The organism is Mesorhizobium sp. USDA 3734 (genome assembly GCF_056279665.1).
In genome coordinates, this window is the sequence record NZ_JBWCCW010000001.1 from 1,927,934 (window position 1) to 2,038,240 (window position 110,307).

The 110,307-nt window shown below is 62.4% G+C and carries 118 protein-coding genes, 1 tRNA gene, 1 pseudogene and 1 riboswitch (1 of these 121 running past the window's edge); of the genes and pseudogenes, 85 read left to right on the forward strand and 35 right to left on the reverse strand.

Annotation, left to right across the window (positions count from 1 at the left end; translation table 11 throughout):
• Positions 1–311: 311 nt before the first annotated feature.
• Entirely contained in the window at positions 312–611 is a 300-nt protein-coding gene (locus tag ACZ89F_RS09185; RefSeq protein ID WP_476091402.1) for a DUF1236 domain-containing protein, read from the reverse strand.
• 545 nt (positions 612–1,156) lie between these two features.
• Here ACZ89F_RS09185 and ACZ89F_RS09190 point away from each other — a divergent pair.
• Positions 1,157–1,506: pseudogene (locus ACZ89F_RS09190) on the forward strand (low affinity iron permease family protein).
• Between the two features lie 257 nt (positions 1,507–1,763).
• Here the strand turns inward: ACZ89F_RS09190 and ACZ89F_RS09195 are convergent.
• From ACZ89F_RS09195 to ACZ89F_RS09205, 3 genes are all read right to left on the reverse strand, one after another.
• Positions 1,764–1,952: a hypothetical protein gene (locus ACZ89F_RS09195; RefSeq protein ID WP_476091403.1), complete on the reverse strand. Its 189-nt coding sequence runs from the start codon at positions 1,950–1,952 to the stop codon at positions 1,764–1,766.
• 141 nt (positions 1,953–2,093) lie between these two features.
• Positions 2,094–2,167 (reverse strand) — tRNA-Gln (locus ACZ89F_RS09200).
• Between the two features lie 84 nt (positions 2,168–2,251).
• Positions 2,252–2,545 (reverse strand): hypothetical protein, encoded by a 294-nt coding sequence (locus tag ACZ89F_RS09205; protein WP_476091404.1) that lies wholly within the window; start codon positions 2,543–2,545, stop codon positions 2,252–2,254.
• A 459-nt stretch (positions 2,546–3,004) separates the two neighbouring features.
• Here ACZ89F_RS09205 and ACZ89F_RS09210 point away from each other — a divergent pair, with 459 nt between their 5' ends.
• The 5 genes from ACZ89F_RS09210 to ACZ89F_RS09230 all read left to right on the forward strand — a co-directional run bounded on the left by ACZ89F_RS09210 (position 3,005) and on the right by ACZ89F_RS09230 (position 6,004).
• The gene (locus ACZ89F_RS09210; RefSeq protein ID WP_476091405.1) at positions 3,005–4,072 is read left to right on the forward strand and encodes a sensor histidine kinase; all 1,068 of its coding nucleotides are present in this window, start codon (positions 3,005–3,007) and stop codon (positions 4,070–4,072) included.
• A 124-nt stretch (positions 4,073–4,196) separates the two neighbouring features.
• Positions 4,197–4,724 carry an MgtC/SapB family protein gene (locus ACZ89F_RS09215; RefSeq protein WP_476091406.1) on the forward strand — a complete coding sequence of 176 codons (528 nt, stop codon included), beginning with the start codon at positions 4,197–4,199 and terminating at the stop codon, positions 4,722–4,724.
• A 127-nt stretch (positions 4,725–4,851) separates the two neighbouring features.
• Positions 4,852–5,154, forward strand: coding sequence for a hypothetical protein (locus tag ACZ89F_RS09220; protein ID WP_476091407.1), 303 nt, complete (start codon positions 4,852–4,854; stop codon positions 5,152–5,154).
• A 90-nt stretch (positions 5,155–5,244) separates the two neighbouring features.
• Positions 5,245–5,379 carry a hypothetical protein gene (locus tag ACZ89F_RS09225; RefSeq protein WP_476091408.1) on the forward strand — a complete coding sequence of 45 codons (135 nt, stop codon included), beginning with the start codon at positions 5,245–5,247 and terminating at the stop codon, positions 5,377–5,379.
• A gap of 187 nt (positions 5,380–5,566) precedes the next feature.
• Positions 5,567–6,004, forward strand: coding sequence for a VOC family protein (locus ACZ89F_RS09230; protein ID WP_476091409.1), 438 nt, complete (start codon positions 5,567–5,569; stop codon positions 6,002–6,004).
• Between the two features lie 9 nt (positions 6,005–6,013).
• Here the strand turns inward: ACZ89F_RS09230 and ACZ89F_RS09235 are convergent, their stop codons facing one another.
• The 5 genes from ACZ89F_RS09235 to ACZ89F_RS09255 form a co-directional block, all read right to left on the reverse strand.
• Positions 6,014–6,259: a DUF982 domain-containing protein gene (locus ACZ89F_RS09235; protein ID WP_476091410.1), complete on the reverse strand. Its 246-nt coding sequence runs from the start codon at positions 6,257–6,259 to the stop codon at positions 6,014–6,016.
• Positions 6,260–6,270: 11 nt separating this feature from the next.
• Positions 6,271–6,507 carry a DUF982 domain-containing protein gene (locus ACZ89F_RS09240; RefSeq protein ID WP_476091411.1) on the reverse strand — a complete coding sequence of 79 codons (237 nt, stop codon included), beginning with the start codon at positions 6,505–6,507 and terminating at the stop codon, positions 6,271–6,273.
• A gap of 129 nt (positions 6,508–6,636) precedes the next feature.
• Positions 6,637–7,080 (reverse strand): GFA family protein, encoded by a 444-nt coding sequence (locus tag ACZ89F_RS09245; protein ID WP_476091412.1) that lies wholly within the window; start codon positions 7,078–7,080, stop codon positions 6,637–6,639.
• Positions 7,081–7,164: 84 nt separating this feature from the next.
• On the reverse strand, positions 7,165–7,344 hold the full coding sequence (locus ACZ89F_RS09250; RefSeq protein WP_024501602.1) for a DUF3606 domain-containing protein: 180 nt from the start codon (positions 7,342–7,344) through the stop codon (positions 7,165–7,167).
• 548 nt (positions 7,345–7,892) lie between these two features.
• Positions 7,893–8,084 carry a hypothetical protein gene (locus ACZ89F_RS09255; RefSeq protein ID WP_476091413.1) on the reverse strand — a complete coding sequence of 64 codons (192 nt, stop codon included), beginning with the start codon at positions 8,082–8,084 and terminating at the stop codon, positions 7,893–7,895.
• Between the two features lie 213 nt (positions 8,085–8,297).
• Here ACZ89F_RS09255 and ACZ89F_RS09260 point away from each other — a divergent pair, with 213 nt between their 5' ends.
• A complete protein-coding gene (locus ACZ89F_RS09260; protein ID WP_476091414.1) occupies positions 8,298–8,726 on the forward strand; it encodes a DoxX family protein in 429 nt (142 codons plus the stop codon).
• A gap of 9 nt (positions 8,727–8,735) precedes the next feature.
• On the opposite strand, the gene ACZ89F_RS09265 is transcribed toward ACZ89F_RS09260, so the two are convergent.
• The 3 genes from ACZ89F_RS09265 to ACZ89F_RS09275 all read right to left on the reverse strand — a co-directional run bounded on the left by ACZ89F_RS09265 (position 8,736) and on the right by ACZ89F_RS09275 (position 10,527).
• Entirely contained in the window at positions 8,736–9,041 is a 306-nt protein-coding gene (locus tag ACZ89F_RS09265; protein ID WP_127255556.1) for a hypothetical protein, read from the reverse strand.
• Between the two features lie 112 nt (positions 9,042–9,153).
• Positions 9,154–9,423 carry a hypothetical protein gene (locus tag ACZ89F_RS09270; protein WP_476091415.1) on the reverse strand — a complete coding sequence of 90 codons (270 nt, stop codon included), beginning with the start codon at positions 9,421–9,423 and terminating at the stop codon, positions 9,154–9,156.
• 288 nt (positions 9,424–9,711) lie between these two features.
• On the reverse strand, positions 9,712–10,527 hold the full coding sequence (locus ACZ89F_RS09275) for a class I SAM-dependent methyltransferase (RefSeq protein ID WP_476091416.1): 816 nt from the start codon (positions 10,525–10,527) through the stop codon (positions 9,712–9,714).
• Positions 10,528–10,604: 77 nt separating this feature from the next.
• Between ACZ89F_RS09275 and ACZ89F_RS09280 the strand changes: the two genes are divergently transcribed.
• From ACZ89F_RS09280 to ACZ89F_RS09290, 3 genes are read left to right on the forward strand one after another with little or no spacing between them, the layout of a single operon-like run.
• Positions 10,605–11,021, forward strand: a complete 417-nt coding sequence (locus ACZ89F_RS09280; RefSeq protein ID WP_476091417.1) for a hypothetical protein — start codon at positions 10,605–10,607, stop codon at positions 11,019–11,021.
• On the forward strand, positions 11,014–11,421 hold the full coding sequence (locus ACZ89F_RS09285) for a hypothetical protein (RefSeq protein WP_476091418.1): 408 nt from the start codon (positions 11,014–11,016) through the stop codon (positions 11,419–11,421). The genes ACZ89F_RS09280 and ACZ89F_RS09285 overlap by 8 nt, the downstream gene beginning before the upstream one ends.
• Positions 11,360–12,055 carry a terminase large subunit domain-containing protein gene (locus ACZ89F_RS09290; RefSeq protein WP_476091419.1) on the forward strand — a complete coding sequence of 232 codons (696 nt, stop codon included), beginning with the start codon at positions 11,360–11,362 and terminating at the stop codon, positions 12,053–12,055. Before ACZ89F_RS09285 ends, ACZ89F_RS09290 begins: the two co-directional genes overlap by 62 nt.
• A gap of 118 nt (positions 12,056–12,173) precedes the next feature.
• On the opposite strand, the gene ACZ89F_RS09295 is transcribed toward ACZ89F_RS09290, so the two are convergent.
• The 4 genes from ACZ89F_RS09295 to ACZ89F_RS09310 form a co-directional block, all read right to left on the reverse strand.
• A complete protein-coding gene (locus ACZ89F_RS09295) occupies positions 12,174–13,157 on the reverse strand; it encodes a hypothetical protein (protein WP_476091420.1) in 984 nt (327 codons plus the stop codon).
• Between the two features lie 96 nt (positions 13,158–13,253).
• Complete coding sequence (locus ACZ89F_RS09300; RefSeq protein WP_476091421.1) at positions 13,254–14,186, reverse strand: hypothetical protein; 933 nt, start codon at positions 14,184–14,186, stop codon at positions 13,254–13,256.
• Complete coding sequence (locus tag ACZ89F_RS09305) at positions 14,179–14,436, reverse strand: DUF6471 domain-containing protein (RefSeq protein WP_476091422.1); 258 nt, start codon at positions 14,434–14,436, stop codon at positions 14,179–14,181. The genes ACZ89F_RS09300 and ACZ89F_RS09305 overlap by 8 nt, the downstream gene beginning before the upstream one ends.
• A 119-nt stretch (positions 14,437–14,555) precedes the next feature.
• Positions 14,556–15,008 carry a MarR family winged helix-turn-helix transcriptional regulator gene (locus ACZ89F_RS09310; RefSeq protein WP_476091423.1) on the reverse strand — a complete coding sequence of 151 codons (453 nt, stop codon included), beginning with the start codon at positions 15,006–15,008 and terminating at the stop codon, positions 14,556–14,558.
• Positions 15,009–15,081: 73 nt separating this feature from the next.
• On the opposite strand from ACZ89F_RS09310, the gene ACZ89F_RS09315 reads away from it, so the two are divergent.
• Positions 15,082–16,239 carry an FAD-dependent oxidoreductase gene (locus ACZ89F_RS09315; RefSeq protein ID WP_476091424.1) on the forward strand — a complete coding sequence of 386 codons (1,158 nt, stop codon included), beginning with the start codon at positions 15,082–15,084 and terminating at the stop codon, positions 16,237–16,239.
• 131 nt (positions 16,240–16,370) lie between these two features.
• Positions 16,371–17,126, forward strand: coding sequence for a phage terminase large subunit family protein (locus ACZ89F_RS09320; RefSeq protein WP_476091425.1), 756 nt, complete (start codon positions 16,371–16,373; stop codon positions 17,124–17,126).
• Between the two features lie 38 nt (positions 17,127–17,164).
• Here the strand turns inward: ACZ89F_RS09320 and ACZ89F_RS09325 are convergent, their stop codons facing one another.
• A complete protein-coding gene (locus ACZ89F_RS09325; protein WP_476091426.1) occupies positions 17,165–18,544 on the reverse strand; it encodes an SNIPE associated domain-containing protein in 1,380 nt (459 codons plus the stop codon).
• Positions 18,545–18,824: 280 nt separating this feature from the next.
• Positions 18,825–19,196 (reverse strand): nuclear transport factor 2 family protein, encoded by a 372-nt coding sequence (locus ACZ89F_RS09330; RefSeq protein ID WP_476091427.1) that lies wholly within the window; start codon positions 19,194–19,196, stop codon positions 18,825–18,827.
• Positions 19,197–19,715: 519 nt separating this feature from the next.
• Between ACZ89F_RS09330 and ACZ89F_RS09335 the strand changes: the two genes are divergently transcribed.
• Positions 19,716–20,285: a hypothetical protein gene (locus ACZ89F_RS09335; protein ID WP_476091428.1), complete on the forward strand. Its 570-nt coding sequence runs from the start codon at positions 19,716–19,718 to the stop codon at positions 20,283–20,285.
• Between the two features lie 339 nt (positions 20,286–20,624).
• On the opposite strand, the gene ACZ89F_RS09340 is transcribed toward ACZ89F_RS09335, so the two are convergent.
• Positions 20,625–21,242, reverse strand: coding sequence for a class I SAM-dependent methyltransferase (locus ACZ89F_RS09340; protein ID WP_476091429.1), 618 nt, complete (start codon positions 21,240–21,242; stop codon positions 20,625–20,627).
• Between the two features lie 349 nt (positions 21,243–21,591).
• Between ACZ89F_RS09340 and ACZ89F_RS09345 the strand changes: the two genes are divergently transcribed.
• Together ACZ89F_RS09345 and ACZ89F_RS09350 are read left to right on the forward strand one after the other, a co-directional pair.
• A complete protein-coding gene (locus tag ACZ89F_RS09345; RefSeq protein WP_476091430.1) occupies positions 21,592–23,349 on the forward strand; it encodes a portal protein in 1,758 nt (585 codons plus the stop codon).
• Positions 23,346–23,666 carry a Bbp19 family protein gene (locus ACZ89F_RS09350; RefSeq protein ID WP_476091431.1) on the forward strand — a complete coding sequence of 107 codons (321 nt, stop codon included), beginning with the start codon at positions 23,346–23,348 and terminating at the stop codon, positions 23,664–23,666. The genes ACZ89F_RS09345 and ACZ89F_RS09350 overlap by 4 nt, the downstream gene beginning before the upstream one ends.
• Positions 23,667–23,800: 134 nt before the next feature.
• Here the strand turns inward: ACZ89F_RS09350 and ACZ89F_RS09355 are convergent, their stop codons facing one another.
• Positions 23,801–24,871: an ISAs1 family transposase gene (locus ACZ89F_RS09355; protein ID WP_476091432.1), complete on the reverse strand. Its 1,071-nt coding sequence runs from the start codon at positions 24,869–24,871 to the stop codon at positions 23,801–23,803.
• A gap of 302 nt (positions 24,872–25,173) precedes the next feature.
• Here ACZ89F_RS09355 and ACZ89F_RS09360 point away from each other — a divergent pair, with 302 nt between their 5' ends.
• Genes ACZ89F_RS09360 through ACZ89F_RS09375 form a run of 4 tightly spaced genes read left to right on the forward strand, consistent with a single transcriptional unit; the run spans position 25,174 to position 28,134 of the window.
• A complete protein-coding gene (locus ACZ89F_RS09360; RefSeq protein WP_476091433.1) occupies positions 25,174–26,388 on the forward strand; it encodes a hypothetical protein in 1,215 nt (404 codons plus the stop codon).
• Positions 26,277–27,515, forward strand: coding sequence for an HNH endonuclease (locus ACZ89F_RS09365; RefSeq protein WP_476091434.1), 1,239 nt, complete (start codon positions 26,277–26,279; stop codon positions 27,513–27,515). Before ACZ89F_RS09360 ends, ACZ89F_RS09365 begins: the two co-directional genes overlap by 112 nt.
• Entirely contained in the window at positions 27,512–27,811 is a 300-nt protein-coding gene (locus ACZ89F_RS09370; RefSeq protein ID WP_476091435.1) for a hypothetical protein, read from the forward strand. The genes ACZ89F_RS09365 and ACZ89F_RS09370 overlap by 4 nt, the downstream gene beginning before the upstream one ends.
• Positions 27,812–27,819: 8 nt before the next feature.
• Positions 27,820–28,134, forward strand: coding sequence for a hypothetical protein (locus tag ACZ89F_RS09375; RefSeq protein WP_476091436.1), 315 nt, complete (start codon positions 27,820–27,822; stop codon positions 28,132–28,134).
• Between the two features lie 277 nt (positions 28,135–28,411).
• Here ACZ89F_RS09375 and ACZ89F_RS09380 read toward each other — a convergent pair whose 3' ends face one another.
• Complete coding sequence (locus ACZ89F_RS09380) at positions 28,412–28,726, reverse strand: YMGG-like glycine zipper-containing protein (RefSeq protein WP_027040217.1); 315 nt, start codon at positions 28,724–28,726, stop codon at positions 28,412–28,414.
• A gap of 257 nt (positions 28,727–28,983) precedes the next feature.
• Between ACZ89F_RS09380 and ACZ89F_RS09385 the strand changes: the two genes are divergently transcribed.
• The 23 genes from ACZ89F_RS09385 (at position 28,984) to ACZ89F_RS09495 (ending at position 50,946) form a co-directional block, all read left to right on the forward strand.
• Positions 28,984–29,556, forward strand: coding sequence for a hypothetical protein (locus ACZ89F_RS09385; RefSeq protein ID WP_476091437.1), 573 nt, complete (start codon positions 28,984–28,986; stop codon positions 29,554–29,556).
• 230 nt (positions 29,557–29,786) lie between these two features.
• Positions 29,787–30,698 (forward strand): hypothetical protein, encoded by a 912-nt coding sequence (locus ACZ89F_RS09390; RefSeq protein WP_476091438.1) that lies wholly within the window; start codon positions 29,787–29,789, stop codon positions 30,696–30,698.
• A gap of 175 nt (positions 30,699–30,873) precedes the next feature.
• Positions 30,874–31,863 (forward strand): Coat protein, encoded by a 990-nt coding sequence (locus ACZ89F_RS09395; protein ID WP_476091439.1) that lies wholly within the window; start codon positions 30,874–30,876, stop codon positions 31,861–31,863.
• 342 nt (positions 31,864–32,205) lie between these two features.
• Positions 32,206–32,802: a phage connector family protein gene (locus tag ACZ89F_RS09400; RefSeq protein WP_476091440.1), complete on the forward strand. Its 597-nt coding sequence runs from the start codon at positions 32,206–32,208 to the stop codon at positions 32,800–32,802.
• Positions 32,802–35,270, forward strand: coding sequence for a phage tail protein (locus ACZ89F_RS09405; RefSeq protein WP_476091441.1), 2,469 nt, complete (start codon positions 32,802–32,804; stop codon positions 35,268–35,270). The genes ACZ89F_RS09400 and ACZ89F_RS09405 overlap by 1 nt, the downstream gene beginning before the upstream one ends.
• A gap of 183 nt (positions 35,271–35,453) precedes the next feature.
• Complete coding sequence (locus ACZ89F_RS09410) at positions 35,454–36,119, forward strand: hypothetical protein (RefSeq protein ID WP_476091442.1); 666 nt, start codon at positions 35,454–35,456, stop codon at positions 36,117–36,119.
• A 3-nt stretch (positions 36,120–36,122) separates the two neighbouring features.
• Complete coding sequence (locus tag ACZ89F_RS09415; RefSeq protein WP_476091443.1) at positions 36,123–36,635, forward strand: virion core protein, T7 gp14 family; 513 nt, start codon at positions 36,123–36,125, stop codon at positions 36,633–36,635.
• A gap of 1 nt (position 36,636) precedes the next feature.
• Positions 36,637–39,261: an HNH endonuclease signature motif containing protein gene (locus ACZ89F_RS09420; protein WP_476091444.1), complete on the forward strand. Its 2,625-nt coding sequence runs from the start codon at positions 36,637–36,639 to the stop codon at positions 39,259–39,261.
• An 8-nt stretch (positions 39,262–39,269) separates the two neighbouring features.
• A complete protein-coding gene (locus tag ACZ89F_RS09425) occupies positions 39,270–39,584 on the forward strand; it encodes a hypothetical protein (RefSeq protein WP_476091445.1) in 315 nt (104 codons plus the stop codon).
• Between the two features lie 342 nt (positions 39,585–39,926).
• Positions 39,927–40,403, forward strand: coding sequence for a hypothetical protein (locus ACZ89F_RS09430; protein ID WP_476091446.1), 477 nt, complete (start codon positions 39,927–39,929; stop codon positions 40,401–40,403).
• Positions 40,404–40,809: 406 nt separating this feature from the next.
• Positions 40,810–41,004: an HNH endonuclease gene (locus ACZ89F_RS09435; RefSeq protein WP_476091447.1), complete on the forward strand. Its 195-nt coding sequence runs from the start codon at positions 40,810–40,812 to the stop codon at positions 41,002–41,004.
• Positions 40,992–41,285 carry a hypothetical protein gene (locus ACZ89F_RS09440; RefSeq protein ID WP_476091448.1) on the forward strand — a complete coding sequence of 98 codons (294 nt, stop codon included), beginning with the start codon at positions 40,992–40,994 and terminating at the stop codon, positions 41,283–41,285. Before ACZ89F_RS09435 ends, ACZ89F_RS09440 begins: the two co-directional genes overlap by 13 nt.
• 8 nt (positions 41,286–41,293) lie before the next feature.
• Positions 41,294–41,608, forward strand: a complete 315-nt coding sequence (locus ACZ89F_RS09445; protein ID WP_476091449.1) for a hypothetical protein — start codon at positions 41,294–41,296, stop codon at positions 41,606–41,608.
• A 200-nt stretch (positions 41,609–41,808) separates the two neighbouring features.
• A complete protein-coding gene (locus ACZ89F_RS09450; protein ID WP_476091450.1) occupies positions 41,809–42,333 on the forward strand; it encodes a hypothetical protein in 525 nt (174 codons plus the stop codon).
• 156 nt (positions 42,334–42,489) lie between these two features.
• Positions 42,490–44,838, forward strand: a complete 2,349-nt coding sequence (locus tag ACZ89F_RS09455) for a hypothetical protein (protein ID WP_476091451.1) — start codon at positions 42,490–42,492, stop codon at positions 44,836–44,838.
• 127 nt (positions 44,839–44,965) lie between these two features.
• The gene (locus ACZ89F_RS09460) at positions 44,966–45,568 is read left to right on the forward strand and encodes a hypothetical protein (RefSeq protein ID WP_476091452.1); all 603 of its coding nucleotides are present in this window, start codon (positions 44,966–44,968) and stop codon (positions 45,566–45,568) included.
• Positions 45,565–47,772 carry a hypothetical protein gene (locus tag ACZ89F_RS09465; RefSeq protein WP_476091453.1) on the forward strand — a complete coding sequence of 736 codons (2,208 nt, stop codon included), beginning with the start codon at positions 45,565–45,567 and terminating at the stop codon, positions 47,770–47,772. Before ACZ89F_RS09460 ends, ACZ89F_RS09465 begins: the two co-directional genes overlap by 4 nt.
• Before the next feature lie 207 nt (positions 47,773–47,979).
• Positions 47,980–48,990, forward strand: coding sequence for an EpsG family protein (locus ACZ89F_RS09470; RefSeq protein ID WP_476091454.1), 1,011 nt, complete (start codon positions 47,980–47,982; stop codon positions 48,988–48,990).
• Between the two features lie 168 nt (positions 48,991–49,158).
• Positions 49,159–49,884, forward strand: coding sequence for a glycoside hydrolase family 108 protein (locus ACZ89F_RS09475; RefSeq protein ID WP_476091455.1), 726 nt, complete (start codon positions 49,159–49,161; stop codon positions 49,882–49,884).
• The gene (locus tag ACZ89F_RS09480; RefSeq protein WP_476091456.1) at positions 49,884–50,108 is read left to right on the forward strand and encodes a hypothetical protein; all 225 of its coding nucleotides are present in this window, start codon (positions 49,884–49,886) and stop codon (positions 50,106–50,108) included. The genes ACZ89F_RS09475 and ACZ89F_RS09480 overlap by 1 nt, the downstream gene beginning before the upstream one ends.
• A 105-nt stretch (positions 50,109–50,213) precedes the next feature.
• Complete coding sequence (locus ACZ89F_RS09485) at positions 50,214–50,453, forward strand: hypothetical protein (RefSeq protein ID WP_476091457.1); 240 nt, start codon at positions 50,214–50,216, stop codon at positions 50,451–50,453.
• On the forward strand, positions 50,438–50,623 hold the full coding sequence (locus ACZ89F_RS09490; RefSeq protein WP_476091458.1) for a hypothetical protein: 186 nt from the start codon (positions 50,438–50,440) through the stop codon (positions 50,621–50,623). The genes ACZ89F_RS09485 and ACZ89F_RS09490 overlap by 16 nt, the downstream gene beginning before the upstream one ends.
• A complete protein-coding gene (locus tag ACZ89F_RS09495) occupies positions 50,623–50,946 on the forward strand; it encodes a hypothetical protein (RefSeq protein WP_476091459.1) in 324 nt (107 codons plus the stop codon). Before ACZ89F_RS09490 ends, ACZ89F_RS09495 begins: the two co-directional genes overlap by 1 nt.
• 134 nt (positions 50,947–51,080) lie before the next feature.
• Here ACZ89F_RS09495 and ACZ89F_RS09500 read toward each other — a convergent pair whose 3' ends face one another.
• Both ACZ89F_RS09500 and ACZ89F_RS09505 read right to left on the reverse strand, forming a co-directional pair.
• On the reverse strand, positions 51,081–52,487 hold the full coding sequence (locus ACZ89F_RS09500; RefSeq protein ID WP_476091460.1) for a flavin monoamine oxidase family protein: 1,407 nt from the start codon (positions 52,485–52,487) through the stop codon (positions 51,081–51,083).
• 64 nt (positions 52,488–52,551) lie between these two features.
• Complete coding sequence (locus tag ACZ89F_RS09505) at positions 52,552–53,259, reverse strand: hypothetical protein (protein WP_183450632.1); 708 nt, start codon at positions 53,257–53,259, stop codon at positions 52,552–52,554.
• 295 nt (positions 53,260–53,554) lie between these two features.
• Between ACZ89F_RS09505 and ACZ89F_RS09510 the strand changes: the two genes are divergently transcribed.
• Positions 53,555–55,102: a glycosyltransferase family 39 protein gene (locus tag ACZ89F_RS09510; protein WP_476091461.1), complete on the forward strand. Its 1,548-nt coding sequence runs from the start codon at positions 53,555–53,557 to the stop codon at positions 55,100–55,102.
• Positions 55,103–55,185: 83 nt separating this feature from the next.
• Positions 55,186–55,704: a peptide-methionine (S)-S-oxide reductase MsrA gene (msrA, locus tag ACZ89F_RS09515; RefSeq protein ID WP_476091462.1), complete on the forward strand. Its 519-nt coding sequence runs from the start codon at positions 55,186–55,188 to the stop codon at positions 55,702–55,704.
• Between the two features lie 54 nt (positions 55,705–55,758).
• Here the strand turns inward: msrA and ACZ89F_RS09520 are convergent, their stop codons facing one another.
• A complete protein-coding gene (locus ACZ89F_RS09520) occupies positions 55,759–56,496 on the reverse strand; it encodes an SDR family oxidoreductase (RefSeq protein ID WP_476091463.1) in 738 nt (245 codons plus the stop codon).
• A gap of 145 nt (positions 56,497–56,641) precedes the next feature.
• On the opposite strand from ACZ89F_RS09520, the gene ACZ89F_RS09525 reads away from it, so the two are divergent.
• The 5 genes from ACZ89F_RS09525 to ACZ89F_RS09545 all read left to right on the forward strand — a co-directional run bounded on the left by ACZ89F_RS09525 (position 56,642) and on the right by ACZ89F_RS09545 (position 61,045).
• On the forward strand, positions 56,642–57,562 hold the full coding sequence (locus ACZ89F_RS09525; RefSeq protein WP_476091464.1) for a LysR family transcriptional regulator: 921 nt from the start codon (positions 56,642–56,644) through the stop codon (positions 57,560–57,562).
• Between the two features lie 136 nt (positions 57,563–57,698).
• Positions 57,699–57,812, forward strand: a riboswitch (TPP riboswitch).
• Positions 57,803–58,411, forward strand: coding sequence for a YkoF family thiamine/hydroxymethylpyrimidine-binding protein (locus ACZ89F_RS09530; RefSeq protein ID WP_476091465.1), 609 nt, complete (start codon positions 57,803–57,805; stop codon positions 58,409–58,411). It overlaps the preceding riboswitch by 10 nt.
• Before the next feature lie 102 nt (positions 58,412–58,513).
• Complete coding sequence (locus ACZ89F_RS09535; protein ID WP_476097252.1) at positions 58,514–59,266, forward strand: ABC transporter permease; 753 nt, start codon at positions 58,514–58,516, stop codon at positions 59,264–59,266.
• Entirely contained in the window at positions 59,263–60,030 is a 768-nt protein-coding gene (locus ACZ89F_RS09540) for an ABC transporter ATP-binding protein (protein WP_476091466.1), read from the forward strand. The genes ACZ89F_RS09535 and ACZ89F_RS09540 overlap by 4 nt, the downstream gene beginning before the upstream one ends.
• Positions 60,023–61,045 carry an ABC transporter substrate-binding protein gene (locus ACZ89F_RS09545; RefSeq protein WP_476091467.1) on the forward strand — a complete coding sequence of 341 codons (1,023 nt, stop codon included), beginning with the start codon at positions 60,023–60,025 and terminating at the stop codon, positions 61,043–61,045. Before ACZ89F_RS09540 ends, ACZ89F_RS09545 begins: the two co-directional genes overlap by 8 nt.
• Positions 61,046–61,147: 102 nt before the next feature.
• Here ACZ89F_RS09545 and ACZ89F_RS09550 read toward each other — a convergent pair whose 3' ends face one another.
• The 3 genes from ACZ89F_RS09550 to ACZ89F_RS09560 all read right to left on the reverse strand — a co-directional run bounded on the left by ACZ89F_RS09550 (position 61,148) and on the right by ACZ89F_RS09560 (position 66,176).
• Entirely contained in the window at positions 61,148–61,429 is a 282-nt protein-coding gene (locus ACZ89F_RS09550) for a hypothetical protein (RefSeq protein ID WP_476091468.1), read from the reverse strand.
• A gap of 5 nt (positions 61,430–61,434) precedes the next feature.
• Positions 61,435–61,842 (reverse strand): hypothetical protein, encoded by a 408-nt coding sequence (locus ACZ89F_RS09555; RefSeq protein WP_476091469.1) that lies wholly within the window; start codon positions 61,840–61,842, stop codon positions 61,435–61,437.
• A 110-nt stretch (positions 61,843–61,952) separates the two neighbouring features.
• On the reverse strand, positions 61,953–66,176 hold the full coding sequence (locus ACZ89F_RS09560; protein ID WP_476091470.1) for a tetratricopeptide repeat protein: 4,224 nt from the start codon (positions 66,174–66,176) through the stop codon (positions 61,953–61,955).
• A 236-nt stretch (positions 66,177–66,412) separates the two neighbouring features.
• On the opposite strand from ACZ89F_RS09560, the gene ACZ89F_RS09565 reads away from it, so the two are divergent.
• From ACZ89F_RS09565 to ACZ89F_RS09585, 5 genes are all read left to right on the forward strand, one after another.
• A complete protein-coding gene (locus tag ACZ89F_RS09565) occupies positions 66,413–67,108 on the forward strand; it encodes a methyltransferase family protein (protein WP_476091471.1) in 696 nt (231 codons plus the stop codon).
• 455 nt (positions 67,109–67,563) lie between these two features.
• Positions 67,564–68,022 carry a hypothetical protein gene (locus ACZ89F_RS09570; protein WP_476091472.1) on the forward strand — a complete coding sequence of 153 codons (459 nt, stop codon included), beginning with the start codon at positions 67,564–67,566 and terminating at the stop codon, positions 68,020–68,022.
• Positions 68,023–68,212: 190 nt separating this feature from the next.
• The gene (locus tag ACZ89F_RS09575; RefSeq protein WP_082525567.1) at positions 68,213–68,377 is read left to right on the forward strand and encodes a DUF3309 family protein; all 165 of its coding nucleotides are present in this window, start codon (positions 68,213–68,215) and stop codon (positions 68,375–68,377) included.
• A gap of 282 nt (positions 68,378–68,659) precedes the next feature.
• The gene (locus ACZ89F_RS09580) at positions 68,660–68,833 is read left to right on the forward strand and encodes a hypothetical protein (RefSeq protein ID WP_476091473.1); all 174 of its coding nucleotides are present in this window, start codon (positions 68,660–68,662) and stop codon (positions 68,831–68,833) included.
• 18 nt (positions 68,834–68,851) lie between these two features.
• A complete protein-coding gene (locus ACZ89F_RS09585) occupies positions 68,852–69,334 on the forward strand; it encodes a pyridoxamine 5'-phosphate oxidase family protein (RefSeq protein WP_476091474.1) in 483 nt (160 codons plus the stop codon).
• Positions 69,335–69,339: 5 nt separating this feature from the next.
• Here the strand turns inward: ACZ89F_RS09585 and ACZ89F_RS09590 are convergent, their stop codons facing one another.
• From ACZ89F_RS09590 to ACZ89F_RS09600, 3 genes are all read right to left on the reverse strand, one after another.
• A complete protein-coding gene (locus ACZ89F_RS09590; protein WP_476091475.1) occupies positions 69,340–70,410 on the reverse strand; it encodes a sensor histidine kinase in 1,071 nt (356 codons plus the stop codon).
• Positions 70,411–70,586: 176 nt separating this feature from the next.
• Positions 70,587–70,874 carry a hypothetical protein gene (locus ACZ89F_RS09595; RefSeq protein WP_476091476.1) on the reverse strand — a complete coding sequence of 96 codons (288 nt, stop codon included), beginning with the start codon at positions 70,872–70,874 and terminating at the stop codon, positions 70,587–70,589.
• Positions 70,875–71,091: 217 nt separating this feature from the next.
• Positions 71,092–71,349, reverse strand: coding sequence for a hypothetical protein (locus ACZ89F_RS09600; protein WP_476091477.1), 258 nt, complete (start codon positions 71,347–71,349; stop codon positions 71,092–71,094).
• 73 nt (positions 71,350–71,422) lie between these two features.
• On the opposite strand from ACZ89F_RS09600, the gene ACZ89F_RS09605 reads away from it, so the two are divergent.
• The 10 genes from ACZ89F_RS09605 (at position 71,423) to ACZ89F_RS09650 (ending at position 80,336) form a co-directional block, all read left to right on the forward strand.
• Positions 71,423–71,692, forward strand: coding sequence for a DUF982 domain-containing protein (locus ACZ89F_RS09605; protein WP_109661454.1), 270 nt, complete (start codon positions 71,423–71,425; stop codon positions 71,690–71,692).
• Between the two features lie 230 nt (positions 71,693–71,922).
• Positions 71,923–72,648 (forward strand): GntR family transcriptional regulator, encoded by a 726-nt coding sequence (locus ACZ89F_RS09610; protein ID WP_183450658.1) that lies wholly within the window; start codon positions 71,923–71,925, stop codon positions 72,646–72,648.
• A 3-nt stretch (positions 72,649–72,651) separates the two neighbouring features.
• Entirely contained in the window at positions 72,652–73,692 is a 1,041-nt protein-coding gene (locus ACZ89F_RS09615) for an ADP-ribosylglycohydrolase family protein (protein WP_476091478.1), read from the forward strand.
• Positions 73,689–74,660 carry a PfkB family carbohydrate kinase gene (locus ACZ89F_RS09620; protein WP_476091479.1) on the forward strand — a complete coding sequence of 324 codons (972 nt, stop codon included), beginning with the start codon at positions 73,689–73,691 and terminating at the stop codon, positions 74,658–74,660. Before ACZ89F_RS09615 ends, ACZ89F_RS09620 begins: the two co-directional genes overlap by 4 nt.
• Positions 74,661–74,717: 57 nt before the next feature.
• Positions 74,718–75,779, forward strand: a complete 1,062-nt coding sequence (locus ACZ89F_RS09625) for an ABC transporter substrate-binding protein (RefSeq protein WP_476091480.1) — start codon at positions 74,718–74,720, stop codon at positions 75,777–75,779.
• Between the two features lie 66 nt (positions 75,780–75,845).
• Positions 75,846–76,709 carry an ABC transporter permease gene (locus tag ACZ89F_RS09630; RefSeq protein ID WP_127270909.1) on the forward strand — a complete coding sequence of 288 codons (864 nt, stop codon included), beginning with the start codon at positions 75,846–75,848 and terminating at the stop codon, positions 76,707–76,709.
• A complete protein-coding gene (locus tag ACZ89F_RS09635) occupies positions 76,709–77,497 on the forward strand; it encodes an ABC transporter permease (RefSeq protein ID WP_476091481.1) in 789 nt (262 codons plus the stop codon). The genes ACZ89F_RS09630 and ACZ89F_RS09635 overlap by 1 nt, the downstream gene beginning before the upstream one ends.
• Positions 77,497–78,561 carry an ABC transporter ATP-binding protein gene (locus ACZ89F_RS09640; protein ID WP_476091482.1) on the forward strand — a complete coding sequence of 355 codons (1,065 nt, stop codon included), beginning with the start codon at positions 77,497–77,499 and terminating at the stop codon, positions 78,559–78,561. Before ACZ89F_RS09635 ends, ACZ89F_RS09640 begins: the two co-directional genes overlap by 1 nt.
• Positions 78,562–78,630: 69 nt before the next feature.
• The gene (locus tag ACZ89F_RS09645; RefSeq protein WP_476091483.1) at positions 78,631–79,881 is read left to right on the forward strand and encodes an aconitase X; all 1,251 of its coding nucleotides are present in this window, start codon (positions 78,631–78,633) and stop codon (positions 79,879–79,881) included.
• A complete protein-coding gene (locus ACZ89F_RS09650; protein ID WP_476091484.1) occupies positions 79,878–80,336 on the forward strand; it encodes an aconitase X swivel domain-containing protein in 459 nt (152 codons plus the stop codon). The genes ACZ89F_RS09645 and ACZ89F_RS09650 overlap by 4 nt, the downstream gene beginning before the upstream one ends.
• Here ACZ89F_RS09650 and ACZ89F_RS09655 read toward each other — a convergent pair.
• Together ACZ89F_RS09655 and ACZ89F_RS09660 are read right to left on the reverse strand one after the other, a co-directional pair.
• Positions 80,297–81,382 carry an SIP domain-containing protein gene (locus ACZ89F_RS09655; RefSeq protein WP_476091485.1) on the reverse strand — a complete coding sequence of 362 codons (1,086 nt, stop codon included), beginning with the start codon at positions 81,380–81,382 and terminating at the stop codon, positions 80,297–80,299. The two genes, ACZ89F_RS09650 and ACZ89F_RS09655, sit on opposite strands and share 40 nt — an antisense overlap.
• Positions 81,383–81,384: 2 nt before the next feature.
• Complete coding sequence (locus ACZ89F_RS09660) at positions 81,385–83,508, reverse strand: TonB-dependent hemoglobin/transferrin/lactoferrin family receptor (protein WP_476091486.1); 2,124 nt, start codon at positions 83,506–83,508, stop codon at positions 81,385–81,387.
• A gap of 184 nt (positions 83,509–83,692) precedes the next feature.
• Here ACZ89F_RS09660 and ACZ89F_RS09665 point away from each other — a divergent pair, with 184 nt between their 5' ends.
• Entirely contained in the window at positions 83,693–84,634 is a 942-nt protein-coding gene (locus tag ACZ89F_RS09665) for a heme/hemin ABC transporter substrate-binding protein (protein ID WP_476091487.1), read from the forward strand.
• A gap of 20 nt (positions 84,635–84,654) precedes the next feature.
• Here the strand turns inward: ACZ89F_RS09665 and ACZ89F_RS09670 are convergent, their stop codons facing one another.
• A complete protein-coding gene (locus ACZ89F_RS09670; protein ID WP_476091488.1) occupies positions 84,655–85,683 on the reverse strand; it encodes a LacI family DNA-binding transcriptional regulator in 1,029 nt (342 codons plus the stop codon).
• A 356-nt stretch (positions 85,684–86,039) separates the two neighbouring features.
• Between ACZ89F_RS09670 and ACZ89F_RS09675 the strand changes: the two genes are divergently transcribed.
• From ACZ89F_RS09675 to purU, 15 genes are all read left to right on the forward strand, one after another.
• Positions 86,040–87,653 (forward strand): extracellular solute-binding protein, encoded by a 1,614-nt coding sequence (locus ACZ89F_RS09675; protein WP_476091489.1) that lies wholly within the window; start codon positions 86,040–86,042, stop codon positions 87,651–87,653.
• Positions 87,654–87,731: 78 nt separating this feature from the next.
• On the forward strand, positions 87,732–88,592 hold the full coding sequence (locus tag ACZ89F_RS09680; protein ID WP_476091490.1) for a carbohydrate ABC transporter permease: 861 nt from the start codon (positions 87,732–87,734) through the stop codon (positions 88,590–88,592).
• Positions 88,589–89,548, forward strand: a complete 960-nt coding sequence (locus tag ACZ89F_RS09685) for a carbohydrate ABC transporter permease (RefSeq protein WP_476091491.1) — start codon at positions 88,589–88,591, stop codon at positions 89,546–89,548. The genes ACZ89F_RS09680 and ACZ89F_RS09685 overlap by 4 nt, the downstream gene beginning before the upstream one ends.
• Positions 89,545–90,636 (forward strand): ABC transporter ATP-binding protein, encoded by a 1,092-nt coding sequence (locus ACZ89F_RS09690; protein WP_476091492.1) that lies wholly within the window; start codon positions 89,545–89,547, stop codon positions 90,634–90,636. Before ACZ89F_RS09685 ends, ACZ89F_RS09690 begins: the two co-directional genes overlap by 4 nt.
• Before the next feature lies 1 nt (position 90,637).
• A complete protein-coding gene (locus ACZ89F_RS09695) occupies positions 90,638–91,699 on the forward strand; it encodes an ABC transporter ATP-binding protein (protein WP_476091493.1) in 1,062 nt (353 codons plus the stop codon).
• Between the two features lie 35 nt (positions 91,700–91,734).
• Positions 91,735–92,823, forward strand: a complete 1,089-nt coding sequence (locus ACZ89F_RS09700; protein WP_476091494.1) for a Gfo/Idh/MocA family protein — start codon at positions 91,735–91,737, stop codon at positions 92,821–92,823.
• Positions 92,824–92,858: 35 nt separating this feature from the next.
• Positions 92,859–93,773: a sugar phosphate isomerase/epimerase family protein gene (locus tag ACZ89F_RS09705; protein ID WP_476091495.1), complete on the forward strand. Its 915-nt coding sequence runs from the start codon at positions 92,859–92,861 to the stop codon at positions 93,771–93,773.
• Positions 93,774–93,830: 57 nt separating this feature from the next.
• On the forward strand, positions 93,831–94,775 hold the full coding sequence (locus ACZ89F_RS09710; RefSeq protein WP_476091496.1) for a sugar ABC transporter substrate-binding protein: 945 nt from the start codon (positions 93,831–93,833) through the stop codon (positions 94,773–94,775).
• A 58-nt stretch (positions 94,776–94,833) separates the two neighbouring features.
• Positions 94,834–95,838, forward strand: coding sequence for an ABC transporter permease (locus tag ACZ89F_RS09715; protein ID WP_476091497.1), 1,005 nt, complete (start codon positions 94,834–94,836; stop codon positions 95,836–95,838).
• Positions 95,835–96,617, forward strand: coding sequence for an ATP-binding cassette domain-containing protein (locus ACZ89F_RS09720; RefSeq protein WP_476097253.1), 783 nt, complete (start codon positions 95,835–95,837; stop codon positions 96,615–96,617). Before ACZ89F_RS09715 ends, ACZ89F_RS09720 begins: the two co-directional genes overlap by 4 nt.
• A 16-nt stretch (positions 96,618–96,633) precedes the next feature.
• Complete coding sequence (locus tag ACZ89F_RS09725) at positions 96,634–97,815, forward strand: aldose 1-epimerase family protein (protein WP_476091498.1); 1,182 nt, start codon at positions 96,634–96,636, stop codon at positions 97,813–97,815.
• A gap of 49 nt (positions 97,816–97,864) precedes the next feature.
• Positions 97,865–98,947, forward strand: coding sequence for a fatty acid desaturase family protein (locus ACZ89F_RS09730; RefSeq protein WP_476091499.1), 1,083 nt, complete (start codon positions 97,865–97,867; stop codon positions 98,945–98,947).
• Between the two features lie 17 nt (positions 98,948–98,964).
• Positions 98,965–99,279 carry a MocE family 2Fe-2S type ferredoxin gene (locus ACZ89F_RS09735; protein WP_109660992.1) on the forward strand — a complete coding sequence of 105 codons (315 nt, stop codon included), beginning with the start codon at positions 98,965–98,967 and terminating at the stop codon, positions 99,277–99,279.
• A gap of 34 nt (positions 99,280–99,313) precedes the next feature.
• Positions 99,314–100,114: a 3-methyl-2-oxobutanoate hydroxymethyltransferase gene (locus tag ACZ89F_RS09740; protein WP_476091500.1), complete on the forward strand. Its 801-nt coding sequence runs from the start codon at positions 99,314–99,316 to the stop codon at positions 100,112–100,114.
• Positions 100,111–100,992 (forward strand): formyltetrahydrofolate deformylase, encoded by an 882-nt coding sequence (gene purU, locus ACZ89F_RS09745; RefSeq protein ID WP_476091501.1) that lies wholly within the window; start codon positions 100,111–100,113, stop codon positions 100,990–100,992. Before ACZ89F_RS09740 ends, purU begins: the two co-directional genes overlap by 4 nt.
• A 9-nt stretch (positions 100,993–101,001) precedes the next feature.
• Here purU and ACZ89F_RS09750 read toward each other — a convergent pair whose 3' ends face one another.
• Together ACZ89F_RS09750 and ACZ89F_RS09755 are read right to left on the reverse strand one after the other, a co-directional pair.
• Positions 101,002–102,483, reverse strand: a complete 1,482-nt coding sequence (locus ACZ89F_RS09750) for an HAL/PAL/TAL family ammonia-lyase (protein WP_476091502.1) — start codon at positions 102,481–102,483, stop codon at positions 101,002–101,004.
• Positions 102,480–103,481: an ornithine cyclodeaminase family protein gene (locus ACZ89F_RS09755; protein ID WP_476091503.1), complete on the reverse strand. Its 1,002-nt coding sequence runs from the start codon at positions 103,479–103,481 to the stop codon at positions 102,480–102,482. The genes ACZ89F_RS09750 and ACZ89F_RS09755 overlap by 4 nt, the downstream gene beginning before the upstream one ends.
• Positions 103,482–103,618: 137 nt before the next feature.
• Between ACZ89F_RS09755 and ACZ89F_RS09760 the strand changes: the two genes are divergently transcribed.
• From ACZ89F_RS09760 to ACZ89F_RS09780, 5 genes are all read left to right on the forward strand, one after another.
• Positions 103,619–105,052 (forward strand): DHA2 family efflux MFS transporter permease subunit, encoded by a 1,434-nt coding sequence (locus ACZ89F_RS09760; RefSeq protein ID WP_476091504.1) that lies wholly within the window; start codon positions 103,619–103,621, stop codon positions 105,050–105,052.
• Between the two features lie 270 nt (positions 105,053–105,322).
• Positions 105,323–106,309 carry an ABC transporter permease gene (locus ACZ89F_RS09765; RefSeq protein ID WP_476091505.1) on the forward strand — a complete coding sequence of 329 codons (987 nt, stop codon included), beginning with the start codon at positions 105,323–105,325 and terminating at the stop codon, positions 106,307–106,309.
• A 62-nt stretch (positions 106,310–106,371) separates the two neighbouring features.
• Positions 106,372–107,400: a sugar ABC transporter substrate-binding protein gene (locus ACZ89F_RS09770; RefSeq protein ID WP_476091506.1), complete on the forward strand. Its 1,029-nt coding sequence runs from the start codon at positions 106,372–106,374 to the stop codon at positions 107,398–107,400.
• Positions 107,401–107,482: 82 nt separating this feature from the next.
• Complete coding sequence (locus tag ACZ89F_RS09775) at positions 107,483–109,606, forward strand: ABC transporter permease (RefSeq protein WP_476091507.1); 2,124 nt, start codon at positions 107,483–107,485, stop codon at positions 109,604–109,606.
• Positions 109,603–110,307, forward strand: the 5' portion of a protein-coding gene (locus ACZ89F_RS09780; RefSeq protein WP_476091508.1) for an NHL repeat-containing protein. It continues 351 nt past the right edge of the window; 705 of the gene's 1,056 nt are visible here — the first part of the coding sequence; the start codon lies at positions 109,603–109,605; the stop codon falls past the right edge of the window. Before ACZ89F_RS09775 ends, ACZ89F_RS09780 begins: the two co-directional genes overlap by 4 nt.

The following is a 110,307-nucleotide window of genomic DNA, read 5'->3' on the forward strand; positions in this document are numbered from 1 at the left end:
AGGCCAGGGAAGCCAAGACGGCGCGTCTACGCGAACAGAGATTGGCCGTAAGATCAGGAAGACCGGCCAATGCGGGGGCCGAACGTGCGAATTGACAGCGATCAATCCAACCCCGAGCGGTTGATGCCTCAGCCGCCTGTCTGGGCAGACGAGAAGGGCAGGCGTTGCGGGTGATGTTTGTCCGATCCCGCGTGTGCCGGACGATAGGTTGGTGTGGAAGCGGGCAAGATTCCTGGTAAGCCCCAACCAGCCCGGCCCTGATTGGTGGATGTCCCGTCGCCCCAAGGGCGACGGGCTCACGCGGATGCTGTTCAGTCGTAGACCTTGATGATCTTGTGGGTGCCGGGATCGACGACGACCGTGCGGTTGTCGATCACGGTGTAGCGATACTTGACGTCGGGGACCTCGTAGAGCTCGACCGTATCAGGCAGGGCTGTACCGATATTAAGTTCTACACCGGGGACTTTGATCGAAGCCACGGACTGCTTCTTCACATATTCACGGATGACCGTGTCCTGCTCGGGCTGGATGATGATGTCATCGGCTGTGGCTGCACCGATTCCTGCAAGCAACAGAAACGCCGCAGCAGCGCTGGTAAGATGCGTTCTCATAGGTTCCTCCTTTATGAGATCGGCGCAGGACGCCATCGACCCGCGCTCAAAAAGCCGAACTTGGGGCAACCCCAAACGTTCCCATGGCTGGGCTCCGGTCGGGCGGCTCGTGCGACTTAGGTCCGGCCACAAAACGCAATGGTCCTACTGGCGGTGTCCATCGGAACAGCGGCCGTCTGCGGTAGTTGTCCGAGTGTATTTTTACGGGAGGAAGAGATGGATAAGAGCGTTGGTCAGGCGCGCTGGTTGCTCGCACCGATATTCGCGGTGGCCGTCACGTTGCTGGTAATTGGGATTTCGCTTGGATGAGCCGCCGTCACCCAAGTTTGCGAGATCTGCGCAGTCATGTCCCTTTTCCTGCGCTGATAGGGTTCGCCCGTTGCTCCCCGTGTGGCGAGCGAACCCGCATCCTGGATTTGGTGAGTGTGAGGTGATCTGATGTTTCGTGACAAAGAGACCCGATTCCTGGAGGCAGGCTTGCTCGCGGCGGTGCCTATTTGCGTGGCCATCACCGCACTGATCGCCTTGTTGACCGTGGCAAGGATATGAACCGTATCCTTTTCGTGGCCGCCGACTTTCTGTCCCGGCCACCCGGTTTCTACGTCCTGATGATAGCCATGGTGTTGTGCACCGCGCTGGTGCCCTACGGCCTGACAAATGCCGTCACCTACGCCCTGTCGGTCGTGGCTATCGTGATCACCGGGGTGGTCCTGATACAGGGCTATCGCGACACCGCCGCCATCCACGCCAAGCTCGATGAGATCATCGTTTCACTGAATGAAACCAGAAACGACGTTGTGGGGTTGGAACATGCCGAACCGGAGGAGATCCGGAAAAGCTCACGATGCTCGAAGAGGAAGCGGCACAGGCAGTCGGACCATCTCCCTCACTCTGATTCTTCGCACCTCTCCCCGGTTTCAGATGCCGACCGTCCCGCACAGTCGGCGAAAAAACAAGCGAGCAGAACCAGCCTACCGGAACATTAGCCTACACTAATAGTTGATGCGTGCGGCAGGTGGTGCCCTCCATCGCCTGCTGAAGATCGGGCCTCCGATCGGCCCGCGCTCTCCGCCAGGGCGCGGGCTTTCACTGATCCGGCCACGGTTTACGCAGTCAAGGGAGTTCCTATCGCTTCCTCCCTCGGGCGTGGTGTCACTGAGGTGAGAGGGGAACGAGTTTCGGTGACCGCAATTCTCCGGCCATTTTTGCCGCCTGAAAAATTGTCAGCAAAACGAGGATTGGCTCACCCTCAGTCGGGTTGATGGTCAGGACCACCCGGCCAAGCCCGTCGCTCATGCCGCAAGACCAGTCCTTAACCGCAATCATTTTTCTCGCGGCCATATACCCCTCTCCCAGATGGCCAGGATGATGGTCCTGATTCGGGAGAAATACAAGCATATGCTAATAAGCCAGATATGTCGGCGGGCTGGTCATGCACGCAGCTTCGAAATGATCAATCTGCTCTTTGCAAACATTTGATTTTGGTTCCCGCTCATGGGCTCGAACCACGATTCACGCCTTCAAAGGGCGCTGTCCTACCATTAGACGAAGCGGGAAAATGCAAGTCGCGCCTACACCCCTAGCCGGTTCGAGCGCCGGGATCAACGCAGTGCAGCGGCAAAGGATGGTGGCAAGCGACATCAGTTCGGGAAGTTGTTGACCGGTTCTTCGCAGCGGTAGACCGGGCAATGGCCGTCACGGGTCGGGACGTAAGCCGACATCGGCACTTCGGGCCAGTCGCATTCGTTGCCGAACTGCCTGACATAGCGATCATAGGTGTTGGGGCCGGTGGTCAGCACCACGGCGCGATGGCTTTGGATCAGTTGCTGGAGCTGACCGCAACTCATCGTGCGCGTGTCGGGCCGGGCGTCGGCCAGGCCGGTCGTGGCAAGCAGGATCGATGCCGTCATCAAGGCAGTTCGGCGCGTCGGCATGGCGGTTCCCTCGAGCTGATGTGTGACGCGAAACTCGCATCCAGGCCGGTGGTTCCGCAACAACCGGCTGGCCGGCTTTTTCAGCGCAACCAAATGGTCCGTCGCGCATTGCTGGGGATGGATGGCAGGAAGCCCTACGAGACCCCGCAATGGCGGCCCGGAAACGGGGATCGTGAAGCCATGTGCTGTTCCTTCTGTGGCGGCCGCGACCACCGCTACGAGGATTGCCCGCAGCGGGATCCCGCCGATCCTCCGTCGGATGCTCCTGACCGTGTCACCCCCAAACCGAACTGATTCTGAAATTGGCTCCCAGCTCGCGGCCACGCAATGTCGGGTGCCGACTGCAACCAAAATGCTCTGCCACGCATTGCTGGGCGTGGGCGGAATCCCTTGTGTGAGCCCAAGGGTTGCGAGACGCGAGACGCAAGGCGGCCGACGTGATATTGGAAGGTGGGGGCAATGACAGAATTGGCAAACAGCGGCCTGGTCCATATCACCGCCGATTCCCGGCTGGCGGCGATCGTTGATTCGTCCTTCGACGCCATCATCAGCAAGGATCTGAACAGCGTCATCACCAGCTGGAACGGGGCAGCGCGGCGCATGTTCGGCTACACCGCCGAGGAGGCCGTGGGCCGGTCCATACTCATGCTCATTCCCGATCACCTCAGGGATGAAGAGGCCGATATCATCGGCCGGGTTCGCAATGGCCAAGTCGTGGCCAGCTATGAGACGATCCGGCGACGCAAGGATGGCGGGATCATTGCCGTTTCGCTGACCGTCTCGCCGATCAGGAATGCATCGGGCGAGATCATCGGCGCCTCCAAGATCGCCCGCGACATCACCGCGACCAAGGAGAGCGAGCGCCGGATCCGGCTGTTGCTGCGCGAGGTGAATCATCGCGTCAAGAACCAGTTCGCGGTGATCCTCTCGATGGTCAGGGAGACGAGCAAACGCTCGACCGATCCACGCGAGTTCGAGGCGCTGATCCGCTCCCGCATCATGGCGCTGTCGCGGTCGCACGATCTGCTGGTGAACTCGGAATGGGCCGGCGCCAGCCTTTTCGATCTCATCCAGGAGCAGCTCAAGCCGTTCGGGCACGAGGAGCAGGTATCGCTCTCCGGACCGCTTTTGACCTTGCAGCCGAACGCCGTGCAAAATCTCGGAATGGCTTTTCATGAGCTCGGCACCAACTCTTCCAAATATGGCGCTCTGGCTGGTGATGAAGGGCGGCTCGAGATCACCTGGCAGATCGCTGCCGGTGTCTCGGGAAAGCGGGAAATCCATCTCGTCTGGGACGAGACGATGCCGGTGCATGAAGGGGAGCGGCGGGACGAAAGCACGCGCAAGGGTTTTGGCACCGTCGTCCTGCAGCGGGTCGCGCCGCAATCGCTGAACGGCTCGGCGGTGCTGGAGCGCAGCCCCGGCCATCTCAGCTGGTCGCTGACGGCGCCGCTGGACTCGATCATCGTTCCGCAACTCGGCGCCGAAGCCCATGCTGCCGGCACCGAGACGTCCTTCAGCCCTTGAGGATCCGGTCGCCTCACCGCAAAAGCGTTTCAGGAAATTGGGGAGCCTTTGCCGCATCCGTCGTGAATTCAGGAACCGTGGCCCGGCGGCCACGTTGTGGGCGTCAGGTCTTCGGAGGGACATCATGGAACAACTCGTCGAGGAATTCGGCCATCCCACCTACACATCGTTTCCGGTCATTGCGGCAAGGCTGCTGCTGGCGACGCTCTATGGCGCGGTCATCGGCTTCGAGCGCGAATGGCGCAACCGTCCCGCCGGGCTTCGCACGCATATTCTCGTCTGCGTCGCCGCCGCGACCTTCGGCATCCTGACGATCGAGATCGTGCATGCGCCGATGTTCGCGCAGGGCTCCGTCAAGGTCGATCCGATCCGGGTGGTGGAGGCGGTGACCGCCGGCGTCGCTTTCCTCGCCGCGGGCTCGATCATGTTTTCGCGCGGAGAGGTGCACGGGCTGACGACCGGCGCCGGCATGTGGCTGGCGGGCGCGATCGGCGTTGCCTGCGGATTGGGTCTTTGGCAAGTGGCCGGGTTCGGCACGCTGATCGTGCTGGTCGTTGCCGGGCTTCTGCACCGGCTCGAGATCGGACCCGACGTCGCCGGCGAGCAGGATAAGGGAGCCACCTCGGCACCGGCCAGGCGACGGCGCGGGTAGATCTCTGGGAAGAGAGCCTGCCGACGCGGCCGGCGCGGAGGCGGCCAACCTTTTTTATCGACAGGCGTTGTCCCTGTGAAGGGAAAGGTCGCCGCGGGCGGCCGTGAGCAGGAAGAAGGAGGCCGAGATGAGACTTCTCGCCATTGTCCCATTCAATCTGATGCTGGCGCTGGCAATGCCGGCTGCGGCCCAGACGGACCAGCAGAACGACAGCCAGGCGCCCCAGGCCGACAAATGCCGGGTCCAGACAGAGCAAGGTGCAAAACAGCAGCCTGGCAGCGACAGTCTGACGGAGACGCTCAACGATTGCGGCGGTGTGCTGAAACCGCCCGCCACCGGCGACCAGGGCATGGCAGCACCGGCGCCCGATGAAGGCAAGACGCCGGTGATCAAGCCGGGGCAGGTGCCGGCTCAGCCGCCTAAACAATAAACGCAGGCTCGCCGGTATCATCGCTCAAGCTAATGGAACTTCGGTTTCTTAGGAACGTTTCTCTCACGACTGGAATCTGGAGAAATTATTGTGAGAGATATTGCGACCACGGCCACATTGCTTGCCTCGATTGCCGTTGTGATTGCTTTGGTTCTGCTGGCGCCAAAGAGTTTTGGCTTCGAAAGCTCCAACCCGATCGTACAAGGCGAGCTTCCCGCCGACTGATCAGACCGATTTTCAACAAAAAGCAGGCGAGGCATGATGCCCCGCCTGCTTTTTCATCGAAGTCATGAACCTCCAGGAGACAGTTGGGAAACAAGGTGGCGGTTTGAGGCGGTCCATGATTCAAGCTGACCTGGATGCCCGCCATCGAGGAGCAACGCGGTCATACTCTCATGCAGGAGACTGAAACATGGCGCTCAAGCGCATGGACAACGTAGGAATCGTCGTCGAAGACCTCGGTGGGGCGGTCGAGTTCTTTCGGGAACTCGGCCTCGAACTCGAGGGGCGGGCCACGATCGAAGGAGAATGGGCCGGACGTGTCACTGGTCTGGGCGATCAGCATGTCGAGATTGCCATGATGCGCACACCGGACGGCCATAGCCGGCTCGAACTCTCCCGCTTCCTCACGCCGCCTGTCGTCGCAGATCACCGGAACGCCCCGGTCAACGCCCTTGGCTACCTCCGCGTCATGTTCACCGTGGACGACATCGACGACACGCTTGCAAGGCTAGGCACGCGCGGGGCGCGGCTCGAAGGCGAAGTGGTCCAGTACAAGGACGTTTATCGGCTCTGCTACATCCGTGGGCCTGAAGGGCTTCTCATCGGACTCGCCCAGGAACTCTCCTAAGCGCAACCACTACCGCACCAGCACGCCGGCATGGCTGCACAGCGCCGCAAACGCCTCCTGCGCATCGGCGGCGCCTGCCTTGCTTTCCAGCGCGGCTTCGACCTTTTCGCGCGCGGCCTGATAGAACGGGCCGCGCTTGGCCTGCGGCCAGTCGATGAGAATCTCGCTGGCATCCGCGAGCGTGGTGATGTCGCGGATCGTGTCGGAGCCATGCGGCCTGATCCGCATTGGCGTGGACAGCATCAACTGGGCCATGTGGATTTCCGCTACTGGAGGAATTTTGCTTCGCGGGCGGCGTCGATCATCGCCCGCATCGCCTTTTCCGGCGGCGTCCAGCCGTCCAGCGCGTCGCGACAGCTGCGCAGGGCCGCCCGGTATTGCCGGCCCTGGCCGGCCGGCCAGTCGCCGAGGCATTCCAGGCCTTCCCAGGCACTGCGGACAACGCGCTCACGCTCGGGGGCAAACTTCAACCTGATGGGGTGGGGAAACATCTTGTCGTTCAACGGTCGTCTCCGTGACTGATGCCTGTCGCCCAAAAGTGCACAGCGGTTTTGGGAAACGATATGCACAAAGGACGAGGCGCCGGATAACGTCGCCGGCAGGGGCGGGTTCCCTGCCGGCAAAATCAAATCTTACTCGGCCGCATCGACGTCCGACAGCGATCTCGGCATCGGCACTTCGGCGTCGTGCGCCGCCGGCCGGTCGTGCTCGAACTGTTCCGTGCCGGGCAAGGCATGCAGCCAGGTCTCGCGCCTCGATGTCCACAATTCATATTCGGGTACGAGATCGGTCGGCGCGATGTCGAGGCTGCCGATCATCACCTCGGCCTCGTTGTCGTCGACCCAGGCGACGCGGCCGCCGCAGGTCGGACAAAAGCTGCGCGTGCCATAGGAACTGACGAGGCCCGTCGTCTCGAAGGCCTCGCGCGGCCAGATGGCAAAGGCCGAATAGGCGGAGCCGCCGGCCTTGCGGCAATCCTTGCAGTGGCAGAGACCAATGCGCAGCGGCGCGCCGTGCACCTGAAACTGCACGCCGCCGCACAGGCAACTGCCGGTCCTGCGTATGGTGTCGGACATGGCAACCTCCGTCATTGCGTGGCGCTGCGGGCCGGGTGGGACAGGTGCAGAGTTGCAGCCCCGTCCCGATCCCGGGAAAAGGCTCTAGCCGCGCGCCGCCATATGGGCGTCGAGCTTCTTGCGCGATGGTCCGTAGCGCTTGATGATGGTCTGCGCCTCGCTTGGTGGAATGCCGTATTTGCGGGCAAAGGCAGCGACCTCGTAGGGCTCTTCGCTCGAGACCAGCTTGCGGTCCTGTTTCGTCTTCGACTTGTCGTCAGCCATCTCAGGCCTCGCTTTCTGTTGTCGGGGAAACGCGCAGCCGTCGGCGCCCGATCCCGCGATCAACAGGACATAACACAGATCGGCGTCGCTGGTTCCACCGGCACGACAATAACGCCATGCCCCGTCGAACGCCATCAGGTGCGGCTACGGGGCTGGAAAGGCTTCGCAAGCTTGTATCAGGCCGATGGCCGCATCGGGTCGCCGTCGGAAAGGTGATCGCCGTCACATTCGGTGCATGCGGTGCTGACGCCGGGGCAGCCGCGCTGGTGCGTGCCGGCGGGGCAGCAATGGCCGTTGGAACTGGTCCAGCGCGGACATTGGAAGACTTGACCGCCGCCGCCGCAGCCGCTGCACTCCAGCGCCGTAGACTGGACGCCATGGGATTTCGTCCTGAACCTGACGCGCGTGCCCATTTCAACCCACCCGAATAGCTACACCGGTACAAACCGGTGCATTAGCCCCAACTAACAATAACACTTTCGTGGTTACCAACAAGTTTCATGTTTTCGCGAGGCGCGGGAAGGCCGCACGAGCCGGGCGGCGCGCCGTCAGGCGGGCTTCAGGCGCATGGCGGCGAGGTACATGAGCGCCGATGCGGCCTGCCCGCGGTCCCAGCCGGCGGCCTCGACCTTGTCGAGCAGCGCGTCGAGATGGGGAACGAGCATCTCCCTGCACTCCTGCTCATAGGCGGTGCTCATCGCCTGATGCCGCGGTGCGCCGATGGTCAATGCCTTGGCCATGTCCGATTCCCCCTTTGAGCGGGCAATAATATACGGTCAGCCGGCAAACCGAAAATCGATCTTGCCGGCACTGTGCATGGTCTCAAGAGGCATCCCAATCTGTGGCGGAGCGCCTGCATCGCGCTTGTCGAGAAAAAATTGACTTGGGGGTGTCGGACCTGGCGATCGTCGCGCGTCCTAGGAGCGAACAACCTGCAAAGCTGGAGAAAGAGCATGTCGTCGCAAATCACCCAATCGCCATGGCAGACCGCGGCCCTTCTCATCGCCCGGCTGATCTTCGCCGGCGTCTTCCTGATGGCCGTGACCTTCAAATTCATGGGTATGGAGGCGACCGCCGGCTACATCGCCGCCGCCGGCTTTCCGTTTCCGCTGTTGCTCGCCTGGTGCGCGGCGATCCTGGAAGTGGCGCTTGTGCTGTGCTTCCTGACCGGCGCCTTCTTCACCCAGGCGGCCCTGATCGCCGCCGTCTATGTGCTGTTCCTCGGCTTTTCTTTCCACGGACCCAGCCACTGGGCCGGCAACCAGGCCGAGTTTGGCTTCTTCATCGACCATTTTTCGTTCATGGCCGGACTGCTGTTTGCAGCGGTGCATGGTCCGGGCAAGGTGCTTTCGCTCGACCTGGGATGGCCGGGCAGGGCTTGAGGCGCCGAATCACAGCTGGTCGTTATAGGGTTCCTTCACCTTGCCGACCATGCGGGCCAGTTTTGAAAAGGAGGGCATGTCGGCCTCCGGCTGGCACTGGTTGGCGAGTTCCAGCAGCCGTATCGGAAAGTTGACGGCATCGCGGCTGGACGCCGACATGCCTTCGGATCGCTCCTGGCTGGTTTCGCTGGCTTCGGCCTTGCGCAAGGCGATGTCGATCTCCTCGGCCGTCAGTATGCCTTTTCGAACCAGGACGTGGTTGATCGATGCGACGGCCATGAGCAGGCCCTCGAGTTGCAGGTTGGCGACGTTCATGGCGATTTTTCCCTCCATTGCTCGTAATTGAAACGCGCCAGCGGCGTTTCCGATCCGGAAGGCGGCGCGGAACCGGTTTCGGCCGGAAAGACCGCAGGCCGGGGCAAGCGGCCTATTCCTGCGTTAGGCGCTCGCCATATTCGCGCCACAGCGCCTTCGCCTCCAGGCTGCCGAGGCGCATGACCGAAGGGTCGCTGCAACTGATGGCGACCGCGCTGATGTCGTATTGGGGGTAGGCGTGGGCGACGAAGCGGATCGCTTCGCCGAGCGACCGCACGCGGATGACCGGATCGGCCTGGCCCTGGCCGGTGCTGCGCACTCCGGAAACCGTGGCCGGTGCATGCCGCATCCTGAACACCGATGCCATGGCTGGTCTGTCCATCGTCCTCTCCCATAAGGGCGTGTGACGGGAATCATTCCATGAGCTTTGACTGATGATTTCACAGCTGCGGGCTCATGACCAGCCGGCCGGCAAAAGCGGCCTTCCACGCTTACCGGTGGGCGTCGGGGCAGGGGCTTCGATCGAGATAGGAATTTTTTCTCAGAAAATCGTTGACTGGGTGAGGGCAGCCATGCTACATATTTGTCCATGGTGCTGATTTGCGCCAACGACCCGCCGCCGAGGCGGGTTTTGTGTTTCTGCCCCCTTGCGGAGCGACCTGGGCTCCGGTCAGGCAGTCTTCGAGACGATGACGGCCAGCGATGCCAGCTTGCCCTCGCTCAGGCTGCGGATGTAGTTCTTGCGCCGCTGCACGAATTCGGCGCCAAGCACGATCTCATTGGCCTGCTGTTGCGCGGGCGACGGGACGATGCCGGAACTGGCTCTTTTCAACGCCAGTTCGACATGTTCGCCGGTCTCGTCGACGATTTCGTCAATGTGGAAGCCTGCGTCGACGAACAGGGTCTTCAGGGTGTTTCGATCGACAAGGTGGCTTGTCTCCGGCGCAACCGCCCACGGCAACGGATAGTACGGCTCACCGCCGGCCAGCACGGCTTCCGTCCAGATCAACTTGCCGCCCGGCTTCAGAACGCGAAGAGCCTGCGCGATCACGGCGGCCTTGTCGGCGATGTTCATGCCGACATAGAAGCAGATTGCCGCGTCGAATGTGTTTTCGGCAAAGGGCAGTTTCGCCGCATTGGCTTCGTGGAAGCGAACCTTGTCGCCGAGGCCGGCGAGTTTGGTCAGTCGGCCGGACGCCTCGACAAAGGCTGTCGTGAGGTCGACGCCGTCGACATCGCAGCCATAGGTGGCGGCAAGGAAGCGCGCCGGACCGCCAATGCCGCTGCCGATATCGAGGATCCGGTCGGTGGGCGAGGGGGCCAGACGGGCGGCATGGTCCTGCGTGGCGATGAGCTCGCGGCCATGAAGCTGGTCGAACGGATAGAGTTGTGCGGCACTGAGACTATCGGGTTTCGCGTCGGGAATCGCGGCCAGTATGCGCTCGACGATGCCATCGCTGCCGTAATGCGTGGTGACGCTGCTCATGGCCGTCCTCCGTCAAACAGCCAGCTTCCCATCAACGGCTCGTTTCCGCAACGCGCGCTGACTCAGGAACGTGATTCATGACCCGCTACGCCACCATCATCACCGGAGATGACGGCCAGGAGGTCGTCAGCGCCATCGGCGAGTTCGAGGGCGCCGCGCCGCGGCCGCGTCTCGGCCGTGTCGAGCAGGTCGCGCCCGGCGTGCTGATCGGCATGGTGCGGGATGCGGCCGGCGGCTTCGGGTTCCCGCAGGCCGGCATAGGCGGGCAGCTTGTCGGTCTGGTCATGGCGCGCCTCAAGGCGCGGGCCGGCGCGGCGAAGCCTGCCCCGGCGCAGAAGCTTGCCAACGCGGCAAAGCCAAAGCGCACCAAGAAGGCAAAGAAGAAATCCGCCCGCTCGAAGAAGCCGGTCAGCCGGGCCAGATCGGCGACGCCAAAGGCTGGACTGGTTTTCGCTGCCGATGCCAACGCCACGGACGGCCTAGTCCATGACTGACAAAACCGCCGCCGGGCCGACGCGCCGCAAGCCGACAAGGCGCAAGCCGGCCGCCAAACCGGCGGCTGCGCCGAAGCCGCGCCCCAAGCGCGCGAAGAAAACGCTGGGTGATGATTTCCTGGCCGCCGTGCGCGCCGATTTCCGCGCGTATGGCGCCGGCGTCATTGCCGAGGTGCGTGCCGACAAGCCCGATCAATATCTGAAGATCGTGCTTTCGGTGCTGCCCAGGGATTTCAATGCCACGATCGACCAAATGGACGGCCTGAGCGATGACGAGATCCGCAGCCGCATCCGCGCCCTCGAAGCCGTCGTCAAACCGTTCCTCGAAGACTTCGCTGATGTCGGCCAGGACGGAATATCTGGCGCTGCTGGCGGAACTGGACCGCAGGCGGCGCGGTAATCTGCTTGCCGCTTACAAGCCGTATCAACGCCAGGCCGAGTTTCACGCGGCAGGTGCCACCAATCGCGAACGGCTGTTCATGGCCGGCAACCAGCTCGGCAAGACCAGAGCCGGCGGCGCCGAATGGGCCATGCATCTCACCGGTCGTTATCCCGCGTGGTGGCAAGGCAAGGTTTTTGACTCAAGCGTTCGGCTGTGGGCGGCGGGTGTGACCGGCGAAGGCACGCGCGACAATCCGCAGCGCGTGCTGATCGGCCCGCCGCAGCAGCAGGCGGCCTGGGGCACTGGCATGATCCCCGCCGACGCCATCCTCCAGACCAGCATGGGCCGCGGCGCGCCGGGCGCGCTCGACAGCGTCGTGGTGCGCTGGGGCGGCGGCGGTGATGTGCAGGCCGATGAATCGGTGCTGTCGTTCAAGAGCTTCGAGAAGGGCCGCGAGAAATGGCAGGGCGAGACCCTGCACGGCGTCTGGTTCGACGAGGAACCGCCGCTCGACATCTATTCCGAAGGCCTGACCCGCACCAACGCGACGGGTGGGATCACGATCGTCACGTTCACGCCGCTCCTGGGGATGTCGGATGTGGTGCTGTTGTTTTTGTCGGCGGCTGAGGTGGAAAAGATCGGGAAGGATTGACGCATCAGAACGGTCTTATGTAGCAAAAGCACCAAGCAGAAACGGCAAGGAGCAGACGCTAAATGTAGACCGGTCCTAAAGAAAGGACCGCATTATGCGCGCGTGTAAATGGATTGCCTTAGCCATCTGCCTTTGGCCCGATGTCGCGAAATCTCGGGTCATCCATCCTGATCTCCATTTTGCCAGTCCGAGTCCTTCTCTTCTTTGGGCTGGAGGGAGAGGCATCGATAGCCGCGCTCATGCTGACGGTAAATTCATGCTGCCGGTCAAACACGTCTTTCCAGCCAATCGTAAGATCGAACCACGCCTCATTCCCTGTCCTGAAAATCGACTCTTTAAAGCTGTATTCATCGGTTTCGACGACGAAACTGTGGTCCCAGAAAAACGGGACTTCTTCCAATACCAAGCCGTTGGCGACAATAGGTTGGACATCGACTGCGGTGGTCTCAGAGCCGAGCCACGCCAAAACTCTCGGCATCGATGGTCTCCCTCCAACGTCATGAATGTTGACACTGCCGGATATCTTGACGGCCGCCGCCGGCGACTGCCCAGCGTTACCGATTTCAACAATTGCGCTTATCCAGTCTTTGCCGAGCTTGTAGGTCGCCGACTTGCAGTAGAGGTAAGCTCGGACCTGGGCCGAGCCGATCATCTCGGACGCGATAATCGCTCTGTCGGCGGCGTTAGCGCTTCTCTCGGCATGATCGGCCCCGGCTTTGGTATGCATAGCAGCGTCTCTGGCAAACTTAGCGGCGGCTATGGCGGCAAACAAAGTGGCGGCACCTATGATGGCACCGGCGAGGATCAGCCAGTAGGAGCGCCTAGCCCAATCAGCCGACTCCTTAGCGGCGTCGGCAGCCTTCCATTGGGCGCAAAGGTCGGAATTGCGATTGTCTTGTCCGGCATCGCAGGGTGGATTGGTGTTTTCGGGTTTGTCGGCGCTCTCGACTGGAGGCTGACTTACTGGCGGCGGACTAGGCGCGGTCTGTTGGTGTTGTTCGGGCTTTGCCTGTTCTGCTTGCCCGCCGCTTTCTGGTGGCGAAGCGGCAGCGGCGAGTTGTGGAATTAGCACCATGAGCAGCGCAAAGAAAAAACCTCGCATTGGACCCCCCCAGAATGCACAAGCATTCATCTTGCGGGAGAAGTGGCTACTCCACAACAGATAGGCGCGGTGATCGCGCGGGCGGCATTGGCCGCACTAGTCGGCGTCGTTGCCCATCTGATGGTATCTAGCCTTGTCGGCGGAGAGGATATGTCGGGTCTCGGTCGGGGCGGGGGCGCTCGCGGGTTCCTCGTCAAATTCCCGATTGCGGCCAGCGATAGCGTACCTATGGCAGAACCGAGTGAAACACCGCTTGTCGAAGCCGTCAAAGTAATAGACCACGCCCCAAACATAAACGTACTTCCATTCATCCGGCGTGATGAAATTAAGCGGCTCCCGGTCCTCCGATCCTTGGGCGGGATTGTCGCCCGGTTGGACCACCCTGTCGATGAACGCCAGCTCACTCTCAGTCAAATCCTTGACGACTGGCAATTCCGCGAGGTCGCGAATGCGCTCGTTGAACAAGCCCATTCGGACATGGATAACAACCTTGCGCGCGGGCTGACGCCCGACGTTGCGAACCTCTATGTGGCCCATCACCTCTCGCGTGCCAATCAGTTGATTCACGCCCTTTGGCGCAACCGCGAGATAGGCCCGCAGATCAAGTCTGGACGACTTCTCGGCTTGCTTGACGGCGGCCCACGCCGCTTCAGTCGACTTTCGATTGGCTTCAAGCGTTTGCCAGATGAATCCAATGCCGATCACCGTCGCAAGCAGCCCTACCAAGCTAATCCGATCTATCCTTGTGGTGTCCTCGGCAACGCTCTGCTGAGCTGCGAGGTCACACCAGTCCGGGTTGGATTGATGGCCGTCGTCACTTGGTTTGGCTGGTGGTGCGTCGGTAGAGGCATGAAGTTTGGCGGACGCAAAGGGGCTGTCTGGGTACTTTGCGGCGCACTTCTGGGCATAGTAGGAGCTTTGATATTTATCGGTCTTATTTGAATCCAGCAGCGCCCCGAAAACGAGCAGTCCTACAATTGTGGCTACCCATCCAAACGTAATGTAGTCGTAGCGATTGCCGTCAGACATTGCAGCAAGAACGCAGCACTAAAGCCCCCCGGCTTATTTTGTTGTTCAAGTTACGCTCCGTCTCGTGAATGTCCATAGTCGCCAGCTTTTCGGCCAATTGGGCGTAGGTGACGCCCTTTCGCTTCAATTCGGCTTTGGTGCTTTTGCTACATAAGACCGCATCAGAACTTGGGTTCTTCGCCCCCGCCTGCGGTGGGGGAGAGGTGGCCGCGCAGCGGCGGAGAGGGGGCTTCGTAGAGTGCAGGCTCAACGGGATTGGATTCGCTTCGCCTGGTTACGTCCGCGCCATTCCCCCTCTCCGTCGCGGCTTCGCCGCGCCACCTCTCCCCCACATTCGTGGGGGCGAGGAACCCCAGGTTCTGCCAGACCTCACTCCGTTTCCTGCGCCACCATGCGGTCGAGGTTTTCGTTGAGCCGCCTGAGCAGGCCGAGCAGCGTTGCCACCTCGCCTTCGCTGAAGCCGGCGAGCGCCTGTTCCGAACCTTCGCCCAACGCTTCTCGCGCGGCGGGAAGGCTCGCGAGTGCTGGTTCCGTCAGCGAAATGAGACTGCTTCGGCCATCCTTCGGGTCGGGCGTGCGGCGGATCAGGCCGTCGCGCTCCATGCGGGCCAGCATCTGCGCCATCGACGGTTGCTCGATCTTGGCGAAGCGCGCCAGCTCCTTCTGCGACATCGCCCCGCCGTCTCGCAAGAGATAGATCACCGGCATCTGGCCGATCGAGAAGCCGAATGCCTTGACCCGGCGCTCGCCGAGACGCGCAAGGCTGCGCGAGGCCATGTTGATGAGCGGGGCGGGGTTTTGGAACAGATTCCAGTCGATCATGATGTCCAGACTTGCATTGGTGCCTATGTTTATTATATAGGCTCCTATATAAATCAATGCGAGACCCCTGTCCATGACCCAACCACGCATCGCCATCGTCGGCGCCGGCCCCGCTGGGCTGACCCTGGCGCGCATCCTGCACCTCAACGGCATCGCCGCCACGGTCTTCGAGCGCGAGGAGCATAAGCTGGCCCGCCCGCAAGGCGGTACGCTCGATTTGCATGCCGAATCCGGCCAGCTCGCCTTGCGGCGCGCCGGGCTGGAAAAGGAATTCCTGCGCATTGCCCGCTATGAGGACCAGGGCAGCCGGCTTTACGACAAGAATGGCCGGCTGATGCTGGCCGATGACGACGACAGCGGCGACCGGCCGGAAGTCGACCGCTCGGCGTTGCGCGACATCCTGCTGGCCTCGCTGCCGGCCGGCACCGTGCAATGGGGCCGCGACTTGCGCGAGGTCTTTGCGCGCGCCGACGGCGCCTATGATCTCGCCTTCGGCGCCGATTTGGTCGGGCCGTTCGACCTCGTCGTCGGCGCCGACGGCGCCTGGTCGCGGGTGAGGCCGCTGGTCTCGCGCTACCGGCCGCAATATACGGGCCTGACTTTCATCGAATTCGGCATCGACGATGTCGACGCCAGCCATCCGGCGCTGGCGAAACTGGTCGGGCGCGGCAAGATCGGCGCCGAAGGCGACGGCAGGAGCATGATCGTGCAGCGCAACGCCAATGCGCATTTCAGGGGCTATGCCATCTTCCGCGTGCCGGCCGAGTGGGCGGAGAAAACCTTCGATTTCGCCGCGCCGGCAGCGGCGCGTGCGCGCCTGATGGCCGAGTTCGCCGACTGGGCGCCGGCACTTGTCGATCTCATCGCGGCCAGCAACGACCACATCGTCGCCCGCGCCATCCACGCGCTGCCGATCGGCCACCACTGGCCGAACCGGGTCGGCGTCACGCTGTTGGGTGATGCCGCGCATGTCATGTCGCCCTTCGGCGGCGAAGGGGTGAATGCCGCCATGCTCGACGCCGCCGAACTCGCCCGCCATCTGGTGGAAGCTGGCGACTGGAGGCAAGCGGTGAAGCTCTATGAACAGGAGATGTTCGAACGCGTGGTCGAACCGGCCGCGCGTGCGGCCGAGGCCGCCGCGACCGAGCTGTCGCATATCGGGCTGGAACTGACGCTCGAGCATGTCAGGCAGCATGCGGAGATGCGGGCTGAGATGGTAGCGGCTGGGTGAGGTAACTCTTGATCAAACTGTTTGCGCTGATGAGTAGCCATTCGTCGGTCGGTCGGCGCTGCCCCCAAAAAATCGCGTCGGAACAACGCCATACAGCCGCCACCTCGCAACGTGATTTAGGAATTCCCCCCATGTCCCGCCACGTCACCTTCATGACCATCGACGATGCCGAGCATTATTCCCCTGACGAGCGCGCGGCGATCGTTGCCGCCTATCCGGCGCATGAGCGCGAGGCCCGGGCGCGCGGCATTCCCGTGCTGGGCTCGGGCCGCATCTTCCCGGTGGCCGAGGCGCTGATCGCCTGCGAGCCGTTCCGGCTGCCGCGCTACTGGCCGAGGCTCGGCGCGCTCGATTTCGGCTGGGACCATCCGTCGGCCGCCGTCGAGCTCGCCTGGGATACCGAGGCCGATGTCGTCTATGTCTCGAAAGCCTGCCGTGCCTCGCAACAGACGCCGGCGATGCAGACGCAGACCTTGAAACCGTGGGGCGACTGGCTGCCCTTCGCCTGGCCGCGCGACGGCCGCCGCGAAACGCTGGAAGGGGCGGGCGTGGCGCTCGCCCGGCAGTATTCAGCACATGGGCTGAACATGCTGACCCGCCACGCGCAATTCCCCGACGGTTCGGTCTCGGTCGAGGCCGGGCTGATGGAGATGCTCGACCGCATGCAATCCGGCCGCTTCAAGGTGTTTTCGACGCTCGCCGACTGGTTCGAGGAATTTCGGTTGTTCCATCGCAAGGACGGCCAGGTGGTCAAGCTGCGGGACGACCTGATGGCGGCGACCCGCTATGGCGTGATGATGCTGCGGGAGGCGGTGGTGGATCCGGCCGAGTTCAAGGCGGCGAGAAGGCCGGCGGGGCAGAGCGATCCGCTGGGGGCGTTTCGGTGATTGAGTTCGTGCGGCGCTTGGACGAAGTGTGCCGGTTGTTAGATCGCGTCTGGGAACACCGCCTGTTCGGAATGTTCGACAAGTTCAAGAGCCTGTCGCCTTCTCGACAACGTTTCGTGATACTCTTGGGCTTCGATATCCTTGAAGAATGGCGCATTTGGTGCAAGGCGTTTCACCGCAGCTTCCACATCGTCAAGAGAAGCCCTGAAGAACTCCTTTCGATAATTCTGGGCATTCACCCGCGTCGGCTCAAACTCTCCGTGAAGCGCACGCTCCAACGTCGGGGCATCGTCGCTATAGATGATCGCATGGGTATCGAAAACAAATGGGACGCTTGCATCGCCAAGCTCCCGGACGCGATCCAGGGGGTCTAGTCTCCGCGTGAGCCCTATTTTCACGACATCGCCGCCGAAGGAACCTATATTCGAGATGATATAAACGTATCCCGAGCGCGTCTTCTCTGCCATGGCTTGCGCTCTTTCGACTTTCGCATGCGCCGCCGCTAGGTCTTGTTCGAGCAGTTTGATTTGATCGGCGAAGGCATCGAGCTTTGGTCCCACTATTTTCGCAGCCTCAATCTTTGCCTTATCAAGCAAGCGCTGATAATGCTCTTCCTCCTCTTGCGCCTGCTCCATATCACGGATTAATCGTTGCTCTTCGCGGGCGAGGCGCGCAGCTTCGGCTCTCTCCTCCTTTTCGGCTTTCAATTTCTCGCGATGCTCGTGCGCGAGGTAAAGTTCTCTAAGCTTGAGCTTGACGAAGTCATCGGTGACGAAAATAGAGTTGGACGCGTTGTGCTTGTCAATCTGAGCCTGGGCATTTAGGATGCGTTTTTCCATAGCATTGACGTTGTTCCAGCGCGTATTGGCGATCGCGGCATCGCATTCGTTGTTGAAAGCTCTTAGCGTCAACCGAATGTTACGGCGGGTCATCGTCTGGCCCTTCGCAGAGCTGCCATCTACCTGCCATTGAGTGGTGCAGATCACAGCCCTTTCGGCTGATATCATGGCTTTCTGCTGCTCACGCGCCGCCAAGATCGCGGCCTTGTATTCCTCGCTGTCCGTGAAATCGAAGTGTGGCTCGTAGACACCCATTTCGGCGAACGCCAACTTGTCGTCGAAGACCGCAACTTCTCTGAGCAATCGGTCAAAGATCGCCTTCTTATCGGAGTAGTTTGATCGCAAGTTCGAGATTCTGTCTTCGTGAAATTGCGCATCTCCAGTCAGGCGTGCTACCTCGGCTTCTATATTCAATATCGGCTTGTACTTAGTTTCCAAGCGTTGGATGTGCTCCGCGAGCAAAATCTGATTCTCCAGCGCAATCTTCCGTTCCTTCCTCATTTGAAAAAACTGCCAAATGGCAATTATCAATAGGCCAGGACAGATTGCTACAATTGCTAAAAACACACTGACTAGCATGCAAATGCTCCCCGCCCTGTTGTTCCCACCCGCGCGATGGTCGCGCAATAGTAGAAATCAATCAATTGCTTTGTGAGAAAAGATTGAATTGGTCAGCGCACTTCGTGGCGATCCTTTAATTCTGTCTTGCCGCTGGACGCTAATCGCCTTGCGTCTGACTCTGAGAGCCGATAATTCGCACGGGCGTTCGCTACGATATTTCTCGAGAGAGTTCAGGGCGGGGTGGCGGGCGAAGGCCTAGTCGAGACCTAGCCGCGATGTCTCGAATTGACGCCGTGGGTTACTCCACGATCTTCCAGTAAGAATCCTTGCGGATCACCTTGCCGTCGCGAAACGTGTAGAAGTCGCAGTCCCGGACTTCCTTTTTCACGCCCTCGCGGGTGGTGCCGGTGAGGGTCCATTTCGACATGCCGGTGTCGGCGGCCTCGTCCGCAAAGTGCTCAGCCTTGCCGTAGTGGACATCGGGCAGGCCTTCGAAGCGTGTCGCCAGCGCGTCCCGTACGCTGCGCTTGCCCTCGCAGCGCGTTCCCCAGGGTTCGGCGCCCCTCGGCATCTCCAGAACGCAGTCGTCGGCAAAGAACGCCATGATGCGATCGAGATCGTGCACGTTGAAGGCTTCGCATAGCTCCGTCAGTGTCGCTCGAATGTCCATTCGCCCGTCTCCCACCGTCGATGTCCGAAGTAGGTCACTGGCGACGGGGGCGGTCAAGTGCGCAAGCTGCGGAGACTCCGCCCGAAAGCGGGACGTGCAACCCATTGCCAAGATCGACTGCCAGCTCGACCTTGGTCGCCTGCGCTCTTGGCGCTGACGGTGCTGCAGGGGTTCGCCTATGTCGCCGAGCTTGGCGGCAACGCAGGCGCTTCCTGAAGCTTGGTTCGAATTGCAATGGCGGCTTCCACGAAGCGATCGAAGTCCTGCGGAGGGAAGGGGTAGCTTGTGCTTTCTCCTGCTGAAGAGCCGATCAAGTAGACTTTCCTTTCGCCCTCGCCATTTTCCCAAATCTTGAATGAGATAGTAAAGCTCTGCCCGGGCACGTCAATTCGCATTAGGAGTTTTGCGTTCCAAGCTCTACGGACGGCTCCCATGAGTCTCTGGAATAGCAACAGCTTGGCCCCTCACACATATGCCGCGTCTGTTTAATACATATCCATTTCTTCTGCTAGCGGTATCATGACCCTTCGCATCATTCCCGCCACGCTGCGCGATCTCTCCTACATCGCGGCCAATCTGCGCCCCGAAGACCGGGCCGAGATCGACTGCCAGCTTGATCATTGGTCGCCGGCGCTGCTGGCGCTGACGGCGTTGCAGGGGTTTGCCTATGTCGCCGAGCTCGACGGCAATCCGGAGGCCGGCTTTGGCGCTGCCGAGCAGCGTGGCGGGCTGTGGATCGCCTGGAGCTGGGGCACGCGCCGCATGCGGCGCTGCGTGCCGGGCATTACCGAGTTCTTCCACACTGTGCTCGGGCCGCAGGTCGCGGCGCGGGGTGCCTGGCGGGTCGAGGCCCGCGCCTTGGCCGCCAATGATCTCGCGCTGCGCTGGCTTGGCCGGCTGGGCGCCACGCAACGCTGCCTGCTGCCGGGCTATGGCCGCAATGGCGAAGATTTTTTCCTCTACGACTGGACAAGAGAAGGCTGGAACCATGTGCTTGTTGCAAAAACCACCGGAACTGAAGCCGCTGCCGCCAACGCCGACGGCGCAGGACAAGGACGTGCAGGCGCGCGAGGCGGCACTGCGGGCTGAGCTCGAACAGCGCCAGGGAACCGCCAGCACCATCAAGACCGACCTCGCACCGGGCAGCCTAACCGGCCAGCGCCGCGTGCTTCTGGGGATGTGACCATGACCGCGATGAAGCGCAGTTTCAGGAAGCGTGTGTGGGATTGGTGGGTGTGGAGAAGGCATGCGAGGGTGATGAGAAGGCGGCGGTAATCTCCCCCCTTGAGGGGGAGATGGCCGCGAAGCGGCCAGAGGGGGTCGGTACGACTGGACTCGGCCTTCTGTCTTTAAAAAGAGAATGCCGGCGTCCAGTCGCACCGACCCCCTCTGTCGCCTTCGGCGACATCTCCCCCTCGAGGGGGGAGATTACGCTCGCCTCGCGAACGCCCACACCATCAGCGGGTATTCCTCGTCGTTGCTGAGGTCCCGCCACAGGCCGTAGGCGCGGACGGGGCCGCCGATATGGGCCCTGGCGCACGCCTTGTTGCCCCAGCCGTGGACCTTGACGTTGGCTTCCGGGAAGCCGCCCTCGACCATCAGCTGCTTGAGGCCGGCGGGCGTCCATCTGTTGTAGTCGTGCGGCCTGGCGTGCACCCGGAAGAGGAAGGGCGTCGCCACCATCGCCCAGCCGCCAGGCCTGGTCATGGCGTGGATGTTTTGCACCGCCGCCTGCGGCCGCCGGACATGTTCAAGCACCTGGTCGGCGATGACGATCGAATATTGCTCGTCGGTGCGGTCCTTGCAGATGTCGAAGGCGGGGAAATCGACCGACCTGTAATTGGGGCAGATGGTACGCCAGTAGCGGTTCCAGCCGGGCGAGATCTCGATCACGTCGGAAGCCTTGCGGTTTCCGGCCTCGAGGAAGAGCGTGAACGCCTCGATCTGGCGGATGCGCAGCCAGTTGCGGGAATCATAGCCAAGCAGGCGCTTCGCCACCTGTTTGCCGCGGTTTTTCAGGGTGCCGGCAAGGCTTGTCGTCGTCACATCGACCTCCTCCAAAACCCCGCCTGGAAAACAACGTAGTCTAGGCAAATGGGCAAAAGATGACAGCGGCCTAATCTCCCCCCTCGAGGGGGAGATGTCGCCGAAGGCGACAGAGGGGGTCGGCACGACCGGGTGCGGCTCCCCGTCGCCGACAGATGAGGTTGGCGCTCCACGCGAGGCGACCCCCTCTGGCCTGCCGGCCGTTCGTCGTTCGAAAAGCCAAGCAATTGGCTTTCCGTCCGCTGCGCGGACCACTCCTCAACCCCCTCAAGGAGGGAGATCCGCAGCTTCGCCGGCGGCTCCCACCTTCTTCCACATGACCCCATTCCTCACCTCAACGAGGCCTTCCATGACCGATTCCCGCGCCCGCGATATCCTGTCCCGCCAGTCCGAGCTCGAGAGCGAGCGCAGCCAGTATGAGGCTGTGTGGGAGCAGGTGGCGGAGTTCTGCGACCCCGATGCGCCCGATATCTGGAGCGGCCGCCGAACCGGCGGCCCGGACTCGCAGGCCGAGCGGCAGGAGCGGCGGGGTGCGCGCGTCTACGCCAACACCATCAACTCGGCCGCCAACCGGCTGGCCGCGGGGCTGGAAAGCCTGATCATCCCGCAGTCGGAAAAATGGCATGGCCTGTCGACGGCGGCCATGAACGATGAGGAAACCGACGAGGAGAAGGAATGGGCGGAAGGTCTGCGCGATTTCCTGTTTGCGCTGCGCTACTCCGCCAATTCGAATTTCGTGCCGGCGACGCAGGCGTGCCTGCGCAATGTCGTGCGCTATGGCCCGGCCTATCTCTATGCCGAGGAAGGGTTCGGCGCCACGCTGATCCGCTATGCCTCGATCCCCGTGGTCGAGGGCTATCTCAGCCGTAACCGCTGGGGCCAGGTCGACATTTTCCACCGCCGCTACGAACGCACGGCGCGGCAGGCGGCACAGCTGCTCGGTTATGAAAAACTGCCGGCGCGCATCAAGGTTCTGGCCGACGATCCGGCCAAATGCGAGACGAAAATCTCGCTGATCCAGTGCATCCAGCCGCGCGACGAGCGCAAGATGTATCGGCTGGGCGGCCAGTATCAATATCTCGACACGGCGTTCGCCTCCTACCATGTCATCGAAGACGAGGAGGAAATCGTGCGGGAAAGCGGCTTTCGCACGTTTCCGGTGTCGACCTTCAACTGGCGGCGTTACGAGGGCGACCCTTACGGCATCTCGCCGACCATAGAAGCACTAACGACCGTGCGCGAGGAGAACGCGGTGCGCCGCTCGGGTCTGCGCGCGCTGCAGCAGATCACCGATCCGGCCACCGCCTCGAAGGCCCGGCTCGACTATGTGCCGGTGCTCAATCCGGGCGAGAATTATCCGGGCCTGATCGACGACAATGGCCGGCCGCTGATCGCGCCGATCTCGACCGGGCAGAACCCGACCTATGCCTTCAACTACGCGCAGAGCCGCGCCGACGAGATCCGCGACATGATGTTCGTCAACCTGTTCCAGACGCTGGTGCAGAACCCGCAGATGACGGCGACCGAAGCGCTGATCAGGCAGGAGGAAAAGGGGGCGCTGCTCGGCCCGTCCGGCTCGATCATCCAGGCCGGCTTCGCCAGCAATCTCGACCGCGAGCTCGGCATTCTGGAGGACAAGGGGCTCTATGACGAAGACAGCCGCTTTGTGCCGCCGGAGAGCCTCGCCGGCAAGGCGGTGCGGCCGACCTTCACCGGCCCGCTCGACGTGCTGCGCCGCTCGGCCGAAGCGCGCGACACCATCCAGGTGGTGACGACGGCCATGCAGATGGCGCAGTTCGACCCTGGCGTGATGGACAACATCGACAGTGACGAGGCGATCAAGATCGTGCAGAGCGCCGGCCGCAGCCCGCAGCGCATCTTTCGCCGCAAGGAGGAGGTGGACGAGTTGCGCGGCGCGAGAGCCAAGACCCAACAGGCGCAGGCCGGCATGGCGGCGATCGCCACCGCGGGGAAGGCAGCCAAGGATGCCGTGCCGGCGGCAGTGCAGGCACGCGACAGCGGCCTGCTCGACGGGTTGCAAGGCATGCTGCAGGGCGCTGGTGGTCAAAGCGGGCAGCCCGTCGGCCCGGCGGGCAGCGGCGCATGAGCCGGAAACGCTTCGCCCATTCCGCGCAGGCCGGCAGTCCTGCCAGGGCGCGGGAGGCGCTGGCCAAGGCGTATCTCAGGGTGTTTTCAGGTGAGGACGGCGAGATGGTGCTCGCCGATCTCGCGGCGACGACCGGCTATTACCGGCGTCCGTCCTATGGCGAGTGGATGGCGCGCACCAGGACGGCCAACGGCTTCGAGCTGCACAGCGCACTCAGCAATGCGCGGGCCGAAGTGGTGCAGCACATCATGGGGTTTCTGACGCTGGACGAGGCGCAGCTGGTGGCGCTGGAGAAGGCGGCGCGGGCGGAGGGGTAGGCGCTGAAGCTGCCTCCCTCGCCCCGTTTACGGGGAGAGGATGCCGGCAGGCAGGTGAGGGGCGGCGCCAGCATCTCGGAACGAGCGCTGCCCCTCAACCTCCTGCCGGGACCTTCTCCCCGTGAACGGCAGGGCTATCGCATATGAGTGATGGCCTGGATGAGATAGTCGTCATTCCACGCGCATTTTTTGATACGGTGGCTGATGGGGACTTTGTCGATGTCGGCGGCCTGAAGGATATTTCTGGCGATGCGGTTTAGGAGCGCGGTGTTGGCAGGGGCGTTGTCCTTGCGGGCACGGCTGAGGTCCTCGCGCAGATGAACGTCGAGCATCCAATGCAGCCCGTTCTCGATCTGCCAATGGGCTCTGGTGAGATCGATCGCCTGCTGCGGGGACAGCAGCGTTGAGGCCATGAACAGGCGCGTCAGCGGCTTGGCCTGATCGCGCCGGCTGGTGATGCGGATGAAGGCCTTGTGCCCAGGCATCAGCGGGTCGGGCGCCGCCACGACTTCTGCCTGCCGCCATTCGTTGCGGCCATGGCTGGTCTCGGTCCGCTCAGTGACGGCGGGAGTGGTCTGGGCCAGTTGTTGTTTGGCCCGAGCCAACCAATGCCGGCGGTTTCCCTTGAGCGTGAGCAGATAGTCGCCGCCGCGCTGAATGATGGCCTTGGCCATGCGCGTGTGGCAATGAAGCGCATCGGCCGTGACCAATCGACCAGTAAGATCAATGAGTTCGACGACCTTGAGGGCAGCCTCGACCTCATTGTCTCCATCGCCGGGCGAGGCCGCCGCCAAACACAGCCGCGTCTGGCTGGCAAAGGCTGACACCGTCAGGGGCGGGCTGGCCGCAAGGCCTTTCTCATAGGCCCGTCGCAGCGCCTTGCCATCAAGTGCGACCACACCCTGGCGTGCCTGGGCAAAGCCCGCGGCAAAGGCGGCGAACGCACGTCCGAAGGCCTCCGGATCGAGCAGGCGCAACAGCCGCGAGAAGGTGTCGTGGCTGGGCGCCTCCTCATAGTCGATCAAGCGCGACAGCGCCTGTTTGCGCTCTTGCGCGAACAACGAAAACTCCGTTGCGCTGGTCGCGCCACACAGGCTCGCAGCGATCATCATCACGATCAGGTCGCCAAGCCGGTGCGTGGCGTTGGCCGCGCGCGGATCAGGGACCGCGCCGAAATAGCTCTCAAGGCTAGAAATGGCAGTCACTCCTCAGTGGACTGCCTTCCCAAAGAATCCCTTCTCAAACCAACTTCAAGCTCAAAATCGCCATATGCGATTCCCCTGCCGTGAACGGGGAGAAGGGGCTAGCGGTCAATGTCGCCGCGACGTGGTCGCGCTGCCGACCAAGTCCACTGATCCACCCCGGGCAGCACCGCTGCTCCAGGATTTTCCAGAAAAGTCGATCCGACAAAACCCGCGAACGCGACAGCCAGCGTGCGTGCGACCCGGCCGTGCCGTGATCGCCAGCGCGCCCTTTTGTTCAAAGCCAGTTGGGCAGGAAACAGCCGATGGTCAGCATCATCCCCCTCTCCATTGCCCAGCGCCGGCTCGATACCGGCAACGCGGTGCAATATCCGCAGGGGTCGCCGATCGGCGGCGCCGTGCAGGGTCTTGGCGACCAGCTTTCCGCTGTCGCCGAGCGCTACCGGCAGATGAAGGACCAGCAGGAGGCGTTCGACGCCGAGCTGGCGCGCCGCCGGTTCACCAGCCGGATCGCGCAGGCGGAAGACGAGGTGGCGGCGAACGCACCTGCCGATGGCAGCGGCCTGCATGAGACCATGTACGGCCTGGTCGATCCGCGCAACGGCCAGGTGGTCAAATCAGGCCTGTTCGACACGCTGTTCGATGATGCCTTGCCTGGTATCCCCGAAAGCCAGCGCGCCAACTTCGCCAGGCAGAAGGAAGCGATGCGCGCGGTTGGCGCGCGGCGCATGGCGCAGCAGCAGAAGACTCGACGTCAGGACTACGAGCAGGCGCAGGTCGACACGGCGCTCAAGACCAGCGCCATCGCCATCGGCAACGCCAACCCCGACGATCCCGTCACCTTCGAAGCAGCCCGCCAGGAAGGGCTCGACTTGATCGACAAGATGGGGCTCGACCCGGGGATCAGGCAGCAGAAGGTAAAAGACTGGTTCAGCACCGCCGCAAAGACGCGCTTCGAGGCGTTGATCGCCAAGGATCCGCAGCGGGCGCTGGAGATGTTCGGGGGAGGGACGCCGGCAGCCTCTTCCGGCAGCGATGCCTTCGGCGATGTCGCGCAAACCGCAGGCGCCTCTGGCAGCTCAAAGATGGCTGCGGGAAAAGGTGACCGCGTTGGCAAACAGACGCCGGAAGAGATGCTGGCGCAGGTGTTTCGGGACGACCTTCCGCAACAGGAACAGGCCGCGCTGGTTCGACAGGCTGAGGTGGCCAAACGGCTCAGCAGGTTGAGCTTCGCACCAACATCGGTCTCGCCGAGCAGAACGCGCCGGACGCTATCGCAAGGACCGGCGCCTATTCCGGCAAGATGCCTGGCCGGGACGCATTCAGGATCGCCTATGGGCTCGATGAGGGCGACCAGCACTTCCGGGACTTTGACTGGCGAGCCGATGTCGGTCGTCAGGTTTTCGGCATGCGCACCATGCCGAACCAGGCAATTCATGCCGCCCTTCGCGACGCCGATTCCGGGCCGAACGGTTCGCAGGAAGACCAGACGCGCCGTGAGGCGACCGCCGCTGCGGTAGGGCTGGTGATGAATCACAGACGAGCCGATGGCGGGGGCTATGTCAGCGAAGTGTTTTCCAATGTCGATGCCGCCTGGAAAGCCGTGATCGGCGGTGGGCTCGAGGATCCAAATGGCTATGACAAGGATGCCTATGACAAAGCGATAGCCATATCTGTCGCCGCGCAGGAACAACTGGGTATTGAGAACCCTCAGCCCGTGCCGTTGTCCATCCTCCGTGATCTCTCCGATAATTACGACAGCCCGAGTACATACCAGCAGGAGATAAACGCGAAGGTAAGCGGGTTGCTTGCGGAAACGTCCGGCCCTGTCGCTCGAGCAGCCGTGGCCCGGCAACTGGCCGATGCCGGTCTGGGTTGGATCATTCCGGTTGCTGGCTACAAGGCCCCTTCTACGCTTTCGGTGTTGGCATCACAGGGCAAAGCCCTTGCCAAGGCGGTCGCCAATACGGGGATCGGAGCAGCTGAACTCGCGGCCAAGGTGGTTACCATGGCTGCCGACGGCAATACCCAGGCAACGCTCAGCCCTCCCGATTTCACGGATGCTTACTACGACCCGTCAAACCGTATCGAGAACCTGACGATGCATCAGGGATATGATGCGTTGGGCTGGTTCATACCGTGGCCCGGGGTTGGTCGAACTGTTGTCGCCGACAAAGGGATCGCGCGAGCAGTTGACCCGACGAGTGCCATTGCGGCGGGGCGTGCCGAACGACTCGTTGCCAACAAGAGCGGTTCCGAACTTGCCGTGGAAGATGCGGGTACCGGAGCAATTCGGGCGCCTACAGGTCAATTCTATAGTGTAATATATGAAATGAGGTTGAGCCCGAGCTTGTATCCGGGCTCGTCGCGCCCAGTACACGTCCAAGCTGCAAACGAATCCCTATTGCAAACGATGGAAGGAGAAATTGCTTTCGCTCAGGATTTGCTGAATCAGGGTCTCAATCTTCAGCGAACGCCGACAGGGCTAGCCTCCCGCGCTGCACCTCTCGGCTTCAGCTGGCACCATGCAGACGAACCCGGTGTGATGCAACTCGTCCCTAGATCTCAACATGATGGAGGGAATATCTTCCAGAAGACACTGCATCCGAATGGCCGAGGAGGATTTTCCCTATGGGGAAAAAAATGAAGTTGCTGGATATCGTTGGACGGCTGTCGGAATTTGACGAGGAGGACCCGGTCTACGCAGCGGAGCCCACAATCTACGCGGCGGAGCCTTGGACAGAGGATTCAGACGCAATGGTTTTGCCTCAGCAGGATGGGGTGTTGGTACCAGCCGAGGCAGCTAAAGAGGGCCTGGCATACTTTCTCGAAATCAACCTTGCGATCGAGATTGCCGAGGCTTTGGTTGCATCGCAGAAAGAAAAGCCAAGCATTCCCGCTATCTGCGAACGCGTTATTTATTATGCCACCTATGATGCGTGAGAGGTTAAATGTCGACTAACCCACGTTATGACGGACAGCCGCTGCTTAGACTGCTGGATGTTTATGTGCTCTGGGCGATTGGAGAACTTTCTCAAGAGTCGGAAGAGGGCTTGAAAAGAATGGCCCCCAAACTGCAATCTCTGTTTGGTGGCGATGGACGGTGGCATGACGCAGTCGCCCAGTCCATGCACATGCCCGAGGGAATGCCGGCAGCAATCCGGGATATGTGGGTGAGGAATGTCGAAATCGCTCGCGTCAACGGCACGACCCTCCCGCCCGGGAGATTTGCCGAGATGTTCGTGGACGAGAATTTCAAAAGTTGAACGTTTGATTGGAATTGCAGTGATTGCGCCCCTTATCCTGCCTGCAGTGCCCCCTTTCATCGGCCGCATCACCTTGTTGGCTTGAACCACCGGACTGCAACATGGAAAATAGTGCACTGAACCGTAATTCGCATCGTCGCCCCCTCGTGAGTGCTAAACGATAGCGTCGAACTGCTCCGAATGTAAGGGTAGCACCAGCATCTCAGAGCATCGCGCTGCCCCTCATCCCCCTGCCGGGACCTTCTCCCCGTGAACGGGGAGAAGGGGGGGCTAGTGATCAATAATCGCCGTTGTAGTACCGGTCGTCGCAGGGCGCGGTGTAGATGCGGCCGCGGCGGTCCTGGTAGCGGCACATCTGTTCGCCGCGGCGCTGCGGCGTGGTGGAGCTGCCGACAACCGCGCCCAGAAGCGCGCCGGCGCCGGCGCCAATGAGCGTGCTTTCGGTGTTGCCGCCGATGGCCTGGCCGACGAGGGCGCCGCCGGCGCCGCCGATCAGCGCGCCGGTTCCGGCCCGCTGCTGGCCCTCGGTCTGCGCGCAGCCTGCCAGCGCTGCGGTCATCAGCACGGCGGCGATGGCTTTGTGAAAGTTCATGTGCGGTCTCCCTTGAAGGCCTGAAATCCCTATGGCTCGTCCCGTGCGTTCGCATTGCGGCGGAACGGGGGCACGCGGCCTCACGATATAAGACATGGTTTCTCGGGCGTTGATGGACCGAGGGCCGAAAACACCCCTTTCGAACAAGGCGCTAGCGGTGCTCCTTGTCAAAATGATTCAGCTTCGATGGTTCGCCCCGGTGTCGGGATTAGCTCGGCCGGGCGTTCCAGAATTTCACTCACCAATGGAGAAATGCCATGACCCGAGGTCTTCCCCGGACACTTGTCCGCGCCGCCGCCCGCGAAGCCGGCCTTGCCCCGCCCAGGCCCGGCCTGAAAGCCGTCACCACAGGGCAGGGCGGATCGTATCGCACCGTCTTCACCTTCGCCGGCATGCAGGTGCCGGTCACTGATGCGCAGGCCTATGCTGCCCAAAAGATCTTCGACTTCACCGAGGGCAAGGTGCGCATCAAGGGCGGCACAGCGCGGCTGCAGTTCGCTGTGCTCGGCACCCGTGCGGCGACCATCAACGACAATGCGGCCATGACCTGGTCGCTGGGCTCGGCCGCCGCATCGAGCGCGACGCTGGCCTCGACCATGGTCAACGTGCTGGCCTCGACCGCCCGCACGCTCGACGGCGTCGGCGCCGCACTCTCCACCGCCTCGACCGCCGATATCGCCGCCGCTGTGACGCTGGATGGGACAGTGACGCCGGTCGATCTCTATCTCAACCTGGCGTTTGCGACCGGCACAGATATCGATGCCGACGGTGTGCTGACGGTGACGGGCACCATCACGCTGCTTTGGGAGAACTGGGGGGATAATACCTGAGCGCCGATCTCCCCCCTCGAGGGGGAGATGTCGCCAAAGGCGACAGAGGGGGTCGGTTCGACCGGACACGACTCCCTGTTCGGAGACAGACGAAGTTGGCTTCGGAGACAGACGAAGTTGGCGCTCCACGCGCGGCGACCCCCTCTGGCCTGCCGGCCATCTCCCCCTCAAGGGGGGAGATACCAAGCCTTGCCGCCGGCTCATTTCTAACCCTCATAAAGGAACACCACATGACAGATCTGGCAGACGCCGGGTCCGTGGCTGCGCGTGCGCAGCCGGCGGGCAACCCGGCACAGTCACCGGCAGGCGCGGACAATGGGTCCGCCGCGCCTGGCGCCAAGAGTTGGTTTGACGGTCTTTCCGAAGGCAACCGCAAGCTCGCTGAAACCAAGGGCTGGACCAAGCCTGAAAGCCTCGATCGGGTTTTCACATCCTATGCGGAGCTGGAGCGGCAGCAGGGTGAGAGCCTGCGCGTTCCCGCCCCGGATGCATCGCGGGAAGACTGGGACCGGTTTCATGCCCGGCTGCCAGAGGCCATGCGTCCGGTGACCTCGTCCGAAAAGGTCGAATATCTCAGGCCGGAAGGACTGCCGGAAAACTTCGCCTATTCGGACGAACTCGCCAACGCCTCCAAATCCTGGGCGGTCGAAGCGGGTGCTTCGCCAAGAACCGCGCAGGCCTATCATGACAGGTTCGTCGGCTACATGGCCGAGCAGGCCAAGCGCCAGGAGATCGCGCTCGCCCGCTCGGTGGAAGCCACCCATGACGACCTTGTCAGGGACTGGGGACCGACCGATAGCGACGGCTTTCGCCAGAAGCTCGAGGTCGCCAACCGGGCGATGAAGAAGCTCGGCCTGGTCGACGCCTACAAGGCGAAGGGCATCCTTCTGCCTGACGGCGCGCTGACCGATCCGCAGATCGCCAAGGCGTTCCAGGCGATCGGCGAGGCGATGTTCCGGGAAGACACGATCGACGGCGGTGCCTCTTTCAGCGGAGCCAATCCGTTCAAGCGCAACGCCGCCGGCGAACGCAACCTGACGGCCATTTCAGCCCTCGTCAAAAGCGACCCCGCCCGCGCAAGGCGGCTGGCACGCGAGGCCGGGGAGAACCCCGACCAGTGGATGCCCAATAATCCTCTCTAAAGCTGTGTCGATATTCAGGTGATGCCGGCCTGCAAACGACGGCTTTCTGCGCTTCCGGTGCTCACGGACCCAGATGTCCGCTCCGCTCCGGTTCTCGTAAGCCATCATTTTCGGCTCGGCCTGACCTGAATCTCAACACACCTTCTCCACCAACCAAACCTGAAGGAAGAGAAAAATGGCAGACGCCTATACCCGTATCGCGGACGCGATCGTTCCGTCCGTCTATGCGCAATATGCTTTCGAGGAACATGTGCAGTCGCTTGAGATCTACCAGGCCGGAATCCTGTTTTCAGACCCGGCGATCTCGTCGAAGCTGTCGATGGGCGGCCGCTCCGTCGACATGCCCGGCTGGAAGGATCTCGGCAACGATCCGTCCGAGCCGGTCAATGACGACCCGGCCGATTCCATCGAGATGAAGAAGATCGGCTCGCGCCGCGAAGTCGCCGCCCGCAATGTCCGCGCCCAGGCGTGGGGCGTTCCGGACCTGACCTCGATCCTGGCGGGCGACGATCCGCAGAAGCTGATCGTCAAGCGGCAGACCGAGTACTGGCAGCGCGCCAACAAGCTGACCTTGCTCGGCATCCTGAAAGGCGTCGTCGCCGACAACATCGCCAATGACGGCGGCGACCTGGTGCGCACGACAGGCGCTTCGATCGTCGACACCGACATCATCGAGGCCGCCTATCTGATGGGCGACCGCGCGGACAAGTTCAAGACGATCTGGATGCACTCCAAGCAGATGAAGGCGCTGAAGCTCGCCGACCTCATCGACTATGTGCCGTCCTCCGAGCAGGGCGGGCCGCTGATCCCCTACTACATGGGGCTGCGCGCCGTCGTCGACGATGACATTCCGCAGGCCGCCGGTGTCTATACCGCCTTCATGTTCAAGGACAAGGCGATCCTGTGGAACGAGCTGCCGGTCAACACCGAAGGCGGGCCGCTGGAGTTCGACCGCAAGCCGCGCCAGGGCCATGGCGGCGGCGTCACGGAAATGGTCGGCCGCCGGCACTTTGTCCCGCACGTGCCCGGCACCCGCTTCCTCGACGCCTCCTCGGCCGGCGAATTCGCCACCGATGCCGAGCTGGCGCTGGCGGCGAACTGGGACCGCACCGCGTCGAGCGTCAAGGCGATGACGTTTATTGCGCTGAAGACCACCGAAGCCTGATCGGGCCGAGGCGAGGGGCGGGGGCGACGAGCCTCGCCCTTCGCCTATCTCGTACTGACAGCGTTCCGTCGCGCCCCCCTCTGTCCTGCCGGACATCTCCCCCACGGGTGGGGAGATTGGCAGTTCAGGCGCTGGCGCTGTTCCTGCAACATCGGAGATTGGCGAAGCGGCAGTAACATCCGATCTCCCCCCGCGTGGGGGAGATGTCCGGTAGGACAGAGGGGGGCGTCGTAGAGCGCGATCTCTGAATATCGCCATCCAATTCCCAAGCCGCTTCGCAGCGGCTTTTTTCATGTCCGGAGAAAAGTCATGACCCAATCCACATGGACGGAGGCCTGAGCCATGGCCATCACCCCGCTGGATATCGCCAACATGGCGCTGGCCGTGCTCGACGAGGCGCCGATCGACAGTCTCGATCAGGACGTCAAGGCGGCACGGCTCTTGAACCTGCATCTCGATCTCACCCGGGAAGCGGAGCTGACCAAATATGCCTGGGTGTTCGCCATCCTGCGCGCCACGGTGGCGGGCGCGGATACCGGCGGCGATTGCGGCCTGACCTTTGCCTACGAACTGCCGGCCGATTGCCTGCGGCCGCTGCCGCTGACCCACAATGGCGAACCGGACGGTGTGCCGATTTCCTGGCGGCAGGAGGCGGGGCTGATCTATTCCGACCGGTCCGGCCCGCTGACCCTCCGCTACGTCGCCAACCTCACTGACCCCAACGATTGGGACGCGCTGTTCACCGAGGTGTTGGTGGCCGCACTCGCCATCAAGGTGGCGCATCCGCTGACGCACAAGTCGGGCATGATCGACATTGCCCGCTCGGCCTATGACCGGGCGCTGGACGCGGCGCTCAACGCCAACGCCATCCAGCGCGGCGGCCGGCTCTACACCGCCTCCTGGGCCAGCCAGCGCGGCGACAACAGGATTGCGCGCTGATGACGACGCTCTATCCGGTCCAGGACGTTTTCACCCGCGGCGAAATCAGTCCGCGCCTGCATGCACGTGCTTCGCTCGATTTTTATCGGGCGGCGCTGTCGAAATGCGAGAACTTCGTCACCCTGCCGCATGGCGGCATCCGCAAGCGCGGCGGCACCTATTTTGCCGGCGAGGTAAAGATTTCCGCGAAGACAACGCGGCTGATCCCGTTCATCTTCTCGGCCGACCAGGCCTACGCGCTCGAATTCGGCGACCAGTATATCCGCGTCTATGCCTATGGCGCGCGCGTCGGCACGGTGGAGGTCGCCTCGCCCTATCTCGAGGCGGATCTGTTCGAGCTCACCTATGTCCAGTCGGCCGATCAGATGTGGATCACGCATCGGAACTACCAGCCCAAGGTGTTGACGCGAACCGCGCACACCACATGGACGCTCGAAGATTTCGAATTTCTCGACGGTCCCTATGATCCGCTCAATGACACGGCAACGACGCTGACGCCATCCGACACCGGGCATCTCACACCGCGGATGACCAGCAATTCGGCGCCCTCCGGCACTGCCTCCACAGGCAGCGGGAGCGCGTCGGCCTGGCAGATGTTCGACCGCGACAAGACGCAGGACATCGAAATCGCGAGCGGCGGCGATGGCTACATCCGATATCGCAACGCCGGCGGTGCGCAACGCGTGGTCGATGCCTACTGGATCACCACGTCGCGGGTGGCAACGGGCAATTACGATTTCTTCACCGCATGGGAATTGCAGGGCTCAAACGATGGCACCAACTGGGTGACGCTGGACACGCGCACCGGGGAACTCGGCTGGGGAAACGGCGAAACCCGCTTCTACGATTTCACCAACAAATCAGCGTTCGAATACCATCAACTGGTGTTCAGCGGCGGCGGTGGCGACGATGCCGTCGGCAGCGTCTCCGCCGAACTGGCCATGCATATCGCCGCTTTCGATCAGACGCCGTTCGACCTCACCGCCTCGTCGATCGTCGGCATAAACGACGATACCGGCTTTCAGCCTTCGGATGTCGGTCGCACCGTTCGCCTTCTCGGTGCCGATGGCATCTGGCGCTGGGCCAGGATCACCAGTCGCACGAGCACGACTGTCGTCAAGATCAGGCTGTATGGTCACGCCTTGCCAAACACGAACCCGATCACGCGTTGGCGGCTCGGTACGTTTGTTCCTGGAAAGTATGTGGAGAGCGGCTCACTCTACGAAGAGCGGCTGGCCTTCAGCCGGAAATTCTCCGTCTATGCCTCCGCCACCGGTGACTTCGACAATTTCGCGCTGGGTGAGAAGGACGACGACGCGCTGGAGTTCGTCCAGGCCGGCGGCGGCCAGGCCAACGACATCGTGTGGATCGCCGACAGCGACGGCGCGCTGCTGATCGGCACCAGCGGCGGCATCCGCGCGCTGTCGGGCTCGGGCATAGACGAGGCGCTGACGCCGTCCTCGTTCAAGAACCGGCGCTCCCGCACCTTCGGCTGCGCCCGCATCCGCCCGGTCGATGCCGGCCAGTCGTTCCTCTATGTCACCCGCTCGCGCAAATCGATTGCAGAGCTGACGCAGACGGCGCAGAGCCGTTTTGCTTCCGACGATGTCGGCCAGATCTCAGAGCATATTCCCAAACAAGGCGTGGTCGAACTGGCCTTCCAGACCGACCCCGACCCCTTGCTTTGGTTCCCGCTCGAGAATGGCGAGCTTGGCGGCTACACCCATCAGCCGAGCCAGGAGGTGCGCGGCATGCACCGGCATCGCCTCGGTGGCAGCGTCAGCGGATCCAGCTGGGCGGTCGTCGAAAGCGCTGCGGTGACGCCGGGCCAGGACGGCAATGACGATCTCTGGCTGGTGGTCAAGCGTACCATCGGCGGCGTGACGAAGCGCTACATCGAGATCAAGACCGCACCGTTCGAATATGGCGCCATCGCGGACGCCTTCGAGGTCGATTGCGGCCTGGGCTACTCCGGCCTTGCCGTCACCACGGTGGGCGGCGCCATGCATCTCGCCGGCCAATCCGTCGATGTACTGGCCGACGGAAAAGTCTATCGCGGGCTGACCGTCAGCGGCGGCGGCACCGTGACGCTGCCGGGCGGTTCGACCGCAGCCAAATGGCAGCTCGGCCTGCCCTATGCGGCGGGCGCCGACACGCTGGAACTCGATGTCGGCGGCCGCGACGGCTCCATCATCGGCCGCCGCAAGAAAGTGGCGAAGGTGATCCTGTCGCTGCTTGAGACCGACACGTCAGGGCTCCAGGTGCAGTCCTTCATGCGCGGCCGCTGGGAGCCGGTGCGCATGCCCTCGATCGTGGCGCCCGACGGTCGGGCAACGCTGTTCACCGGCAATGTCGAGGTGCCGATCGATGACAGCTGGGAAGGGCAGGGCCGGGTGAGGATCCGCCACGTCAATCCCACGCCCTGCACGATCAGGGCGTTCACGCCGGTGTTTGACGCCGAGCCGTAGAGGCGGCTGATCTCCCCCCTCGAGGGGGAGATGTCGCCGAAGGCGACAGAGGGGGTCGGCACGACGGGACGCCAACCTTCATCCGCCGCAGGAGGTCGCATCCGGTCGAACCGACCCCCTCTGGCCTGCCGGCCATCTCCCCCTCGAGGGGGGAGATAACAATCCATCCAAAAGGACCCCCCAATGACCCACCATGCCGAGCAACTCGGCAGGGCGCGGACGGCTGCCGAATTCGCTGCCGTTATCGCCTTGCTCGACACCGACCTCAACGATGCGCTCGCCCGCAGGGCCGAGCTGGCGGAGGCCGAGGACCGTGCGGTCTTCGGCGATGGCGACCTGGCCGCCGCGCGTGCAGCCCTCGACGATTGCAACGACCAAATCGCGCTGCTGGAAAAGACCATCGACGTCGCCGGCAAGCGCCGCGCCGATGCCGCCGCTGGCGAAGCCCGGGCCGACGTCGCCGCGCTTGGCGACGAGATCAAGGCCAGGGCAGCAAACCTCGGCGAGCGCTGGCGCAGCGTCCACCGGCTGGTCGAGCAGTTGCGCCAGCAACTGTTCGAGGCCGATGCGCTCGCCCGCACTATTGCCACCGCCAACGGCCTGTTCGACGCCGCCGGCGTCGCCGAGCTGAAGGTCAACCTGACCACCACGCGCCGCGCCGCCATGGCCGGGCCGCGGGCCGCCCCGCCAGCGCGTCTCAGCCGGCCGGCGCTGCAGGCCGACAGGCTGCTTCTGTCGTTCCTCACCCCCGGCGGCGCGCTCGACCCGCGCCCGGCGCTGGGTGCTCCCGTGGACGGCATCAAAAGCAAATCCATTCCCGCAAACACGTCCTTTGGCGAACGAGGCTGAACCATGTGCACACTTGCCCTTGTCGGCACGGCTCTTTCGGCCGGCGGCGCGCTGGTCGAAGGCCAGCAGTCGAAGCAGATGGCCGACTACCAGGCCAAGGCCTACGAGCAGCAGGCGCAGGCCGAAGCCCAGTCGGCAGCCTTCGAGCAGAGCCAGGAGCGCCACAAGCAGGATCTCCTGCAAAGCCAGGCGCGCGCCCAGGCCGGTGCCTCGGGCGTCGGCATATCAGGTTCACCGACCGAAGTGCTGGCCGCCAATGCCAGGCAGGGCCAGCTCGACCTCGGCGCGATATTGTACGGCTCGCAGATTCGCCAGAACAGCCTGAACACGCAGGCCGCCATCTCGCGCTTTTCCGGCAAGCAGGCCGTGACGGCGTCGATCTTCAACGCCGGCAGCGCGCTCGTTGGTGGGCTTTCCAAAATCTACGACCCGACCAAGGCCGTGAGCCTCGGCGGTTCGGCATTTTCGCCTCGGGCGAGCGCGGCCATAGCCGGCGGCTATTCGGGGCTCTACTGAAATGGTCCACATCATCCCCCTTTCCATTGGCCAGCGCCGGCTCGATACCGGCAACGCGCTGCAATATCCGCAGGGGTCGCCGATCGGCGGCGCCATGCAAGGCTTGGGCGAACACCTTTCTGCTGTTGCCGAGCGCTATCAGCAGATGAAGGACCAGCAGGAGGCGTTCGACGCCGAGCTGGAACGGCGCCGGTTCAACGGCCGGATCGCGCAGGCGGAAGACCAGGTGGCGGCGAACGCGCCGCCCGACGGCAGCGGCCTGCATGAGGCGATGTACGGCCAGGTCGATCCGTACAACGGCCGGGTGGTCAAAACAGGCCTGTTCGACACGCTGTTCGACGATGCCTTGCCTGGTATCCCCGAGAGCCAGCGCGCCAACTTCGCCAGGCAGAAGGAGGCGATGCGCGCGGTTGGCGCGCTGCGCATGGCGCAGCGGCAGAAGGCGCAGCGCGACGACTATGAATTGGCCGAGTGGACCAAGGTCGACAACATCTCCACCAGTTCCATCGCGCAAAGCGACCCGAACGACACCGCGAACTTCGAAGCGATCAGGCAGAGCGGGTATGACCTGATCGCCAAGATCGGCAACCCGCTTGCCCGGCAAGCGGCGGAAGCCGCCTGGCGCACCAACACGGCAAAGGCGCTGGTCCAGGCGATGATTGCCCAGGATCCGAAGCGGGCGGCCGAGATGCTGGGTGCGGCGCAGGCTGGAAGCCGGACGAAGGACGACACGGCAGAGGCGGTTGGTGGCTCCAGTGCCTCGGGCAGCTCAGATTCAGCTGCGGCAAATGGTGCTGGCAAGATGATGCCGGTCGAAGATAGTGCGCAGGCATCTGACGGAAGCAGCGCGACGCAGCCGGATGACAAGACCTCCATTTCCCTCGACGCCATCACCTACCTGAAGCCCAGCGATCTCGCGGCGTTAAGGGAACAGGCCAACACCGCGACCGCAGCACGATTGGTCGACGCCCGCGCGAAGGTGCAACTCGCTGAGCAGAATGCCCCGGCTGTCATCGCCGCGACGGGCGAATATCCCGAGGAGAAACCGACCGCACAGGATTTCGTCAATATCTATGGCGCGGAAGAGGGTCCGAAGCATTTCGAGAATTTCAGGATAACGGCGGGCGTCGCCAAGGCCTTTAACGACATGTATCGGGCGCCGAACCAAGCGATACATGCGGAGCTTCGGGATTTCGAACCTGGGCCTAACGGCGCACCGGAAGAGCGCGAACGATACGATGTAAGAGCCGGTGCCGCCCTGTTGATCATGGCTGCGAGGGACGCCGATCCTGCCAGTTACGTCGGCCAATTGTTGCCGGGCCGAGCTCCGGACTGGAGCAAGGTCACAACACCTGAAGATTTCCAGGCTGCAGTCACTTGGGTCACCGCCGCCCAACAGGAAATGGGTTTCGATAGAAAACTGCCATTGCCGTGGGCTGTCGCAGATCATGAAGCCGCGCAATACATCGACCCAAGCGTACCGTTCAACAGGCGTTTTGCGAGGGCGAGTTCGATTGTCCTAGCGATCCGCGACCCGGGTGCGCGCAAAGCGACGGCCGAACAGTTTTCTATGGCGGCGGAAGCCCAATGGCGGGCGAGGGCCGCCCAAGATCCGAACATGACGCCAGAGTTGTTGGAAGCCCAGCTTGCGGCGCTCAGGGCAGGCTTGGCTTGGATTGGGGAACACCCGGCCCAAGCCCAGTACAGCACCATGTCGACGCTGCAACAACTCGGCACGGCATTCGGGGATATCGGTCGGATCACGGCCAAGGGCGCGACCGCCGGAGGTGCGGACGCGCTCGTCGCGGGGTTCGCCCCTTCAGGGGCAGGCGAGAGCTACGAGGACCGTCTCAATCAAGAACAGGCCGCGACGGAGGATGCCGAGGATCGGGCCGGTTCGGCCGGTTGGGTGGCGGAGGCCCTCGGCGCCGGCCTGTCAGGATATGGCCTGACGAAGGGGTTGTTCGGCTTGCTGGGCCGGGCAGGCATCGGCGCGGCGGAGAGCGGCGGCTTGACCGGCCTTGCCGCCCGAACCGGCGTAGGGGGCGTGGCGGGTGGCACTTATGGCGGGGCATACGCTTACAACACAGGCGGCAGCATTCCCTGGGGGATTGCCAATGGTGCGCTTTGGGGCGCTGGAGGCAATGTTCTCGCCGAAGGGCTCAGTGCCGTTGGCAGCCAGGTGGTGGCAAGGCTCGCCGGGCGCGCCAGCATTGCTAAACCCGATGTCGTCCCGGATAGTGGGCCGGACTCGGTCCCAACTGCCAATAAAGAAGAGATTCCGATCTCTACTGGCAAGGCAGACGAAATAAGAAGGCCGTATGCGCATTTGGAAGATCCTCCCAACGTTGCGCCTGGCAAGGAGCCAACGAAGAAGCAGAGAATGATCATTAATAAAGAAAATATGAGGATGAACGGTGGAGTTTTGCGATCAGATAAGAGCGGAATAGAGATAATCCCAGGAAAGCAGAGCAAGAAGGGTGTTACTCCTCCAAGAAATGAAGCTCATATCGATCATATAGATCCAGTTAATCCTGCTGATAGAACAAAAACTCCTGGCTCAAATAGCTATAAAAATCTGCAGCTTATTGCTAGGTTTGAGAACATAGAAAAATCAAACAAATAGGTGCCACTATGGGCGAATGGAAATTCGAAGATCCGAAAAATTTGGCGGTTATGTCGACTCGGAAAATATTCAGTAGTTCGGGTTGGATTGCGTACGTATCACATGACGCCGATGACGAGTCGTGGCAATTTTATGGAAATGAAGCTGAAATTGATCAAGATGATCTAATTTTAGTGGGCTTGGTCGAGATAGTGGAACTTGATGAAACTGTTGCGCAATTGGCAGATTTGCCTTTGGGCTGGCATGCTCGGCGCGATACAAAAAGCTCGCCATGGAGGCGGAGCAAAAAGCCTCCCGAACCTCCAGAAATGGAGCTGAGCTAGGTCTGTCGTCCCATGCTGTAGCCGCTCCCTATGGCCTGTGGGTGATTGCAACACAGAAGCGACGGATTGCCAGTTCAGTATTGTAGGTGTTCAAGACGCATGTATATTCATTTTATTCCATTTTAGATTGGGTATACTGGAGTGAGGTAAGGACTTGCCTAGAGATCCCGATACAGGCTGGAATATGGATCTCTATCACAAGTGTCTACGTTCAGCAGGCCGGACAGCCGACGTGTGGAGCTATGAGCTTCTGAGTAAAAAAGACCACATCGAGCATCAAAAGGAACAAGATAACTTTAAGATATGGGGTAGTTGGAGCAGAGGAAACAGAAGGTTAAAGCCGTGGCAACAAGCGTGGATGCCGATCCCGATCTGAGCAAAGTAAAGCCTCTGCCGCCCGAAAATTCGCGTGGTAGCGTAGAATTCAAGCGTGACCGTCGTCGAGCTCGTGCATATCTTGAATCTCACAGCTGGATATCAGCTATCAAGGGTGAATACCTAGGATACCGTCTTGACGGCGTCATATATGTATTTCTCTTCGAGTTTATACCCGCCGAGCCGAATGTGCCGTCATGGACATGGGTCATCGTTGGCGACGTACCGTCGGCCTATATTAGCTGCCACTACGCCAAGACGCCCTATGTGGCACTGGACGGCTATATTGGCGCCATGGAGGAGTGGGTCGAAGCCGCGCGGGAAGGAAAGTCGGTTGAGGACATTATTCCAGTCAACGTGCCGGCCACTCCTGAATATGCTGAAAGGTTGGGTGGCCGCCTCAATTTCCTCCGGAAAAATGTTCTTCCGTTGCTGCGAAAATGAAGTGGTTCGCAACAGCAAGCCAACGGCAGCGACTTGGGTTGTAATGCTCAGCGGCAAGAGGGCATTGCCTCGGCTCTGATCGCAATGATCCGAATTACGGTGAATTACGGTGACAGTGCATTTTTAGAGGTTACACCCAGGTGATTGGAGTGGAACTCCGGACTGCCACATGGAAAATAGTGCACTGTCACCATATTCCTACACCCGGGTCCGAACTGCTGACAGAAGAAGCAGGCGACGGCGCCAGTCGAGGACCGACCGGCCAGTTCTATAGTGTGGTGTTCGAGACAAGGCTAGATTCTGCGTTATATCCGAACGTTTCGCGCCCACGCCATTTCCAGGCGGCCAACGAAGCCCCTGCTGGTGCTAATGGAAAGAGAGCCGGGTTTTGCGAAAGTTCTGCAAGATGCGGGAATTAACCTTCAACGGACAAAGAGGGGGCTCGTTCCCCGAAGAGCGCCCCCCCGGCTACACTTGGCACCACGACGCAAAAGCCGGTGTGATGCAACTTGTCCCTAGATCGCAGCATGATCCTGGGACTATCTTTCAGAAGACATTGCACCCGAATCGTCGAGGAGGATTTTCTTTATGGGGAAAGTAATCAAGTTATTGGACATCGTTGGCAGGCTCTCAGATTTTGACGAGGATGACACGATTTATGTGGCGGAACCTTGGACTGAAGATTCCCATGCAATGGTTGCGACCGCACCCGACGATAGCACGGTGCCTCCGAAGGCGGCAGCCAAAGCGGGGCTTACATATTTCATCGAAATATTCATCGCGATCGAATTCACCGAAGCATGGGTCGCGTCGCTGAAGGAGAAGCCCAGCCTGTCGGCTATCTGCCAAAGACTTATCGAATACGCCACCAATGATGCGTGAGGGGAAAAATGGCGACTAACCCACGTTATGATGGACAGCCGCTGCTTAGGCTGCTGGAGCTTTATGTGCTCTGGGCCATCGGAGAACTTTCTCAAGAGTCGGAGGATGGCTTGAAAAAGATGGCCCCCAAACTGCAATCTATCTATGGCGGCGATGGGCAATGGCATGACGCAATTGCCCAGGCCATGCACATGCCCGAGGAAATGCCGGCAGCAATCCGGGATATGTGGGCAAAGAATCTCGAAATCGCCCGTGTCAATAATGTAACGCTTACGCCCCAGCAATTTGCTGAGATGTTCGTGGACAACAACTTCGCGAATTGAGCGTTCTTCTCTGATGGAATTGCGGTGATGGCTGGCCTTCTACGGCGCCCCTCTCTGTCCCGCCGGAGGTTCGTCGTTCGAAAGCCAAGCAATTGGCTTTCGTCCGCTGCACGGACCGCTCCTCAACACACAGCAAACGGGGAGGGACGGATCAAACATTCGGCCTCGCGCGAGGGCCGATCATATAAAGCGGCATCGGGATGCCGGAGACCACAGACGCTGGGCTATACAAAGATGGCAAGGGAGTTAATCAGGAGAATACTGCCAAACCCGACTTAAGCAGCGTCACACGTCTGCCTCCGGCCGATGTCAGCACAGGCGACGATGAGCTTGATTCCGCCCGGATCGAAGCGCGCCAATACCTCGAATTCTATACTTGGGTATCAGATATCAAGTGCGAATATCTTGGTTACAGCGCGGAAGGGATAATTTACATTTTCCTTTTCGAGATAGAGACCAACCGAGTAGATATGAACCCATGGCCATGGGTGATCGTCGGTGATGTGCCGCCGACGTATCTGCCAGCCGACGACGGAAAGACCCCATTTGAAGCGTTGGATGGGTATATCGGCGCCCTTGAAGTCTGGGTTGACGCCGCGCGCCACGGAAAATCCGTAGCGAAATTGATACCAGTCAATGTCGACGCGAATCCTGCCAACGCCGAGATGCTGGCAAGTCGGCTCAAATTCCTCGACGAAAAGATTCTGCCGTTGCTTCCGCACTGATCTGCCGCACGTACCCGCGCGAGCATCGTGAGTAGGGCTGAGGCCGGGCGGCTACCGAGTTGCTGTACGAGGGGTCGGCAGGGCCGGCCGACCTGTAATTGAACCGCAATTTTCACAGCCTTGCCTTCGCGGGGCTTTTTTCATGGAGCAAGCCTCATGGCCCGACCCGCAACCGCCGCCGTTCGCCTGTTGACCGGCGAGCGCGAACCCGTGCGCCTGGCGACGACGGTGAACCTGGAGACGATCGTCATCGACGGCGTTGCCTGGATCGAGGGCCTCAAGGTGGTCGACGGCCTCCAGACCGCGACCGGCGACCGGGTGCTGGTCAAGGACCAGGCGGATGCCAGGCTGAACGGCATCTATACGGCCTCGGAAGGCTACTGGTACCGCGCCGCCGATGCGCGAGCGGGACGCACGATGCAGAAGGGGACGACGGTGCATGTCCAGGAGGGCACGGTTTCGGCGGATTTCGTCTTTGCCTTCCAGACGTTGAACCCCGTGATCGGTGCCGACGACATCGTGCTGTCGTTCTACCAGTCCGACGATACCGTCGGGGACATCCAGGCAGCCGCGCAAGGCATCATCGACCAGGCCCAGGCGGCCGCGGATGTGGCGACGGGCGCTATGACAACCGTGCTCGATCCGCAATTCGCGACCAAGGCGACGGCCGAGGCATACTCACCGGCAATTGCGCCGGATTATATCAGGACTGCCGGCTATTCGCAGGTCGGCGACGGCCAAGCCCTCTACAGGAAGAATGGCACCACCTTGGCCGGTGGGGGCGGTCTGGCGATCACGCTGCAAGGTGGAGCGAGAGCCGGCTTCGACATCATCAACGCACCGAGATCGAAGGAGATCAACATTCGCGCGGCGGGCGCCGACACGGCAGCCGGCAACAACAGGACCGCGATCGTCAACGCCATTACTGCCGCCGGGCAGGGCAGGCTGATCATTCCGGCCGGCATATTCTCGCTGGCCGGCAATATCGACATTCCGCAGGGGCTGACGGTCGAGTTCGACGACAAAGCGCTTTTGCAGCGCACCGAGGACGCCACGCACCTTTTCAACCTGAAGGGCGATAACCGCATCATCGCGCCAAAGGTCAACGGCGCCTGGGATCACGTCGCGGCTGCGAACGGCTTTGGCGTCTTCAACATCAGCGGCATTTCCGGCGCCACGATCGAGCATGGCACGATCACCGGTACGCAAGGCGACCACTACCGCATTGCCGATTCCAGCTGGGTCTACATCGACGACGCCAGGGGCGACGCAGCGCGCAACATCGTTACGATCAACGATGATGTTTCCGGCACAAGTCACGTATTTGTCCGCCGTGCTCGCGTGAGCGCCTATTTGAATGGTTTCGATGCGGAGAGCGACGACGACTGGCCGGTGAGCGATATCGAGGTGGATATCGACTGGACGCAGCTTGGCGGCGTTCAGCTTGGCGCCGCCGTCGCCTTTACCCGCAGCGTTGTGCCCGCCGGGTCGGTGTTGAAGTACAAACGCCTTCGCATCAGCGCCAAGTCCAGGGATGGCCTCTACGGTCTGGTGCTGCGAGGAGCCAAGGATGTCGAAGTGCGCAGCCTGGTGACCGAAGGCGTCCAGCAGGGCATTCGCGCCGGCACCGGCCATCATATCGAAGATCTTCGCCTGCTGTCCTTCGACATCCAGGCGACGCATCAGGGCATCTATATCGAAACCCCGGCCGGGCAACAGATTTCACGCGGCGTCAGGATTGGCGCCGGCCGCATCTTTGGGTTCACCCAGGCCAATGCCTACGGCGTCTTCAGCGCGGCGGATGAAACCAACGTGTCGGCCGACACGCTTGTCGACATGGGCGGCGCGGCTGCGTCCATTGGCGTTCGATTGAACGGCGACATGTCGCAAACCCATGCCAGCATTGCGGATGCGCGATCGTCCTATGTCGCCCTGTCGACACTATCGAGCGAACGGCAGAGGGCGACGGGTGGCCTTTTCAAGGCGACGACCGGCAGCGTCGTCAACGACGTGAAAGTCAGCGGATCCTCGCCCAGCGTCGAGGTGCGGGACAACATCTACTCCGGCACGGCGACGGGCAAGCCAACCGATGACGGATCGCACATCGCGCTGGTTGAAGGAAACCGCGGCGGCGACCTTTTCAAGGGCTATAAATCGACGCTGGACGCAACGCCCGTTCTCATGGTCTTCGAAGCCGGAAACAGCTTTGTTCCGATCAGGCCAGGGCAAGGCGCCAAATTCACCGTCGATGTCGCCGCTCGCCGCACGGATGGCTCATCGTCGACCAGCGCCGGCTATGTGTTCGCCGGCGTGATCCGCAACACGGGCGGAACCCTGGCGGTCGAAGGTGCGATCACCAAAACGGTGATCGGCGAATATGCAACCGACGCCGCATCGCTCGACGCGTCCGTCGCCGCCGGAGCTTCCGGAATTGAGGTGACCGTTACCGGCGTCACGGCAAAGACCTATGGCTGGAACGCAGTTGTGCGGCTTCAGGAGGTTTGATTTTCCGGAGAGGTTCGACGCCGCCTGCCGGCTGATCGGCAGGCCCGAGGGACGGGCTCCCTGCATCTCAAGACCAAAATCTCTTTCAGCTTCGCTTTCGCGGGGCCTTTTCATGGAGCAAGCCAGCATGGCCCGATCTTCAGCCGCCGCCGTTCGTCTTCTGACCGGCGAGCGCGAACCTGTTCGCCTGGCGACAACCACCAGCATTGCGCTCTCCGGCCTCCAGACCATTGACGGGGTGGCGACGGAGGTGGGTGACCGCGTGCTGGTCAAGGACCAGGCCAACCCGACGCAGAACGGCATTTACACGGCGAGCCAAGGCCGATGGTCCCGCGCCGCCGACGCCCGCAGCGGGCGAACCATGCAGAAGGGGACGACGGTGCATGTCCAGCAGGGCGCCGTCTCGGCCGACTTTGTCTTTGCATTCCAGACGCTGAACCCTGTCGTTGGAACCAGCGACATCCTCCTCAGCTTCTACCAGTCCGACGACATCGTCGGGGATATCCGGGACGCCACGCAAGACATCATCGACCAGGCCCAGGCCGCGGCCAATGTCGCGGCCGAGGCCATGACAACGGTGATCGATCCGCAATTCGCCACGCTTGCTGCCGCCCAGGCGTTCTCGCCAGCCATCGCCCCGACATACGCACCGCATTCTACGACAGCTATCAGGTGTCGGGCAGCGGCGCGGTTTATCGGAAGAACGGGACCACGGCTGGGGATCTGGTGATTACGCTGAGCGATGGCGCGACGCTGGCGGGGTATTCGTTGGCAGACACGCCTCTTGCTTCACAGAAAGGCGCTCGCAAGAATAACTACAATGACGATGCGCCAGCCGTGCAGGCGGCGCACGACCTGGCGCTGGGCGGGGTCAGGCTGCCAGCCGGTTCTTACAAAATGGTGCCAGGTTCGGTCTCGCCTTTCACCTTCGGCAATTTCCCTTCGGTGAATGTCTATCGTGCGGTTGCGCTGACTGCGGACAACGTTACTTTCAGTGGCCATGAGGCGGTGTTGCACGGCGTGAGCCGGGCCAGTGTTATCGCGGCGGATGTCCAGCCGGTCTTCTCGACTGACAAGAACATGACCGTCGGCACCCGGAAGAACATCACGTTTGATGGTGTTACCTTCGATCCTGAAAATAATACCGATGCCACGAACGGCAACCAGCGCTTTGTCTATGCGGTCGGCGTCGACGGACTGAGGTTTCTTGATACCAAGGGTGGTTCCAGCGGCAGCCGGCGTGGCTACTACGCCCACATCCAGAACAGCAAGAATGTGCAGGTCGATGGACATCGTCACCAGAAGGTGACGGGCGGCTTCAATGTTCGCTATGTCGACGGCTTCGTGATGACGAATTTCCTTTTCGAAGATTTCTCGGAAGCGATCGATCTTGACGGCGCCAGCCAACGTGTCGTCATCCGCAATGGAGTGTTCAAGTCGACCTCGCGCGTGAACCAGTGCATCGACGTCAACGACCAAGTCGACGCTTCGATCGGCGATTTTTCAGTCAACAACACCGGAAACATCGTCACCGTAAACTACAAGACGACGACGCCCGATACCTTTGCGGAATATGTCGCAGGCACGATTGTCAGGAATTTCCAGGTCGGGAAACGCATCCTTTTATCAAATATCTCCGGCTCGGCGGTCGGCTCAGCGGCCATTCCGGCTTTCTACATCGGGTGGGATTGGTCGGCAGGGAATCATGCCGGAGCGGCCCCGGTGCAGGACATTACCCTGCAGAACATTGTGCTCGACGATCACGGCTACTTCGATATTCGCGAGGCGCTCAGCCTTAAGCTCAAAGACATTACCTCCTACCGGGCGCAATGCGGCTTCAACCACGCCGTGAACTGTATTTCGGCCGCGTCGAATGCCGATCAGATCGGTTGGTCTGATCTCGACGTCGATATCGACGGACTGCGCATCGAGGCATCTGACAAAGGCGGCCTGAATATTTCGGCACCTTCACAGGCAAAGGTTCGTCGGCTGATCACGCGGGGGAACAACACGCTTGGTGGCACACTTACGGATCTAACAATCACGGGGCTCGCCACTCGCGCCGGGCGCGCTTCCGTTGACGAGTGCGATATCGGCGGTAATGTGGTGCTGAATGGCGACAGCACCGCCGTAGCGGCCTGGGCTGGTGACACGATCTACAAGCGCAACGCTATTGTTACCAATGGCGGGAATTTCTATCGCGCGACAGCGGAGGGGAAATCAGCCAGCAGCGGCGGGCCAACCGGAACGGCGCTTTCTGTCACAGATGACGGCTCGGCATCGATTGCCGTGTGGGCGGCGTCGACGGTTTACGCTGTGGATGCAGTGCGATCGAACGATGGCGCGTATTTCATCTGTATGACGGCAGGCACTTCGGCGGTTGCAGGTGGTCCGGCTGGGACGGATCATCGGATCGCCGATGGCACTGTAGTTTGGCGGCCATTTGGCGGCGCGGTGAAGTGGGAATATCTGCTTTATCCGTATTCTCTTAGATGGGGGAAAAACAATCATGTTAGGGGAACGGTTACACTACAAGGTGACGCGCAGAAGTATATATTCGGCGAAAGCATCGCCGCTCAACTTGGCGATTACACTGCAACCGGGTTGATAAACAAGAGCATGTTCGTAGCGCGTCGCCGTGGCCGGATTGTTCGAGCCAGCTACCAAGTGACTGCCGATGCGACCGCTGATGCGGCCAATTACCGGAACCTGATCTTGCGACGCCTCCGGGCAGGTGCTTCGGCAAACGTGTCGACCATTGATACCAGCGCAACAGGGCTGACTGCGTTCGTCATGCGCGACGGCGCTGTTACTGCCAACTCGGCTGGCGCTGACCTGGAGCCGGGCGACATCATATTCGTCAACTCGAACTCAGCCGGTACAGGCAGGGCTCTGACGGGGCTTGGCGTGACAGTTGAGTTCATTGAGTTTTGAGCCCCTATCGGGACAGCATCGGAGGTGCTTTTAACGTTGATCAGCGGGCAGCGTGAGTCGCGCTCACCACGAAAAATGAGGACCATGTCTAGTGAGCCCACGTGGCGCCAGTCGGCAACTTTATTGGAGAGCGTCAGCATTTGCGTTTCGCATGACAATAATGAAGGTGCTATTGCACATGTCGCCAAGAATCAAAGAGGCGTTCGAATGCGGCCCATTCGCCAACTCTGGCTCCCCACGTTGTTCTTTCTAGCCCCGGTGCTCATCTTCGCGGCTTCTCGAACCGACTATGCGAATTATGTCTCGTATGCTTTGGAAGGTGATATCGTCGCCTACTCGAGAGATTTCGCCTATGCGACCAGGGCAACGTTCCTAGTCTATATGACGGCTGTGGCGCACGAGCCCGTGTTCATCGCCATGCATTGGATATACGCCAACCTGGGGTTTTCGATCTCTGACAGCATGCTAGCCAACAGCATGGTCATGGTTTCGGTCTACTATCTTTACTCGGTCAGACAAAGCGATAGCGTAGTGCTTGGTGCGATATCGACTGTCGGCCTGATCATGCTGCCATGGTTCGAGCAACTGGGCCAAAACACGTTGCGTCAAGGGTTTTCGCTTATCTTCATTCTCGCGTTCTTCCTAGCGTTCAATGGCGGCAAGAAATATCGAGCAATATTATTTGCTGCTTTGGCAATCTTTAGCCACTACAGCGCTTCTCTATTTGTTTCGATCTATGTATTGGCAGGTTTTCTTCCTCGCTCTGGAAAATTGATAGTTGGTGTAGTTGCTTTAATTTTTGTGGGTTACATTACAAATTTCATATCTGGTATTTCCAATATAATAATAACCCCGATTTTGGCGCAGGCCGGTTTATACACTAAGTACTCTTCAGACATGTTTATGAATTATCGAGTAGGGTTTAAGTCTTTGTTTTTTGCCTATTCGCTAGCCCAGTGCGTCGCCAGTATCTTTTTGATCAAGAGGGCGGCAAAGAAGTCGGATGAGCGCTTGGGAAAATATTGTATCCTCATGACCGTTATCTACATGCTGGCGAGCGGACTACCTTACTATAACCGGGTCGCCATGATGCCCATGCTTTTGCTCCCGGTGGTGCTCGTGACGCTGTATGCTCGTATAACCGCGCCGCGCCGTTTTTTTCGGCACACCGATCCGCGTACTGAAACTCGCTCGTCCAGCCGCTGGCAAGGCGCTTAACTCATCCACGGCGTGCTCGGTTCTCGCGCAGTCTTCTGCCTAGCCTTGATCATCGCATGAGCATGGCTCTGCGCATCGACTGATGTATCGCGCGCGCGGTTTTGCGCGCATCTCGACCGTGCAATTCCCCATCGGCCCTTCCGAACAATTTTCAAAGGAACCATCACCATGGACCGCAATTTCGCGCGGGCGCTTGCGCTTGTTCTCAAATCGGAAGGCGGGTGGTCGGACAATCCGGCCGATCCCGGCGGCGCCACCATGAAGGGGGTGACGCTTGCCAATTTCCGTCGCTATGTGAAGGCTGACGCGACAAAGGCGGATCTGCGCGGGATCAGCGACGCGCAGATCGCCGCGATCTACCGCCGATTCTACTGGGACGCAGTGCTCGGCGCCGAGCTGCCCGATGGTGTCGACTATGCCGTGTTCGATTTCGCGGTGAACAGCGGGCCTGGCCGAGCGGCGAACTATTTGCAGGCGGCCGTGGGCGTTGCCCGGGATGGCCGGATCGGACCGGCGACCCTTGCCGAGGTCAAGGCAAGGCAGGCCGGCATCGTCATCGATGCGCTTTGCGATGCGCGGCTGGCGTTTCTCCAACGGTTGCCGACATGGAAAACCTTTGGCCGAGGCTGGTCCGATCGCGTCAGGTCGGTGCGGGTTCAGGCCTTGCTGATGTCGGCGCAACGACCGGTGGCATCGGTGGCCACGCCGGCGCCTGTCCCGGCGCCGCCCAAGGTCGAAACGCCTTCTGGTGGGGCGCCGGCGGTCCAGCCCATGCCGCCGGCACCGCCATCCGGCGGCACGACGGCTGCCGCGGCCGGCATCCTCGTTCTCATGGCCGGAGCGCTCGCAGCCTTCTGGCATCACTTCACCGGGTTTTTCGGGAGCCTCTTCTGATGGCATGGTTCAACACCAACGCGTTGCACAATCTTCTCAACACGCTGATCGCGATCATCTGCGGCGGCGCCCTGGCCGGCTTCGACTGGACGCTGTTCGGGGTCAGCGACCGCACCGCGCTTCAGATCAGCGGCGCTGTCGCCCTCGCCAAGATCATCATCAACGCCGTTCGCGACGGCCCGCGCGGCATGGTCGCGCCGCCGCCGCCGGCAGAGGAGAAGTAAGATGGAAGGTCTCCAACAACTCGTCGTCGCTTGGCTTGAAGTGGTCAAGCCATATTGCATCGGCTTTTCGATTGGTATGTCCGTTTGCATCATAGTGAGGCATCTATGACCGCGCTCATCGCCTTTCTGCTCGAGCATGCAGGGATAGCCATCGCGGCTCTTGGTGCCATCGCCACCGTCGTTGCGGCGGGGTGGGGCAATCTGCGAGGCGCAAAACGAGAGCGGGACAAGCAGGCTGTGAAAGATGCTGCTGCTGTGACCGAAGCCCAGAAGATCGACGACGCCGTCGCCGGCCGGACGCCGGACGACAACCGGGGGAGGCTGGCCAGATGGTCAAAATCATAGCGCTCTCGCTCACGCTGGCCGGCTGCACCACATCAGGCGGGTCGTTCTGCGCAGCCGGGCATCCCATCCGGCCGACAAAGGCAGAGGTTGCGACCCTTTCCGATGCGTCGGTGGCTGCGATCCTGGCGCACAACGAAAAGGGCCAGACGCTTTGTGGATGGAGGCCGTGATGCACGATCTTTTCGACCTGCTCGGTATCAAGGGGCCGGTTGTCGCCGCCGGCCTTGCCGGCGGCGTTCTGCGTGCGCTGTCGCGGCATCGCTACAAGTTGCGCGAAATGGTGGCCTCGCCGATCTGCGGCGCGCTTGCCGCGGCCTATTTGACGCTGCCGGCGGTGTCCTACGCCAGGATAACCGGCCTGCCGATGCCTGACCCGGCTGACGACACCACCACGCTGGCCGCCGCCTTCCTGATCGGCGTCTGCGCCATGTGGATTTCGGACATGCTGTTCGAGTTTGTCGTGAGGCGGTTCAAGTCGGTGCCAGACGAGTAGCTATTGGCGCCGGTTGGTGTTGTTTGCTAGCGACTGCTTGATAGAATTCCCGAGACACTTTCGTCATAGCCCGCTCCGGTTCGCCGGGGCGGGCTATTTTTGCGTTTCGGCACCGGCGTGACGGCCGGCATTGCCTACGGCGTGGGCTGGTCGAGAAACGCCGGCAGCTGAAAATGGCGACAGAGCACGCTTTCCGCCGTTTCCAGCGCGCCCTCTATCCACGCCTGCCTGGACGACCATGCCTCGCCGCAGATATGGATCGGCGTGTCAGCGACCGGCTGCAGGGCCAGCTTCGCTGCCTCGTCCGGCTTGCTGCTCGCCGCCCACAGGTGGAAAGCGCCGCCAAATGGCGCGGCCATCCAGTCGCGGATCATCACCTTCACCGGGGCGGGCGACTCGCGACCGAGTTTCTGCCCATACATCACTGCTACCATGCGCTGGATTTTCGCCGCGGCGAGATGGCCGGGTGCCAGCCACTCGCCGTTTGGCAGGGGCGCGAAGGTCTCGCGCCAGAAGGCGCCGCGTGCGCCGTCGGCAAACATGGCAAGCGCGCCCATGCCCTGGTGGTTTCGCCAGCCCTCGGCGCCGAAATGCCTGACCACACCAAGCGGCAGATCGGTCACTGCGACAGAAGAGCGGAACCCGATCGGCGTCCACCAGCAGTCAGGATAGAGAATGGCTGAAGTCACGACAGGCCAGGCGTCGACAGCGCCAAGCAGTGTCCGGACAGTGCCGATCTGGTTGAAGCCGTCGATCTCAAGGATGGCCGCTTTGGGAAGTGCCAGGATCACCTTGTGGGCGCGAACCGCCTGCCGGCCGGGTCCGAAGCCAAGCGTCACCATGCCGCCGACGTCATGGTCCAAGCCGACCAGACGGCAGCCGGTGATAATCTCCACGCCCAGGCCGCGGACCGCCACCGCCAGTGCGTCGACCAGGCCGGACATTCCGCCGGGAAGCTCGAACAGTTGGTGTCCGCCCCGGAAGAGATTTTGCGCCGCCCAGTGCAGCACGGCCTCGGCGTCGACGGGTGCTGTCCAGAAGCCGTAGCCGGAACGATCCAACAGATAGGCCATCTCCTCGGCGCTCAGCAATTGCGACAGGCGCTGGCCGAGGGCCATGGCGGGTGCTTTCACGTTTGCGGACCTTTGCCGTGCCGTTTGCAGCAGCCGGGCAGGGCCGCCACGCTGAAGGCCGACGGCGACGTCATAGGCGAAGGGGCGCCGCCAGCGCGCCTTGCGGATTTCGCCAAGCGATCGGGTTCGGCCCCGCAGGTGCACCAGCCCTTGGCTTTCGTTCTGAACACCAGTGGTGGCTACGTCCAGATGCCGCAGCAACCGCAACAGCAGACCATGGTCGTCGCGGATCGATTGCGCGCCAAGCTCGACCGTCAGGCCGGGCGCGGGGTGGAGCGTATGGATCCGGCCGCCAAGCCGGTCCGAGGCCTCGAACAGATGAATCCGTTTGCCGCCCGCCATGGCAAGCCGCCAGGCTGCGTACAGCCCGGCAATGCCGGCGCCGACGATAGCAACATCCGTTTCCACCTGGCCCCCGCGCCCAAAGTTCCGCCCCAGCGAGCTTTGCCTCAATGATCCGGCTTGGCAAGTCTCAAGCCAGGATGTTGACCGCGCGCGCCGCGACCAGCGCGATGGTCAGCAGCGATATCATGGCCTCGGCCATCATCAGCAGCTTGGCGCGTTGGGAGAGTGGCAAGGTATCGGTGGGCGAAAACGCTGTTGCATTGGTGAAGGCGAGGAAGAAATAGTCGACGAAGCCGGGCAGCCAATCGCGAAGCTCACGATCGTTCAGGGTCATCTGCGCGAACAGGAAATCGGCCTGCGCGAGCTTGACGAGGCCGCAGGTCGGCGGCCCGCCACGGTCGGTGCTCCAGAACCACAAGGCAAAGACGATGACGTTGGTGACCCAGATGTTGAGCGCGTCGATCAGCAGTGTCGTGCCGCTGTTGCCGGCATGGCCCTCCAGCAAGGCGCGCACCAGCAAGACCAGCGAACCGCAATTCATGACGCTGATGATGGCGGTCATTGTCAAAGCGGTTCTGCGGATCATGATGCGAAACTGGCCGATCGCATGCCACTCGTGATCCTCGACCGCCTTTCGGGTGGCGGCCTGTGTCCAGGCCGTGGCCACCGACAAGGGCAGCAGCAGGGCGGCCTCCAGCGCCGGCGCCAGCCAGCGCGGCCCGAATGAGAGGTTGTTGATGACCAGAAGCTGCAGGCAGATGATGACCAGAACGGCCGCGCGCGCCATCCAGAAGTCTAGCGCACGGTAGTGGATAACGGCATGGTGATGGCGCATTTTGAATCCTGGATGCTTGTTGGTGGGGGTGGCGAGGATCTGGTCAGGCCTAACGACGCCTGCCCCGATCACGACCAATGCGCCTGCCCGGCACGTTCGAAGTGTCGCAGGGCGCTTTTCATTGTCGTCTTGCTTGCATGTGAGGGGAGAGGCAGCATCGTGAGGTGAAATTCTGCCTCAATCTTGGTTTTGCAATGGTCGCCCAAGTATACATTTTTGTAAGCTTTGAGTTCTGGGCTGTTCGAAAAACCGTCCGGTGTGATTTATCCACCGCATGACGCGAATCGATGAACCCATGAACGGCTGGCTGCCGGTCGGCAGCTCTGTTCCAGGCGACTGGCGCCGGTCGGCGATCTGGTCGCATCTGACCCGATATCCGGAGGCTGTTCTGGCACTGTTATGCCTGACGCAGATCCTGTGCTGGACCGTGGTGCCGGCGCTTGTCGACGCCGCCCCGCCCGGCGATGTCGTCGAGGGCTTCATGTGGGGCCGCGAATGGGTGCTGTTGACCTACAAGCATCCGCAGCTTCCTGGTTGGCTGCTCGAGACCAGCCATCTTCTGACCGGATCGTTCCGCTGGCCGCAATATCTGCTTGCCCAGCTCGTCGTCTCGGCGACCTTCATCATCGTCTACCTGCTGGCCCGCGACATGCTCGGGAGAACCCGCGCGCTGGCCGCCGTGCTTTTGATGCCGTCGCTCTATTTCTTCGGCTGGCCCACCCCGCAATTCAATCATGACTATGCGCAGATGCCCTTCTGGGCCGCTATCTGCTGGCTGCTGTGGCGTGGAAGTCGTGGTGGCGGGCCGGGCTGGTGGCTGGCGCTCGGATTGGCGTCGGGTGTCGGGCTCTATGCCAAGTTTTCCACCGGGCTGCTGTTGCTCTTCGGCGCGATCTGGCTGTTGTCGGACACACGGGCACGCAGTCGGCTCGCCACGCCCTGGCCGTGGCTCGGGCTTGCGGTTTTCATTGCCGTCGCCGCGCCGCTGGCCGTCCAGCTCTACCGCATCGATTTCCTGCCGCTGACCTATGTCGCCGGCCGCGATGAATGGGTTCTGGCCCACCGCTCCCGCCTCTACTATATCGGCGTCCAGATGGCCGGGCTCTGCGGCTTTCTCCTGGTGCTGGCGATTTCGGGCCTGTTGCGGCGCTCGCCTGCGCCGGAAGAGCCCGTCGAGCGCGGCACGCTGGTCTATGTCGTGTGGATGGGGCTCGGTTCGGCGGCCCTTGTCATGGTGGCTTCGCTGTTCACCGGAGCCGGCGAGGCATGGGGCGCACCGATGTACAATCTAGTCGGCGTTGTGGCGCTTGCCTTGCTGGGCCATCGGCTCGGCGCCATCGAGATGCGACGGCTGGCGATCTGCGCGTTCGCCTGCATCATCGGCATGTCCGGTGCCTATGCGGGCATCCGCTGGACGAGCTGCAATTTGCGCGGGCGTATGGACGCCGTGTGCTGGCCGGCGCGACAGATCTCGGATGAGGCCGAGGTGGTCTGGCACGCGGCGGTGCCCGGTCGGCTCGACATCGTCGGCGGCGATACCCGTATGGCGTTGCTGGCGGGCCTCAACGCCTATGACAAGCCGTCGATCTTCACCGAACTCGACATGCGGCTCGCCCCCTGGATCACTAGTCAGCGGCTGCGCGACCACGGCATACTTCTGGTCTGGCCTGGGCACGAGGTACCACCCTATCTGCAGGCGTGGCTGGGCAACATCCCGGTCAAAACAGTTCTTTTCGACTGGTCGCTCAAGGCACCGCCGGTGGCAATCAGCTTTGCCGCCGTTCCGCCCGGCGCGCCGCAGTTGCCGAGTGTGATCGCGAGCCTCGCCCGGCCGAGCAACTGAAGCAGATCCGCCGGCCCGCTGGACGAAGCAGGTGACAATGCCCATTTATGAGGAGATCCAACTTGCTTTTGAGGAGACGTGATATGGCGACTTCGACCGAACGCGCAGTCCTTGCCGGTGGCTGCTTCTGGGGGATGCAGGATTTGATACGGCGCTATCCCGGCGTCATCTCCACCCGTGTCGGCTACAGCGGCGGCGACGTGGCCAACGCCACCTATCGCAACCATGGCAGCCATGCCGAAGCCATCGAGATCAATTTCGATCCGGCCGTCATAAGCTATCGCACGCTGCTGGAGCGGTTTTTCCAGATCCATGATCCGACGACCCGCAACCGGCAAGGCAACGATGTCGGGATGAGCTATCGCTCGGCGATCTATTACACCAGCGACGAACAGAAGCGCCTCGCCGAGGACACCATCGCCGATGTCGATGCCTCGGGTCTGTGGCCAGGCAAGGTCGTCACCGAAGTCGCGCCGGCCGGTCCCTTCTGGGAAGCCGAGCCTGAGCATCAGGACTATCTGGAGAAATACCCCAACGGCTACACCTGCCACTTCGTCAGGCCAGGCTGGAAGCTGCCGGTCCGCGAGAGGGCGGTTTCGTAGGGTTCACAGGATCGGGGCCAAGCCCCGATCCTGTGCCTTGCCGATTATCCCAGATCATGCCTGCTGCGTGGGGTAGAGCGTCAGGATGTTGACGTTGACCCTTGGCGGTTGCGACACCGCGTAGAGCATGGCTGCGGCGATGTCCTCGCTCTCCAGCTGCTCCATGTCGCCCAGTCTTTGCTCTACCGCCAGGCGCACGTCATGGCGCATGTTGGCGGTGAACTCGGTCCTGACCGCGCCCGGCTCGATCACGGTGACGCGGATGCCATCCTTGCCGAGTTCGCGGCGCAGCGATTCAGCCATGGCGCTGGCCGCATGCTTGGTGCCGGAATAGACGACCGAAGGGTGGATGTAGCGGCCGGTGCCCGACGAGACGATGACGATGTGGCCTGAACCCTGCCGTTTCATCGCCGGCAGCGCTGCGTTGACCGTATAGAGCAAACCCAGAATGTTGATATCGACCATCGCCCGGTATTCGCTGGTGGTGGTGTTCTGGAAGGGGGCGGCGACGCCGACGCCGGCGACATTGCACAGCATGTCCAGTCGGCCATGGCTTTCCAGCACGCGACTGACCATGGCGGTTGCCTGCTCCTCGTCGGTGATGTCGGCCTCGATCACGAGCACCTCGCCGCCAGCCTCGCGGATGCGCTTGGCCAGATCGTCAAGCCGCTGCCTGCGCCGTGCCGCAATGGCAACGACCGCGCCTTGCGCCGCCAGCGCAAGTGCGGTTGCCCTCCCGATGCCGGAGGAGGCGCCGGTCACCAGGGCGATTTTTCCGTTGAGTTTCGGCATGCTCGTTGCTCCTGTTCAGAGGGAGATTCAGATGCGCTCGAGGCCGCTGATCGGCGACGTTCGAGACATGTCCTCAAGCTAGGCAGCAGACGTCTTGCGGAAAATGGGATAGAATTCCATCATACTCATTGGAGAATATGGCATAATGCGCGGAAGCGACTATGCGGAGCTGAAGGCCTTTGCCACTGTCGTCGCGCATGGCAATTTTGCTCGTGCCGCGGAAGATCTCCGGATTTCGGCATCGACGCTCAGCCAGACGATCCGCCAGCTCGAAGCGCGGCTTGGTCTGCGCCTGCTCAACCGCACGACCCGCAGTCTCTCGCTGACCGAAGCCGGTGCGCGCCTGCATGCGCGCTTCGCCCCGGCCATGGCCGAGATGGAGGCGGCGGTCGGCGATGCCGCCGCCTTGCGTGACATGCCGGCCGGCATCTTGCGCGTCCATATGCCCAGTGTCGCTGCCGCCACCTATCTGGAGCCGGTGCTCGGTCGTTTCTATGAGACATGGCCGGACATCGTGCTCGATGTGACGATCGACGATGCCGCCATCGACATTGTCGGGGCCGGCTATGATGTCAGCGTCAGACTTGGTGAATTTCTCGAAGCCGACATGGTTGCCGCGCCGCTTGGCGGTACGCAACGCCAACTCGCGGTGGCTTCGCCGGACTACATTGCCCGTCACGGATCGCCATCAGCACCCGCGGATCTGCTCCAGCACCGCTGCATCAACTGGCGCCGGCCGGGCAGCGCCGGCCTCTACACATGGGAATTCGCCAGGGATGGCCAATGGTTCTCGGTCGCGGTCAACGGTCCGCTGGTTGTCTCCAGCCGCGGCATGGCAATTGCGGCCGCGGTGCAGGGCGTCGGCATTGCCTTCTGGGCGGAAGAGCTGGTGCGTCCGCTGATCGACGCCGGCAAACTGGTCTCGTTGCTGGATGAGTGGTGCGCGATGTTTCCGGGCTGGTTCCTCTGCTACCAGAAGCAGCGCCATACACCGCCGGCGGTGCGCGCCTTCGTCGATTTCCTGCGGCATGCGCATGCCGGCCGGCAAGCAATGCCGGGCGGTTGACCGATTGTCCGTCGACCCTGCGGAGCATGCGCCGGGCAGCTTCCTCGATGACAGCCGGCCCAGGCCTGGCGCAATGCTTTTGGTGCAGGGGGCCGAAAAAACGGCTTTCACTTCAGCTCGAATGGTGCTTTAACCCCCGCATCCACAGGGGTGCTCCGTACGGTCGGGGCTGAGACGGGGGCGGCAAGCCCACAGACCCTAGAAGCTGATCTGGGTAATACCAGCGGAGCGAGGCGGGCGATGTTTTCAGGCGCACAAATTTCCCTATATCCCATGGCCGACGATTTCGTCGGCGTCATTCTTGGCGCGCTGGGCGCGCTCGATCCCTACCGCGATCGACTCAGGATCGAGACCGACGACATCTCGACCTTGCTGGTCGGGCCGCCCGAAGTGCTGTTTCCCGCCATGCGCGACCTGTTCATGGCGGCGGCACGCAGCGGCAAACATTGTGTGTTGTCGGCCACCATCTCGCGCGGCTGCCCGGGCGAGCCGGATGACCCGATCTGCCGCTCCGATGCTCTTGGTGGGCCTGTCGGGCCACTCGGTCCGCGCAAGGATGCGGCCATCGCGGCGGTGCGCAATGCCGATGCCACCGGCCAGCCGGCGGCCGCGCAGTTCTCGCTCTATGTGATGGGCACCGACGACCACATGGACGAGATCTACGGCTGCATCGACTTTCTCAAGCAGTCCGGCGTCTATGAGCGTTCCAAGCATTTCTGCACGAAATTGCGCGGTGATGCCGGTGCGGTCTTTTCGGCGTTGGACGAGGCTTTCTGCCGCTTCGGACCAGGCGCCGGCCACGTAACCCTCGACGTTACGGTCTCGGCCAACAGCCCGTCGGCTGTCTGAAGCTGCCGCCGCTCCCGCGGCCCGTCAAGGTTATCTCCCGTGGTCTCATCATCAGTCGCTTCGCGTCCGATCGCGAGCCTGCTTGCCAAGGCAGTGCCGGCCATGATCTCGGTCGGCTTGCTCCTGCTGGCGTGGCAGCTTTATGCCACCTATTCCGGCATCAAGCCGACGACATTGCCGGCGCCGTCGCGTGTCTTCGAGCAAGCGATGCTCAATCGCGAGGCGCTGGTCGAAAACGCCATTCCGACGATCCGCGCCACGCTGCTTGGCTTTGCCTGTTCGCTCAGCGCCGCCTTTGCGCTGTCGATGCTGGTCGACTTCTTCCAGCCGCTGCGGCGTGCGCTGTTTCCCGTCTTCATCGTCAGCCAGACCTTGCCGCTGGTAGCGATTGCGCCGTTGGTGGTGCTGTGGTTCGGTTTCGGACTGGCACCCAAGATCATGCTGGTGGCACTGGTCACCTTCTTTCCGATGTTGGTGGCATTGGTCGAGGGCTATGAGGCGACCGAGGCCGAGATCGGGCAAATGCTGCGCGCCATGGGAGCAGGGCGCTGGCGCATCTTCGTGCTGGCGCGGCTGCCTTCGGCGCTGCCTTACTTCTTTGCTGGCCTGAGGATCTCCATCACCTATGCGGTGGTCGGCGCCATCTTCGCCGAATATGCCGGGGCCGCGAAGGGGCTGGGCATCTACATGCTCAACGCCAAGAACAATTTCCGCCCCGATCTGGTGCTGGCCGCCGTCGGTGTCAGCGCCGCGCTGACACTTGTCCTGTTCGGGTTGACTGTGTTGCTGCAGGGCCTTGCCATGCCCTGGGAGCGCGCCGGCAAGGAAACCGCAGGGAAGAGGCCGTGGCGATGAGCAGGCTCGAGCTGCGGCATGTGCACAAGGCGTTCGGTGGGCTGGACGTGCTGGCCGATATCTCGCTGAGTGTCGGCGCGGGTGAATTCGTCTCGATCCTCGGGCCCTCGGGTGCCGGCAAATCGACGCTGTTCCAGCTTCTGACCGGCGCCGAGCATGGCGAGGGCGAGATGTTGTTCGACGGCGTGCGACTCGACGACCACGGCAGGCACTTCGCCTTCATGCCGCAACGCGATGCGCTGATGCCGTGGCGACGCATCCTCGACAACACGACGCTCGGGCTCGAAGTGCAAGGCATCAGGCGCAAGGCGGCGCGGGCGCGCGTCGCGCCGCTGTTTGCCGAGTTCGGGCTTGCCGGCTTCGAGGAGCATTTTCCCGCGCAGCTGTCCGGCGGCATGCGGCAGCGCGCGGCGCTTTTGCGCACGGTGGTGCAGGAGCGTGACATGCTGCTGCTCGACGAGCCGTTCGGTGCGCTCGATGCACTGACCCGCACCGCCATGCAGCGCTGGCTCGAACAGATGTGGCGGCACCACCGTTGGACGGCGCTTCTGATCACTCACGACGTACGCGAAGCCGTGTTCCTGTCCGACCGCATCTATGTGCTGTCGGCGCGCCCGGCCCGCATCGTCCGTGAAATCAAGGTGCCGCTGCCGCGCCCGCGCAGCGTTGGCGGCGCTGCTGCGCGCCAGGCAAGTGCGCTCGAGGCCGAAATCCTCGACATCATCCTCAACCCCAACCCATCCAAAGGACACGACCATGACTGACTTGACGCGCCGGCAGGCCTTGTTGCTGACCCTTGCCACAGGCCTTCCGCTCGTTGCCGGATCGGGGCGAGCCCGAGCACAATCGGCGGCACAAAAGGTCACCGTCGCCCTCGACTGGACGGTCAACACCAACCACATCGGACTGTTCGTCGCCCGCGACAAGGGCTTTTATCGCGAGGCCGGTCTCGAGGTCGACATCCTGCCCTACAGCGATACCGGTGCGGGCACGCTGGTTGCAAATCGCGTCGCCGATTTCGGCATCAACGGCACCATCAGCCTGTTCACCCAGAAAACCGCCGGGGCGGATCTGAAGGGCGTCTATGCGGTGGTACAGTCTGAAACTGGCCGCGTGGTCTTCAATGCTGCGCGCGACGAGATCAAAAGCCCGAGAAGCCTTGACGGCTTGACCTATGGCGGCTTCGGCAGTGCCTGGGAGAACGCACTGATATCGACCATCATCCGCCATGACGGCGGCAAGGGTAATTTCGAGACGGTGACGCTCGGTACCTCAGCCTATGAGGCGCTGGCCAATGGTTCGGTCGATTTCACGCTTGAAGTCTCGACCTGGGAGGGTGTCGAAGCCGAACTCAAGGGCGTCAAACAGCGCAGTTTCGTCTATGCCGATTACGGCGTGCCTGATGAGCACACCACACTGATCTCTTCGAGCGAAGCCTATCTCCAGGCAAACCCCAAGCTTGCGGTCGCCTTCGTCCAGGCGACACGGCGCGGCTACCAGTTCGCCGTCGACAGTCCCGATGAGGCGACAGCCCTGTTGATCGCGGCCAACAAGGATGCACTGACCAATCCGGCGTTGATCCACGCTTCGCTGAAAGCGCTGATCGACGGCCATTATCTATGCAGTCAAAGCGGCGCCATCGGGACGATGGATCCGGCCAAGATGGACGCGATCGGCGACTATCTCTTCGCCTCCGGTATTTTGCGCGATGCCGATGGCAAAGCTCTGGCGCAACGCCCTGATTTCGCAAAGTATTTCAGCAATTCAATTCTGGGGTAGGGAGTCAATCGGCTTCTCGAGCTTCGAGGAAATGGCTAGCCAGTCAAAGAGGTCACGAGGCGCGACAGATCCACGTCGGACGCATAGATCAGCGAGTCCCGGCTAATTCCGGGCGATCTCATAGAGCAGAGTGGCTTTGATGTGCCGCCCGGGTTCACCCTGCAGCGACAATGCGGCTGCGTAGAGTTTTGCCACGGCTGGGCAGAGACCTTCGAATTCCCGGCTGACATTGGCAATGGCAGTTATCTCGGCGGTAGTGCCGCCAGCGTTGATGAAAGCGTCGGCCAGCAGCGACCAGTCTTCATCGCTGGCTGAAGCGGCGGGCAGGCCGCCCTTCTTCGCTGCGCCGAAGGCGTGGAACAGGGTGGCGCCGACCTTGTCCATGTCGATCAGGAAATCCTGGTCCGGCGCGTTGAGCGCGCCGGCCCTTCACGAAGGTAGTTGTTGCAGATGGCAGTGGTTTCCCGCGCCATGACATGGTTGAGCATATCCAATTGTGCACGTAGTGCTTCGGCGGCTTTGCTGTTCGGAGCCGAGGACAGCAGGGATGCGCATCTTCGCCTGAGATCGTCGACAGCCATCCTGCTCGTATTTCGCACTTGATCGACATTTCCAAGTTTGGCCACGGCCGTGATGTTTTCTACGACCGCGTCGTAGTCGTCTGGAAACTCCTGCTTGATTGCCCTGAAAATCTGGCTTCCCTGGCTCCGAATCTGTTCGCTTACCTGAGCTGCGGTCAGCGTTTGTGGATCGGGCGAACCCGCCCACGGTCTGGTAGAGATATTTACCGCCGGCAAAGCCGACCGCCCAGGGCAATACCTTTGCCGCAACAAAGGACAAAGCAGCGACCGCCGCCACGCCCAAGCCTTTCCAACGTGACATCTGGCAGCCCTCACAAACCTTGTCTCTATTTCGCCCCGAGGCTCAGCGCTTTCTTGCGGTCGGCCTCGGCGCGCTTGCGGTTGCCCTTGGCGTCCCACGCCCTGCTCCGCACTTTGTAGGCGGCGGCGAAATCCGGTTTGAGCTTTATCGTCTGGCTCAAATCGGCGATGGCCCCGTCATAATCCGCCTTGCTGATCCGAATCACGCCCCGGCCCAAATAAGCAAAGGGGTTCTTGCGATCGAGGCTGAGCGCCCTTTCGAAATCACGTAACGCTGCGACGTCCTCATGCCTGCCCATCAATATGAGGCCCCGATCGGCATAGACCCTTGCGTCCTTGGTATTGAGACTGATGGCCTTTCCGTAGTCAGCAAGCGCCCCGTCGTAATCTCTTTGGAAACCGCGGTTCTGACCACGATCGTAGTAGGTGTCGGCAAAATTCGGATTGAGCGTGATTGCCTGACTGTAATCGGCGACGGCATGAGCGTAGTCGCCCTTGGATCCCCAGGCCATCGCTCGGGCCAGATAGGCGTCGTGGAATGCCGGAAAGAGCGCAATCGCCTTGTCGTAAAGCGCTATGGCGCCGTCATAGTCGTCCCTCTCGTGCAGCGTCCAGCCCTTGCTGAACGCCTGCGCGGCTGGCGAAGCGCTACTTGGCTTGGCCTCCTTGCCAGCTTGGCCAACGGCTTCGTCTGACGTCTTTAAGGCGTTCGCCTTTGCCGCCACTGCCAGTTTGCGGCCTTTACGAGCGAGGGCCAGCTTTGGATTGAGCTTCAGCGCCTGATCAAAGTCGGCAATGGCTTGGTCGTAATCGCCCTTCGCGAACCAGGTGTTGCCACGGCCGAAATAGACGGGCGCGTAGCCGGGCTCGATTTCGACCGCGCGATTGTAGTCGGCGATGGCGCGATCCAGTTCGCTCTTCTTGCCCCACGCAATGGCGCGGCCGAGGTAAGCGTCGAAATAAGTCGGATAGAGCTCGATCACCTTGCCGTAGTCGTCGATGGCACCATCATAATCACTCTTCTCGACGCGTGACAGTCCTCGCCCGACATAGGCGGCGGCCTTCCTTGGATCGAGCATGATCGCGCGGCTGTACTCGGCGATCGCGCGATCGTATTTGCGCTTCCTGTAGAACGCATTGCCACGATCCATGAAGGCCTTGAGGTTCTTGGGATCCGAGCCGACGGCACCCGGCGCGGCGCCGCCTTTCTTCAACGCGGCCACGGCCGCCTTGCGGGCGACCGCGTAGTCCGGATTGCCCGGATAGAGCCTTATCGCCTGGTCGAAGTCGGCAATGGCGCCATTATAGTCCTTGCTGTCGGCTCGTTCTATGCCGCGCCCGTAATAGCTGGGGGCATTCTTGGCATCGATCTCGATCGCCGCCGAATAGGCTGTGATGGCTCGCTGGGTATCGCCCTTCACGTGCCAGGCCATGCCGATGCAGAAATATGCATCCAGCACCTTCGGATCGAGCGTGGCGGCCCGGCCGCAATCGAGGAGAGCACCTTCGGCATCCTCGGTCGTGGCCTTGGCCATGCCCCGGCGAACATAGGCAGAGACCATATTCGGGAGGAGCTTGATCACCTGGTCATAGTCGGCAATCGCTCGATCATAGGCGCGCTTGGCGTCCCAGGCTTTGCCGCGGCCGAAATAGGCAAGGGGGCTGTCGGGGTCGAGCGTGATCGCCTTGCCATACGCGCCGATTGCCTGGTCATACTTGCCGGCATCCGACAGGCTATCGCCGTGCCTTACCGCGGCCAGAACGTGCGGGTCCGTCGCCTGAATGAGCTCCGCCATCTTGGCGGCGGACAGCTTGCCGTCGGACCGGGCTTTATTGGCGGCGTTCTGCGGGGCCAAGGGTTCGGCGCCGGGTTGCAGCTCGGCTTTCGCCGCCGCCGCTGCTTTGCGGCTGACGAAATAGTCCGCATTGCCCGGATCGAGCTTGATCGCCTCGTCGAAATCGGCAGTAGCGCCGTCATAGTCTTTCCTGCCGGCCCGCACCATGCCGCGCCCGTAATAGCTGGCATCGTCCTTCGGATCGATCTCGATCGCCACGGAATATGCGGCGAGCGCGCGGGTGGCATCACCCTTCGCATGCCAGGCCATGCCCTTGCAGAAGTATGCGTCGCGCGCCTTCGGATCGAGCGTGGCGGCTCGGCCGCAATCGGCGAGAGCACCATCGATGTCGCCAAGGGTGACCTTGGCGAGGCCCCGGCGAAAATGAGCCGCGGCAAAATCGGGGGCGAGTTCGATGACCTCGTCGTAGTCGGCGATCGCCTGCTCGTAGGCTCGTTTGGCAGCCCAGGCCTTGCCGCGGCCGAAATAGGCAAACCGGTTGTTCGGATCGAGCGAGATCGCCTGGTTGTAGGCGCCGATCGCCTGATCGTACTTGCCCATGTCCAGGAAGGCATCGCCGCCAAGGATCGCTTCCAGGGCGCGCGGGTCGGTCGCCTCCAGGGCCTTCGCGGCCAGCGTGTCTTGCGTGGCCGCCATATTCGAAACGGTGGCTCGCGGATTCGGCTCTTGTGTGTCTGGCAACGGTGCCGACTTGCTATCGTTGCCCGCAACCTGTTCCCGGCAGCTTCCCGCCCATTTTGGATCGAGCTCGGCGGCACGACGGCAATCCGCCGCCGCACCGATCATATCGCCCTTTAGTGTCCTGGCGCCGGCCCGGCTGAAATAGGCTTCGGCGTTCTCGGGATCGAAGCTGATCGCCTTGTCGAAATCGAGAAGTGCGCCTTCGACGCCATATTTTGCAAGCCGCGCCTCGGCGCGCTCGAGCAGGACTTTTGCGGCTGCCGGGTCCCTTGTCCCAGTGGCAACCAACGGAGCTGTTTCGCCTGGCGCGCGTTCGCTGCAAGAGCCTGCGCGCTTCGGGTCGAGTTCGATGGCGCGCCGACAGTCGGTGGCGGCAATGGCGTAATTTCCCTGGGATGCCTCGGCAAGCGCCCGGTCGTGAAAGGCTTCGGCGTTGTAAGGATCTAGCTGGATCGCAAAGCTGAATGAGTCTATCGCGCCTCTGACGTCGCCTTGCACCTGCTGTTCCAGCCCCCGTTTGAGGTTCCAGGCAACAAGCTCGGAGTGGTCCTCTTTGGGGTATAGTTGTAGCGGTTCGTACACAGGGGATGCGGCAGGTTTGGGTGTCTGTGGCACAGCAGGCGCCTTCGCACCCTCCGGTCCTATGTCGCAGCCACCTGCCTTCTTCGGATCGAGTTCGATGGCTTTTCGGCAATCGGCGGCTGCGCCGACCGCGTCGCCGTTGCGTGTCCGCACCAGGGAGCGGCCGAAATAGGCCCTCGCATATTTCACATCAAGGGCGATCGCCTTGTCGAAATCGGCTATGGCGAGATCATTGTAGCCCTTGCTCGCCCAGGCGACGGCCCGGTAGTAATAGCCGTCGATACCAGCGGCATCGAGTTCCACCGCGGTGCTGGCGTCGGCAATCGCGCGAGTCCAATCGTTCTTGCCGAGCCAGGCAGCACTCCGGTTGGCATAGGCGTCGGCGTTCTTGGGATCAAGGCCCAGCACAACGTCATAGTCGGCTATGGCGTGGTCGAATTCGCCCGTGGCGGCGCGAGCAATGGCACGGTTGATATAGACGATCAGGTCCTTCGGATCGATGCGGATCGCCTCGTCATATTCGGCGACGGCGCGCACCAGGTCGCCCTTCCTGTCCCAGGCGGTGCCGAGGCCGGCATGTGCCTTGCCGTTTTGTGGATCGGCCTCGATCGCTTGTTGAAAATCGAGAATGGCCGCATCGGTACGGCCTTTGCGCAGGAAGGCGGCGCCGCGGCTGGAATAAGCATCGCTCGACGATGGCTCCAGGCTGATGGCGAGGTTGAAGTCCGCGATAGCGCGGTCGTTGTCTCCCTTGTCGTACCAATCGGCTCCGCGGTTGAAGTATGCCGATGCCTGTTTGGGATCGAGCGCAATCGCCTCGCTGTAGTCCGCGATCGACCGATCGTAGTCCTGCTTGTCGTCCCGGGCGACGCCCCGATGGAAGTAGGCCATGACGCGGATACGAGGCGGCTCCGTGGTGTCCTCAGCGATCGGCGTGCAGGCGGCGATGCGCTTGTCTGGCTCGATGTCCTTGCCTATGCAGGTTGCGTAGTCCCTCTCTGTGGCGAGCGCCGGTGCGTTCAAGGCAAGAATGACAGCAAGCCCAGCCAACAGCCGGCCGGGCGAAACTTTCATCGGCACACGCAATCCAATCACGGCGAAGGGCAGCGCCGCACCTTTCCAGCTCGCCATATCGCTGGTCCTCCCCCCGAAAAGCCTTGGTCCGCCTCAGCGGTAATTGACTTATTGTTCTTTATTTGTTCCAAAATGCAAGCATAAATTGCAATGTTGCAGAACGATCTGTCCCGCGGTGCGGGGGCAGCTCGGATGCCTTCGGTAGCATTGATCCCGTTTAATGCTGATCCGATCTTGTTGATTAACTGCCCGGCAATGGTTGCATGCAAAGGTTGCCCTGAGGGATCATTGGGATGCTTGCCTTGCTCATATCAAAAATCGAAACCCCTTCGCACGTCAAAGACTACGGGATTCTGTCCGCAATCCGAAAGCGCGAAATCCTCGTCGACTTGCGCGAAGGCTTCTTCAGGGCGTGCGCGCTGGCTTTCGCGGGGATGTTCGTCTACCGCGGCGTGTATCACCTTATGCTCGACCCGACCCGTATCAATGTGGCGCTGGTGGCGATTTCCGAGATCCTGACCTTTACCTGGCTGCTTCTGTCTCGGCGGCCGACGGTTCGCGACTGGAACCCGCTCACGGTGGTTGTCTCCGTGATCGCCAGCTTCGGTGTCGGCTTCATAGCCCTCGAGCCAGGCGTGGCCATCATACCGGTCTATGTCGCGGCGCCGCTGCAGGTCTTGGCATTAGGGTTCGTGATCTGGGGAAAGATGTCGCTGGGGCGCTCGTTCGCCATTCTGCCGGGAAATCGCGGCGTGATGACCGGCGGTGCCTATCGTCTGGTGAGGCACCCGATCTATGCCGGCTACCTCATCGGTCATGTCCTGTTCCTGCTGTCGGCCTTTTCCTTCTACAATCTTGCCGTCTATGCCGTGATCACCTTCTTCCAGGTGCATCGCATCCTGCGCGAAGAGGCGTTGCTGGCCGCCACGCCGGAATACCGGGACTATATGAAGCGCGTCCATTACAGGCTGTACTACGGGATCGTCTGACAACAGGGCGACCAACCCCCTGCTGCCGCCTGCCGTATTTGCGAGCAGGTGCGTGCTTCCGACCATCGTCCGTTTGGGCCTGATCTGGCTTCAGCTGTAACGGTGTCTGGGGCCGGCGATGGGTAATTTTCCGGTCGGCTGGTCACCGTAGTCGCGCCAGCTTTGCAGCGATCGAACACAATCGCTCGCTGAGATATAGGTCACTTAGTGGCGGTCAAAAAATCGATTCTGATCTCTAGATCAAACTAATGTCGAGTATATGCGAAATTTATATATAAAACTTTTTACAATTAAATTTTTAACAATAATATTATTGTCGATTTGCAATTTCAAAAATAAATACCATCAGTATTGCTTGTTGTTCTGTATTTGAAACTGAATCTCGCCTGCTGCGTATTTGATCTAGTAATCGGTATTCACCGGCTGCCTCAGCGCAACGAAAACAGGAGAGTGTTATGGCTTTTACCATCAAGACAGTCACCAGTGTGTTGGCAGGTAGTGCAGTAATCTTGGCTCTTTGCCTGCCGGCGAATGCCGCAGGCCTCGGTCTTGGCGCTGGTGCCTCGGTGGGTGGTAGCGGCGGCGTCAACACTGGCGCCGGGACCTCCATTGGCGGCAGCGGTGGCGTCAATGCGGGTGCAGGAGCAAGTGCCGGGGGTAGCAACGGCGTTAACGCAGGACTTGGCACCACGGTTGGCGGTCAAAATGGTGCGGGTGTCGGTATCGGCACCGGCATCGGCGTCGGCGGAACAAACGCAAGCAATCCTTCCAACACCAGCCTGCCAGGTGTCGTCGCCGACATGTCGGATAGCCAGGTGGCGCGTATGAAGAAGCGTTGCGTCGACGTGTTGAACAGCTCAGGCAGCTACGACCGCGACCTGCGCCAGCTGTGTCTGTTGATCTCGCGCCGCTAAGGTAGAAAAATACCCGGCCCGCTGCCGCAAGGTGACGGGCCTTTTCCATTTGCCAGCGACTCTTCTTCGGGCGGTTTGCTTGGCACAATAGCGCGGAACGGTAGGGCCGCTCGAACGTTCAAGTCATCGAAACATCGCATGCGACGATGTTCAAACCGGCGCGTCAGCGCCTACAGGAGCGGGAACAGCCATGAGTCTAGGAACCATTCTCATCATTATCCTCATCATTGCGCTGCTTGGCGGCTTCAGCGGCCTTGGCGGCGGTCCGTTCTACGGAACCGGCTACTATGGCGGCGGTGGTCTCGGGCTCGTTCTGCTGATCCTCATCGTGCTGGTTGTGCTTGGACGGATCTAGCCGCGCTGCTCGCTTGATTGACTCCGGGGCGATCGCAATCTCGTGACCGGGTCAGTGCCTGTCGCGCACCGGATTGTGATGTGTGCGGGCCTGCTTGTGATCCGGCCCGTTTCGAAATTCTTGTAAGGTGATCGCGGTCCACACCCCCCGTGGAAACAAGAGGAGAGGGTCCCACCCCTTGTCCTCCTCCAAGGCCCGCTCCGGTTCACCGTGGCGGGCTTTTGCTTGACGGGCGAGGGAACCGGCTTGCGTCGATGCCGTTGAGTTACGGAAGGCTGCCAAATGCCCCCGACGCTGCGGACAACACTCTGCGAAATTCGCGATGATCTTCACGTCCTGCGGCGGATGGTGGCGGCTCGCGGCCATATCGAGACCATCCAGGGAATCGATGCGCTGATTGGCGTGGCGGAAGCAGAGGCCATCAAGATCATCCGCCGTATCGACCGCCATGCCTGAACGGAAAGAAGGATCGCAATGAACGTCAAGGAAATGACGCGGCCGGACTGCGTTGCCCTGTTGAAGACGCAACGCCTTGGCCGCCTGGCCTGTGTGCGCGACCTCAGACCCTATGTGGTGCCGATCCATTTTGCCTTCGGTGACAACTTCATTTTCAGCTTCTCGCTTCCCGGCAGGAAGGTCGAGTGGATGCAGGCCAACCCTCGCGTCTGTCTTCAGGTGGATGATGTCGGTGGTACCAATAGCTGGAGGAGTGTCGTCGTGGATGGCCTTTTCGAGGAGTTGCCCAAAGGACCGGACCTGGACGGCATCGCCGGCGTTGAAAGAATGACTGCTCCCGTCGATGGTGATCGCAAATTTGCCTGGTCGCTTCTGACAAGGCATGCGAACTGGTGGGAACCGGGAGCCCTGAAGCCAGGCAACGCCGCGACAGTTTCGGGCAGCCATCTCTTTTATCAGATCAGGATCGAGGCGATATCCGGAAGGCAAGCATCGTGGTAGCGACTTTACGCCGCTCGCGGCACCCGTGAGGTGAACGTCGCCCGGGTGACCGACACGCTGGTGCCGTCAGTGTCGCTGACAACGTCCACCTTGGCCTCCAGCTGTTTCACCAATGCTTCCACGATGGCTGTTCCAAGACCGGTAGCCGGTACATCGTTGGCGATCTTGCCGACGCCATTGTCCGAAACCGTCAGTTTCCAGTCGCTGCCCGCGGTCTCGTAGCTCACCTGGATGCGAGCGCCGGCCTTCTCCTTGGGAAAGGCATATTTGATGGCATTCAGCACGAGTTCGGTGACGATCAGGCCGAGGCTGACGGCCCTTTGCGAATCCATCCTGCCGGCTTCGGCCGTCACGGTGACCGTGATCGGCTGGGCTTCGCCGACCATCGACGAGGCGAGGCTGCCGCACAATTTCGGAAGGTAAGAGCCGACATCGATCTCGTCGACCCCGGCGGAGGTGTGGAGATGGCGTTGCACCTCGGCCACGGACAGAACGCGCTGATGGGCGTCCTTGAGATGCTGGCGCGTCTCTTCCGACGTGACCGAGCGTGCCTTCAGCAACAGGATCGAGGCAATGATCTGCAGGCTGTTGGCAACCCGATGCTCCATCTCGCGCAGCAAGACGTCCTTCTGCCGAAGCAGATCTTCGGTGCGGCTGAGCAGCTCTTCCTTCTCCCGCTCGATGACACGACGGGCGGTTATGTCATTGAAGGCGAGAAGAATGGTGATGGCTGAACTGTGGTCGTAAAGCACCTTGCGGGCATTGAGCAGCATGGTACGGCGGCCGATACGGGGGAAATCATGCTCGACCTCGAAGCCGTCCATGGCGGTTTTTTCGGGAATGATGGTCTCAAGCAGCAGGCGAAGTGCGGGAATATCCCACTGACCGTCGCCGAGCGCGTAGAGCAGCGAGCCCTGGGTCTGCGCGGGGTCCACTTCAAATGTCTTGTAGAAGGAGCGGCTGGCCGCCAGCACGCGAAACTGCTCGTCGAGGACGAGAAAAGGCTCGGTGATCGTGTTGACGATCGCCTGCGCCAGCGTCTGCGCGTCTTCGATATTCGCAATAGGTTGAAACATGGGCACAAGCCAAATGAGCGGCGTTCTGCCACTCCAAGCATGGACACTACACATTTGCCGGACCGCTGTCGCGAATTGAATCCGCCGGCACGGTGATGTGATGTCTCACATCGCCACTAAAAAAGGCGGGCACTTTGCCCGCCTTCATCCGGCTGTTTCCGGGCATGCGCCGTGCGTCAGTTCGCGCCGCCGAGCTGCTTGGTCATCTTGCAGAAATTGTCATGCGACTTGGCAATGGCCTCGTCGCCACATTCCTTCATCATGCCTGCGCGGTCTTCTTCCTTCATAGCCATCCAGGCGGCCTTGAATTCCGCCTCGGATTTCATGGTCTTCATGCCGGCATCGGTGAAGAAGGGCGACATCTTCGCCGGATCGTCGAGCGCCGACGTGTTGCCAGCGGCCAGCGCTGAGCCAGTCATCATCGCAAGCGCCATCGCGCCCATAGTGAGCATCTTGAGGTTCATTTGGGAATTCCTCTCTGTCGAGGTCATTGGAATAAACGACCTGCAGACAAACGGGATCGAGAGAAAACAGTTCCTTCAGAGGAGTATATATTAAAACGAGATTTTATTTTGTCGGCCCGTCCTAGCACGGTGCCGAGCCAATTGGATCCGCGGCGATATTCTCGATTCTCGGCGAGGTCACAGACATTGAGTTGAGCCGAGGTCGGGCGGCTGCGGATTACTCCATGTCAGGCACGTCGCCGCTGACGAAGAGCGTGTTCGGCGGGCCGTATTCGCCCAGCGTCGGATCGGCCTCGCGGCTCCAGGCGATGACGCCGGCATGCTTTGCCGCCAGAGCTCTGGCGGTGCGTATGGCGCGATCCTCGCTCTGCTGGTCGGCGGGCCCAAAGGCTGGAAACAATTCGCCATCCTCGCCGCGATCGAACGCGACCACGACGATCAGCCTGGGATTTTTCTGGCCACTGGACTCGGACATCTTGCACCTTTCTTCCGGAACCTATCACAATACAGGGAATTAGGTCGGCACGTTCGATTCCGGAGGTGGGGTGGTGCAAGACCAACGTTTCGATGAGCCGGTCAGGATTGCGCTCGGCCGATCGCGAAACTCGATCTTCAACGTGGAGAGGGTTGCTCAGGCTGCCGACATCCTGATGAACCGCTGGCCGGTTGTGACCGGGCAAAGGCACATGGTTGCCCGCAAGGTCTGTCTGGCCGTGCTGGAGGGCAAGAAAGAAGCCTCGGCGGCACGGGCGGCATTCATCAACGCCGCGATCGAGGCGGACATCCTCGTTGAGCCCCGTGAGGTGTCGATACCGTAGCGTGTCCGGCCAAGGTTGAATCAAGACCTGGCGCTATCCTCTTGATTGATTGCGGTCTTTTCGGTTGATCGGTGGTCGGCTTTTCGGAATCCGTATGCCGGCCTGTCGTCGGCGGTTTTGTTGGCATTCCGCAACCTTCGCGCCCGTTGGCCTGCTTTTGGATCCGTTGACACGGCGTCGGTGTCCATATATTGAACAGGATTATACAGGTTCACTGAACAGGTACCTATATGAAGCGGCGCGCGGTTCAACTGTCTCCAGGCACGGGCAAGCCCGAGCAGATCGCTACCGTTCTGGAACATGAAATCCGGTCCGGCGTTCTCGGCTTCGGCGACCGCCTGCAAAGCGAGAATGAGCTGGTCCAGCGCTTCTCCGTCAGCCGCAACACGGTCCGCAAGGGCCTCGAGGAACTGTCCAGCCGCGGGCTGATCACCACCAAGGTCGGCATCGGCTCGTTCGTCACCTTCGACGGCAAGCCGGTCGATGACGCCATCGGCTGGTCGCGCGCGCTGGCCAATGCTGGCGCCAATGCCGAGACGCGGACGCTGCGGCTGGAGGTCATCGAAGACACCGATCTGGCTGCGCTGCTTGGTATCGAAAGCCCGTTCTTCATTGCCGTCGACCGGGTGCGCACCAACGCCAGCGACGGCCATGCGATCTCCATCGAGCGCAGCCGGCTGCCATTGTCACCCGAGCTTGAGGACGTACCGTTGCGCGGATTGCGCGAGGGCTCGCTGCACCAGACGCTGCGCGTCGCCGGCCTCATTCCCGACCATGGCGAGGAATGGGTCGAGATCGAGATGCTCAATGCCGAGGATGCGGCTATCCTCGGCTGCCCGCAAGGCACGCCGTTTCTGCGCGGCCGCCGGCTGACGCGTGCCGCCGACGACCGGCCGATCGAATATGTCACCAGCCTGCTCAACCCGGCGCATTTCGCGCTGCATATGAGGTTCTGAGCGATGTCCGATGCAACCAGCAAGGCCATTGATCGCGCCATAGGCGCTCTTGTCGGCGGGGCGCTGGGAGACGCGCTTGGCATGCCGACGCAGCTTTTGTCGCCGGCCCGCATTGCCGAACTCTACGGCCATGTCGAGGATTTCGTCGCGCCTTTCGCCGATCATCCGGTGTCGAAGGGACTGGCTGCCGGCACCATCACCGACGACACCGAACAGGCGCTGCTGCTCGGCCGCATTCTGGTCGAATCCGGCGACTGTTTCGACAACGCGCGCTGGGTCAATGCGCTGCTCGACTGGGAGCGCGAGGTGAAGGCGCGCGGCAGCTATGACCTTTTGGGGCCGTCGACCAAGCGTGCCATCGACGCCATCAACAATGGCGTGCCGGCCGAGGAAGCGGGACGCAGCGGCGACACCAACGGTGCTGCCATGCGCATCGCGCCGGTCGGCATCATGATGCCGCTCGAACCATTGGAGGCGTTCGTCGCCAAGGTGGCGGAGACCTGCCGGGCGACGCACAACACCTCGATCGCTATCGCTTCCGCCGCTGCCGTTGCCGCTGCCGTCAGTCGCGGCGTCGCCGGCGGCGGCTGGCGCGATGCTTGCGCCAGCGCCGTCGCGGCGGCGAGGCGAGGGGCAACGCTCGGCCATTGGGTCACTGGCGGCGACATCGCCGCGCGTATCGTCTGGGCACAGGACATCGTGCGCGGCAAAGCGATCAGGGATGCCGTCCGGCTGATCACCGATCTGATCGGCACCGGCGTCGCCAGCCAGGAATCCGTTCCGGCGGCCTTCGCCGTGCTGGAAGTCGCGCGCGGCGACCCTTGGCAAGCAGCCGTCATCAGCGCCAATCTCGGCGGCGACACCGATACGATCGGCGCCATCGCTGCCGGCATGGCCGGCGCCTGCACCGGTTTTTCCCGATTGCCGCAACAGCACATCGCCCGGCTTGTCGGCATCGACATGTCAGAGGTTCGCGCGCTCGCCGCCGATCTTGTCGCGGCAAGGGTGGCGAAAACCGGTTCCGGCAAGGACGCGGCGGCATGAGCGGGCGTCTCGTCCATGTCGGTAGTGCCGTGGTCGACTATGTCTACCGCATCGACACCTTGCCGGCGCCTGGCATGGAAAAGACGGCGTCGAGCTTCGCCCAGGTCGCCGGCGGCGGCTTCAACATGATGGTCGCGGCCAGCCGCACCGGCATGCAAGTGGTGTTCGGCGGCCAGCTTGGCAGCGGATCCAATGGCGACTTCCTGCGTGCTGCTTTCATAGCCGAAGGCATCGCGACGCTGACCCCGCCATCGTCCTTGATGGACAGTGGCAATTGCGTCGCCATGATCTCGAGCGACGCCGAACGCACTTTCGTGTCGTGGCCAGGTGCGGAGAGCGTGCTCAGCCTCGACATGATGGCGCCGGTCGCGGTGGCGCCGGGAGACTGGGTGTTCACCTCCGGCTACACGCTGAGCTACCCCAAGAGCCGCGATGCGCTCACCGACTGGATCGAGGCATTGCCGGCTGAAACACCTTTCGTTTTCGATCCGACCCCTGTCATCACGGACATTCCGCGCCCCATCCTGTCGCGGGTGCTCGCCCGCGCCACATGGCTGAGCTGCAACACGACGGAGGCGGCCGAGATTGCCGGCCCGGGCGATGTCGAGGCTGTCGCGGCGCGACTTCTGGTCGACCATTGCCCGCGCGCTGCGGGCGTGGTCATCCGTTCCGGGCCCAAGGGTTGCCACGTGCGATTGGCCGACGGGTCAGCGCGGACCATTGCCGGCTTCAAGGTCGCCGCCATCGACACCAATGGTGCCGGCGACACCCATATCGGCGCTTTCGTCAGCGCGCTGGCGCGCGGCATCCCGCCCTTCGAGGCAGCGCGCTATGCCAATGCGGGGGCGGCCATTTCGGTCACCCGCCATGGCGGCTCGTCGGCGCCGACAAATCGCGAAATCCAGACATTCCTGAGCCATGCCGCCGACCCGCCGGATGCAGGCCGGACACAGAAGGCCAATGCATAACAGCTGGAAAGCCTGACAAGCCCGGGAACCGGGCAAACCCACAGAGAGGAACCAACCATGCGCATGCCTGACTTGACTGCTCTGCTGACGGCGACCGCCGTCTTTACCTCCGCACTCGCGTTCGCCGCCAAGGCTGACGAAGTTCATGTGCTCAACTGGAAGGGCTACGGCGCTGACGAGCCGTGGGCCGTCGAGGCTTTCGAAAAGGCAACCGGCAACAAGGTCATCAACGATTTCTTCAATTCCGAACAGGAAATGCTGACCAAGATCCGGACCAATCCCGGCCTCTACGACGTGGTCATGATCAATGCAGCCTTCAACGACCAGGCGATGGACGGCAAGCTGATCCAGCCGATCGATACCTCCAAGTTGCCGAACTACGCCGACATCAGCAAGGACAAGGCGGGATCGCCGATGCTCGTTCATGACGGCAAGGTCTATGGCGTGCCGTGGGTGTGGGGCCTCACCGCACTCGCCATCAACGACAAATCCTTCGATAAGCCGCCGACGAGCATCGCCGAGATGTGGGATGCCGCCCACAAGGGCCGCGTCGTCATTCGCGACGATGCCGTCGAAGCGGTCCAGTTCGGCGCCATCGCCACCGGCCAGAACATCAACGACATCAAGGATATGGATGCGGTCAAGGCGAAGCTCACCTCGCTGATGCCGCAGATCAAGACCTTCTGGAGCTCGGAGAACGACTGGAACCAGATGGTCGCCTCCAACCAGATCGACATCGGCACCTATTGGAGCGGCTCGGCCGATCGCGCCAAGACGCATTTCAAGCTGCCGGTCTCGCTGGTCGTGCCGCAGGAAGGCGCCGTCGCCTGGCTCGACGCGTTTTCCATTCCGGTCGGCGCCAAGAACGTCGCCGGTGCCGAGGCCTTCATCAACTATATGATCGACCCGAAATTCTATGTCGAATGGGTCACCAAGGTCGGCGCTCCGGTGTCGGCCAACACCAAGGCGGTGGAAGCGCTGCCCGAGGATGCCTTCAACCGCAAGGTCATGGGCGACCCCGAAGTGGCCAAGCGCATCCAGTTCCAGGCGCCGATCACCGACACGCAGCGCGAAGCCTATCTGGCGCTCTGGCAGCAGCTGAAGGTCGACGTGAAATAAAGCCAACATCCAGGCCAGCCGGCGGTTCGCGCCGGCTGGCACTTCAATCCTGGGGAGGAGGGTATCATGGCAGCTGCGACAGCGTCGCGAAGCGGGCTGAGATCGGCGCTGCCGCTGCTGGCGCCGGCCTATCTCTGGCTGACAGTGGCGATCTTCCTGCCTCTGTCGGCCATGGTCTTCTTCTCGTTCATGACCGAGCTGCCGCTATCTGGAAAGCCGTGGGCATTCACGCTTGGCAACTATGCCGCTTTCTTTTCGCAAAGCCTTTATCTGACGCTGCTGCTGGCCTCGCTGCGCCTCGGTCTCGAGGTGACGCTGTGGTGCATCGTCATCGGTTATCCGGCGGCTTACGTGCTCGCCAAGGTGCTGAAGGGGCGCAGCCGCGAGGCGATCTTCCTGCTCGTCATCCTGCCGTTCTGGTCGAACGGGCTGGTGCGCATCTTCTCCTGGGCGATGGTCTTGCGCGAAGGCGGCATCCTCGACACCGCGCTCAACGCGGTGCTGCCGTTCAAGATCAACATCGACCTGATGTATTCTTATCCGGCCGTCATCATTGGGCTGGTGCATTCCTATGTGCCTTACATGGTGCTGACCTGCTATCTCACGCTGCAGGCCATCGATGACTCGCTGATCGAGGCCGGGCGCTCGCTTGGCGCGTCGCGGCTGCAGGTGCTGAAGCGGGTGATCATCCCGCTGTCGATGCCCGGATTGGTCGCGGGTGCGGCACTGATCTTCGTGCCGGTCGTCGGCTCGTTCATGGAGCCGCGCATCCTTGGCGGCCGTACCGGCACCTTCTACGGCACGGTCATCGAGGACCAGTTCGTCGCCGTGTTCAACTGGCCGCTCGGTGCCGCTCTGTCCTTCATCTTGCTGGCGGTGGTGCTGGTCATCCTGGCGGTTGCCTCGCCGGTGCTGCGGAGGGCTGCGTGATGGCAACGACCCGCATCCTCGAATGGCTCGGCCGCCTCTACATCTGGCTGCTGCTCGCCTTCCTTTATCTGCCAATCATCATCATGGCGCTGATGTCGTTCAACGTCTCGCCCTTCTACCAACTGCCGTTCGAATGGACGACCGAGTGGTACGCCTCGCTGTGGCAGAACGACCAGTTGATCGCGGCCACCTGGAACAGCGTCGAGATCGCGGTCATCACCACGATCATCTGCGTCGTGCTCGGCTCGGCGGCATCATTGGCGCTCTATCGCTATGAGTTTCGCGGCAAGAAATTCCTGCAGGCACTGCTGTTTCCGCCCATCGCCATACCCTGGCTGATCACCGGCACGGCGATGCTGATCTTCTTCTTCGGCGTCGGCATCGGTCGTGGCCTGCATGCGATCCTGCTCGGCCATGTCGCGCTGGCGCTGCCCTATGTCATCGTCGTCGTCTCGGCTCGGCTGCAGACCTTCGCGCCGGAGCTGGAAGAGGCGGCGCGCTCGCTCGGCGCCAACCAGTGGCAGGTGACGAGGCGCGTCACGCTGCCGTGGATCATGCCCGGCGTCATCGCCGGCGGGCTGTTTGCCTTCGCCGTCTCGTTCGACCAGTTCGTGGTCTCCTATTTCCTGGCGACACCGGGGCAGACGACGCTGCCGGTCGAAATCTACGCGGCGATCCGCAAGGGTTTCACGCCTGAGATCAACGCGGTCTCGACGATCATCATTGTCGTGTCGATGGCGCTGATGCTGCTCACGGCGCGGTTCTTCAAATTCGGCGGAGAGAAATAATGGCCGGCGTGCAGGTATCTGATGTCTCGCGCAGTTTTGGCGCGCACAAGGCGCTGGACGGCGTCTCCATCGATTTCGCCGATGGTGGCTTCTATGCGCTGCTCGGTCCTTCGGGCAGCGGCAAGACGACGCTGCTGCGCCAGATCGCCGGTTTCGACTTTCCCGACTCCGGTCGTATTTCCATCGGTGGGGAAAGTGTGGAACGCGTGCCGGTCGAAAAGCGGCGCATCGGCATGGTGTTCCAGAACTACGCGCTGTTTCCCAACATGAGCGTTGCCGACAATGTCGCCTTCGGCCTGTCGGTGCGCGGTGAGGCCAAGGCAGTGATTGCCACGGAGGTGCAGCGCGCGCTCGATCTGGTACAGCTCGCCAAGCTCGGCGGCCGCCGGCCACACCAGCTCTCCGGCGGCCAGCGCCAGCGTGTGGCGCTGGCGCGGGCCATCGTCACCAAGCCGCGCGTGCTGCTGCTCGACGAGCCATTGGGCGCGCTGGACAAGGCTTTGCGTGTCGACATGCAGATCGAGCTCAAGCGCATCCAGCGCGAGATCGGCATCACCACCATCTTCGTCACGCATGACCAGGAAGAGGCGCTGACGATGAGCGACCGCATCGGCATATTGCGCGACGGCCGGCTGGTGCAGGAAGGGCCGCCCGAGGAAATCTACGACCGGCCGAAGAGCGAGTTCGCCGCCACCTTCCTCGGCGACGCCAACATCTTTCGCGGCGACACGACGGGCAATGGCATCCGGCTGGCTGACGGCACGGCGATTGCCGCCGGCGCCGGTGCGACGCTTGCCGCCGGCGCCAAGGCAAGCTGTGCCGTGCGGCCCGAACGCATCCGCATCGCCACGGATGCAGGGGCGCCGGATGGCAACGCCAACTCGCTCAAGGGGCAAGTCTCCAAGCGCATCTTCGCCGGCAACAATAGCACCTATTTCGTCGAGCGTGGCGGCCAGACGTTGAAGGTGATCGTGCAGAACACCGGCATGGAACGGCTGGCGGAGGGCCAGGATGTCGTGCTGCGCTGGTCGCCTGAGAGCACGGTGTTGATCGCGGCGAACTGATCCCCCGGGTCTTGCCATACTGTTCGCAATCGGGGACAGCATAGACGGGCAAGAGCCTGGAGCATGCCGATGACCTTGGAGCTGAGTGCGCGGGACCGATCCATGCTCGACGGCGAGCAGGGCCCGTCCGCCGCGGCTGCCATGAAAATCCTCGTCGCATTTTCCAATGCGGTCGGGGCAGGCAGCCTGCTCGATATTTCCGGCTCCCATATCGACGGTTGTCTCTACCATGGCAAGGCGGGGCTCGATTTCGTCGAGAGGCTCGTCGAAGGCGGTGGCCGCGTCCAGGTGCCGACGACATTGAACGTCGGCTCGTTCGATCTCATCCATCCCGGCATGGTGAAAATGCCGGCGGCGGAAGAGGTGCCGGCGCGGCGGCTGATGAAAGCGCATCTTGAGCTCGGCTGCCAGGCAACCTTCACCTGCGCGCCCTATCAAACGCGGTTCCGGCCAGCCTTCGGTCAGCAGATCGCCTGGGGCGAATCCAATGCCATCGTCTTTGCCAATTCGGTGATCGGCGCGCGCACCAATCGATATGGCGATTTCATCGATCTGTGCTGCGCCATGACCGGACGGGCGCCAGCCTGGGGCCTGCATCTGAGCGAGAACCGGCGCGGCCGGATTTTGTTCGAGTTGGATGTCCCGGACGGCGAGCCGAGCGACAGCCTGTTCGTCGGCGTCGGGCTGATCATCGGGCAGGCGAGTGGCGACCGCATTCCGGTGATTGCCGGCCTGCCGCAACCTCGCGACGAGGACCAGCTGAAGGCGCTGGGGGCGGCGGCGGCAACGACAGGCGCGGTGGCGCTGTTCCATGCGGTCGGCATCACGCCGGAAGCATGCACGCTCGATGAGGCGTTCCAGGGCCATGCGCCTGACGAGACGATGCGCATCAGCCGCGCCGATATCGACCATGCGCTGGCCAGGCTGTCTGGCGTGCCCGACGGTGCGCCGCTGGCGGCCGTGTCGCTCGGCACGCCGCATTTTTCGCATGAGGAATGGATGCGGCTGTTGCCGTTGCTGCGCGAGGTCGCGCCGGGCAGGCGCATCCCGATCTATGTCAACACCGGGCGCGCGACGCTGACGCGATTGCAGGAGGAGGGCGCGCTTGATGGCATGGAGGCGTTCGGTCTGATCCCGGTCGCCGACACCTGCACCTATGTCACGTCGATTCTCGAGCGTCTCGACGGCGTGGTGATGACCAATTCCGGCAAATGGGCGCATTACGCGCCCGGCAATATCGGCGTGTCCGTCGCCTTTGCCGAGATGAGGGATTGCATCCGCTCCGCTGCGGTCGGGCATGTCGTGCGGAGCGCCTCATGACGCGAGCGGTGGAACGAACCGGCACCTTCCAGCTAACCGGTGAGGCCGAGGGCCTAGCTTTGGTGTTTTCGCAGCCGCTCAGCTTCTGGGGCGGCATCGATGCCGAGACCGGCGACATAACAGACCATTCGCATCCCGGCCTCGGCCAAAATGTCGCCGGCACAATCCTGGTCATGCCGAGCGGGCGCGGCTCGTCGTCTTCATCCTCGGTCCTGGCCGAGGCGATCCGCAGAGGCACGGCGCCGGCCGGCATTCTTCTGGAGCGGTCGGACCCGATCCTGGCGGTCGGTGCCATCGTTGCCGAGTTTCTCTACGAGATCCGCATGCCGCTGGCGGTATGCGACATTGCCGGCATAGCCTCCGGCGACAGGATCATGATTGGTGTTGGTGAGGACGGTGCTGCAACCGTCAGTATTCAACCGGCCATCAATCCCGCAGAGCCACGCCGCCAGTAGGCGGCGGCCAGCGTCTCATCGCGGCCGAGCCCCAGCGTGCCGCGCCAATACTCGCGTACGATCTTTGCGGCGGTCGCTTCCGCAGCAAACCAGCCGAAGGCCGAGCCGCCTTGCGGCCACGCCACTGAACGGACAACCTCTGCCAGACGCTTGTCCTCGCCCGTTGGCACGCCGTCCCTTGTCAACCAATGCAACTCGATGCCCGTGGCGTTGGCGATCTCCTGCCGTTCACCGTCATTGGCGATCTCGACAAAGGCGACGCCTTTTGTCTCGGCCGGTAGCGTCTCCAGCAGCCGCGCCAGCGCCGGCAAGCCGGTCTCGTCGGCGCCCATGACATACCATTCTGCCTGCCGCACCGGGCGGCCGACCGGTCCCATGATGCCGACCCTCATCCCGGGCGCTGCCTGCATCGCCCAGGCGGAGCCGACGCTGTCGCCGGGATGGACGAGGAAATCGACATCGATGATGCCCCTGGCCACGTCGAGCGCGCGAATGGTGTAGACGCGCGCCACCGGACGCCGGTCATCGGCGGGCCAGACCGGCAAGCCATTGCCGCCGAGCACCGGCCAGAGCGGATCGGGCACATCTCGGGTCGGAAACAGCATGCGGACATGCATGCCACCGAACTTGGCGAAGCGCGAGAGATTGTCGCCGGCGAGGCGAACGCGACGCATATGCGGAGTGAGGTCGCGAACATCCTTCACCACCATCTCGCGGAACTGGGCGAGGGTGGTTTCACCCGACAGATCGCCGGTCCAGACGATCTTTGGGTTTTCGTCCCCGGCGTAGACCTGCACCGCCGTGGCGAGCAGATCCTTGATACGGGCCAACCCGTCGCGGTCAGCGGCATTGGCCCGCATGACCCGTCGTTCCATATCGATGGAGGCGCCGCCAAAGGCAAAGCGGAAATCGATCCGCTGGCCATGGTGCGAAGCATCGGCCTCGAAGCTCTGCAGCCTGTCGGCGATGCGGTCCATGTAGTCGGGCAGGTGTCGCAGGTCGAGACGCGCCTCGCAGGTCAATTCGCTTGCCGATGCTTCGCTCATTGTCAGCCTCCGATCCTGCCGGTCAGCGCAACCTTGAAGGTCCGGCCCTTGCCTTGTTCCGTTGCTGCCGAAGTCGACCATGCGCTTTGCGGGTCGGTGTAGGCGGTGTTGAAGACGTTATCGACGCCGAAATCGAGCTTCAGGCTGTCGTTGACGCGCCAGTTGGCGAAGACGTTGACCAGGTCGAAACCGTCGTCGACAACCGGCACGGCGTTGGGATTGGTGCGGCTGGTGCGGGTGATCTTGCCGACGCTGAGATACTGCGCGCCCACGGTGAGCTGGTCTTCGAGCATGCGGAAGCCGATGGTGGCCGAGAAACGGTCGAGCGGCGTGTTGTTCAACGCCTGGCCGGAATAGATCCCGCTGACGACCTTGGCGTCGATCAGCGCGCCGGCAAGGTTCACGAAACCCCAGCCATAATCGTAGACAACCTCCGCTTCGATACCCTTCAGCCGGGCGTCGCCGATGTTGATCGCAGTGCGCTGCACCCCGGCACGCAGGTCGGCTTCGATGTAATCTTCGACATCGGTGTGGAAGAGATTGACCTTGGCACGAAGGCGGTCACCCTCGGTCAGTATATCGTCGTACTTCACATTGATGCCGGCTTCCCAGCTCTTCGCCGTTTCGGGTTGAAGAAGCAGGTTGGGCACATAGGCGTCGCCGCCGCCATGCGCGCCGCCGCCGCGGAAGACATCCTGCAGGCCCGGCGCCCGGTAACCTTCGGAATAGGTGCCGTAGAGCTGGAAACCGTCGAATGGCGTGACGCCGACGGTGAGGCGCGGCGACCAGCGGTCGCCGGAGATCGAGGCCTGCTGCGGCGGGACAGCGCGGGTCTCGCCGTCGAGCTGGTAGCCGTCATAGCGCATGGCCGCGATCACCTGCAGCCAGTTTTCGTAGTCGCCCTGCCACTGCAGGAAGCCGCCATAGCCCTGCTGCTCGCCGGCGCCGAAATGCGCCGCTTCCGACGATGCTTCGAGGTGGTAATAGTCGAGCCCGTAGGTCAGCGTGTGGGCAAGCCCCCAGGCGTCGAAGCGAGAGGAGTTCTTCACGTTGAAGCCTGTCGTGGCGACGTCGTAGAAGCGGAAATTGCCGATCGCCGAGGTGGGCCAGACCTGTGTCTGCTCGGCGCGGGTGCGGTTGTGGTAGGCATTGGCACTGAAGTCGATCAGTTCGCTGTCGTCAGGCTTCCAGGTGTAGGCCGCAGTGTAGGTCTGGTTGGTGGTGTTGGTGTCGTAGCGGCTCAGCGTCGGTGAGGTCGAGCCGCTCGATCCGGTGATCTGGTCGTTGTAGCGCTGCAGGATGGCGCCGAGCTTCAGCTCATGGCCATCGGCCGGCCGCAGCGTCGTCTTCAGATAACCGCTGGTCACCCGCTCGCCGGTCCATGGCACGCTTTCGCCATTGCCGTCGGTGTAGCTGTCGCGGTCGCGGTAGATGAGGTTGCCGATGATGTCGGCATCGTTGCTGAAGCGATAAGCGCCGGTGGTGCTGGTGGTGAAGCCGTCGCCATTGTCCTCATAGCCGAGCTTCTCGCTCAGCGCCCAGCGCTCGTCCTTTTTGAGGAAATCGCCGGCGTCCTTGGTCTCGAAGGAGACGACGCCGCCGATGCCGCCGGAGCCATAGGCATTCGACACCGGGCCGCGAATGACGGTGGCTTCCTTGATCAGGTCGGGTTCGACATAGAACGAGCCAGAGCCGTGGCCGACACGCCAGTAATCCTGCCGCGCGCCATCGAGCGTCACGACGACGCGGCCATATTGTTCCAGGCCGCGAATGTTGATGGCGGTGGCTGGATCGTCGCCGTTCATCGAGGCGGCGACGCCGGGCGTGGTGCGGAAGATGTCGGCGGCGGTGTCGGGCTGGATGCGGTCGAGTTCGTCCTGGTCGATGGCGCTGATGGCGGCCATCGATTCGATCACGGCGGTCTTGATCATCGTCGCCGAGATGGTGATGAGGTCGAGCATCGTCGCCGGTTGCGCGGCATCGGCCGGCGCCAGGCGGCCGGTTTTGGCGGCGGCCTTTTTCGTCTGGTCCTGTTCCTGCGCGCTGGCAAAGGGCACGGCGCAAAGGCTGAGCACCAAGGTGAGCGCCGTGCTCGCCATCAAGGTCGTGTTCGTTGTCGTTGTCATGGTCATGCAGCCCCAAGCAAAAGCAAAACTGCTGGCGGTGGCCGGAGGGCCTTGGCTGGCATGATCGAAAATCCCTCGACCAGGCGGGTCAGGGCACGGGTCACATATTAAAACATGATGACATGAGTCAACTTTAAATTTATAGCGACCTTCATTGAGAGGCATCTGGCAGCGGAGCAGCGGCATGGTCGGCAGTGTGGGCGAGGGCAACAGGATCGGCTGGTCGCGACCGGGCAGGATCGCGGCGGTGCTGTTTCTGGCGCTGTCGGTGCTGGCGCCTTCTTGCGGCTTCAAGGCGCTGGCCGCCGAGAGCGTTGTCGACGCGCTGGGACGAACCGTCGCGCCGGGACCGGCAATAAGGATCCTGACGCTGGGCTCTGATGTCACCGAGATCGTCCACGCGCTCGGCGCCGGCGAGCGGATCATCGCCGTCGATCGCGGCAGCAAGTATCCGCCTGATGTGACGCAGAAGCCCAATGTCGGCTACCGCCGCCAGCTCTCGGTCGAGGGGCTGGCGGGCTTGCGCCCCGATCTGATCCTGGCGGCCGAGGACAGCGGGCCGCCGGAGGCGGTCGAGGTGCTGAAGTCGTTGGCGATCCCGATCGTCTTCGTCCCGCAGGACAACACACCACAAGGCATAGAGCGCAAGATCACACTGATTGCCGCCAGCCTTGGACTCGAGGACAAGGGCAAAGCGGTTTCCGCCGAGGTGCTGACGGCCTTTCAGGCTGCCGCCGATCTGGCGTCGAAGATCCCGCCGGAGCGCCGAAAGAAGGTGGTGTTCTTCCATGGTCTGGTGAAATTGAGTGCTGCCGGCGCCGGCACCTCGGCCGATGCCATCATCCGCTATGCCGGTGGCCTCAACCCGATGGATGTCGTGCAGGGCTACAAGGCGGCGTCGGAGGAGAAGCTGATCGAGATGGCGCCCGACGTCATCCTGATGATGAGCGACGGCAAGGGCGGCCCGACGCCCGAGCAGGTGTTCGGCAACCGCGCGCTGGCGGCAACGCCGGCGGCGGCGAAGAAGGCGCTGATCGTGCTCGACGGCGCCTACATGATCGGCTTTGGGCCGCGCACATCAGACGCGATCCGCGACCTGGCGAAGGCGCTCTATCCGGAAGGGTAAGCGTTGACTGGGCTTGCTGCTCAAATCTCCGGGATATTCTCCTTGAATATCACCTGCAGCCTTGGCTGGTGCAATTCATAGGGCAATCCCCGGACCGCATGGGTCAGAGTGTTGAGCGCTTCGCGGGCCTCGACGCGCGGGTTCTGGTCGATAACCGCGTCGAGCGTGCCGTCGAGCAGAAGGTCCTTGGTGCCGTCCGTCACCTCATGGCCGAGGAAGACCATGGATTGGGCGCGGCCGCGTTCCTTGAGCGCGCGGGCAATGCCGGTGTTGCCGGCGCCGACATTGTAGATCGCGGCAAGGTCGGGGTGCCGCTCCAGCAGGGCGGACGCTTCCGAATAGGCCTTCTCGCGGTCGTCGAGCATTTCGCGCATCTCGACAATCTGCAGATTGGGTGATTCCTCCGTCAGAATATGGCGGAACCCCATCTCGCGCTCTTCGTGGCCGCGATAGGACAACGAGCCGGCGAACAGCGCCACCTTGCCCGGACGCCCTGATCCCATGAAGCGGTTGAGCAGATAGCCGGCCAGCCGCCCGGCGGCGCGGTTGTCGATGCCGATATAGGCGACCCTGGGCACATGCAGGATGTCGGAGGCGATGGTCACCACCTTGATGTCGTTGGCCGACAACGAGCGGATCGCCTCCCGCACCGTCGGATGGTCGAGCGCGATGACGCCGACGCCTTGCGTCTGTCCGCGCAGGTCCTGCAGCAGGCGGGCAAGCCGGTCGGGATTGAAGCCTTCTATGGTGGCGATGTGGACATCGAGGTCGGGCCGTGACTGTGCCTGCGCCTCGATCTGGCGGTGCAGCATCTTGATGAAGGAATTGGTGCCGGCCGGCAGCGCGAAGTCGAGCCGGATGACCTCGCCGGGCAAGGACCGTGGCGGCACGCCGTTCGAGCTTTCGGCGATGTAGCCGAGGCGCTGCGCCATTTCGAGCACGATTTCGCGCGTGCGCGCTCGCACGCCGGGGCGGTTGTTGAGCACGCGGTCGACGGTGGCGGCGGAAACGCCGGCTTCCCGGGCTATGTCAGTCAGGGTGGAACGCACCGTCTTTCATCTCCTCAACGCATCAGGATCACGCGATGCCGGCAGCCCGTCTGACGGCGATGGCTGCCTGTCCTCGGCGATTCTGATGGGAAATGATGTATCCGGCCTTGGCCGAAGCGCAAGCCGTTGGGCTAAATCAAGTCGTCCGGCACGGCTATTCCGGGATGGGAAGATACATTTCCCATCAAATCGAGGCATCTGGAGCGGTATGTGGACCCAGGCATGACGCATTTCCTCGCCTCATTGCGATGTTGTGAGGTATTTTGATTATTTATGATGTTGACAGCCTTCCGATACTGCCGTCAATATCCCTCATGGGCTCGTGGAGGAACGTGGGCCCTGAGGGAGGAATTCCAATGTCTGATCTGATCCGCATATCGCGACGCCGACTGCTGACGTCCGGAGGAAAGGCGGCGGTGTTCGTGGCCGCCACAGGTATCGCACCGCAATTCATTCGTCCCGGCCGCGCCTATGCGGCCGACGCGCTGGCGCCAGGCATGATTGGTGGCCCGACGGGCTTCGATGGGGCCGAGCGCTACCAGTATGGCGCCGACACGCCGGAAGGCCGCGCCATCGAGGCGGCCAAGGCGCTGAAGGGCGCCGGCAAGGCGCCGGCCAAGATCGTGCTCGGCCTGTCCGATGGCTCGATCGGCCAGCTCACACAGCCGTTTCCGGCCGGCGCGCCGTCGATCAAGGATTTGTGGGAAAAGGAGACCGGCATCCCGATCGAAATCGTCGGTCTGCCGAATGGCCAGGAATTCACCAAGACGATGCAGGACATCTCCACCAAGGGTGGGGCCTACGACATCTATTCGACCGAATGGAACCGCCTCGGCGACCTCGCCGAAACCGGCGGCATCGCCAAGCTCGATGACTTCGTCGCGCAGCACAAGCCCGAATGGGACGATCCCACGACAGGCTATGTCAACGGCGCCAAGGGCGTGTCGCTGCTCAACAAATACCGCGGCTCGAACTATGGCGTGTCGCTGGACGGCGACTTCCAGACCTGGGTCTACCGCACCGATCTGTTCGGCGACGAAGCCGAGAAGAAGGCCTTCAAGGACAAATACGGCTACGATCTGGCACCGCCGAAGACCTGGAAGCAGCATGGCGACATCGCCGCCTTCTTCCAGCGCCCGGACAAGGGCCTGTTCGGATCGACCGACCTGCGCAACCAGGGCTGGGGCTATACCAACTGGTATCAGCGCTATGTCTCGATGGCCTCGCCCAACCAGTTCCTGTTTGGCGATGACGGCAAGCCGATGATCAATTCCGAGCAAGGCATTGTCGCGACCAACGAATATGTCGCGTCGCTCGCGCATCATTCGCCGGATGCGATCTCCTGGGGCTGGCCGGAACAGTACGGCAATTTCGCCAAGGGCGGGGCGGCGATGACCTGCGCCTTCTCCAACCTGCCGAAATTCCTCGACAATGCCGGCAACAAGGACTCGGCTGTCACCGGCAAGATCGGCTCGATGCTGCCACCCGGCCGGGAGATCGACGGCAAGCTGATCAGCCGTTCCGTGCTGTGGTTCTCGCTGACCGGCATGGTTTCCGCGCAGTCGAAAAACCAGGAGGTCGCCTATCTCCTGCTGCAATGGCTGGGCTCCGCTCGCATCTATGCCTGGATGAGCGCCAACCCCGGCGGTTACCTGGATCCGTTCCGGCTTTCGGATTTCTCCGACCCGCTGGTGCGCCAGACCTATCATGCCTACCACATGGACGTGGTGCGCGAGACGGTGGCGCGCACTGTGCCGACCATCAACTATCCGGGCGCGACAGCCTTCCACAATGCGCTCGACGAGAACCTCATGGCGGCGCTGACCAAGGCCAAGACATCAGAGCAGGCGATGGCCGACACCGAGGCCGAGTGGAAGAAGATCGCCCGGCGCACCGGCGAGGACAAGTTGCTCGAAGCCATCAAGACCAACAAGGAGGCCTGGCCGACAGTTCTCGATCCGATCGTCTGATCCATCTCCCTGGATCACATCGAAGGAGGGGAGGAGCCTGCTTCTCCCCTCCGCCAACGCCACCAGCAAAGCCGCCAGATGAAGCGTTCCATTCCTTTCGAGATCTTCCGCTACGCCGCGATCTTCGCGGCCATGGCGGTGACGCTGGTGCCGATCCTGTGGATGGTGTCGATGGCGTTCAAGCCGATCGCCGAATGGTCGGCGACCGGCGCCGACCTGACATGGTGGCCGAAGAACCCGACGCTCAGCAATTTCCGTTTCGTGTTCGGAGAGTCGACCAACAATCTGATTGTCGCGCTCGACCGCACGGCGCTGAAACCGATCCTCTCATCGCTGCTGTCGGCGGTTTTCGGCACGGCGATCGCCATGTCGGCGGGCACGGCCGCGGCTTACGGACTGTCGCGTTTCGGCTCCGGCCAGAACCTGCCGCTGGCGCTGATCCAGCTCAGGCTGTTTCCGCCTATGGCGGTGATGATCCCTGTCATGATCATGTGGGCCTTCCTCAACTTCACCGACAGCTGGTGGGGGCTGGCGCTGATCTACGGCATCGTCACCTTGCCGTTCGCCTTCTGGCTGATGAAGACCTTCTTCGACGACATGCCGCGCGAGATCGAGGAGGCGGCCCTGGTCGAAGGCTGCTCGCGGCTGCGCGTCTTCACCCGCATCACGCTGCCGATGATGCGCGCGCCGCTGGCCAGTGCCGCACTCTTCGTCTTCATCCTCAACTGGTCGGACTATCTGATCGCGCTGCTTTTGACGACGCGCGAATGGGTGACCATCCCGGTCTACATGGCTTCGCTGTCCTCCTCGATGACCGGGCAGCTCTACGGCGCCAAGGCAGCGCTTGGCCTGATCGCCGCCGTGCCGCCCGTCATCATGGGCATCGCCATCCAGCGCCATCTGGTGCGCGGACTGACTTTCGGGGCGCTCAAGCAATGAGCGCGGTGACTGCCATGATTTCAGAGGACAAGATGAAAGCCGTCGGAGCAAGGCCCGGTTCGCGCGACGAGGGCGCAAGGCTGGGTTTCCGGCTGACGCTGCCGGCGCAGATCCTCGTCCTGTTCATCTCGGCCTTCCCGCTTTTGATGCAGCTCTACATCAGCGTCACCGACTGGTCGCCGCTCTCGGGCCTCGGTTGGTGGAACGCGTGGTCACTGTGGAACAACTTTGCCAATTACACCGACCTTGCCGCCGATCCGCGCTTCTGGAGCGCGCTGAAGCGCACAGCCATCGTCATGATCGTCTGCGTGCCGGTTGAGTTCCTGCTTGGGCTCGCGCTGGCAACGCTGTTCGCCGACGATTTTCCCGGCAAGCGGATATTCTACTCGATCCTGCTGATGCCGATGATGGTGGTGCCGGCGGTGGCCGGCTACATGTTCTTCATGCTGTTCCAGTCGGGCGGCCCGGTGAACGACATCTTGTCGGCGCTCACCGGTTCGCCCGTCACCATCGCATGGCTGTCGGACCCGACGCTGGCACTGATCGCTGTCATGGTCGCCGACATCTGGCAGTGGACGCCGCTGATGTTCCTCATCCTGCTTGCCGGCCTGGTCGGCGTGCCGGAGGACCAGATCAAGGCGGCGACGCTGCTCGGCGCCAATCCGTGGCAGCGCTTCGTCACCATCGTGCTGCCGAAGATGAAGACGATCATCATCATCGCGCTGGCGATCAGGGTGATCGAGAACTTCAAGATCTTCGACACGCTCTACATCATGACCGGCGGCGGTCCCGGCGTCGCCACCGAGACCATCTCCGTCTACATCTACAAGCTCACCACGCAGGACCTGATCTGGGGCTATGTGGCGGCGATCGCGCTGGCCATATTGATCGTGCTGTCGATCGTTGCGGTGTTCGCCATGAAGCGCATGGCGCGGGCACGCGAGGTCCCGGCATGAGTGCCATTCACCTGCAGAACCTGGTCAAGAAGTTCGGCGACTTCACCGCGCTGAAGACAATGGACCTGGCAATTGCCGATGGCGAGTTCATGGCGCTGCTCGGGCCGTCTGGCTGCGGCAAGTCGACGACGATGAACATGATCGCCGGCATGGAAGAGCCGACCGGCGGCAAGATCCTGTTTGGCGAGCGCGACATGGCCGGGGTACCGATGGGGCGGCGCGGCGTCGGCTTCGTGTTCCAGAACTACGCCATCTTCACCCATATGACGGTGCGCCAGAACCTCGCTTACGGGCCGAGGATGCGGGGTGCCGCGAAAGCCGAGATCGACCGTCGCGTCGGCGCCATCGCCGAGATGCTGCAACTGACCCCGCTGCTCGACCGCAAGGCCGACCGGCTCTCGGTCAACATCTTGCAGCGGGTAGCGATCGGCCGTTCGGCGATCATGGAGCCGGCGATCTTCCTGCTCGACGAGCCGCTCTCCAATGTCGACGCCGCCTTCCGGGCAGTCATGCGCACCGAACTGAAGCAGTTGCAGCGCCAGTTTCGCCAGACCATGGTCTATGTCACTCATGACCAGCTCGAGGCGATGACCATGGCCGACCGCATCGCCGTCATGGACCATGGCGTGCTGCAGCAGGTCGGCACGCCGCTCGAGGTCTACAACGATCCGGCCAATGTCTTCGTCGCCCGCTTCATCGGCGCGCCGGGGATGAACCTGCTCAGGGGCAGGCCAGCGGAGAGCGACCGCGGGCTGGTCGTCGATCTCGGACCGTTGGGCATCACCCCGCCGCTGCCAGACGCACTCGCGGCGGCCATGCGGGGTGCGCGCGGTGAGGTGCTTTACGGATTTCGGCCGGAGCAAGTGACGCTGGTGCAGAATGGGCGGGGCCTCGGCATGCAGGTTACTTTCGTCGAGCGGATTGGTGCGCGCACCATCGTTCATCTCGGGCTGGGTGAGGCTGCTGTGAAAACTGTGTTCGACAATGATGTCGGGCTGGCGATCGGTGACACCGCCATCGTCGCCCCCGCCGCGTCGTCGGTGCGCATCTTCGACGCCGCTACCGGCCTTGCGATGAAGGCAGGGTGAGATGGCCGATATCGTCTTCCGCAATGTGAGCAAGCGTTACGGCAAGACACTCGCCGTCGATGACGCTTCGTTCACGGTCAACGACAACGAGTTCTTCTGCTTCTTCGGGCCGCCACTGTCGGGCAAGTCGACCATCCTGCGTCTGGTGCTGGGGCTGGAGACACCGGATACCGGTGAAATCCTGATTGGTGGCAGGCCGGTCAACACGGTGTCACCGGCGGAGCGCAACGTCGCGATGGTGTTCCAGAACCTGGCGCTGTTCCCCCATATGAGCGCGCTCGACAATGTCCGCTTCCCCCTGGTCGAGCGAGGGGTCGCCGAGGTCGCGATCAAGAAGCGGGTCGCCGATGTCGCCGCGAAGCTGCATATCGGCCACATCCTGCACAAGCCGCCGGGGCAGCTTTCGGGCGGGGAGCGGCAGCGTGTTGCGATTGCGCGTGCCCTGGTGCGCGATCCCAACGCCTATCTGATGGACGATCCGATCTCGGCGCTCGACGCCAGGCTGCGCGAAGAAACCCGCGTCGAGCTGAAGCGCATCCAGCGCGAGCTCGGCAAGACGCTGATCTATGTCACGCATGACCAGGAAGAGGCGATGTCGGTCGCCGATCGCATCGCCATCCTGGAGAATGGCAGGATCAGGCAGATCGGTGCACCGGCCGAGATTTATGACCGTCCGGCCAGCACCTATGTGGCGCGGCTGCTCGGCTCGCCGATGATGAACATTCTTCGATCAGTGCGCGGCGAGGGCGGTGTCGAGGCGGCCGAAGGCACGATCCGCATCGAAGACAAGGCGGCACCGGCGGATGCCATCGAGATCGGGCTGCGGCCGGAAGACATCAAGGTCAAACCCTGGGCGAATGGGGGCCGGGGGCGCCCGGCGCGGGTGTTCGAGGTCGAGCCGCTTGGCGGCTATACCGTGGTGACGCTCGCTGCCGGGCAGGCGCGGCTGAAGGCATTGCTGCGCGGCCAGCCCGACATCCGGCCGGATGCCATGGTGGCGATATCCTGCGAGCCGGCTCGCGTGCATTATTTCGGACAGGGCGGGGGAGCGCTGGCACGATGACGGCGGCCGCAAGAAACGAGCTTCGGGAGGATCTGATGGCACACAAGGGCTTCGAGCCGGACGTGAAGGTCCGCACGAAGGAATACAGGATCGGCTGCGTCGGCGCCGGCATGATCATGGCCGAATGCCATCTCGCCGCCTACAGGCAAGCCGGGTTCCCGGTGGTGGCAATCGCCTCACGCACCAGGGCCAGTGCCGAGAAGGTGGCGACACGCTGGGGCATCCCGACCGTCCACGATACGCCCGAAAAGCTGATCGAGGATACGAATGTCGAGATCATCGACCTTGCCTTTCCGCCGGACCAGCAGCCGGCGCTGATCCGCCATGCGCTGAAGCAGAAGCACATCAAGGCGATCCTGGCGCAGAAGCCATTGGCATTGTCGGTCGAGGAAGCGGTCAAGCTGCGCGACGAGGCGGCAAAAGCCGGCAAGATCCTCTCGGTCAACCAGAACATGCGCTACGACCAGTCGATGCGCGTGCTGAAGCAGATCATCGACAGCGGCGCGCTGGGCGACATCGTCTTCGCGCAGATCGACATGCACGCCATCCCGCATTGGCAGAGCTTCCTCGAAGACTACGACCGGCTGACGCTCGCCAATATGAGCGTGCACCATCTCGATGTGCTGCGCTTTCTGTTCGGTGATCCCGACGAGATCACCACGCTGACGCGCAAGGATCCGCGCACGAAATTCGACCACTCGGACGGCATCACGGTGTCGACGCTGCGCTTCCCGTCCGGCGTGCTCGCCGTGTCGCTGGAGGATGTCTGGTCCGGCCCGCGCCAGGATGGCTACAAGGACGACCAGCACATCAACTGGCGCGTCGACGGCACCAAGGGTGTCGCCAAGGGCACCATCGGCTGGCCGACGGGCGCTGCCTCGACGCTGACCTACGCCTCGGCCGAGACGACCGGAGGCGAGTGGGTCAGCCCGAGCTGGGACACGATGTGGTTCCCGCATGCCTTTATCGGCGTGATGGAACAGCTCCAGCATGCGGTGAAGACCGGTACGCCGCCGGCGCTGTCGGTCGCCGACAACGTCAAGACCATGGCGCTGGTCGAGGCGGGCTACCGTTCGATCGACGAGGGCCGCACGGTCAAGCTTTCCGAAATCTCGACAAACTGAATCAACTGAATCGCTTACAGGGAGGAATTCACACCATGATGCAGGCAGGTATTTTCACGGGCTATTTCCCGTACGGCCTCGAAGAGACGGCGAAGAAGATCCGCGGGCTCGGTTTCAACACAGTGCAGCTCGACCTCCATTTCAAGGATGTCGACCTGTCGGCCGGACAGATCACCAAGGACAAGGCCAAGAAGGTGCGCGACGTCTTCCGCGACCACAATCTGCCGGTCTGCTGTGTGTCGGGCTACACCAACATCATCCATCCGGACAAGGCCGAGCGCGACAAGCGCGTCGGCTACCTCAAGGAGATCATCCGCAACGCCCGCCATTTCGGCTCACCCTACGTGATCTCGGAAACCGGCACCTACAACACCGAATCCGACTGGGTGCATCACCCCAAGAACAAGACCGAGGAAGGGTTCGAGGAATGCCGCAAGGTGATCGCCGACCTTGCTCAGACGGCCTATGACCACGGCGCGGTCTTCCTGCTCGAAACCTATGTCAACAACGTCGTCGGTTCGGTCGAGGAGACGGTGAAGATGTTCGCCCAGGTCGACCATCCCGGCCTCGGCCTCTTGATGGATCCGACCAATTATTTCGAGACGCACAACATCGACAAGATGGACCAGATCCTGAACCAGGTGTTCGACACGCTTACCGACAAGATCAAGATCGCTCACGCCAAGGACGTCAAGCGTTCGGGCGGCGACAAGTCCGAGAAGCACGCTGATATTGGGGACGAGGACGCGCTGGAGAGCCATACATTCCGTGGCGTCGGTGAGATCGAGCTGCCGGCACCGGGCCTCGGCTCGCTGAACTATGACCTCTATCTCCAGCGGCTGGCGGAAAAGCATCCGAACATCCCGGTGATCATCGAGCATCTCTCGGAAGACGACGTGCCGCGGGCCAAGAAATTCCTCGACGGGAAGTTCCGCGCCAACGGTCTGTGACGGTCACTGCGCGCCGCCGGTTCGCGGCGGCGCGGCCCAAAAGCAAGGGAGGAAAGAATGTTGAAATTCGCATTGAAACTGGCGGCGGCCGCGACAGTGCTCGCCGGTGTTTCGTTGAGTGCGCCGGCGCTGGCGCAGGATAACCAGAAGACCTTCTACCTGCTGTCGCATGGCGGTCCGTCGGATGCGTTCTGGCTCGACTGGAATGCCGGCGCCACCAAGGCCTGCGACCAGCTCAAGGTGACCTGCAAGATTTCGTTCAGCGGCGGCGACATGGCGGCGCAGAAGGAAGCCTTCAACTCAGCGCTTGCGGCCAAGCCCGACGGCATCGCCACCACCTCGGCGCAGCCGGGCTTGTGGACTGAGGAGGTCAAGGCGGCCAAGGCAGCCGGCATCCCGATCGTGTTCTTCAACACCGACGATCCGGCGACCGGACGGCAGGCTTATGTCGGCGCCGATCTCAAGGAGGCGGGCGTCATCTGGGCCAAATACCTTGTCGACCACAAGATGGTGAAGCAGGGCGACAAGGTGTTCCTGCCGGTGGAGGTGCCTGGCGCCAGCTACCAGCAGCTCGAGACCGAGGGCATCGCCAGCGTCTTCGATCCGCTCGGCATCAAATATGATGTGGTCGATTGCGGCACCGACCCGGCCGGAATCATCGCCAAGATGACCGACTATATGGTCGCCAACAATCCGCCGGCGATCATCGCGCTCGGCGATTCCGTGGCGGCCAGCGTCAAGCGGGTGTTCGACGGTGCCGGCGTGCCGGCCGGCAAGATCCCGGTCGTGGGCTGGGGCAATTCCAAGGAGACCGCGGAAGCCGTCAAATCCGGCTTCGTCAACGCGGCCGCCTGGCAGTTCCCGTCTGCGCAAGGCTTCATGCCGGTGGCGCTGCTCGGTTTAGCCGCGTCCGGCGAGCCGATCGGCTACGACATCCACACGTTCAGCCTCTACGACGCCTCGAGCGTCGAACCGATCCTGAAACTCTACAACACGAAGTGAAAACCGGTGCCCGCGTCGCAAGTCGCGGGCGTCTCTTCAAAGCATGGTTCAAGCAGTCATGACGATCGCAGCAGAAGACGAAATGCCTGTCGGGAAACGCAGATCGAGCCTCCTGCGCTCGCCGCAATTCTCTTCGCTGGTCATCCTCATTGTCCTCCTTGCGGTGTTCGCCATCGCCGACGCCAATTTCCTGTCGCCGCTCAACATCTCCAACATGATGGCGTTCCTGCCCGAGCTTGGCATCATCGCGCTCGGCATGACGCTGCTGTTGACGGCGGGTGAGTTCGACCTGTCGGTCGGCGCCGTGTTCGGGCTGGCGCCGGTCGTCGTCATGCTCCTGGTGCAGAACGGCGAGGCAAGCATCGGCGTGGCGCTGCTGGCCGGGCTTCTGCTGTGCGTGGCGATCGGCGCGATCAACGGGTTGATCGTCACCAAGATCGGCATTTCGTCCTTTCTGGTCACACTGTCGATGCTGCTCGTTGTGCGCGGGGCGGCACTCTACATCACACAGGGCTTTCCGCTGAAATCCTGGGACCAGCCTGGCTTCTTCGTGACGCTGCTGGCCGGCAGCTTCAATATCGGCTCGTTCCGGTTCTACACCTCGCTGTGGTGGTTCATCGGCCTGTCACTGCTGGCGATCTATGTCCTGCGCTATGCCAAGCTCGGCAACTGGATCAGCGCCATCGGCTCCAACCGCAACGCGGCGGTGGCACGTGGCGTGCCCGCGGACGCCGTCAAGGTGTGGCTGTTCATCCTCACTTCGGTGCTGGCTGGCCTTGCCGGCATGATCAGCGCCTTCCGCATCTCGGCCGCGTCACCGGTGGCCGGCACCGGCTACGAGCTCGAGGTCATCGCCATGGTGGTGGTCGGCGGTACGGCGCTGACCGGCGGGCGCGGCACGATCCTCGGCACCATCGTCGGTGCGCTGATGCTGCGCGCCATCCGCAACGGCATCGTGCTGATCGGCGTGCCGGGCCTGGCCTACAACATCTTCGTCGGCGTCATCATCCTGGCCATGCTCATCCTGCACGCTCTGCTGCAGAAGAACGCCGCAAGGGGCTGATGATGGAAGTTCTCCGGCTGCAGAATCTACAAAAATCATTCGGCAGCGTGCGTGCGCTGAAGAACGCGTCCTTCGCCCTCAACGAGGGCGAGGTGGTGGCTTTGCTCGGCGACAATGGCGCCGGCAAATCGACGCTGATCAAGGCGATCTCGGGCGTGTTTCCTATCGACCGTGGCGACATCTATGTGCGCGGCGAAAAGGTCTCGATCCGCTCGACCCGCGATGCGATGGATCTCGGCATCGAGACCATCCACCAGGACACGTCGCTGGCGCCGGATCTCAGCATCGCGCGCAATCTGTTTCTCGGCCGCGAGCCGGTCAAGCTGAAATGGCTGGGCGTGTTCGCGCCGCTCGATCTCGCTAAACTGCGCGGTGCGGCATCGGCGTTGTTGAAGCGCGTTGGCATTTCGAAAAAACTCGATGCCGATGCGCTGGTCTCGACGCTGTCGGGCGGCGAGCGACAGTCGATCGCGATTTCGCGCGCCATGCAGTTCGCCGCCAAGGTCATCATCCTCGACGAGCCGACCAACAATCTCGGCGTCGAGGAAACCCATGGCGTGTTGCGCTTCGTCAAGGAGGTGCGTGACGCCGGTCATTCCGTGCTTCTGATCACCCACAACATCCATCACGTGTTCCAGGTCGCCGACCGCATCATCGTCATGCGCCGTGGCGAGATCGTCGCCGAGCAGACGGTTGCCGATACCGATCTTCTAACCGTGGAAAGCATCATCACCGGCGCCGATATGTCGGCCCTGCTGAAAGAGACGAGAGCGAAGTGAAGAAGCTGGCCGTCACATGGTAGAACTTTACGGCAAGACGCTTTCGCGCCGGCAGGTGTCGGAACGCTCGGGCATGCTGTCGCAATTCGCCGGCATACGGCTGATGACGCTCGGCGACGGGGTGGAACGCGGCATCCGCATGCTCGAGTTCCGCACCGGCTCGGGCCTGCGTTTCACCGCGCTGGTCGACCGGGCGCTCGACATCGCCGATTGCGACTTCAAGGGCCAAGCGATCGGTTGGCATTCGCCGAGCGGCTTTCGTCATCCCGGCCTGCACGATTATGAGGGGGAGAGCGGGCTGGCCTGGGCGCGCTCGTTTTCAGGCCTGCTTGTCACCTGCGGCCTCGACCACATATTGGGCCGGGAAGAAGTGCCCGCCGATAGCTACAACTACCCGGGCAAGAAGACCGTGGTTCATTCGCTGCACGGCCGTGTCGGCACCATTCCGGCTCGGCTGACCGGTTATGGCGAGGCCTGGGATGGCGACCGCTGCGTGCTGTGGGCTGAAGGCATCGTTCAGCAATCGGCGGTGTTCGGCGAGGACCTGCATCTGCTGCGGCGTATCGAGGCCGATGTCGGCGGCAACGAGATCCGGCTGTCGGACCGCGTCGTCAATCACGGCTTCAACCGTACGCCGCATATGTATTTCTACCACGTCAATGTCAGCCATCCCTTGCTCGACGAAGGTTCGCGCTACCTGGCGCCGATCCGGGATGTCGTCTGGGCCGGGCATGACGGCGAGCGCTATCAGGCGCAGAAGGTCGGCTACCGTACCGTGCCGGCGCCGCGACTGGGTTTCAGCGAGCAGGTCTGGCAGCACGAAATGGCGGCCAATTCTCTCGGCGAAGTGCCGGTGGCGGTGGTCAACGATCAGCTCGGGCTCGGCTTCGAAGTGGTGACGCGCAAGGACCAGCTGCCTTGCGCCTATCAATGGCAGAATTTCCAAGCGGGGCAGTATGCGTTGGGCATCGAGCCCTCGACGCACCATGTGCTCGGTAATCTCGCGGCGCGTGAACGCGGCGAAATGATCTGGCTGGAGCATGGCGAAAGCCGTTCTTACGACGCGGTGTTCCGGGTGCTTGACGGTGCCGGCGCGATCGCCGCGGCTGAAGAGAGGATCGCTTCGATCGCCAGGCAACCGCAACAGGATTATCCTGCGCCGTCGGGAAATTTCCTGAGATTGGCGGACAGGGCATGATGCGAAACGAATGCCCCGGCTGGCGGGCCGGAAATCGGAGGTCGGTGTGATGGAGAAAAAGCGCGACTACAGCTTGGTCGGCGAAAGCACACGCATCGCGATCGAGACCGGGCTGGCCTCGGCCGAATGGTATCACACCGATGTGCCGCGCAAGGCGATGAAGGAGCTGATGCAACGCTCCGACGGGCCGGCGATCCGCGACACGATCATCTGGATCGTTGCCATACTGGGCTCGGCCGCTGGCATCATCTGGTTCTGGGGCACGTGGTGGGTGGTGCCGTTCCTGCTCGTCTATGGCGTGCTCTACGGCTCGTCCAGCGACTCGCGCTGGCACGAATGCGGCCACGGCACCGCCTTCCGCACCCGCTGGATGAACGATGTCATCTACCAGATCGCCAGCTTCATGCTGATGCGCAATCCGGTGACCTGGCGTTGGAGCCATGCCCGCCACCACACCGACACGATCATCGTCGGCCGAGACGCCGAGATCGCCGTGATGCGTCCGCCGGACCTGCTGCGCGCCGCACTCGCCTTCACCGGCATCCTCGATTTCCGCTATTCACTGCCGACGCTGGTGCGCAATGCGTTTGGCAGCATCTCGCCCGACGAAAAGAGTTTCATCCCCGAGATGGAGCTGCACAAGGTGGTCACCGCCGCGCGCTGGCATGTTGCCATCTATGTCGCGGCGATCGCCCTGGCGCTGTATTTGTGGTCGTTCCTGCCGCTGGTGCTGATCGGCCTGCCGCGCCTCTATGGCAGCTGGCACATGGTGCTGACCGGCCTGCTGCAGCATATCGGGCTGGCCGACAATGTCACAGATCACCGGCTGAACACGCGCACCGTCTACATGAACCCGATTAGCCGCTTCATCTACTGGAACATGAACTACCATGTCGAACATCACATGTTCCCGATGGTGCCCTATCACGCGCTGCCGAGGCTGCACGAACTGATCAAGCACGATCTGCCGGAACCCAATCCGTCGATGTGGCATGCCTACCGCGAGGTCTGGCCGGTGCTTATCAAGCAGCTCCAGTACGAGGATTATTTCCTCAAGCGCGAATTGCCGCCGACGGCGCGGCCGTACCGGGAGGAGTTCCACGCGCTGACCGTCCCGGCGGCGGCGGAATAGAGTTGCGGGAGGGACAGATGGCCGACTGGGTTGAAGCGTGTGGCGTCGATGATGTCGAGGAAGAGGATGTCATCCGCTTCGATCACGGAGGACGCACCTTTGCCATCTATCGCAGCCCGGATGACGAGTATTTCGCCACCGACGGCTACTGCACGCATGAGAAGGCGCATCTGGCCGATGGGCTGGTGATGGACGACATCATCGAATGCCCCAAGCACAATGGCCGCTTCAACTATAAGACTGGTGCCGCCAAGGGCGCGCCGGTATGCGTCAATCTCGCGACCTATCCGGTGAAGGTCGAGGCTGGCAAAGTGATGATCCAGATCGGCTGACCTGCCGTAGCATGTGACAGAGGGGAACCTTTCGATGAGCCGAAAAAGACCGACGGTGGCGGATTTGCGCGCCATGAAGGGCAAGCGCCAGCTGACCATGCTACGCGTGCTGACGATGGACGAAGCCGAGGCCGCCGAGCGGGCAGGGGTCGACATCGTCTCGGTGCCGCCCGAACTGGTGCTCAACCCGCAATACCGCGACGCGGCACCCAGCCTGTTCACCATGCCGGGAGACAATTTCTTCGAGATCGGCACGGCGGACGATTTCGTACGCTGGGCCTTCCGGCTCTACAAGGCCGGTGCCGACGCGGTCTATTGCAGCGCTGGCTACGCCACGATCAAGCGGATGGCGGACGATGCCATACCGGTGATTGGCCATGTCGGCCTCATTCCTTCCCGCGCGACCTGGACCGGCGGCTTCAAGGCTGTCGGCAAGACCGCCGATACCGCCATGGAGGTCTTCGCGGCGGTAAAGCAGCTGGAGGCGGCCGGCGCCATCGGCGCCGAAATCGAGGTCGTGCCGGTCGAGGTGGCCAAGGCGATCTCGGAGCGCACGTCGCTGATCATGCTGTCGATGGGGGCGGGCACCGGCTGTGACGCGCAATATCTGTTCGCCGACGATATCCTCGGCCAGAACCGTGGCCACATGCCCCGCCACTCCAAGGTCTATCGCAATTTCGCTGCCGAATATGATCGTTTGCAGACTGAGCGCATCGCCGCGTTCTCGGAATATGTTGCCGATGTCAACAGCCTGGCCTATCCCGAAGACAAGCATGTGGTGCATATGGACCCGGCTGAACTCAGCCTGTTCATGAAGAGGGTCGACGGGGCGTGAAATCTCAAGGCAATGATGCGACGGTCGAAGCCGCGCCGGTTCATATTCTTACCCTTTCCTGCGAGGACCGGCCGGGGATCGTCGCCGCCGTCACGGCGGAGCTTGCCGCGAACGGAGCCAACATCGCCGAAAGCAGCCAGTTCTGGGACCGGCAGACCAATCGCTTTTTCATGCGGATCGCCTTCATCAGCCCGCCAGGCTCGACCAAGGACAGTCTGGAACGGGCCCTGAAATCAAGCGTCGATCGCTTCGGCATGAAGACCGCGCTGGTCGATCAGGGACGCCGCCCGAAGATCATCGTTATGGTCTCCAAGTTCGATCACGCGCTTCTCCATCTGCTGTACCAGATCAGGGTCGGCTGGCTGAACGCGGAGGTTGCCGCCGTCGTCTCCAATCACGAGGATGCCCGCCGCTTCGCCGAGATGGAGGGCATTGCCTACCACCATTGGCCGACCACCATGGAAAACAAGGCAGAACAGGAACAGAAGCTGCTGGACCTGGTGCAGCGGACGGGGGCCGAACTGGTGATCCTGGCGCGCTACATGCAGGTCTTTTCGAAAGGCTTGTCGGACCGGTTGTTCGGACGAGCGATCAACATCCATCACTCCTTCCTGCCGAGCTTCAAGGGCGCCAAGCCCTACCACCAGGCTTTCGACCGTGGCGTCAAGCTGATCGGTGCGACCGCGCATTACGTCACCTCCGACCTCGACGAGGGTCCGATCATCGATCAGGAGACCGAACGCGTCACTCATGCGATGAGCGCCGAGGATTTCGTCGCTGTCGGACGCGACATCGAAAGCCGGGTGCTGGCGCGCGCCGTCAAGTTGCATCTCGAAGCCCGCGTCATGCTCAACGGCCACAAGACCGTCGTCTTCTGAGAAGCCGCGTCAGGCCGGCCAGCTGCCACCGGCGAGCGCTGCGTACAGCGCCTCTGCGTCGATGCCGAGCGGCCGGTCCTCCTTCAGGGCAGGGACCAGCGCGCGTATTGCCGTGTGAACAGCTGATGTGCGTGGCGCCAACGTGAAACCTTCGCGCAGGTCGACGGCCTGTGCCGCTGCCATCAATTCGAAGGCGATCAGCCGCCGCCATAGCACGATCATCCCGGCGCATTTCGCGACCGTGAGAGGTGTCTGCGTGGCGTGATCCTCGACGCCCTCCGAAACGGGCAGGAAGTCGAGCATGACGGGATTGGCCTTGTGACGGATGGCGGCCAGGATCGCAGTCACTGTCTTTTGCAAGGGCACGAAGCCGGCCGAAGCGCCGCCGATCGGGGACAGATATTTCGGCAGGCGGTTGCGGCCCGAGCCGGTGAGCTGGATGAAGCGGGCGGCACTGGCGGCGGCGCATTGAGCGATCGCCAGGCCGAGCGTCTCGAAGGTGAGCGCCAGCGACGCGGTGTGGAAGTTGCCGGTCGACAGCACCAGTTCGTCGTCGCCCAACACCAGCGGATTGTCGGCGGCGGCGTTGAGCTCGATCTCGACGGCCTGCCTTGCCTGATCAATCGCATCGTTCAGCGCGCCATGGATCGACGGCATGCAGCGGATCGATAGCGGGTCCTGCAAGGTGGTCGGCGCCGGCGCCTCGTCTCGGGCAAGCAGATCGTGCAACGCCTTGGCTGCTTCCTGCTGGCCGGCCGCAGGACGCGCCATATGCAGGCGCGGGTCGAGGATGGTGCGGTTGGCACCAAAGCCTTCCATGGTCAGCGCGCCGGCCTGCTGTTGCTGGGCAAGGGCGGAAAGCGCATCCGTCACCGCAAGTGCCCCGCTGCCGGCGGACACAGCCGAGGCGTTGATCAGCGACAGGCCGTCCTTGGGCGCCAGACCGATGGGGGCGAGACGCGCCATCATCAGCGCCTTGGCCGCCGGCATGCGACGGCCCTGATAGTCTGCTTCGCCTTCGCCGGTGAGCATGCGGGCGAGTGCTGTCATCAGCACCAGATCGCCGGCGCCGATCGAGCCGAGCGAGGGCATGACGGGATGGACGCCGGCATTGAGCGCGTCGACCAAAGCGACGAAGACGGCAGGCGAAAGGCCGGAGCCTCCGGCTGACAGCATCGCTGCACGCGCCACCATGGTTGCCCGCACGGCATCAACCGGCAGCGCTTCGCCGACAGCGCCGCTGCGCCCTTCCAGCAGCTGGCGCTGGAAGGTACTGGCGTCGCCCTCCACAGCGGTACCGAGATTGGCACCGAGGCCGGTGTTGAGGCCGTAGATCTGCTGGCCGGACGCGGCAGCCTGGTCGAGCACTTTTCGTGCCTTCTGCAGCCTGCCGATGACATCGGGTCCGATCTCCACCTTGCGACCATCGCGCGCGACAGCAGCAACATCGCTAACGCCGACGCCGGTTCCGATGAGGACGAGCGCGGTCATGCGAAGCGCAGCCTCTGGCCGATGCCTTGCGCCTGCGCCTTCGCCAGCATCGCCTTTCCCAGTGCGATGTCGGACAGCGACAGGCCGCGGTGCCAGAACAGGATCGTTTCGTCGTCGTTCTCGCGCCCAGCCTTGAGGCTTGCGGCGATCTGGCCGAGCTCGGCATGCAGCGTCTTCTCGCTCAGCCGCCCGGTCTCGACATGGGCGCGCAGCGAGCCGAACTTGCCGCCCTTGCACTGGCCCCAATCGTCGACGACCATTTTCTGCATGATGTCGGTCAGCGACAGTTCGACCGCGCTCATCGTCCCATAGGGCACGACCAGCGCGCCCGGCTTGATCCATTCGGTTTTCAGCAATGGCTGCGGCTCCGGCAGCCGCGAGGCCTCGACGACGATGTCGGCGCCCTCGATGCAGCTCTTCCAGTCGGCCACCGCCGTCACCGTCTTGCCGAGATCGGCGGACAGTTTGGCGGCGAAACCGTCGCGGCTTTCCGGCCGGCGCGAATGGACGCGGATCTCGTCGAAGTCGAAGAGATGGTCGAGCAGGCGCACATTCCAATAGGCGGTGCCGCGCGCGCCGATATGAGCCAGAACCTTGGAATTCTTGCGCGCCAGATGTTTGGCGCCGATGGCGGTGACGGCGCCGGTGCGCATGTCGGTGATGAGGGTGGCGTCGAGGATGGCGCGGGGCGTGCCGGTGCGCGGATCGAACAGATTGAGGATGCCGAATTCGGAAGGCAGCCCGTGCAGGTAGTTGTCGACATAGTCGCCGACGATCTTGACGCCGGCGGTGTCGAGCGGCGCAACGTAGCCACGCAAGACATTGAAATGACCGTGGAAGGACGGGTCCGGCTCGAGATGGACGCGCGGCTCGATCACGGTCTGGCCATTGCCTTGCGCCACCAGGCCAGCCTCGACGGCGGCAATGATTTCAGCATCGGTCATGGCAAGGGCGTCGATGTCGAGGGCATTGAGGTAGTCGATATAGATGGGCTTCATGTTACGCGTGCACTTTCCTCGGCCGCCCCGTTCATCCCATAGCAGGGCGTCGGGCGACACGAAAGTTTCGCGACACGAAAGTTTGTTGCGCTATCTCTGGACGCGGCCGGCCAAATGCTGTTCAAACCGGTTCCGTCATGACTGCCATTCCCGACACCGAAGCCTTACCCGAAACGGCCACCAATGCGCGGCGCGTGGCGCTGATCGTCGCCATTGCCTTCTTCATGCAGTTGCTGGATTCGACGATCATCTCGACCTCGCTGCCGCAGATGGGGGAGTCCTTCGGCGTGTCGGCGGTGGCGATGAGCATCGGCATCACCGTCTACATGCTGACCATGGCGGTGTTCGTGCCGCTGTCGGGCTGGCTTGCCGACCGGTTCGGCGCGCGCAACATCTTCCTGCTGGCGATCGTCCTGTTCACCCTGGCCTCGCTCGCCTGCGGCTTCTCTGAAAATCTGCCCCAGTTCGTCGCCGCACGTGTCGTGCAAGGGCTGGGCAGCGCGCTGATGACGCCGGTCGGGCGCATTCTCGTCCTGCGCAACGCGTCGAAGTCGGAGCTGCTCAACGCCACGGCCCTGATCACCTGGCCTGCGCTGTTCGCGCCCGTGGTCGGGCCGGTGCTTGGCGGCTTCATCACCACCTACCTGTCCTGGCACTGGAATTTCTTCATCAACATTCCGCTTGGCGTGATCGGACTGGCGCTGGTGGCCCGCTTCATTCCGGGCGACCGCGAGGCCGACCCCAAGCCGCTCGACTGGCCGGGTTTTTTCCTGACTTCGGCGGGACTTGCCTTGCTGCTCTACGGCCTCGAGCGCATCGCGCATCCCGAGGACGGCGTGCTGCCGACGGTGCTACTGATCGTAGCCGGCATCGTCATCGGCTGGCTGGCGGTGCGGCATCTCCGGCGCGCGCCGCATCCGCTGCTCGATCTCTCATCGTTCAAGGTGCTGACCTTCGCCATTTCGACGCTTGCCGCCGGCACCATTTTCCGGGTGGCGATCAACGCCACGCCATTCCTGCTGCCGCTGCTGTTCCAGGTTGGCTTCGGCCTTTCGCCTGTCGATGCCGGCTTGATGATCCTGGCCTATTTCCTGGGCAATCTCGGCATGAAGACGGTGACGACGCCGACGCTGCGGCGCTTCGGTTTCCGCTCGGTGATGGTCGTCAACGGCATCATCGCCTCGGCGGCGATCATGGCCTGCGCCGCGATCTCGCCGCAGACGCCGCAAGCGCTGGTGGTGGCGCTGATGCTGATCGCCGGCCTGTCGCGCTCGATGCAGTTCACCGCGCTCAACACGCTGGCCTTCGCCGATATCGACGCGGCGCAACGCAGCTCGGCGGCAACGCTGTCCTCGATGCTTCAGCAAGTGGCGATGCTGTTCGGCGTCGCGGTGGCGGCGGCGATCCTCAATTTGTCGCAGATCGCCAGGGATCGACCCGCTCTAGACCTCGTCGATTTTCGAATCGCCTTCCTGGCGATCGGCGCCATCGGGCTGGTGGCGGCGTTGCGTTTTCTCGCGCTGCCACCGGGTGCGGGCGCCGAGGTTTCCGGCCATGCGCCGGGGAATTGAGATCGAATTTTTCCACCTGATGCGGAGATAAATTCCGTCTTGTCCTTTCGCCTTGGTGCAGCGCTTTCGCGAGTGGTCGAAATGGCGCAACCAATTGCCAAAAGCGCAGAGTTTTCCGCGCATTGCGCCAGCTTAGGCAATCGATGCGTCCACTCGCTGAATCTCGCTGCCGGCCCGGGTTCTGAACGCGGATTCATTTGACGAACCGGCGCTGAGCCGATTAGCTTTCTTCCCAGGGATGGCAGCGCTGCCATCGGGGCAAACGCAGACATGAACACGATCGGCTGGCCGAATTTCAGGAGCCTGAATCAGGAAGGCATTGTCTTTGCCATCGCGGTGGTGCTGTTCGTTGCCGCTGCCCTCGGCCTGCCGGGCTTCATCGATCCCAACAACCTAGTCGCCATTGTCCGCTCCGTATCGGTGCTCGGCATATTGGCGCTTGGCATGGCCGTGGTCATCATCGGCCGCGGCATCGACCTCTCCGCGGTGGCGATCATGGCGATGTCTGTCGCCTGGTATTTGCAACTGCTGAATTCGGGCACGCCGGACGGGCTGGCCTTCGCCTATGTGCTGGCCGGTGTGCTGGCCATCGGCCTGCTCAACGGTTTTCTCGTTGCCTATGCCGATGTGCCGGCGATCTTCGTGACGCTGGCGACAGGCTCCTTCGTCTTCGGCTATGTGCGCTCGCAACTGATCACGCAGGATGCCGTGCCGGTGCCGCAGGGCCATTGGGTCGAGCTGCTCGGCGGCCTGCGCTTCCTCGATATTCCCATCGAGGTTTTCGTCTTCGCCGGTCTGGCCTTCCTGTTCTTCCTGTTCCTGCGCTACACCAAATGGGGCCGCTACATCTATTTCGCCGGCGACAATCCGGTGGCCGCGCGCAACATCGGCATTCCGGTGAGGCCGATGCTGGTGCTGCGCTACGTCGTCTCCGCTTTCGTCGCGCTGATCGCCGGCCTGCTGACGGCGGCCAGCCTGCATTCGATCAACACCCGCGTCGTCAATTCGACGCTGCTCTATGACATCGTGCTGGTGGCGGTGATCGGCGGCATCGGTCTGTCCGGCGGGCGTGGCGGGGTGCGCAACGTGCTGGTCGGTGCGGCGCTGATCGGCATCCTGCTCAACACCATGACCATCATCGACATTCCGCTGCTCTACCAGAACCTGATCAAGGCGGCGATCCTGCTCGGCGCGATCATCGTCGACGGCATCATCAATCCACGTGACGAACAGACCGCCCAGCAGGGCGATATTTAGGGGTACCCGGTCCGATCCATCCCGATCGGCCGGCAATGAAAATCGAAACGAGAGGATCTGACATGAAATTCATCAGGACATTGATGGCCGCCGCCACGGCACTCGCCCTCACCGCCTTCGTGGCGCCAACGTTCGCCGCCGACGATCCGGGCCCGGCAGCTTACGCGCAGGCGCTCAAAGGCAAGCGCGTCATGCTGGTGCCGCTGGCGATGGGCTTCGACCTGGCGCAGGGCTGGGCGCACTACCTGAAGACCGAAGTCGAGGCCTGGGGCGGCGTGTTCGAAACGCGCGATCCGAACTGGGTCGTCGATGCCGGCGCGCAGGCGATCACGGACGCCATCTCGTCGGACACCAGGCCGGATGTGCTGATCATCCATGCGCCGGACCTCAACTCCTATTCCAAGCTGATGAAGAAGGCGCAGGCCGCCGGCACCTATGTCATCCTGGTCGACAATCCCGCCAACTTCCCGGCCGACGCCTTTATCGGCAGCGACTGGGACCGGCTTGGCCAGCTCGAGGCCGAAGCGGCGATCAAGGGTTGCGGCGAAAACTCGTCGAAGAAGATCGGCCTCGTGCAGGGCGACCAGGCCAACTCTTCCAGCCTCTACCAATATGCCGGCATCATGAAGGTGCTGGACAAGCATCCCGACTTCAAGGTGGTGGCCAAGCCCGACTCCAACTGGGACGCGACGACCTCGCGCAACGTGACGACGACGATGCTGCAGCAGAACCCGGATATCTGCTCGATCATCGATTTCTGGGATGGTGATGCCACCGGCGCATCCGCCGCGATCCGCGACGCCAAGCTCGACGGCAAGGTGTTCCTGGTCACCACCGGCGGCGGCGAGAAGGCGGCCGATTGCGACAAGCTGCAGGACGGCACCTATGGCGCCGTGGTGATGACCGATCTTGCCCGCCAGTCGGGCGACATGAACGCCATCATCAAGTTCCTGCTGCAGAGCGGCCAGCCGGCCGGCACCTCGCACACCTACATCTACACACTGGAGAAGGCGACGACCAAGGCCGACCTCAAGCCCGACAGCTGCTGGGACCTGAAGGCGCTGCAGGCCGAAGCGGCAGCGGCAAAGTAAGCCGCACTCTTTCGACTGAAGTATAAGCGAGGTGGCCGGAAGGATCCGGTCACCTCGTTCCCTCATGGAATAGCAGCCGCCGATGTCCTTTCGCGAACGCCTCCAGTCCTGGCGCTACAATCTCGTGCCCGACCATGTCGTCGGCGAGATACTGACCAAACGCTGGACCGACAACGCCATTCCGTTCCTGGCGCTGGTGGTGACGCTGGCAACCTTCGGCTCGGTCATTCCCGGTTTCTTCAAGCTGACGGCGCTGCAGGAATCGACCCGCCAGCTCGGCGAGTTCTCCATGGTGGTCACCGGCATGACAGTGGTGATGCTGGGCGGCGGCATCGACCTGTCGGTCGGCTCGATCTTCGCGCTTTCCTGCTTCTCCGCCGTCTATGTCTTCTTCATCCTTGAACAGTCGATCTGGCTGGCGCTGGCCGCGTCGCTCGCCACCGGCCTCGTCTTCGGCGCCATCAACGGCTACCTCGTCGGCTACCTAAGGCTACGCGCCTTTCTCACCACGCTGGTCACCTTCATCTTCGGCCGGGCGCTGTTCGACATCCTGGTCACCACCTATGCCGCCGACGTGCAGCTCTCGACCGCGACATCGGATGTGCTCGACTTCATCGGCGACAGCACTTTCTGGGGGCTGTCGGTCTCGGTGTGGCTGGCGATCATCCTCGCCATCGTCACCCATATCGCGCTGACGCGTTCGCGGCCGGGCTGGCATGTGCTGGCGGTCGGCGGTTCCAGGCGCTCGGCGCACAATGCCGGCATCCGCGTGCGCCGCACTGTGTTCATGACCTATGTCTTCTCCGGTTTCTGCGCCTCGATCGGCGGCTTCCTCATCGCTTGCCGGTTGAGTGGGGCAGGGCCGGGCACCGGCCTCAATCTCGAGATCATGGCGCTGACGGCGGCGGTGGTCGGCGGCGTCAGTCTCGGCGGCGGCCGTGGCTCGGTGATCAAGGGGCTGATGGGCGCTATTATCGTGCTGACCATGACCAACGGGCTGATCCGGCTGGGCTATGGCACCGGCACCAACCAGATGGTGCTCGGCATCATGCTGGCGGTGGCGGTGACCATCGACATTCGCTGGCTGAAGAACCGCCACAAGGTGCTGAACGAGGTCTATGTCGCGCCGGTCTATCTCAAGATGGGCGAGACGCAGTCGGCCGAGCCCGGCTCGGGCACACCCTACGAGCTTGATAACAGGCTGTCGGTCGCCGACCATATCGGGCTTGGCGAGCTGGAAGGGCCGGAAGATGTCATTCTCGACCGCGACGACAACCTCTATTGCGGCACGCGCCATGGCGAGATCGTCCGCTTCTTCGCGCCGGACTATGTCAGGTCGGAAGTGTTCGCTCACATTGGCGGCTTTCCGCTGGGCTTGGCCTTCGACAAATCAGGCAATCTGATCAGCTGCGTCGGCGCCATGGGGCTCTATTCCGTTTCACCGGATCGGGAGGTCAAACGCCTGTCGGCTGAGACCTCGCGCTCGTGGACCTCGATCGTCGATGATGCGCGGCTGCGCGACCCCAACGACTGCGACATCGCGCCCGACGGCCGCATCTATTTCACTGACTCGACCAAGCGCTACGATGCGCATGACTGGGCGCTGGACTCGATCGAAAACCGCGCCACCGGCCGGCTGCTGGTCTACGATCCGAAGGACGGGTCGACGAAGACGTTGCTCGACGGCTACCGCTACACCAATGGTGTGTGCATGGCGCATGACGGCAAGTCGCTGTTCTTTGCCGAAAGCTGGGCCTGCCGCGTGCACCGCTACTGGCTGGAGGGGCCGAGGGCGGGCACCGCCGAATGCGTCATCCGCGACATGCCGGGCTATCCCGACAACATCAACCGCGCCTCCGACGGCAATTACTGGATGGCGTGGCTGGGCATGCGCACGCCGAGCTTCGACCTGTCGCTGCGCCATCCCGATATGCGCAAGCGCATGACGCGCCGACTGCCGCAGGACGAATGGCTGTTCCCCAACATCAACACTGGTGGCGTGGTGAAATTCACAGAGAAGGGCGGCATCGTCGAGGCTATGGGCGACCTCACCGGCGGCGCGCACCCGATGGTCACCTCGATGCGCGAGCACAGGGGATATCTGTTCGTCGGCGGCATCCTCAACAACCGCATCGGCCGCTACAAGATTTCAGGCGCCGACCCGAACTGGACCAGCCCCGCTTCCTATTGGGGGGCAAAACCATGATCCTCGATCCGGTGCTGGATATGTTTCGCGGCAAGGCGGTGACCATCCCGCCGCTCGACGGCGCTTTCCGCCCCAACACGCGGCTCGATGATGCGCCGACGTTTGCCGAGCTGACGGAGCCGGACAATCTGCTGGTTACCGGTGACAGGCTGCTGGCCTCCAGCGGCAACGCGGTCCATGCGATCGCAGCCGGCGCAGACCCTGTCGTGGTCGAGATATTTCCCTCTCCCATCACCGCGCTGGCGATCTCGCCATCCGGCGAACTGACGGTCGGGCTGGAGAGCGGCAAGCTGCTGATTGGCGGCAGGGAGGTTTCGCTGCCGGCTGATATCAGTTGCATCACCGCACTTGCCTATGCAGACGATGGTACGCTGTGGCTGGCCAACGGCTCGGCCGGGCATGCGCCGTCGCAATGGGCCGCCGATCTGATGAAGAAGGGCGCCTCCGGTTCGCTCTGGAAACGAGACGCGGCAGGCGGTGATTTCCGCAAGGTTGCCGGCGACATTGCCTTTCCCTATGGGCTGCACTCCGTCGGCAGGGATGTTCTGGTCAGCGAAAGCTGGCGTCACCAGCTCGTCCGCTTCGACGGCGCGACGGGCAGCCGTTCGACGGTTCTTGCGCATCTGCCGGGCTATCCCGCGCGGCTGTCGCCATCGGGCGATGGTGGCGCCTGGCTGACCTTGTTTGCGCCGCGCAACCGG

Bases quoted from the DNA above. Each gene is read 5' to 3' on its own strand.
- ACZ89F_RS09380 (WP_027040217.1), bottom strand. From the start codon at position 28,726: ATGAACTTTCACAAAGCCATCGCCGCCGTGCTGATGACCGCAGCGCTG.
- ACZ89F_RS09630 (WP_127270909.1), top strand. From the start codon at position 75,846: ATGGCAGCTGCGACAGCGTCGCGAAGCGGGCTGAGATCGGCGCTGCCG.
- ACZ89F_RS09715 (WP_476091497.1), top strand. From the start codon at position 94,834: ATGACGATCGCAGCAGAAGACGAAATGCCTGTCGGGAAACGCAGATCG.
- ACZ89F_RS09600 (WP_476091477.1), bottom strand. From the start codon at position 71,349: ATGTCCGAGTCCAGTGGCCAGAAAAATCCCAGGCTGATCGTCGTGGTC.
- ACZ89F_RS09650 (WP_476091484.1), top strand. From the start codon at position 79,878: ATGACGCGAGCGGTGGAACGAACCGGCACCTTCCAGCTAACCGGTGAG.
- ACZ89F_RS09480 (WP_476091456.1), top strand. From the start codon at position 49,884: ATGGCATGGTTCAACACCAACGCGTTGCACAATCTTCTCAACACGCTG.
- ACZ89F_RS09675 (WP_476091489.1), top strand. From the start codon at position 86,040: ATGTCTGATCTGATCCGCATATCGCGACGCCGACTGCTGACGTCCGGA.
- ACZ89F_RS09475 (WP_476091455.1), top strand. From the start codon at position 49,159: ATGGACCGCAATTTCGCGCGGGCGCTTGCGCTTGTTCTCAAATCGGAA.
- ACZ89F_RS09460 (WP_476091452.1), top strand. From the start codon at position 44,966: ATGGCCCGATCTTCAGCCGCCGCCGTTCGTCTTCTGACCGGCGAGCGC.
- ACZ89F_RS09485 (WP_476091457.1), top strand. From the start codon at position 50,214: ATGACCGCGCTCATCGCCTTTCTGCTCGAGCATGCAGGGATAGCCATC.
- ACZ89F_RS09210 (WP_476091405.1), top strand. From the start codon at position 3,005: ATGACAGAATTGGCAAACAGCGGCCTGGTCCATATCACCGCCGATTCC.
- ACZ89F_RS09590 (WP_476091475.1), bottom strand. From the start codon at position 70,410: ATGTTTCAACCTATTGCGAATATCGAAGACGCGCAGACGCTGGCGCAG.
- ACZ89F_RS09770 (WP_476091506.1), top strand. From the start codon at position 106,372: ATGAAATTCATCAGGACATTGATGGCCGCCGCCACGGCACTCGCCCTC.
- ACZ89F_RS09505 (WP_183450632.1), bottom strand. From the start codon at position 53,259: ATGCGCCATCACCATGCCGTTATCCACTACCGTGCGCTAGACTTCTGG.
- ACZ89F_RS09345 (WP_476091430.1), top strand. From the start codon at position 21,592: ATGACCGATTCCCGCGCCCGCGATATCCTGTCCCGCCAGTCCGAGCTC.
- ACZ89F_RS09290 (WP_476091419.1), top strand. From the start codon at position 11,360: ATGTCGGCCAGGACGGAATATCTGGCGCTGCTGGCGGAACTGGACCGC.
- ACZ89F_RS09260 (WP_476091414.1), top strand. From the start codon at position 8,298: ATGTCGTCGCAAATCACCCAATCGCCATGGCAGACCGCGGCCCTTCTC.
- ACZ89F_RS09435 (WP_476091447.1), top strand. From the start codon at position 40,810: ATGCGGGAATTAACCTTCAACGGACAAAGAGGGGGCTCGTTCCCCGAA.
- ACZ89F_RS09640 (WP_476091482.1), top strand. From the start codon at position 77,497: ATGGCCGGCGTGCAGGTATCTGATGTCTCGCGCAGTTTTGGCGCGCAC.
- ACZ89F_RS09625 (WP_476091480.1), top strand. From the start codon at position 74,718: ATGCGCATGCCTGACTTGACTGCTCTGCTGACGGCGACCGCCGTCTTT.
- ACZ89F_RS09735 (WP_109660992.1), top strand. From the start codon at position 98,965: ATGGCCGACTGGGTTGAAGCGTGTGGCGTCGATGATGTCGAGGAAGAG.
- ACZ89F_RS09320 (WP_476091425.1), top strand. From the start codon at position 16,371: ATGTCCCGCCACGTCACCTTCATGACCATCGACGATGCCGAGCATTAT.
- ACZ89F_RS09740 (WP_476091500.1), top strand. From the start codon at position 99,314: ATGAGCCGAAAAAGACCGACGGTGGCGGATTTGCGCGCCATGAAGGGC.
- ACZ89F_RS09610 (WP_183450658.1), top strand. From the start codon at position 71,923: ATGAAGCGGCGCGCGGTTCAACTGTCTCCAGGCACGGGCAAGCCCGAG.
- ACZ89F_RS09395 (WP_476091439.1), top strand. From the start codon at position 30,874: ATGGCAGACGCCTATACCCGTATCGCGGACGCGATCGTTCCGTCCGTC.
- ACZ89F_RS09725 (WP_476091498.1), top strand. From the start codon at position 96,634: ATGGTAGAACTTTACGGCAAGACGCTTTCGCGCCGGCAGGTGTCGGAA.
- ACZ89F_RS09230 (WP_476091409.1), top strand. From the start codon at position 5,567: ATGGCGCTCAAGCGCATGGACAACGTAGGAATCGTCGTCGAAGACCTC.
- ACZ89F_RS09700 (WP_476091494.1), top strand. From the start codon at position 91,735: ATGGCACACAAGGGCTTCGAGCCGGACGTGAAGGTCCGCACGAAGGAA.
- ACZ89F_RS09510 (WP_476091461.1), top strand. From the start codon at position 53,555: ATGAACGGCTGGCTGCCGGTCGGCAGCTCTGTTCCAGGCGACTGGCGC.
- ACZ89F_RS09415 (WP_476091443.1), top strand. From the start codon at position 36,123: ATGTGCACACTTGCCCTTGTCGGCACGGCTCTTTCGGCCGGCGGCGCG.
- ACZ89F_RS09410 (WP_476091442.1), top strand. From the start codon at position 35,454: ATGACCCACCATGCCGAGCAACTCGGCAGGGCGCGGACGGCTGCCGAA.
- ACZ89F_RS09535 (WP_476097252.1), top strand. From the start codon at position 58,514: ATGATCTCGGTCGGCTTGCTCCTGCTGGCGTGGCAGCTTTATGCCACC.
- ACZ89F_RS09245 (WP_476091412.1), bottom strand. From the start codon at position 7,080: ATGTCCGACACCATACGCAGGACCGGCAGTTGCCTGTGCGGCGGCGTG.
- ACZ89F_RS09690 (WP_476091492.1), top strand. From the start codon at position 89,545: ATGAGTGCCATTCACCTGCAGAACCTGGTCAAGAAGTTCGGCGACTTC.
- ACZ89F_RS09680 (WP_476091490.1), top strand. From the start codon at position 87,732: ATGAAGCGTTCCATTCCTTTCGAGATCTTCCGCTACGCCGCGATCTTC.
- ACZ89F_RS09440 (WP_476091448.1), top strand. From the start codon at position 40,992: ATGGGGAAAGTAATCAAGTTATTGGACATCGTTGGCAGGCTCTCAGAT.
- ACZ89F_RS09425 (WP_476091445.1), top strand. From the start codon at position 39,270: ATGGGCGAATGGAAATTCGAAGATCCGAAAAATTTGGCGGTTATGTCG.
- ACZ89F_RS09310 (WP_476091423.1), bottom strand. From the start codon at position 15,008: ATGATCGACTGGAATCTGTTCCAAAACCCCGCCCCGCTCATCAACATG.
- ACZ89F_RS09585 (WP_476091474.1), top strand. From the start codon at position 68,852: ATGAACGTCAAGGAAATGACGCGGCCGGACTGCGTTGCCCTGTTGAAG.
- ACZ89F_RS09390 (WP_476091438.1), top strand. From the start codon at position 29,787: ATGACAGATCTGGCAGACGCCGGGTCCGTGGCTGCGCGTGCGCAGCCG.
- ACZ89F_RS09580 (WP_476091473.1), top strand. From the start codon at position 68,660: ATGCCCCCGACGCTGCGGACAACACTCTGCGAAATTCGCGATGATCTT.
- ACZ89F_RS09665 (WP_476091487.1), top strand. From the start codon at position 83,693: ATGGTCGGCAGTGTGGGCGAGGGCAACAGGATCGGCTGGTCGCGACCG.
- ACZ89F_RS09540 (WP_476091466.1), top strand. From the start codon at position 59,263: ATGAGCAGGCTCGAGCTGCGGCATGTGCACAAGGCGTTCGGTGGGCTG.
- ACZ89F_RS09370 (WP_476091435.1), top strand. From the start codon at position 27,512: ATGAAGTTGCTGGATATCGTTGGACGGCTGTCGGAATTTGACGAGGAG.
- ACZ89F_RS09195 (WP_476091403.1), bottom strand. From the start codon at position 1,952: ATGGCCGCGAGAAAAATGATTGCGGTTAAGGACTGGTCTTGCGGCATG.
- ACZ89F_RS09570 (WP_476091472.1), top strand. From the start codon at position 67,564: ATGGCTTTTACCATCAAGACAGTCACCAGTGTGTTGGCAGGTAGTGCA.
- ACZ89F_RS09750 (WP_476091502.1), bottom strand. From the start codon at position 102,483: ATGACCGCGCTCGTCCTCATCGGAACCGGCGTCGGCGTTAGCGATGTT.
- ACZ89F_RS09620 (WP_476091479.1), top strand. From the start codon at position 73,689: ATGAGCGGGCGTCTCGTCCATGTCGGTAGTGCCGTGGTCGACTATGTC.
- ACZ89F_RS09315 (WP_476091424.1), top strand. From the start codon at position 15,082: ATGACCCAACCACGCATCGCCATCGTCGGCGCCGGCCCCGCTGGGCTG.
- ACZ89F_RS09250 (WP_024501602.1), bottom strand. From the start codon at position 7,344: ATGGCTGACGACAAGTCGAAGACGAAACAGGACCGCAAGCTGGTCTCG.
- ACZ89F_RS09775 (WP_476091507.1), top strand. From the start codon at position 107,483: ATGTCCTTTCGCGAACGCCTCCAGTCCTGGCGCTACAATCTCGTGCCC.
- ACZ89F_RS09360 (WP_476091433.1), top strand. From the start codon at position 25,174: ATGGTCAGCATCATCCCCCTCTCCATTGCCCAGCGCCGGCTCGATACC.
- ACZ89F_RS09350 (WP_476091431.1), top strand. From the start codon at position 23,346: ATGAGCCGGAAACGCTTCGCCCATTCCGCGCAGGCCGGCAGTCCTGCC.
- ACZ89F_RS09295 (WP_476091420.1), bottom strand. From the start codon at position 13,157: ATGCGAGGTTTTTTCTTTGCGCTGCTCATGGTGCTAATTCCACAACTC.
- ACZ89F_RS09575 (WP_082525567.1), top strand. From the start codon at position 68,213: ATGAGTCTAGGAACCATTCTCATCATTATCCTCATCATTGCGCTGCTT.
- ACZ89F_RS09335 (WP_476091428.1), top strand. From the start codon at position 19,716: ATGACCCTTCGCATCATTCCCGCCACGCTGCGCGATCTCTCCTACATC.
- ACZ89F_RS09705 (WP_476091495.1), top strand. From the start codon at position 92,859: ATGATGCAGGCAGGTATTTTCACGGGCTATTTCCCGTACGGCCTCGAA.
- ACZ89F_RS09265 (WP_127255556.1), bottom strand. From the start codon at position 9,041: ATGAACGTCGCCAACCTGCAACTCGAGGGCCTGCTCATGGCCGTCGCA.
- ACZ89F_RS09445 (WP_476091449.1), top strand. From the start codon at position 41,294: ATGGCGACTAACCCACGTTATGATGGACAGCCGCTGCTTAGGCTGCTG.
- ACZ89F_RS09645 (WP_476091483.1), top strand. From the start codon at position 78,631: ATGACCTTGGAGCTGAGTGCGCGGGACCGATCCATGCTCGACGGCGAG.
- ACZ89F_RS09660 (WP_476091486.1), bottom strand. From the start codon at position 83,508: ATGACAACGACAACGAACACGACCTTGATGGCGAGCACGGCGCTCACC.
- ACZ89F_RS09470 (WP_476091454.1), top strand. From the start codon at position 47,980: ATGCGGCCCATTCGCCAACTCTGGCTCCCCACGTTGTTCTTTCTAGCC.
- ACZ89F_RS09560 (WP_476091470.1), bottom strand. From the start codon at position 66,176: ATGGCGAGCTGGAAAGGTGCGGCGCTGCCCTTCGCCGTGATTGGATTG.
- ACZ89F_RS09545 (WP_476091467.1), top strand. From the start codon at position 60,023: ATGACTGACTTGACGCGCCGGCAGGCCTTGTTGCTGACCCTTGCCACA.
- ACZ89F_RS09330 (WP_476091427.1), bottom strand. From the start codon at position 19,196: ATGGACATTCGAGCGACACTGACGGAGCTATGCGAAGCCTTCAACGTG.
- ACZ89F_RS09300 (WP_476091421.1), bottom strand. From the start codon at position 14,186: ATGTCTGACGGCAATCGCTACGACTACATTACGTTTGGATGGGTAGCC.
- ACZ89F_RS09520 (WP_476091463.1), bottom strand. From the start codon at position 56,496: ATGCCGAAACTCAACGGAAAAATCGCCCTGGTGACCGGCGCCTCCTCC.
- ACZ89F_RS09375 (WP_476091436.1), top strand. From the start codon at position 27,820: ATGTCGACTAACCCACGTTATGACGGACAGCCGCTGCTTAGACTGCTG.
- ACZ89F_RS09220 (WP_476091407.1), top strand. From the start codon at position 4,852: ATGAGACTTCTCGCCATTGTCCCATTCAATCTGATGCTGGCGCTGGCA.
- ACZ89F_RS09525 (WP_476091464.1), top strand. From the start codon at position 56,642: ATGCGCGGAAGCGACTATGCGGAGCTGAAGGCCTTTGCCACTGTCGTC.
- ACZ89F_RS09530 (WP_476091465.1), top strand. From the start codon at position 57,803: ATGTTTTCAGGCGCACAAATTTCCCTATATCCCATGGCCGACGATTTC.
- ACZ89F_RS09325 (WP_476091426.1), bottom strand. From the start codon at position 18,544: ATGCTAGTCAGTGTGTTTTTAGCAATTGTAGCAATCTGTCCTGGCCTA.
- ACZ89F_RS09385 (WP_476091437.1), top strand. From the start codon at position 28,984: ATGACCCGAGGTCTTCCCCGGACACTTGTCCGCGCCGCCGCCCGCGAA.
- ACZ89F_RS09710 (WP_476091496.1), top strand. From the start codon at position 93,831: ATGTTGAAATTCGCATTGAAACTGGCGGCGGCCGCGACAGTGCTCGCC.
- ACZ89F_RS09595 (WP_476091476.1), bottom strand. From the start codon at position 70,874: ATGAACCTCAAGATGCTCACTATGGGCGCGATGGCGCTTGCGATGATG.
- ACZ89F_RS09760 (WP_476091504.1), top strand. From the start codon at position 103,619: ATGACTGCCATTCCCGACACCGAAGCCTTACCCGAAACGGCCACCAAT.
- ACZ89F_RS09450 (WP_476091450.1), top strand. From the start codon at position 41,809: ATGCCGGAGACCACAGACGCTGGGCTATACAAAGATGGCAAGGGAGTT.
- ACZ89F_RS09685 (WP_476091491.1), top strand. From the start codon at position 88,589: ATGAGCGCGGTGACTGCCATGATTTCAGAGGACAAGATGAAAGCCGTC.
- ACZ89F_RS09635 (WP_476091481.1), top strand. From the start codon at position 76,709: ATGGCAACGACCCGCATCCTCGAATGGCTCGGCCGCCTCTACATCTGG.
- ACZ89F_RS09285 (WP_476091418.1), top strand. From the start codon at position 11,014: ATGACTGACAAAACCGCCGCCGGGCCGACGCGCCGCAAGCCGACAAGG.
- ACZ89F_RS09495 (WP_476091459.1), top strand. From the start codon at position 50,623: ATGCACGATCTTTTCGACCTGCTCGGTATCAAGGGGCCGGTTGTCGCC.
- ACZ89F_RS09280 (WP_476091417.1), top strand. From the start codon at position 10,605: ATGACCCGCTACGCCACCATCATCACCGGAGATGACGGCCAGGAGGTC.
- ACZ89F_RS09615 (WP_476091478.1), top strand. From the start codon at position 72,652: ATGTCCGATGCAACCAGCAAGGCCATTGATCGCGCCATAGGCGCTCTT.
- ACZ89F_RS09235 (WP_476091410.1), bottom strand. From the start codon at position 6,259: ATGGCCCAGTTGATGCTGTCCACGCCAATGCGGATCAGGCCGCATGGC.
- ACZ89F_RS09550 (WP_476091468.1), bottom strand. From the start codon at position 61,429: ATGGACAAGGTCGGCGCCACCCTGTTCCACGCCTTCGGCGCAGCGAAG.
- ACZ89F_RS09185 (WP_476091402.1), bottom strand. From the start codon at position 611: ATGAGAACGCATCTTACCAGCGCTGCTGCGGCGTTTCTGTTGCTTGCA.
- ACZ89F_RS09420 (WP_476091444.1), top strand. From the start codon at position 36,637: ATGGTCCACATCATCCCCCTTTCCATTGGCCAGCGCCGGCTCGATACC.
- ACZ89F_RS09695 (WP_476091493.1), top strand. From the start codon at position 90,638: ATGGCCGATATCGTCTTCCGCAATGTGAGCAAGCGTTACGGCAAGACA.
- ACZ89F_RS09215 (WP_476091406.1), top strand. From the start codon at position 4,197: ATGGAACAACTCGTCGAGGAATTCGGCCATCCCACCTACACATCGTTT.
- ACZ89F_RS09400 (WP_476091440.1), top strand. From the start codon at position 32,206: ATGGCCATCACCCCGCTGGATATCGCCAACATGGCGCTGGCCGTGCTC.
- ACZ89F_RS09365 (WP_476091434.1), top strand. From the start codon at position 26,277: ATGCGCACCATGCCGAACCAGGCAATTCATGCCGCCCTTCGCGACGCC.
- ACZ89F_RS09755 (WP_476091503.1), bottom strand. From the start codon at position 103,481: ATGAAGCCCATCTATATCGACTACCTCAATGCCCTCGACATCGACGCC.
- ACZ89F_RS09565 (WP_476091471.1), top strand. From the start codon at position 66,413: ATGCTTGCCTTGCTCATATCAAAAATCGAAACCCCTTCGCACGTCAAA.
- ACZ89F_RS09255 (WP_476091413.1), bottom strand. From the start codon at position 8,084: ATGGCCAAGGCATTGACCATCGGCGCACCGCGGCATCAGGCGATGAGC.
- ACZ89F_RS09655 (WP_476091485.1), bottom strand. From the start codon at position 81,382: ATGAGCGAAGCATCGGCAAGCGAATTGACCTGCGAGGCGCGTCTCGAC.
- ACZ89F_RS09205 (WP_476091404.1), bottom strand. From the start codon at position 2,545: ATGCCGACGCGCCGAACTGCCTTGATGACGGCATCGATCCTGCTTGCC.
- msrA (WP_476091462.1), top strand. From the start codon at position 55,186: ATGGCGACTTCGACCGAACGCGCAGTCCTTGCCGGTGGCTGCTTCTGG.
- ACZ89F_RS09490 (WP_476091458.1), top strand. From the start codon at position 50,438: ATGGTCAAAATCATAGCGCTCTCGCTCACGCTGGCCGGCTGCACCACA.
- ACZ89F_RS09765 (WP_476091505.1), top strand. From the start codon at position 105,323: ATGAACACGATCGGCTGGCCGAATTTCAGGAGCCTGAATCAGGAAGGC.
- ACZ89F_RS09730 (WP_476091499.1), top strand. From the start codon at position 97,865: ATGGAGAAAAAGCGCGACTACAGCTTGGTCGGCGAAAGCACACGCATC.
- ACZ89F_RS09455 (WP_476091451.1), top strand. From the start codon at position 42,490: ATGGCCCGACCCGCAACCGCCGCCGTTCGCCTGTTGACCGGCGAGCGC.
- ACZ89F_RS09270 (WP_476091415.1), bottom strand. From the start codon at position 9,423: ATGGACAGACCAGCCATGGCATCGGTGTTCAGGATGCGGCATGCACCG.
- ACZ89F_RS09405 (WP_476091441.1), top strand. From the start codon at position 32,802: ATGACGACGCTCTATCCGGTCCAGGACGTTTTCACCCGCGGCGAAATC.
- ACZ89F_RS09275 (WP_476091416.1), bottom strand. From the start codon at position 10,527: ATGAGCAGCGTCACCACGCATTACGGCAGCGATGGCATCGTCGAGCGC.